This is a genomic window from Halomonas citrativorans, from assembly GCF_014898005.1.
Taxonomy (GTDB): Bacteria; Pseudomonadota; Gammaproteobacteria; order Pseudomonadales; family Halomonadaceae; genus Vreelandella; species Vreelandella citrativorans.
The window spans coordinates 403,701-519,043 of record NZ_JABUYX010000001.1 but is presented as its reverse complement, the minus strand read 5'-3'; the positions used below and the strand labels follow the sequence as shown (position 1 = coordinate 519,043).

99 protein-coding genes, 3 tRNA genes and 1 other RNA gene (2 of these 103 cut by a window edge) are annotated in these 115,343 nt (G+C 53.8%); 63 read left to right on the top strand and 40 right to left on the bottom strand.

The annotated features are described in order from the left end of the window. The 12 genes from INT20_RS02280 to INT20_RS02225 all read left to right on the top strand — a co-directional run. Positions 1-36: the end of a recombination-associated protein RdgC gene (locus tag INT20_RS02280; RefSeq protein WP_193056383.1), read on the top strand. Its footprint begins 903 nt before the window's first position; the window shows 36 of its 939 coding nt (coding positions 904-939); its start codon lies beyond the left edge, outside the window; it ends in the stop codon at positions 34-36. Between the two features lie 56 nt (positions 37-92). Further along, a complete protein-coding gene (locus INT20_RS02275; RefSeq protein WP_193053489.1) occupies positions 93-1,277 on the top strand; it encodes a 1-acyl-sn-glycerol-3-phosphate acyltransferase in 1,185 nt (394 codons plus the stop codon). A 121-nt stretch (positions 1,278-1,398) separates the two neighbouring features. After that, the gene (locus INT20_RS02270; protein WP_087105533.1) at positions 1,399-1,680 is read left to right on the top strand and encodes a hypothetical protein; all 282 of its coding nucleotides are present in this window, start codon (positions 1,399-1,401) and stop codon (positions 1,678-1,680) included. Positions 1,681-1,808: 128 nt separating this feature from the next. Then, positions 1,809-3,845: a methionine--tRNA ligase gene (gene metG / locus INT20_RS02265; protein ID WP_193056382.1), complete on the top strand. Its 2,037-nt coding sequence runs from the start codon at positions 1,809-1,811 to the stop codon at positions 3,843-3,845. 308 nt (positions 3,846-4,153) lie between these two features. Next, a complete protein-coding gene (gene rsxA, locus INT20_RS02260; protein WP_193053487.1) occupies positions 4,154-4,735 on the top strand; it encodes an electron transport complex subunit RsxA in 582 nt (193 codons plus the stop codon). 9 nt (positions 4,736-4,744) lie between these two features. After that, positions 4,745-5,353: an electron transport complex subunit RsxB gene (rsxB, locus tag INT20_RS02255; protein WP_193053486.1), complete on the top strand. Its 609-nt coding sequence runs from the start codon at positions 4,745-4,747 to the stop codon at positions 5,351-5,353. Next, a complete protein-coding gene (gene rsxC / locus INT20_RS02250) occupies positions 5,337-7,010 on the top strand; it encodes an electron transport complex subunit RsxC (protein WP_193053485.1) in 1,674 nt (557 codons plus the stop codon). Before rsxB ends, rsxC begins: the two co-directional genes overlap by 17 nt. Beyond that, positions 7,007-8,047, top strand: a complete 1,041-nt coding sequence (locus tag INT20_RS02245; protein WP_193053484.1) for an RnfABCDGE type electron transport complex subunit D — start codon at positions 7,007-7,009, stop codon at positions 8,045-8,047. The genes rsxC and INT20_RS02245 overlap by 4 nt, the downstream gene beginning before the upstream one ends. Beyond that, positions 8,044-8,679 (top strand): electron transport complex subunit RsxG, encoded by a 636-nt coding sequence (gene rsxG / locus INT20_RS02240; protein WP_193053483.1) that lies wholly within the window; start codon positions 8,044-8,046, stop codon positions 8,677-8,679. Before INT20_RS02245 ends, rsxG begins: the two co-directional genes overlap by 4 nt. Further along, complete coding sequence (locus INT20_RS02235) at positions 8,676-9,377, top strand: electron transport complex subunit E (protein WP_193056381.1); 702 nt, start codon at positions 8,676-8,678, stop codon at positions 9,375-9,377. The genes rsxG and INT20_RS02235 overlap by 4 nt, the downstream gene beginning before the upstream one ends. 15 nt (positions 9,378-9,392) lie before the next feature. Continuing rightward, the gene (gene nth / locus INT20_RS02230; RefSeq protein ID WP_193053481.1) at positions 9,393-10,031 is read left to right on the top strand and encodes an endonuclease III; all 639 of its coding nucleotides are present in this window, start codon (positions 9,393-9,395) and stop codon (positions 10,029-10,031) included. 22 nt (positions 10,032-10,053) lie between these two features. Further along, positions 10,054-11,124, top strand: a complete 1,071-nt coding sequence (locus tag INT20_RS02225; protein ID WP_193053480.1) for a carboxysome shell carbonic anhydrase — start codon at positions 10,054-10,056, stop codon at positions 11,122-11,124. Here INT20_RS02225 and INT20_RS02220 read toward each other — a convergent pair. Genes INT20_RS02220 through INT20_RS02205 form a run of 4 tightly spaced genes read right to left on the bottom strand, consistent with a single transcriptional unit; the run spans position 11,121 to position 15,234 of the window. Then, the gene (locus tag INT20_RS02220) at positions 11,121-12,194 is read right to left on the bottom strand and encodes a tRNA-queuosine alpha-mannosyltransferase domain-containing protein (RefSeq protein WP_193056380.1); all 1,074 of its coding nucleotides are present in this window, start codon (positions 12,192-12,194) and stop codon (positions 11,121-11,123) included. The two genes, INT20_RS02225 and INT20_RS02220, sit on opposite strands and share 4 nt — an antisense overlap. Positions 12,195-12,222: 28 nt before the next feature. Next, positions 12,223-13,230 carry an ArsA family ATPase gene (locus INT20_RS02215; protein ID WP_193056379.1) on the bottom strand — a complete coding sequence of 336 codons (1,008 nt, stop codon included), beginning with the start codon at positions 13,228-13,230 and terminating at the stop codon, positions 12,223-12,225. 31 nt (positions 13,231-13,261) lie between these two features. Then, positions 13,262-13,540, bottom strand: a complete 279-nt coding sequence (locus INT20_RS02210) for a cory-CC-star protein (protein WP_172116530.1) — start codon at positions 13,538-13,540, stop codon at positions 13,262-13,264. A gap of 17 nt (positions 13,541-13,557) precedes the next feature. Next, entirely contained in the window at positions 13,558-15,234 is a 1,677-nt protein-coding gene (locus tag INT20_RS02205; RefSeq protein ID WP_193053477.1) for a carbon starvation CstA family protein, read from the bottom strand. A gap of 267 nt (positions 15,235-15,501) precedes the next feature. On the opposite strand from INT20_RS02205, the gene INT20_RS02200 reads away from it, so the two are divergent. From INT20_RS02200 to INT20_RS02185, 4 genes are read left to right on the top strand one after another with little or no spacing between them, the layout of a single operon-like run. Then, positions 15,502-15,876 carry a response regulator transcription factor gene (locus tag INT20_RS02200; RefSeq protein ID WP_172116528.1) on the top strand — a complete coding sequence of 125 codons (375 nt, stop codon included), beginning with the start codon at positions 15,502-15,504 and terminating at the stop codon, positions 15,874-15,876. Beyond that, positions 15,873-17,930, top strand: a complete 2,058-nt coding sequence (locus tag INT20_RS02195) for a 3'-5' exonuclease (RefSeq protein ID WP_193056378.1) — start codon at positions 15,873-15,875, stop codon at positions 17,928-17,930. The genes INT20_RS02200 and INT20_RS02195 overlap by 4 nt, the downstream gene beginning before the upstream one ends. Further along, on the top strand, positions 17,927-18,130 hold the full coding sequence (locus INT20_RS02190) for a hypothetical protein (protein ID WP_172116526.1): 204 nt from the start codon (positions 17,927-17,929) through the stop codon (positions 18,128-18,130). Before INT20_RS02195 ends, INT20_RS02190 begins: the two co-directional genes overlap by 4 nt. A gap of 2 nt (positions 18,131-18,132) precedes the next feature. After that, positions 18,133-20,880: a sensor histidine kinase gene (locus INT20_RS02185; protein WP_193056377.1), complete on the top strand. Its 2,748-nt coding sequence runs from the start codon at positions 18,133-18,135 to the stop codon at positions 20,878-20,880. Here INT20_RS02185 and INT20_RS02180 read toward each other — a convergent pair. Together INT20_RS02180 and INT20_RS02175 are read right to left on the bottom strand one after the other, a co-directional pair. Then, positions 20,877-21,239, bottom strand: a complete 363-nt coding sequence (locus tag INT20_RS02180; protein WP_193056376.1) for an HlyU family transcriptional regulator — start codon at positions 21,237-21,239, stop codon at positions 20,877-20,879. The genes INT20_RS02185 and INT20_RS02180 overlap by 4 nt on opposite strands. Positions 21,240-21,297: 58 nt before the next feature. After that, on the bottom strand, positions 21,298-22,515 hold the full coding sequence (locus INT20_RS02175) for an argininosuccinate synthase (RefSeq protein WP_193056375.1): 1,218 nt from the start codon (positions 22,513-22,515) through the stop codon (positions 21,298-21,300). A 238-nt stretch (positions 22,516-22,753) separates the two neighbouring features. Here INT20_RS02175 and rnt point away from each other — a divergent pair, with 238 nt between their 5' ends. Together rnt and INT20_RS02165 are read left to right on the top strand one after the other, a co-directional pair. After that, the gene (rnt, locus tag INT20_RS02170; protein ID WP_193054355.1) at positions 22,754-23,422 is read left to right on the top strand and encodes a ribonuclease T; all 669 of its coding nucleotides are present in this window, start codon (positions 22,754-22,756) and stop codon (positions 23,420-23,422) included. A gap of 128 nt (positions 23,423-23,550) precedes the next feature. Beyond that, positions 23,551-24,810 carry a 6-phosphofructokinase gene (locus tag INT20_RS02165; protein ID WP_087105555.1) on the top strand — a complete coding sequence of 420 codons (1,260 nt, stop codon included), beginning with the start codon at positions 23,551-23,553 and terminating at the stop codon, positions 24,808-24,810. Between the two features lie 84 nt (positions 24,811-24,894). Here the strand turns inward: INT20_RS02165 and INT20_RS02160 are convergent, their stop codons facing one another. Beyond that, on the bottom strand, positions 24,895-26,613 hold the full coding sequence (locus INT20_RS02160) for a bifunctional protein-serine/threonine kinase/phosphatase (RefSeq protein ID WP_193054357.1): 1,719 nt from the start codon (positions 26,611-26,613) through the stop codon (positions 24,895-24,897). 294 nt (positions 26,614-26,907) lie between these two features. Between INT20_RS02160 and ppa the strand changes: the two genes are divergently transcribed. The 8 genes from ppa (at position 26,908) to purH (ending at position 35,773) form a co-directional block, all read left to right on the top strand. Beyond that, positions 26,908-27,438: an inorganic diphosphatase gene (gene ppa, locus INT20_RS02155; RefSeq protein ID WP_087105558.1), complete on the top strand. Its 531-nt coding sequence runs from the start codon at positions 26,908-26,910 to the stop codon at positions 27,436-27,438. A 187-nt stretch (positions 27,439-27,625) separates the two neighbouring features. Continuing rightward, positions 27,626-29,506 (top strand): protein-disulfide reductase DsbD, encoded by a 1,881-nt coding sequence (gene dsbD / locus INT20_RS02150; RefSeq protein WP_193056374.1) that lies wholly within the window; start codon positions 27,626-27,628, stop codon positions 29,504-29,506. 334 nt (positions 29,507-29,840) lie between these two features. Next, positions 29,841-30,308 (top strand): acetyl-CoA carboxylase biotin carboxyl carrier protein, encoded by a 468-nt coding sequence (gene accB, locus INT20_RS02145; protein WP_172116519.1) that lies wholly within the window; start codon positions 29,841-29,843, stop codon positions 30,306-30,308. A gap of 30 nt (positions 30,309-30,338) precedes the next feature. Beyond that, positions 30,339-31,679, top strand: a complete 1,341-nt coding sequence (gene accC, locus INT20_RS02140; protein WP_193056373.1) for an acetyl-CoA carboxylase biotin carboxylase subunit — start codon at positions 30,339-30,341, stop codon at positions 31,677-31,679. Between the two features lie 103 nt (positions 31,680-31,782). After that, positions 31,783-32,694: a 50S ribosomal protein L11 methyltransferase gene (prmA, locus tag INT20_RS02135; RefSeq protein WP_193056372.1), complete on the top strand. Its 912-nt coding sequence runs from the start codon at positions 31,783-31,785 to the stop codon at positions 32,692-32,694. A gap of 88 nt (positions 32,695-32,782) precedes the next feature. Continuing rightward, entirely contained in the window at positions 32,783-33,823 is a 1,041-nt protein-coding gene (gene dusB / locus INT20_RS02130) for a tRNA dihydrouridine synthase DusB (protein WP_193056371.1), read from the top strand. After that, on the top strand, positions 33,820-34,143 hold the full coding sequence (fis, locus tag INT20_RS02125) for a DNA-binding transcriptional regulator Fis (RefSeq protein ID WP_087105564.1): 324 nt from the start codon (positions 33,820-33,822) through the stop codon (positions 34,141-34,143). Before dusB ends, fis begins: the two co-directional genes overlap by 4 nt. 49 nt (positions 34,144-34,192) lie before the next feature. Then, positions 34,193-35,773 (top strand): bifunctional phosphoribosylaminoimidazolecarboxamide formyltransferase/IMP cyclohydrolase, encoded by a 1,581-nt coding sequence (purH, locus tag INT20_RS02120; RefSeq protein ID WP_193056370.1) that lies wholly within the window; start codon positions 34,193-34,195, stop codon positions 35,771-35,773. Positions 35,774-35,864: 91 nt separating this feature from the next. On the opposite strand, the gene INT20_RS02115 is transcribed toward purH, so the two are convergent. The 4 genes from INT20_RS02115 to INT20_RS02100 form a co-directional block, all read right to left on the bottom strand. Continuing rightward, the gene (locus INT20_RS02115) at positions 35,865-37,322 is read right to left on the bottom strand and encodes an NAD-dependent succinate-semialdehyde dehydrogenase (protein WP_193056369.1); all 1,458 of its coding nucleotides are present in this window, start codon (positions 37,320-37,322) and stop codon (positions 35,865-35,867) included. A 122-nt stretch (positions 37,323-37,444) separates the two neighbouring features. Next, positions 37,445-37,996: a GTP cyclohydrolase I FolE gene (gene folE / locus INT20_RS02110; RefSeq protein ID WP_087105567.1), complete on the bottom strand. Its 552-nt coding sequence runs from the start codon at positions 37,994-37,996 to the stop codon at positions 37,445-37,447. A gap of 237 nt (positions 37,997-38,233) precedes the next feature. Continuing rightward, complete coding sequence (locus tag INT20_RS02105) at positions 38,234-39,208, bottom strand: serine/threonine protein kinase (RefSeq protein WP_193056368.1); 975 nt, start codon at positions 39,206-39,208, stop codon at positions 38,234-38,236. Positions 39,209-39,436: 228 nt separating this feature from the next. Next, complete coding sequence (locus INT20_RS02100) at positions 39,437-40,066, bottom strand: hypothetical protein (protein WP_193056367.1); 630 nt, start codon at positions 40,064-40,066, stop codon at positions 39,437-39,439. On the opposite strand from INT20_RS02100, the gene INT20_RS02095 reads away from it, so the two are divergent. Then, positions 40,065-40,208 (top strand): hypothetical protein, encoded by a 144-nt coding sequence (locus INT20_RS02095; RefSeq protein ID WP_193056366.1) that lies wholly within the window; start codon positions 40,065-40,067, stop codon positions 40,206-40,208. The two genes, INT20_RS02100 and INT20_RS02095, sit on opposite strands and share 2 nt — an antisense overlap. Positions 40,209-40,241: 33 nt before the next feature. Here the strand turns inward: INT20_RS02095 and INT20_RS02090 are convergent. Continuing rightward, positions 40,242-40,326, bottom strand: a tRNA-Leu gene (locus INT20_RS02090). Positions 40,327-40,413: 87 nt separating this feature from the next. On the opposite strand from INT20_RS02090, the gene INT20_RS02085 reads away from it, so the two are divergent. Beyond that, a complete protein-coding gene (locus INT20_RS02085; RefSeq protein WP_226911994.1) occupies positions 40,414-41,127 on the top strand; it encodes a ComF family protein in 714 nt (237 codons plus the stop codon). A 32-nt stretch (positions 41,128-41,159) separates the two neighbouring features. Here INT20_RS02085 and INT20_RS02080 read toward each other — a convergent pair whose 3' ends face one another. After that, positions 41,160-41,921: an SDR family NAD(P)-dependent oxidoreductase gene (locus INT20_RS02080; protein ID WP_193056364.1), complete on the bottom strand. Its 762-nt coding sequence runs from the start codon at positions 41,919-41,921 to the stop codon at positions 41,160-41,162. 277 nt (positions 41,922-42,198) lie between these two features. Between INT20_RS02080 and INT20_RS02075 the strand changes: the two genes are divergently transcribed. The 4 genes from INT20_RS02075 (at position 42,199) to INT20_RS02060 (ending at position 45,832) form a co-directional block, all read left to right on the top strand. Further along, positions 42,199-42,699, top strand: coding sequence for an FxsA family protein (locus INT20_RS02075; protein WP_193056363.1), 501 nt, complete (start codon positions 42,199-42,201; stop codon positions 42,697-42,699). A 240-nt stretch (positions 42,700-42,939) separates the two neighbouring features. Then, positions 42,940-43,233 carry a co-chaperone GroES gene (locus INT20_RS02070; protein WP_018916005.1) on the top strand — a complete coding sequence of 98 codons (294 nt, stop codon included), beginning with the start codon at positions 42,940-42,942 and terminating at the stop codon, positions 43,231-43,233. A 58-nt stretch (positions 43,234-43,291) separates the two neighbouring features. After that, on the top strand, positions 43,292-44,935 hold the full coding sequence (gene groL, locus INT20_RS02065) for a chaperonin GroEL (protein WP_172116507.1): 1,644 nt from the start codon (positions 43,292-43,294) through the stop codon (positions 44,933-44,935). Positions 44,936-45,094: 159 nt separating this feature from the next. Continuing rightward, a complete protein-coding gene (locus INT20_RS02060; protein WP_193056362.1) occupies positions 45,095-45,832 on the top strand; it encodes an RNA methyltransferase in 738 nt (245 codons plus the stop codon). Positions 45,833-45,924: 92 nt separating this feature from the next. Here the strand turns inward: INT20_RS02060 and INT20_RS02055 are convergent, their stop codons facing one another. From INT20_RS02055 to INT20_RS02040, 4 genes are all read right to left on the bottom strand, one after another. Beyond that, positions 45,925-47,271 carry a Na+/H+ antiporter family protein gene (locus tag INT20_RS02055; protein ID WP_172116505.1) on the bottom strand — a complete coding sequence of 449 codons (1,347 nt, stop codon included), beginning with the start codon at positions 47,269-47,271 and terminating at the stop codon, positions 45,925-45,927. 293 nt (positions 47,272-47,564) lie between these two features. Further along, a complete protein-coding gene (locus tag INT20_RS02050) occupies positions 47,565-48,482 on the bottom strand; it encodes a metal ABC transporter permease (RefSeq protein ID WP_172116766.1) in 918 nt (305 codons plus the stop codon). Positions 48,483-48,505: 23 nt separating this feature from the next. After that, positions 48,506-49,333 carry a metal ABC transporter ATP-binding protein gene (locus tag INT20_RS02045; protein ID WP_193054370.1) on the bottom strand — a complete coding sequence of 276 codons (828 nt, stop codon included), beginning with the start codon at positions 49,331-49,333 and terminating at the stop codon, positions 48,506-48,508. 6 nt (positions 49,334-49,339) lie between these two features. Then, the gene (locus tag INT20_RS02040; RefSeq protein WP_193056361.1) at positions 49,340-50,257 is read right to left on the bottom strand and encodes a metal ABC transporter substrate-binding protein; all 918 of its coding nucleotides are present in this window, start codon (positions 50,255-50,257) and stop codon (positions 49,340-49,342) included. A 198-nt stretch (positions 50,258-50,455) separates the two neighbouring features. Between INT20_RS02040 and mntR the strand changes: the two genes are divergently transcribed. Then, on the top strand, positions 50,456-50,905 hold the full coding sequence (mntR, locus tag INT20_RS02035) for a manganese-binding transcriptional regulator MntR (RefSeq protein WP_226911993.1): 450 nt from the start codon (positions 50,456-50,458) through the stop codon (positions 50,903-50,905). 37 nt (positions 50,906-50,942) lie between these two features. On the opposite strand, the gene INT20_RS02030 is transcribed toward mntR, so the two are convergent. Beyond that, entirely contained in the window at positions 50,943-51,374 is a 432-nt protein-coding gene (locus tag INT20_RS02030; protein ID WP_193056360.1) for a DUF488 domain-containing protein, read from the bottom strand. A gap of 234 nt (positions 51,375-51,608) precedes the next feature. Between INT20_RS02030 and INT20_RS02025 the strand changes: the two genes are divergently transcribed. From INT20_RS02025 to betC, 3 genes are all read left to right on the top strand, one after another. After that, positions 51,609-52,055 (top strand): Rrf2 family transcriptional regulator, encoded by a 447-nt coding sequence (locus INT20_RS02025; RefSeq protein ID WP_193056359.1) that lies wholly within the window; start codon positions 51,609-51,611, stop codon positions 52,053-52,055. Positions 52,056-52,223: 168 nt separating this feature from the next. Then, on the top strand, positions 52,224-52,967 hold the full coding sequence (locus tag INT20_RS02020) for a Crp/Fnr family transcriptional regulator (RefSeq protein WP_193056358.1): 744 nt from the start codon (positions 52,224-52,226) through the stop codon (positions 52,965-52,967). 261 nt (positions 52,968-53,228) lie between these two features. Beyond that, the gene (gene betC / locus INT20_RS02015; protein WP_193056357.1) at positions 53,229-54,743 is read left to right on the top strand and encodes a choline-sulfatase; all 1,515 of its coding nucleotides are present in this window, start codon (positions 53,229-53,231) and stop codon (positions 54,741-54,743) included. A gap of 161 nt (positions 54,744-54,904) precedes the next feature. On the opposite strand, the gene INT20_RS02010 is transcribed toward betC, so the two are convergent. The 4 genes from INT20_RS02010 to INT20_RS01995 all read right to left on the bottom strand — a co-directional run bounded on the left by INT20_RS02010 (position 54,905) and on the right by INT20_RS01995 (position 58,611). Continuing rightward, positions 54,905-56,554, bottom strand: a complete 1,650-nt coding sequence (locus tag INT20_RS02010; protein ID WP_226911992.1) for a BCCT family transporter — start codon at positions 56,552-56,554, stop codon at positions 54,905-54,907. Between the two features lie 809 nt (positions 56,555-57,363). Beyond that, an RNA gene (ffs, locus tag INT20_RS02005) (signal recognition particle sRNA small type) lies at positions 57,364-57,460 on the bottom strand. Positions 57,461-57,510: 50 nt separating this feature from the next. Continuing rightward, a tRNA-Met gene (locus INT20_RS02000) sits at positions 57,511-57,587 on the bottom strand. Positions 57,588-57,678: 91 nt separating this feature from the next. Beyond that, complete coding sequence (locus INT20_RS01995) at positions 57,679-58,611, bottom strand: choline ABC transporter substrate-binding protein (RefSeq protein ID WP_193056356.1); 933 nt, start codon at positions 58,609-58,611, stop codon at positions 57,679-57,681. Positions 58,612-58,787: 176 nt separating this feature from the next. Between INT20_RS01995 and betI the strand changes: the two genes are divergently transcribed. The 5 genes from betI (at position 58,788) to INT20_RS01970 (ending at position 67,217) form a co-directional block, all read left to right on the top strand. After that, positions 58,788-59,402, top strand: a complete 615-nt coding sequence (gene betI, locus INT20_RS01990) for a transcriptional regulator BetI (RefSeq protein WP_193054377.1) — start codon at positions 58,788-58,790, stop codon at positions 59,400-59,402. 19 nt (positions 59,403-59,421) lie between these two features. Beyond that, entirely contained in the window at positions 59,422-60,891 is a 1,470-nt protein-coding gene (gene betB, locus INT20_RS01985) for a betaine-aldehyde dehydrogenase (RefSeq protein WP_193056355.1), read from the top strand. Between the two features lie 48 nt (positions 60,892-60,939). Then, a complete protein-coding gene (gene betA / locus INT20_RS01980; protein WP_193056354.1) occupies positions 60,940-62,613 on the top strand; it encodes a choline dehydrogenase in 1,674 nt (557 codons plus the stop codon). 298 nt (positions 62,614-62,911) lie between these two features. Further along, positions 62,912-65,398 carry an acyl-CoA dehydrogenase gene (locus tag INT20_RS01975; RefSeq protein ID WP_193056353.1) on the top strand — a complete coding sequence of 829 codons (2,487 nt, stop codon included), beginning with the start codon at positions 62,912-62,914 and terminating at the stop codon, positions 65,396-65,398. A 178-nt stretch (positions 65,399-65,576) separates the two neighbouring features. After that, positions 65,577-67,217 (top strand): glycerol-3-phosphate dehydrogenase/oxidase, encoded by a 1,641-nt coding sequence (locus INT20_RS01970; RefSeq protein WP_193056352.1) that lies wholly within the window; start codon positions 65,577-65,579, stop codon positions 67,215-67,217. Between the two features lie 122 nt (positions 67,218-67,339). Here INT20_RS01970 and INT20_RS01965 read toward each other — a convergent pair whose 3' ends face one another. From INT20_RS01965 to INT20_RS01945, 5 genes are all read right to left on the bottom strand, one after another. Beyond that, positions 67,340-67,564 carry a hypothetical protein gene (locus INT20_RS01965; RefSeq protein ID WP_193054382.1) on the bottom strand — a complete coding sequence of 75 codons (225 nt, stop codon included), beginning with the start codon at positions 67,562-67,564 and terminating at the stop codon, positions 67,340-67,342. A 421-nt stretch (positions 67,565-67,985) separates the two neighbouring features. Then, entirely contained in the window at positions 67,986-69,473 is a 1,488-nt protein-coding gene (gene glpK / locus INT20_RS01960) for a glycerol kinase GlpK (protein WP_193054383.1), read from the bottom strand. Between the two features lie 109 nt (positions 69,474-69,582). Further along, the gene (locus INT20_RS01955) at positions 69,583-70,341 is read right to left on the bottom strand and encodes a DeoR/GlpR family transcriptional regulator (RefSeq protein ID WP_087105625.1); all 759 of its coding nucleotides are present in this window, start codon (positions 70,339-70,341) and stop codon (positions 69,583-69,585) included. A 140-nt stretch (positions 70,342-70,481) separates the two neighbouring features. After that, complete coding sequence (locus INT20_RS01950; protein WP_193056351.1) at positions 70,482-72,326, bottom strand: SLC13 family permease; 1,845 nt, start codon at positions 72,324-72,326, stop codon at positions 70,482-70,484. A 311-nt stretch (positions 72,327-72,637) separates the two neighbouring features. After that, on the bottom strand, positions 72,638-73,615 hold the full coding sequence (locus INT20_RS01945; RefSeq protein ID WP_193056350.1) for an NADPH:quinone reductase: 978 nt from the start codon (positions 73,613-73,615) through the stop codon (positions 72,638-72,640). 195 nt (positions 73,616-73,810) lie between these two features. On the opposite strand from INT20_RS01945, the gene INT20_RS01940 reads away from it, so the two are divergent. Further along, positions 73,811-74,575: a glycerophosphoryl diester phosphodiesterase gene (locus INT20_RS01940; protein ID WP_193056349.1), complete on the top strand. Its 765-nt coding sequence runs from the start codon at positions 73,811-73,813 to the stop codon at positions 74,573-74,575. A gap of 38 nt (positions 74,576-74,613) precedes the next feature. Further along, positions 74,614-75,474: a deoxyribonuclease IV gene (gene nfo / locus INT20_RS01935; RefSeq protein WP_193056348.1), complete on the top strand. Its 861-nt coding sequence runs from the start codon at positions 74,614-74,616 to the stop codon at positions 75,472-75,474. Here nfo and INT20_RS01930 read toward each other — a convergent pair. After that, a complete protein-coding gene (locus INT20_RS01930) occupies positions 75,444-76,031 on the bottom strand; it encodes a helix-turn-helix domain-containing protein (RefSeq protein WP_193056347.1) in 588 nt (195 codons plus the stop codon). The two genes, nfo and INT20_RS01930, sit on opposite strands and share 31 nt — an antisense overlap. A gap of 255 nt (positions 76,032-76,286) precedes the next feature. Between INT20_RS01930 and INT20_RS01925 the strand changes: the two genes are divergently transcribed. Then, a complete protein-coding gene (locus INT20_RS01925; RefSeq protein ID WP_193056346.1) occupies positions 76,287-77,498 on the top strand; it encodes a benzoate/H(+) symporter BenE family transporter in 1,212 nt (403 codons plus the stop codon). A gap of 113 nt (positions 77,499-77,611) precedes the next feature. Here the strand turns inward: INT20_RS01925 and INT20_RS01920 are convergent, their stop codons facing one another. Next, a complete protein-coding gene (locus INT20_RS01920) occupies positions 77,612-78,046 on the bottom strand; it encodes a hypothetical protein (RefSeq protein ID WP_087105633.1) in 435 nt (144 codons plus the stop codon). Between the two features lie 236 nt (positions 78,047-78,282). Between INT20_RS01920 and INT20_RS01915 the strand changes: the two genes are divergently transcribed. Next, positions 78,283-80,019, top strand: coding sequence for a proline--tRNA ligase (locus tag INT20_RS01915; RefSeq protein ID WP_193056345.1), 1,737 nt, complete (start codon positions 78,283-78,285; stop codon positions 80,017-80,019). Between the two features lie 466 nt (positions 80,020-80,485). On the opposite strand, the gene INT20_RS01910 is transcribed toward INT20_RS01915, so the two are convergent. Continuing rightward, a complete protein-coding gene (locus INT20_RS01910; protein ID WP_193054389.1) occupies positions 80,486-81,004 on the bottom strand; it encodes an FKBP-type peptidyl-prolyl cis-trans isomerase in 519 nt (172 codons plus the stop codon). A 96-nt stretch (positions 81,005-81,100) separates the two neighbouring features. Between INT20_RS01910 and INT20_RS01905 the strand changes: the two genes are divergently transcribed. Further along, positions 81,101-82,462 carry an AmpG family muropeptide MFS transporter gene (locus tag INT20_RS01905; RefSeq protein ID WP_193056344.1) on the top strand — a complete coding sequence of 454 codons (1,362 nt, stop codon included), beginning with the start codon at positions 81,101-81,103 and terminating at the stop codon, positions 82,460-82,462. Positions 82,463-82,503: 41 nt separating this feature from the next. Here INT20_RS01905 and INT20_RS01900 read toward each other — a convergent pair whose 3' ends face one another. Both INT20_RS01900 and INT20_RS01895 read right to left on the bottom strand, forming a co-directional pair. Next, entirely contained in the window at positions 82,504-84,324 is a 1,821-nt protein-coding gene (locus INT20_RS01900) for an SEC-C domain-containing protein (protein WP_193056343.1), read from the bottom strand. A 71-nt stretch (positions 84,325-84,395) separates the two neighbouring features. Further along, complete coding sequence (locus INT20_RS01895) at positions 84,396-85,643, bottom strand: ABC1 kinase family protein (RefSeq protein WP_193056342.1); 1,248 nt, start codon at positions 85,641-85,643, stop codon at positions 84,396-84,398. Between the two features lie 84 nt (positions 85,644-85,727). Between INT20_RS01895 and INT20_RS01890 the strand changes: the two genes are divergently transcribed. The 16 genes from INT20_RS01890 to INT20_RS01820 all read left to right on the top strand — a co-directional run bounded on the left by INT20_RS01890 (position 85,728) and on the right by INT20_RS01820 (position 106,619). Further along, positions 85,728-87,641, top strand: coding sequence for a DNA topoisomerase III (locus INT20_RS01890; RefSeq protein WP_193056341.1), 1,914 nt, complete (start codon positions 85,728-85,730; stop codon positions 87,639-87,641). Between the two features lie 158 nt (positions 87,642-87,799). After that, complete coding sequence (locus INT20_RS01885; RefSeq protein ID WP_193056340.1) at positions 87,800-89,908, top strand: type I restriction-modification system subunit M; 2,109 nt, start codon at positions 87,800-87,802, stop codon at positions 89,906-89,908. Continuing rightward, positions 89,905-91,266: a restriction endonuclease subunit S gene (locus INT20_RS01880; protein WP_193056339.1), complete on the top strand. Its 1,362-nt coding sequence runs from the start codon at positions 89,905-89,907 to the stop codon at positions 91,264-91,266. Before INT20_RS01885 ends, INT20_RS01880 begins: the two co-directional genes overlap by 4 nt. A 54-nt stretch (positions 91,267-91,320) precedes the next feature. Next, positions 91,321-91,941: a type IV toxin-antitoxin system AbiEi family antitoxin domain-containing protein gene (locus INT20_RS01875; RefSeq protein WP_226911991.1), complete on the top strand. Its 621-nt coding sequence runs from the start codon at positions 91,321-91,323 to the stop codon at positions 91,939-91,941. A gap of 47 nt (positions 91,942-91,988) precedes the next feature. After that, positions 91,989-92,180, top strand: coding sequence for a hypothetical protein (locus INT20_RS18015; protein WP_226911990.1), 192 nt, complete (start codon positions 91,989-91,991; stop codon positions 92,178-92,180). A gap of 25 nt (positions 92,181-92,205) precedes the next feature. Further along, the gene (locus INT20_RS01870) at positions 92,206-92,895 is read left to right on the top strand and encodes a nucleotidyl transferase AbiEii/AbiGii toxin family protein (protein WP_226911989.1); all 690 of its coding nucleotides are present in this window, start codon (positions 92,206-92,208) and stop codon (positions 92,893-92,895) included. Continuing rightward, a complete protein-coding gene (locus INT20_RS01865) occupies positions 92,888-96,157 on the top strand; it encodes a type I restriction endonuclease subunit R (RefSeq protein ID WP_193056338.1) in 3,270 nt (1,089 codons plus the stop codon). The genes INT20_RS01870 and INT20_RS01865 overlap by 8 nt, the downstream gene beginning before the upstream one ends. A 111-nt stretch (positions 96,158-96,268) precedes the next feature. Continuing rightward, the gene (locus INT20_RS18355) at positions 96,269-96,691 is read left to right on the top strand and encodes a hypothetical protein (protein WP_407647865.1); all 423 of its coding nucleotides are present in this window, start codon (positions 96,269-96,271) and stop codon (positions 96,689-96,691) included. A 171-nt stretch (positions 96,692-96,862) separates the two neighbouring features. Continuing rightward, positions 96,863-97,261, top strand: coding sequence for a hypothetical protein (locus INT20_RS01855; protein ID WP_193056337.1), 399 nt, complete (start codon positions 96,863-96,865; stop codon positions 97,259-97,261). Positions 97,262-97,414: 153 nt separating this feature from the next. Continuing rightward, entirely contained in the window at positions 97,415-100,477 is a 3,063-nt protein-coding gene (fdnG, locus tag INT20_RS01850) for a formate dehydrogenase-N subunit alpha (RefSeq protein WP_193056428.1), read from the top strand. 15 nt (positions 100,478-100,492) lie between these two features. After that, positions 100,493-101,410 carry a formate dehydrogenase subunit beta gene (gene fdxH / locus INT20_RS01845; protein ID WP_193056336.1) on the top strand — a complete coding sequence of 306 codons (918 nt, stop codon included), beginning with the start codon at positions 100,493-100,495 and terminating at the stop codon, positions 101,408-101,410. Then, positions 101,407-102,114 carry a formate dehydrogenase subunit gamma gene (locus INT20_RS01840; protein ID WP_172116475.1) on the top strand — a complete coding sequence of 236 codons (708 nt, stop codon included), beginning with the start codon at positions 101,407-101,409 and terminating at the stop codon, positions 102,112-102,114. Before fdxH ends, INT20_RS01840 begins: the two co-directional genes overlap by 4 nt. Beyond that, complete coding sequence (gene fdhE / locus INT20_RS01835) at positions 102,111-103,037, top strand: formate dehydrogenase accessory protein FdhE (protein ID WP_319643839.1); 927 nt, start codon at positions 102,111-102,113, stop codon at positions 103,035-103,037. Before INT20_RS01840 ends, fdhE begins: the two co-directional genes overlap by 4 nt. 85 nt (positions 103,038-103,122) lie before the next feature. Next, positions 103,123-104,586 carry an L-seryl-tRNA(Sec) selenium transferase gene (gene selA, locus INT20_RS01830; protein WP_193056335.1) on the top strand — a complete coding sequence of 488 codons (1,464 nt, stop codon included), beginning with the start codon at positions 103,123-103,125 and terminating at the stop codon, positions 104,584-104,586. Continuing rightward, positions 104,583-106,511 (top strand): selenocysteine-specific translation elongation factor, encoded by a 1,929-nt coding sequence (gene selB / locus INT20_RS01825; RefSeq protein WP_193056334.1) that lies wholly within the window; start codon positions 104,583-104,585, stop codon positions 106,509-106,511. The genes selA and selB overlap by 4 nt, the downstream gene beginning before the upstream one ends. A gap of 12 nt (positions 106,512-106,523) precedes the next feature. Further along, positions 106,524-106,619: transfer RNA gene (locus tag INT20_RS01820), tRNA-Sec, on the top strand. 115 nt (positions 106,620-106,734) lie between these two features. Here INT20_RS01820 and INT20_RS01815 read toward each other — a convergent pair. Then, entirely contained in the window at positions 106,735-107,640 is a 906-nt protein-coding gene (locus tag INT20_RS01815) for a LysR substrate-binding domain-containing protein (RefSeq protein ID WP_193056333.1), read from the bottom strand. Positions 107,641-107,760: 120 nt separating this feature from the next. Here INT20_RS01815 and INT20_RS01810 point away from each other — a divergent pair, with 120 nt between their 5' ends. Continuing rightward, positions 107,761-108,465, top strand: coding sequence for an FMN-dependent NADH-azoreductase (locus INT20_RS01810; RefSeq protein WP_193056332.1), 705 nt, complete (start codon positions 107,761-107,763; stop codon positions 108,463-108,465). Positions 108,466-108,518: 53 nt separating this feature from the next. Here INT20_RS01810 and INT20_RS01805 read toward each other — a convergent pair whose 3' ends face one another. The 7 genes from INT20_RS01805 to INT20_RS01775 all read right to left on the bottom strand — a co-directional run. Continuing rightward, a complete protein-coding gene (locus INT20_RS01805) occupies positions 108,519-108,839 on the bottom strand; it encodes a DUF1330 domain-containing protein (RefSeq protein WP_193056331.1) in 321 nt (106 codons plus the stop codon). 438 nt (positions 108,840-109,277) lie between these two features. Beyond that, complete coding sequence (locus INT20_RS01800; RefSeq protein WP_193056330.1) at positions 109,278-111,230, bottom strand: M48 family metallopeptidase; 1,953 nt, start codon at positions 111,228-111,230, stop codon at positions 109,278-109,280. A gap of 31 nt (positions 111,231-111,261) precedes the next feature. After that, positions 111,262-111,855 (bottom strand): LemA family protein, encoded by a 594-nt coding sequence (locus INT20_RS01795; protein WP_172116468.1) that lies wholly within the window; start codon positions 111,853-111,855, stop codon positions 111,262-111,264. A gap of 362 nt (positions 111,856-112,217) precedes the next feature. After that, the gene (locus tag INT20_RS01790; RefSeq protein ID WP_193056329.1) at positions 112,218-113,528 is read right to left on the bottom strand and encodes a DUF945 family protein; all 1,311 of its coding nucleotides are present in this window, start codon (positions 113,526-113,528) and stop codon (positions 112,218-112,220) included. Between the two features lie 173 nt (positions 113,529-113,701). Continuing rightward, on the bottom strand, positions 113,702-114,424 hold the full coding sequence (locus tag INT20_RS01785) for a ZIP family metal transporter (protein WP_193056328.1): 723 nt from the start codon (positions 114,422-114,424) through the stop codon (positions 113,702-113,704). A gap of 179 nt (positions 114,425-114,603) precedes the next feature. Then, on the bottom strand, positions 114,604-115,122 hold the full coding sequence (locus INT20_RS01780) for an MgtC/SapB family protein (protein WP_193056327.1): 519 nt from the start codon (positions 115,120-115,122) through the stop codon (positions 114,604-114,606). Positions 115,123-115,172: 50 nt separating this feature from the next. After that, positions 115,173-115,343 carry the 3' portion of a VOC family protein gene (locus INT20_RS01775; protein WP_193056326.1) on the bottom strand. The gene runs 315 nt beyond the window's last position, so the window shows 171 of its 486 coding nt (coding positions 316-486); the start codon falls outside the window, past its right edge — the gene reads right to left on this strand; its stop codon occupies positions 115,173-115,175.

Genomic DNA, 115,343 nt, shown 5'->3' with positions numbered 1-115,343 from the left:
AACAAGCAGGAACCTGCTGCCCCGTTAGGTAACTAAAGGGTTGATCGCGCTGCTATGAATTGTTCTTTATTGTTTATCATCCAACGGATCGCATGACTCATCACAACGACGCACCCAACGCACTGAACGCCGCTGACCCATGGGCGGATATACGCCCTTATACAGACAACGAAGTGGCCGATGTTCTCGCGCACCTGGCCCGCGATAGCGAGCTTCTTGATGCGCTTACTCGTTTTCGCCTTCCCCGCATGGCGCGCTGGGTTCCGCCGCTTGCCCGAAAGCTTGCAAGCCACGCGATACAGCGTGAAGTAAAAGGTGTGGCAACGGTGCGTGATTTTCAAATGCGCATCGCAAGCTACATGGATCGCATGATCCGCACTACCACCGACGCGTTTGAAGTGGCAGGCCTGGACAAGCTCGACCCAAATAGTGCTTATCTGTTTATTGGTAACCACCGGGATATTTCGCTCGACCCCGCGTTCGTTAACTACGCACTCTACCAGGCGGGCCGCGATACGGTACGCATTGCCATTGGCGACAACCTGCTTAAAAAACCCTATGTCACCGATCTAATGCGGCTCAATAAAAGCTTTATCGTCCCCAGAAGTGCGCGCGGAAAGCGTGCGATGCTGGCAGCGTACCAACAGCTTTCTGCTTATATTCGTTACTCAATTACCGATGACCAGCACTCCATCTGGATGGCTCAGCGTGAAGGCCGCGCCAAAAACGGCATTGACCGCACCGACCCCGCTATTATCAAGATGCTGACCATGGCCAAGCGTAATGCCGAGCGAGACATGATGTTTGGTGAAGCGGTAGCCGAACTCAAGCTGGTGCCTGTCTCGATTAGCTATGAATATGACCCTTGCGACGTGCAAAAAGCGCAGGAGCTACACGACGTGGCAACAGAAGGTAGCTATGCTAAAAGTGAATTTGAAGATATTCGCTCTATCGTTGCTGGCATTACCGGTGATAAAGGCAGAGTACAGCTGCGTTTTGGCTCCCCGGTAGGCGCCGACATGGCGACTCCCGATGAAGTAGCCGCTGAGATTGATCGTCAGGTTATCGGTGGCTACCGCCTCTTCCCAAGCCACTATTTAGCCCTGGAAGCACTCGGTGAAGCGCCGGAGTTGGTTGCCCGTAAAACCATCACTCGCCAGGACCGCGAACGCTTCCAGGCGCGAATGGCGGCGGTGCCGGAGAATCTGCGTCCTTACTGGCTGGCTCAGTATGCCAATCCTGTAAAACACAAAGCAGGCCGTTTAACGTTAACGTAGTAGGCTAAATCACTGGTCTAAACGTAGACAAGCCATACTCGCTGCACTAAAAATGCTATGGTCAATGCATGGACTGGCTTCGCTTGATAATCAGCTCAAGCGCCGCGTTAAGGAGACTCTTATGTCTGCATCAGAAATTCAAAAAACACGTATTATTAATGAACTGCGCGGTTTCATACGCAAACTGCTTCAAGATCCTGACATTCTTGGTCAGTCGCTGGTAATCGCGCGTCAGCAATTAAGCGAAGGCAGCAGCCCGGCAGTAATGGCGCGAATCGCCAATGAGATATCTGGCACTACCAGTGTCCACATTCCGGAAGATCCTGCCGAGCATTCAGAGGCTGACAAACTGTTTTTAGAGCTTTTAAAAGAGGTCGTTCAAGAAGAGCAGGCACTTTACTAACCACCCGACATCAAGACTGCACGCGCTTTAACGTCAATTTAAACGCCTGCATCGTACCTTGTTACCGGCCAGCTGCCGGCTAACTTCGCCGTTTTATTGTTATCGTCTAACCGGAATTATCATTCACCATGTCTAACTCTGCCACGCGCAATATTCTGGTGACCAGCGCGCTCCCCTACGCTAACGGAGCGATCCACCTCGGTCACTTACTTGAATATATCCAAACCGATATCTGGGTACGTTTTCAGAAAAGCCGTGGCCAGCAGTGCTACTACGTTTGCGCCGACGACGCTCATGGTACGGCCATCATGCTGCGTGCCGAGCAGGAAGGTATTACGCCTGAAGCTTTGATTGACCGCGTCTCACGCGATCACCAGGAAGACTTCGCTCGCTTCAACGTTGACTTTGACAACTACCATTCCACGCATTCGGAAGAGAACCGGCACCTCAGTGAGGTTATCTATAAGCGTCTGCGTGATAAAGGCCATATCGCCACCCGCGATATAGAGCAGATGTACGACCCGCAAAAAGGCCTGTTCCTGGCGGACCGTTTCATCAAAGGCACCTGCCCGAAATGCGGCACCGACGACCAGTACGGTGATAATTGCGAAAAGTGTGGTGCCACTTACACCCCTGCTGACTTGATCAACCCGGTATCCGCCATTTCCGGCGCAATCCCGGAAGTACGCTCTTCAACCCATTACTTCTTTAAGTTGCCGGACTTTGCCGAGTTCCTGCAGCGCTGGATCAACGATGGCCACGTGCAGCCACAGATTCGTAACAAGCTGATGGAGTGGTTTGAATCAGGCTTTAACGAATGGGATATCTCCCGTGATGCGCCCTATTTCGGGTTTGAAATCCCCGACGCGCCGGGCAAATACTTTTATGTATGGCTTGATGCCCCTATCGGTTACTTAGCCAGTTTCAAGAATTTGTGTGATCGTGACGGCATTGATTTCGATAGCTACTGGAATAAAGACTCCAACGCCGAGGTCTACCACTTTATTGGGAAAGACATTGTCTATTTCCACGCACTTTTCTGGCCAGCCATGCTGCATGGCGCTGATTTACGCACGCCCACCGCGGTAAATTGCCACGGCTTTTTGACCGTAGATGGTGCCAAAATGTCGAAGTCGCGCGGCACCTTTATCAAGGCTGCGACCTATGCCGATTACTTGAATCCCGAGTACTTGCGCTATTACTTCGCGGCCAAGCTGACGTCCAAAGTGGACGACCTGGACCTCAACCTGGATGATTTTGCCGCACGGGTTAATTCAGACCTCGTGGGTAAAGTGGTTAACATTGCCAGCCGCTGTGCCGGGTTCGTTAAAAAGTTAGGTGGCGGCACCCTTTCAGCGCACTGCGCCGAACCGCAGATGGTCGCCCGATTTATTGCCGCGGGCGATGACATTGCCGATGATTTTGAAGCACGCGAATTTAGCCGTGCCATGCGTAAAATCATGGAGCTGGCGGATGAAGCCAATACCTATATTGCCGAGAAAGAGCCTTGGGCGCTCGCTAAGCAAGATGGCCGTGACCAAGAAGTGCTCGAGATTTGTTCAGTCGGCATCAACCTCTTCCGCCAGTTGATGGTGTACTTAGCCCCCGTGGTACCCACCATGGCCACTCAGGCACAAGCCTTCTTGAAGCTTGATTCACTTAACTGGGAAAGCCGCCATAATGTGCTGGTTAATCATGAGGTGGAGAAATTCAAACCTCTTATGACCCGCGTAGAGCGTGACAAAATTGACGCCATGATTGAAGCCTCCAAGGAGGATCTGGTGGAAGAGCAAAAGCTTAAAGAAGCTCCCAAAGGGCCTCTAGCAGATGACCCCATTGCCGCCGAAATTAGCTTTGACGACTTTGCCAAGGTAGACCTGCGCATTGCCCGGATCACCAAGGCACAGTACGTAGAGGGCGCGGACAAGCTGCTGCAGTTAACGCTGGATTTAGGCGGTGAAACCCGCAACGTTTTCTCCGGCATTCGCAGCGCCTATGCGCCTGAGGCGCTTGAGGGACGTCTTACCGTCATGGCAGCCAACCTTGCGCCGCGTAAAATGCGTTTTGGCCTTTCCGAAGGCATGGTACTTGCCTCTGCCAATAAAGACGGCATTTATCTGCTTTCACCTGACGCTGGTGCCGAACCCGGCCAACGTGTAATGTAGCCGACCTTCAAGCACTTCCGGGGGGTAGAGACGACCAAGCTCTACCCCCTTCTTACGTGGATTGCTTAATAAACCTTTTATAAGACTCTCCGTTTAGGCCTGATTATGCGTCGGCACTTCTCTCAATCACTGCGTTTTCAATTTTTAGTAGCGTTGAGTGGTGTGCTCTTGCTCGCACTATGCTCGTTAGTCATGATGAGCATCGCCGATCAAGTGCTTTATAATGCCAAAGCGGCAGTACATCATCAGGTCAAGATATTCACACTGCCTAACGCTGATTTTTCTGTTGTCAGCCACGATACGTCGCTATGAGTGAGTTATTCATCATTTTGATCAGCACCGCGCTGGTCAATAATTTTGTCTTGGTGCAGTTTTTGGGGCTCTGTCCGTTTATGGGGGTTTCCAATAAGCTGGAATCTGCCATGGGCATGTCGCTGGCAACGACGTTCGTATTAACCCTCGCCTCTGCAGCAAGCTACGTCGTTTATTATGGCTTGTTGGTGCCTTTGGATGTTACTTACCTGCGCACCATCAGCTTTATAGTGGTGATTGCTGCCGTCGTGCAATTCACCGAAATCATGGTGCGCCATTTAAGCCCGTTGCTACATCAAGTGCTGGGCATCTTTCTGCCCCTGATTACGACCAACTGTGCCGTACTGGGTGTTGCTCTGCTCTCGCTCAACCGTGAGCTTGGCTTTTTTCATACCACACTCTATGGGCTGGGGGCAGCGCTCGGCTTCTCGCTGGTGTTGGTCCTGTTTGCCGCCATGCGCGAGCGCTTGGCTGGCGCGGATGTCCCCAGGCCTTTCAAAGGGGCCGCTATTGCCATGGTCACTGCCAGCCTTATGTCGCTCGCCTTTCTTGGTTTTTCTGGTTTAACTCAAGGGTAATTTTCTACCATGAGTGATGGTTTTTCTCTCTGGGGGATTGTCAGTTCAATTGGCATCTTGACGGGGCTTGGCATCGGTTTTGGCGCCCTACTGGGGGCGGTTAGTGAACGTTTTAAGGGGGACGAGCACCCTCTTGTTGAGCAAATTGATGCGCTGCTGCCCCAAACTCAGTGCGGCCAATGCGGTTACCCAGGCTGCCGCCCTTACGCCGAAGCGATTAATGAGGGCGACGCACTCAACAAGTGCCCGCCCGGTGGCGAGGCCACCATTCATGCCTTGGCAGATCTACTCGGCCGTGAGCCTGAGCCACTTGATGGCGAAGCGCCCAGCGAAGCCAACGTGGCGTATATCCGCGAAGTCGAGTGCATTGGCTGCACCAAGTGCATTCAGGCGTGCCCAGTGGATGCCATTATTGGCGCGGCCAAACAGATGCACACCGTGATTGAAGATGAGTGCACAGGCTGTGACTTATGCGTTGACCCATGCCCGGTAGACTGTATCGACATGCTGCCCCGGAGCACGCCGCTTGGCCAGTGGCAGCCCGTTGTTTTACCCACTGGCGTCATTGCAAGCGACCGTACACCAGCAACAAGGGGGCCAGATGGCACACCCATTTGATTTCCCAGGCGGCATCTACCCACCGGAGCGAAAGGACCGTTCAACGCAATCACCGTTGCGACGTGCCCCGTTACCGTCGCAGGTCATCCTTCCGCTGTGCCAGCATAGCGGCCGCCCCGCCACCCCCTGTGTGGCCCGGGGCGATCATGTTCGCGTTGGCAGCCTAATCGCCAAGCGCGATGGTTTGATATCTGCGGATGTTCACGCGACAGTGAGTGGCACGGTTAGCCAAGTGGATAGCGACGCTATTCACATAGACAGCGATGGCCAGGATACCTGGCAATATCTCCCCCCGCTCGATTGGCGCACGACGGATGCACCAACGCTGCTTACGCGGCTGGATGACAGCGGTGTGGTCGGGTTAGGTGGTGCCGGTTTCCCGACCCATATCAAGGCTCGCGTGACTGAGCGCCATGCTATCGACACGCTGGTGATTAACGCCGCCGAATGCGAGCCTTACATTACGGCCGATGACCTCACATTACGGAATTATCCAGGCGACGTGCTGGAAGGCGCACAGCTCATCTCTGCCTTATGCGGTGCCCAACAGATCATCATCGGCATTGAAGATAATAAGCCCGAGGCCATTGCCGCCTTGGAGCATATCCTTCCAGACAGCCAGCCAGCCCGCGTGACGCTGGCCGTTATCCCTACTCGCTACCCAAGTGGTAGCGAGCGACAGTTAATTAAAAAGTTGTTGAACCGAACCGTACCCAGCCAAGGCCTACCGGCAGATGTTGGGGTGCTTTGCCACAACCCCGGCACGCTACTGGCAGCACTTCACGCAGTGCGTGATGGCCAACCGTTGGTTGAGCGCGTGGTGACGCTCACCGGAGAAGCGATTAACCAACCGGGCAACTACTGGGTGCGCTTAGGAACGTCCATTGAGAACCTGCTGGTTCATGCAGGCCTTGATAATGCCAAGCTTGGTCGCGTTGTTCAGGGCGGCCCGATGATGGGCAGCTCGCTTGAGTCGCTCACAGCGCCCGTGATCAAAACGACGAACTGCCTGATTGCGGCAACGCCTGACGAATTGCCGTCTGCGCCGAGGGAATCCCCTTGTATCCGCTGCGGAGCGTGTGAAAGCGTATGCCCCGCCCAGCTGCTTCCTCAGCAGTTGCACTGGTACGCCCGCGCCCAGGACGACGACAAGCTAACGAGCCACCACCTGTTTGACTGCATCGAATGTGGCGCCTGTAGCTATGTTTGCCCTAGCCATATTTCGCTGGTCGATGATTACCGCGACGCCAAACGTCGCCTTCGCTACCAACAAATTGAAGCAGCCAAGGCCGAACATGCCAAGCATCGCTTCGAGTTTCGCCAGGCACGCCTGGCCCGAGAAGAGACAGAAAAACAAGCGCGCCGCCAGGCCCGGCTAGCGCACAACAAGCCCACCGACGGCAACGCCAGTAACGAGAGCACCAGCGCGCCTCCAGCCGACTTGCGCAGCCTGCGTATTGCCCAAACGGCGGCCAAGGCAGCGGTTAGAAAAGCCGAGAAAGTACTCACACGGGCAGCTCAGCAAGAGCCACAGCACTCCCATGAAGACCTGGAAACGCTGTTGGCGACCGCCCAGGAAAACCTTAAGGCCGCCGATTTGCAGCTGGCGCAAGCGCGTGAAAGTGCTAAAGCACCGACCGCGGAGGACACCCCATGAGTATGTTTCACGCATCACAAGTAAGCGCCTCCTCTGCCAAGTCAACAACACCAGCAACGGCGTCATTAATGCGCTGGGTGGTGGTCGCCACACTGCCTGGCGTGTTGGCCATGACGTATTACTTTGGGTTGGGCGTACTCAGCAATATTGCCTTGGCGGCCATTATGGGCATGTTTCTGGAGGCGGGCATGCTGCGCCTTCGCCGCCGCCCCATCGCGCCAGCCTTAACGGATACCAGCGCCCTACTTACTGGCGTACTGCTGGGTGCCTCGCTCCCTCCGGCAAGCCCTTGGTGGCTAATCGGGGTCGGCATGATAGCCGCCGTGGTGATTGCCAAGCAGCTGTATGGTGGCCTAGGGCATAATCCGTTTAATCCGGCCATGGTGGGCTATGCGCTATTGCTGGTCTCATTCCCTACGTACATGACGCTATGGGCGCCGCCTCAGCCTCTCATTAGCGATACGCTTTGGGCGCAAATTCTTGGGACACTGCCTACGTCACAGCTTGATGCGCTTAGCGGTGCAACGCCATTGGATGCGTTCAAACATAAAGCCGAAGGGCTCTCTGCCGAGCAGTTCTGGTTAAGCGCACCGCTACCCGAACAAACGCTTGCTGCCTGGTACAGTATCAGCCTGGCTTGGCTTGCGGGCGGGGTACTGCTGCTGTTTAAACGGATTATTAGTTGGCACATCCCCATCGCCCTGTTAGGTAGTCTGGTAGCGTTGGCAACACTGTTTCATCTACTTGATCCTAACCGTTTTGCATCGCCTCTTTTTCACCTGCTAACCGGTGCGGCGCTGTTTGGGGCTTTCTTTATTGCCACCGACCCGGTATCCGCGGCGACCAGCCAGCGCGGAAAATTGCTGTACGGCATGGGCATGGGGGTGCTGATCGTGGTGATTCGCAACTTGGGGGGCTATCCGGATGCGGTGGCTTTTGCCGTTTTGTTGATGAACCTGTGCGTCCCATTGATTGACCTGTACACCGTGCCACGCCCTCAAGGCCACTCAAAAGGCGCGCCAGGAGCATTACGATGACGCCCATTATCGCCATGCGGCGTGGCGCTTTAACGCTGGGTATCTTCGCGCTCGTTACGGCAGGCAGCGTCGCGGTTACCCGGGCCTTGACCTCTGAACGCATTACCCAGCATCAGCAAACCTACCAGCTCCGCCAGCTGCAAGCGGTACTGCCTCAAGCATTAGCTGATACACCGACGGATCAAGTGCTAAACAGTGCCTTCAACTTACCCAATGCCGCCGCCCTGGGCCACCGAACGCCAGTGACAGGCTGGCAAATCAGTCGTGGGGATCACCGCGTTACTGTTCTGCCAGTGATCACGCGCCAGGGTTACAGTGGAGAAATTGATTTACTGGTAGGGATAAATGAGCAGCAGCGTATTAGCGGTGTGCGCGTGACCTACCATCAGGAAACCCCAGGCCTCGGTGACAAGATTGAGCGCCAGCGCAGCGACTGGATTACCCGCTTTAACGGATTAAGTCTTGATGAACTGCCACCAAATGCCTGGGCCGTTAAAAAAGAGGGCGGCCAGTTTGATGGTTTTACCGGCGCAACCATTACACCTCGCGCCGTTATTGAGGCCGTTCATAACGCTTTAGAGTACGCCGCCGATACGCCGCTACCGGGTAACATTGAGGAGCCGATTCGATGAGCCAATGGCAAGCGCTGACCCGTGACGGGCTTTGGAGCAATAATCCGGCATTAGTGCAGTTGCTGGGGCTGTGTCCACTGCTGGCCGTCAGCACAACCGTGGTTAACTCGCTAGGGTTAGCCATCGCCACGCTGTTTGTCATGGTAGGTGCCAGCACCGCCGTATCGCTTGTGCGTCACCAGGTGCCGAATGCCGTCCGGCTACCGGCCTTTGTCATGATCATCGCGGCGTTTGTTACCTGTGCTGAACTATTGATGGCCGCCTTTGCCTACCCGCTCTATCAACTGCTGGGTATTTTTATTCCGCTAATCGTCACCAACTGTGCCATTTTAGGGCGTGCCGATGCGTTTGCCTCCCGCCAACCGGTAGGGCTTGCAGCGCTTGATGGCCTGATGATGGGCGTTGGTTTCGGTAGCGTTTTAGTGCTGCTTGGCGGGCTGCGTGAGCTATTGGGCCAAGGCACGCTATTTAGTGATATGGCGCTGCTGCTTGGTCCTATCGCGGCCAATTGGCAACTCACTCTGGTAGACGACTATCAATTTCTGTTTTTTGTGCTGCCACCTGGCGCATTTTTTGTGGCCGGGATGCTGATCGCGCTAAAAAACGTGATAGACCAGCGACGCGCCGCACGCGCCTTGCCTTCAGCGGCCACCCCACGAACAGAGCGCCGCGTCCGGGTCACCGGCATCATCAAGTAACCGTAGAGACACGCTATGAATGCCCAAAAGCGTCATGAAATTTTTGCTCGCCTTCAAGCAGCAGACCCGCACCCGACAACAGAGCTCAACTGGACGACCCCTTTTGAGCTGCTTGCGGCGGTTTTACTTTCCGCACAAGCCACCGATGTCGGTGTCAATAAAGCCACCGCACGGCTCTACCCCGTTGCCAATACGCCTCAGGCTATTATTGACTTGGGGATTGATCAGCTTAAAGCGCATATCAAGACCATCGGCCTGTATAACACCAAAGCAGAGAACTTGATGAAGACTTGCCATATTCTGGTCAACCAGCACGGCGGCGTCGTGCCCGACACGCGCAGTGCGTTAGAAGCACTGCCAGGGGTTGGGCGTAAAACCGCCAATGTAATTCTGAATACGGCGTTCGGGCAGCCAACCATTGCCGTCGATACGCATATCTTTCGTGTATCGAACCGTACCGGCATCGCCAAAGGCAAAAATGTCGTTGAAGTCGAGCAGAAGTTAATACGCCATGTGCCCAAGGAGTTTAAACAGGATGCTCACCACTGGTTGATTCTCCACGGTCGATACACCTGCATTGCGCGCAAACCTCGTTGCGGAAGCTGTATTATAGAAGACCTGTGTGAGTACCCCGACAAAATTGAACTCGCCTAGCTTACGTTAACAGGAGACTCCTATGCCGATGCCTGCCACTTTGCTACATGACCAACCCATTGAGCAGCGTATTGACGCGCTATTTGCGCTCTCCCGCCAGCACGCTGACCACTTTGGCAGTGCAGGCGCCTGGCTTTCACGCCAACGCTACCTGGCGCAACACCCTACGTCGATTGTGGTTATGAAATGTATGGATGGACGTATTCATATCCCACACGCCACCCGCACACCGCTCGGCATTATTACCCCGTTTCGTAACCTTGGCGGGATTTTCGATTTGGGTTGGCCGTATTTGGGTGAGCTACTTACCGACACCGTTATTGAAGCCGCCAACGCGGGGCGAGCCACGCTTTTATTGATTACTTACCACTTTTCCGAGGGCAACCCGGCGCGGGGATGCGCCGGATTCGCTTGCGACACCCAAGCCGCCAAAGCACACGCGCATACGATTGCCCACCAGGCCGGCCAGCTATTTGGTGAAGACCATCAGCAGGTGTACCCGCTGGTGTGCGGCTTTGAGACGGATAGCGACGCTCTCATCCTTCACGGTCAGGACGACGCAGTATTGGATGTGCGCGAATGGGTTGGGCAGCCCATAGAAGCGCTCACCGCGCATCTACAGGCTATTTTCCCTGATATGCCTGCGGACATACGCCGGGATTTACTGCCTTTATTGAAAGGTAATCTGGCGCATGTCAATGACCTTCAGGGCGTTGAACGCGAACTGGATATTGAGCATCGTGAGTGGGCAATCTGTATTGGGCGTGGGTTCGACTTTTTGCACTTGCCTAATACAGCACTGATTATTGGGCCTTACGGGCCCGACCTGGCTGAACCGATTGGTACTGCCGCCACGATTATTGAAGCCAATATGCAGGCTGGCAAGATCCCCGATGATGGTTTTATGCTGCTTGCCTCAACACCGTATCAGCATAGCGGCGTGGATCGTGCCCGGGCGATGCTGAAGTCGCGTTTTTTATCCGAGTTCGCCGAGCACGTCATTCGGCGGGAGCATCCGCACCTTGCCCAAAAAATGCGCCGCCATACGGCTGTCGTTCACTGGCCAACCCGACGGCTAGACTCCCTGGACTAGCGCGGTAGCGATAAGCCTGGCTGTAATAGTGCGCGGTACGCATCACGCCAGGCGGGCCATTCCCAAGCCTGCGTGTTTATCTCCCCAGGCCGTGAATCGGGTGTGCTAAGCCACGCATGCAAACGCTTATAAAGGCCGTCTGGCGTACCATCATAACGGTAAGCATCTGGATATAGCTCAGGAAAACAGAGCCTATCGGGCACTAGCGGTAATGCTCCGCGCTGGGCAGCTTCCATAATGGCCAAACCCTGAAACTCGTGCCAGGTCGTCGAGACTACAATCCCGGCGGTCGCCAACAGCTCGCGGTATTGCGGTTCCGGCTGCGGGCCCCAGGCCACACTATGCGCTGCTAGCTTCTCTTGGGCGATATCAAAAATAGGCGGTGTTTGCCGAAAACGCTGACCCAATACGGCTAACTCAAAATCAATGCCCTGCTCGCTTAGCGCTATTAACGTATTGAAAAAGTCATCCGGATTTTTGTCATACTCCCAGCGATGGTTCCACACAATACGCCGTGAAACCCGACCATCAGTATGCGTTTCTGCCAGCGGTGAAATCGGTACGGGCAGCACGTGAGCACGTGAGCGTAAGGCCTCAAGCGGCTTGGCCGCGGGCAGGTTTTCGGGCATTTTCTTTAAGAATTCCCGCACGCCGGTAAAAAACGAGTCGCGGTTATAGGCGGTGTTAAAAACAACGGTATCGGCGGCAAGCGCTGCATAGAGATTGACCATTTTTGCCTCTACCTGAGGCATCTGGTCACTCGATTCCGGATAGGCGAACTGGTTTTCGTGAAAATAGACAATTTTTCTGGCCTGACCCAAATGAGGGAAAAGCCCCAGAAGCGTCGCCAAATCCACCATCGACGTTGCCAATACAGCGTCATAGGCTTGGCTAAGTGTGTCATGCTCTTTTAGCCACCAGCTAAGCGGGTTTCCGCGAATTCGCCAGGCAAAATGACGCGGCGGTAAATTTAATGTTTTCCATGTTATCTCAGGGAGATGGGCCATTAAACTGTCTGCCCAGTAACGGTGGCTCACCGCTTCGTACGCTGAAAGTAATAAAACGCGCATTAAAACCCTTGTTTTAAAAGCTCTGACATTAAAAACCCTGGTACTCCAGCTTATCAGCCAGCGATTCTAACACGTCGATCCCTTGTACATCGGTCGCTAACCACGGCAGCGTGGGGCGGGGAAATTGCTTAAATAACGTATCAATGCGTTCAAGATAAGTGGCCTCCTGCACACGTCGTGCCTGCAAAAAGGCACCGTCCGCTTCTTTAGGTATCACCCGGTTAACCAGTACGCCCGCCACGTTGATATTAACCTCTTCCAAGGCGCTGACGGCTCGTTGCGTCTCAAGGATAGGCAGTCGCTCCGGCGTCATGACGAATAAAAAGCTGCACGCCTTGGCATCCTCTATACGACGCCGTGCCTGGTGAAACAGCCGCCGACGGTTGATCAGCGTTTCCGCTACCTCGCGGGTACGCTCATCCAGACCGGAAAGCGCATCTTCTGTGGGGTTATCAAAGGGAGTAGCCACATCCTGCCCACGTGATGGAGTGAGATGCTTAAGCACACCGCTCAATTCAGCCGATTTGCGATTATGTGCCAGCAGTCCATCCGTCCAGGCCGCCATGGCTTCGGGCAGGGTTAAAAGGCGCAGCGTATGTCCAGTGGGCGCCGTATCGATAATCACCAAGTCATAAGGCGCATCGTCATCCAGAATCAGCCGCGCCAGCCGCTCAAGCAGGGCAGCTTCCTGAGTGCCAGGGGATTGACGCGTCAGGCGCATTTGCCGCTCTAGCTCCTGCATCATTTCAGGCGCGGCGAAGCGGCGCATTTGCTGGGTAACTCTATCTAAATGCGCCTCAACCTCACTATCAGGATCAATCTCCATGGCATCCAGATTAGGCAGCAAGCGACGCGGCGTATCGCCTAACGTTTGATCAAACACATCGCCCAGGCTATGGGCGGGGTCAGTTGAAACCACCAGCACGCGTTTGTTACGCCTGGCCGCAAGAATTGCCAAAGAGGCCGCGACGGTTGTTTTACCCACGCCGCCTTTACCACCTACCCACAGCAGGCGGCGGCTGAGAACTGATTGCATAGGTTACCTGTCCATGGGCTTATTTAGGGGGCTAGCAACAGCGAAAATGGTCCAGCGGCGAATGTTCCATGCCCATTCGCGTATGCCAGTCATGAAAACGTTCAAGCAGCAGCGGCTGCAATTCCAGTGTGTAATAGGCGGCGGGGTTGGGTACACCCATCATTTCTGAAAAAACCAGCAGCATGAACAGGTCATCTTCATCACGGCGCGCCCGCGCAATCGCCCCACGATAGCGCGCGCTATAGACCTCTTCGGTAAAAAAGCGGGCCTGGCCCAGCCAGGCCCGCAACGTATCACGCTTGGATAACATTATGATGCCCTCTTTATTTAGTCACCTTGGGCTGCCATTTCGGCACGCGAGCGTTTAAGCGCAGCGGCACACTCCATCGCGACGAGAATGGCCGCCATCAGCACCACAATATCCATCACCAGCAGGAACATGTTGCCTTGGTCCCAGAAAGTGCGAAGCTGAATGAGTAATGCCAATATGGTCATTACCAGCAAAAAGCACAGGGGCGCCAGGGTGTACCACATGGGCCGCCGCAGACGTACCAGCATGACGGTAATAATCAGCAGCGTTAACCCGGCAAGCAACTGGTTGGTGGTGCCAAAAAGCGGCCAGATAATCAAACCGCCAGAACCATCCGCACCACCCGCCCCGAATGCCAACAACAGGCAGGTTCCCACCGCCAGACCTGTCGCAAGTGCCGGTTTTTTCATCCACGGCTGGTTATAAATATCCCCCCACTCCTGGAAAATATAACGCTGCAAGCGTAAGCCAGTATCCATGGTGGTACCTGCAAAAAGCGCGGCCATGACCGTTAACAGCGTCGCGGCAGTAGCCTCAGGCAGCCCAATACCGTTATGAATAATAAATGCGCCCCCTTCCACAAAGGCGTTAACGCCGCCTTGGCCAAAGGCGCTGTACATGGCCTGCCAATCGCCAAATGTCGCAAACCCTGCCGTCGCGGCCAAAATAGCCGCTAGCGCTAGCATCCCCTCGCCTACCGCCCCAAAGTAGCCCACGAACCGCGCATCGGTTTCTTTATTAAGCTGTTTGGAGGTAGTACCGGAAGATACCAGCCCGTGGAAACCCGATATTGCCCCACAGGCAATCGTTACAAAAAGCAGCGGAATCATCGAAGGCGTGCCGGCAGGTACATTGCTGTTAAAGGCAGGCGCGACCAGCGTTGGGTTAAGCAGCACCAGCGCTCCATAAAGAATCAGCAGACCGATAAATAGCTGTAAACCATTGATATAGTCTCGTGGCTGCAGCAGCATCCATACGGGCAATAGCGAAGCAATGGCTGCATAGCCAAACAAAATCACAATCCAGATAGCGTTACCCGACAGCCCAGCGACTTCAGCAGGCATTTGAACAGGCACCATCGGGCCAATACCAATCAGCGCATAAAGAGCGATGACGCCTAATACCGATACCACAGTTAGGCTCAGTATCCGCCGGTAGATCAGTTGGCCAATGATCAGTGCCACAAAAATCGCCCCCCAAACCGGTACCACTGCACTAGGAAAGTTCATCATTAATCCGGCAATCACCACAGCAAACACGGCATTAACCATAAGCAGCACAAGGAAAATAACGATCATAAAAATGCTGCGTGCCCGTTTGCCGACTACATCGCCCGTTAAGGCGCCTACCGATTTGGCCTTATTGCGTACGCTGGCCCATATAGCGCCAAAATCGTGTACACCGGCAAAAAAGATGGTGCCGAACACCACCCATAAAAAAGCAGGTGCCCAGCCCCATATCACCGCAATGGCAGGGCCTACTATGGGTGCCGCTCCCGCTACTGAGGTAAAGTGATGCCCCCAGAGCACAAAACGGTTGGTCGGCACATAGTCGATGCCATCCTCAAATTCATGAGCAGGGGTTTTGAAATCCGGGTCTAACTGATAGATCTTTTGAGCAATAAATTTAGAATACAACACGTATCCTAACGCCATTGCCCCAAGTCCGATTAACAGCAAGATAACAGCACTCATATGCGCGGCTCCTTTGGCAAGATTGTTCTTTATTATTAAAACCAAGGCACGTATAGGTTAGGTGTTTCTGTTTATATGTTGGTACGGCTTCTTGATTACGTCTATGTCTAAATCTCTTGAACACCGATTATTCACCCTAAAGTTGTAAACTGGTACCCGCACTCGCTTTCTATTCGGCCAAGGTCGTCTTGGCCTGCCTTGCATCGCTACCTACACTCGTAGTGAGTGAGATAAACGTTTTTAAATAACAACCAGTCGGTGGGCTCCATGACAAAAGTGCTAGTGGTCGATGATGAACCGAACATCGTCCTGTCGATTGAATTTTTAATGGAGCAGGCAGGGTTTGATGTCATCAGCGCGCTGGATGGCGAACAAGCCCTTGAGTGTGTGGCGGCCAACGAACCAGATGTTGTGTTACTGGATATTAGCCTTCCCGGGATTAGCGGGTTTGATGTATTGGAAGCACTACGCAGCCATACCGCTACGGCACAGCTGCCGGTGATTATGCTCACCGCCCATGGCCGTGAAGCGGAGCGTGAAAAGGGCTTTGCGCTGGGCGCTAACGCCTATATTACCAAGCCATTTTCAACACAGGCGCTGGTTGAGAAAGTGCAAACCCTGCTGGGTGAGGAAACCTCATGACGCCAAAGGCACTGCCTAAACGGCAGCGTTTGGTGGGTGCCTGGCTACTGCTTAGCGGCTTGAGCCTCTTGGGAGGGGCTTTCTTTGCTGCTTGGCTGGAAAGCCAGTTGAACGTGACGGGTGGCTATCGGCTTATCCTCTGGGCAGGTTGCTTTTCAGGCGGCATCACACTTTTCTTAGTGGGCTTGCTGCTTGAACGTCTGCTTTTTACGCCGCTACGCAGTCTGCAAGCACAGCTTGCCCGACTGGCCGCCAACCCTGATACCGAAGACACTTGGCCCCCGCAAGGCTGGCTGAAGGGCCTGGCACCTGATCTACGCCGGGTACAAGAGAGCTGGCACTCGGACCGTCATTCATTGCATAAGGCCCGTGCCGAGGGCGCCCAAAGCGCAACCCGTATCCGTAAAGCGCTTGAGGCGCTGCTACAGGTGCTGGAAACGCCGCTTCTGCTTTACGATAAGCACCGCCGTTTAATGCTGTTCAACCAAGCGGCTGAGCGCTTTTTTGTGAATACGCAAGGCTTGGGCTTGGGTAAGCGTCTGGAAGCCCTATTGCCGCTTGCAAGCTTGCAACAACTCCTTGAGCAACTGCCCGCTAATGGCACTCCGCGTGAGCTTTTGGTGCCGTGTGATCAGCGCTGGTTAAAAGTCATTATCCGTCGGGTGCCTGAAAGCCAAGGTGAAACACTAATAACCTGCAGCGATGCCACGGCGGCCTGGGCCAGTGAACGGGGTGAGCGGGCCGATCTTGCACGTATGCTCACACCTCTTCGCCAACATACGGCAAGCCTGGTAACCGCGACGGATGCACTCAGCCAACTGCGTCAATCAGCGCATGAAAGTGGCTCGCTTGCTCAGCGGCTGGAGCAAGTAGTGCGTGAAGAGAGTAGCGCCCTTGGTGAAACAGTCGCCAACGTCAGTGAACTTGTTGAAGCCATGCAGCAACAGGGTGAGCGGCTTACCTCAATATGGTCCAATGACTTTTGGCAGATGCTGGATGATTATCTGGACCCTGCCCACCGCCTGATCACCCCCATTGGAATGCCAGTCTGGTTTAAAGGCGATGCCCCTGCATTGATGGCTCTTTTTGGATCGCTGGTTAAACACCTGAGTGATTACATCACGGGTAGTGTGTTTGAAGGCGAAGTGTCGCTTAGCCCGAAACACACCTACCTCGACCTTGTATGGAAGGGCAAACCGATACCCGAGAGCGAGCTTACCAAGTGGCTGATGCACCCCCTGAACACGCTCCCCTTGAGCCCAAGTGCGGCGGATGTATTGCGCCAGCACGCAAGCGATGCCTGGAGCACGCAAGACACCGACGGCCAGCACGCACGCTTGCGACTACCGCTTCTTGGCGTGGCGCAAAATGCGGCTCCGCGCTCTGCGCCACCTCGGCCAGAATTTCATGATTTTGGTATCGCAGACTTGCCCTCTCCCGATACCACGCTCGCTAATTGCGCTCTGCGTAGCCTGGAACTGGTGATTTTTGATACCGAAACAACCGGGCTTGAGCTGCGCAGAGGCGATACAGTGATTAGCCTCGGCGCCTGTCGTATTGTGAATGGGCGCTTATTAGCCAGCGATGTGTTTGATCACTACGTTAATCCACACAAGCCGATTCCTGCCGCCAGTACCGCGATTCATGGCATCACAGATAGCGACGTTAACGAAGCTCCGCGCCTGGAACAGGTGCTACCACAATTTCGTGATTATATTGGAGAAGCTGTCCTGCTCGCCCATAACGCTTCGTTTGATATGCTCGCGATCAGTCAGAAAGGTGTGCTATTCGACATGCCCGTACTGGATACTTTATTAATCTCCCGTGCGCTTGATGAAGGACTCGATGGTCATGACCTGGACAGCCTGGTAAAGCGGTATGGTTTGACACTGCCACCCGGCCTTCGCCATACGGCACTGGGCGATGCTCGCGTAACTGGCGAGCTCTGGCTTGCATTACTGCCTCGTTTGGAAGCACGCGGAATTACCACTCTTGAGCAGCTACTCGCCTTACAAGCCAGTGCGTTTGATAAAGAGGATGCCAGCGCCTCATGATGCCTTCAAATTCACGCTACCGAGAACGCTTACTTGGGCTAGTCACCCTGGCACTGATGCTTTTCTGTCCGCCACTGCTTCTAGTGATTGATCGCCTGCCCTCGGTAGGTATCGGTTGGCTACCCCTTTATCTTTTCTGCAGTTGGGCGTTCATCATTGGCCTGAGCGCATGGCTGATGGAACCTACTAAAAGGCGATAATCATGCGAACGGATGCGCTGATACTAAGTGCGGTGTTCGGCTATTTAGGCCTGCTTTTTCTAGTAGCGGCCTGGGGCGACCGCCGGGCGGTGCAAGGCCGTTCTATTATTAACTCACCAACGGTGTATGCGCTTTCTATTGCCGTTTACTGTACGGCATGGACGTTCTACGGCAGTGTCGGGCGCGCGGCGCAGTTTGGCCCAAGTTTTTTACTTATCTATTTAGGGCCAACGCTTGCGATGATGCTATCGCCTTTTATCATCCGCAAAATGGTGCGCATTGCCGCACGCCAACGGCTCACCTCCATTGCTGACTTTATTAGCGCCCGCTATGGCAAAAGTGCCAGTCTTGGCGCGCTGGTGGCGCTCATATCGCTGATTACCATTACGCCGTATATAGCCCTACAGCTAAAGGCCATTACGGTGAGCCATGCGGTACTCATTAGCTACCCACAAAGCGCTGAGTCGATTCTCTATAACGAGCGTTTCTGGATGGACCGCTCCTTGTGGGTTGCTTTGGTACTGGCCGTTTTTATTATTTTATTCGGCACACGCCATCTGGATGCCAGCGAGCGTCATGAAGGCATGGTAGCGGCTATTGCGCTGGAGTCTATTGTCAAACTGGTGGCTTTTCTAGCGGTGGGGATTTTTGTTGTCTTTATCCTGTTTGAGGGGCCAGGTTCGCTATTTACTCAGGTCGCCCAAACGCCTGCCTTAAGTCAATTAATGCACCTGGAAAGCGTTCCAGGTGGAGCAACCGGCTGGGTAGGCATGTTGGTCCTTGCTTTTCTGGCATTCCTAACCCTACCACGTCAGTTCCAGGTGCTGGTGGTTGAAAATATCGATGAGCGCCATCTTGCCAGGGCCAGTTGGCTATTCCCCCTGTATTTACTCCTGATTAACCTATTTGTGATCCCTATTGCCCTGGCCGGTTTACTGCTCGATGCGGGAGACCCAGACAGCTTTGTGCTGACCCTGCCGCTTTCTGCGGGGCTTGAAGGGCTTCCCCTGCTGGTCTTTATTGGTGGGCTTTCTGCGGCAACGGGCATGGTCATTGTTGAAACCATTGCGCTCTCCACTATGGTCAGCAACCAACTGATCATGCCGCTCTTGCTACGTTTTAAGGCGCTGCATACAGACAGTAAAGGCGGGCTTGCCCGGTGGCTTTTAAGAATACGCCGGGTCGCTATCGTACTTATCTTGCTACTCGGCTATCTCTACCACGCGCTCATCGGCGACTCCTACAGTTTAGTCACCATCGGCCTGGTATCTTTCGTCGGCGCGGCACAGTTCGCACCGGCCCTGCTAATTGGCCTTTATTGGCGTGGTGCTACCCGGCTGGGGGCAGTGTATGGCTTAATCGGTGGATTCTTCATGTGGGGCTACACCCTGCTCCTGCCTGGGTTTGCTCAGTCCGGATGGCTGGATAGCGCACTACTCACCGAAGGCCCTTGGGGTATTGGCTGGCTGACGCCCTATGCGCTTTTTGGGTTGGAAGAATGGGATATTTATACGCACTCCCTTCTCTGGAGCATGTTTGTCAACGCAGGTCTGTTAGTGAGCATTTCACTGTTTACGCGTTCCACCCCGCTTGAACAAACCCAGGCCGCCCTGTTTACCGAGGCGCTGCACCCCAACCTGCCCACCACTTCGCTTCAACGTGGCCAAACAACGCAAGGTGCTCTGCATGAGCTATTGGTGCGTTACTTAGGGCTTAAAGCGGCGCAGCAGGTTTTTTCAACACACACCCAAACCCTTAGTACATTGCAAAAAGACCAGCCTGCCGCTGATGAACTTATCATGCGCGCAGAACAGGCCTTGGCGGGCTCACTGGGTAATGCGTCAGCGCGCGTATTGATCAACTCGGTGGTTCGCGGTGAAGCACTCGACATTGAGTCATTGCTCAGCATGCTGGACATCACCACGCAAACGCTGGAGTACAACCGTCGTTTAAAACAGAAATCGGATGAGCTGACGCGAATCGGCAAGGACTTACAAAGCGCCAATGATCGACTCCGTGAACTGGACCGTTTAAAGGATGAGTTTGTAGCGATGGTGAGTCATGAGCTGCGCACCCCGCTCACCTCCATTCGCGCATTTGCAGAAATCCTGTCAGGTTCTCAGGCCGTTCCCGAGGAAAAACGACAGCACTTTTTGCACGTTATGGTACTTGAGAGCCAACGCCTTTCACGGCTGATCGATGAAATTCTGGATCTTGCTCGCCTGGAGAGCGGCCGTATGACGTTTGATGCAAAAACGCTGGATCTAGCAGCGCTTACCGACCATAGCCTTGAAGCGATTGCGCGACTACAAGAGCAACGTAATGTCCACCTTGAAATCACTATCTTAGAACGACCCGCCAACGTTATTGGCGACCCGGACCGGCTGGAGCAAATTATTATCAACTTGCTGGATAACGCGAGCAAATTTGCCGACCCGGCAGACCCACACGTCTTGCTGCGCTTGTATAAACAGAATCAACACGTTTATTTATGCGTCGAAGATAATGGCGCAGGCATTGAGCCAAGCGCACGTGAACATGTATTCGAGAAATTCCACCAGCTACAACCGGGCGATACGTCCACCGGTGGTCGCCCTAAAGGCAGTGGTTTAGGCTTACCTATCAGCCGGGCAATTGCTGTTCACATGGGTGGCAGGCTTTGGGTAGAGGATGCCCAAGTACTCAAGGGCGCCTGCTTTGTGTTGACACTACCAGAAGCAGAGCCTAACAAAGGCACGCCTGCGCCTTAGGCGCTTGGCGTTTGCTGGTTATCCGTCACTGTTGGCTCACTGCCCGCATGACGAGGGTCAGGCTTAAACACTTCATCGCCCACTTCATCAATAAAACGTTGTGCCTTGGTCACCATCATGGCGTCGCAAGCATCGCGACCAGGCAGCATATCGGAACGCTCAAAGCGAAGTTCACGCGGCTCACCATTGCTATCAGCCTTACTAATCCAACCGCTGACGCGATATTGACCGCTTTGTTGATCGGGCTGAGAAACGATCGAATAGCCTTTGTATTCCACCGGTTCCGCGGCATTGGTGACCGCCTTAGTGGCCGACTTACTGCCGCCACCCAACAGTCCTGAAAAGAGCTTTTTAAACATACGGGCTCCTCGCGTTAGAAAAAAAGCGGCAGGAAAACCCTGCCGCTTTTGATCGGAATTAGCTCTGCTGACGACCTTTGCCAGCGGCGATCCGTAAACGTAATGCATTCAGCTTGATAAAGCCTTCCGCGTCTTTCTGGTCGTAAGCACCGGCGTCATCTTCAAACGTTGCGATGGACTCGTCGAACAACGACTGCTCGGACTTACGTCCTACTACGATGGCGTTACCTTTATAGAGCTTCATGCGCACAACGCCCGAGACGTTTGCCTGCGTCTCATCGATAGCGGCTTGCAGCATGCGGCGCTCGGGGCTCCACCAGTAGCCGTTGTAGATCACTTCTGCGTATTTCGGCATTAGCTGATCTTTGAGGTGGGCTTCTTCACGATCAAGCGTCAGCGATTCAATGGCACGGTGGGCACGCAGCATGATGGTGCCGCCAGGTGTTTCGTAGCAGCCACGCGACTTCATGCCCACGTAACGGTTCTCTACGATATCCAGACGGCCAATGCCGTTATCACCACCTACTTTATTGAGCTTCTCAAGCACTTCGTGCGGCTTGTGCGCTTCACCGTCGATGGCAACGATATCGCCTTTCTCGAACGTTAACTCAACATACGTAGGCTGATCCGGGGCGGCTTCAGGCGATACGCTCCAACGCCACATATCGTCCTCAGCTTCGGCCCACGGGTCTTCCAAAATGCCGCCTTCGTAGGAGATATGCAGCAGGTTGGCGTCCATGGAGTACGGCGATTTCTTCTTGCTGGAGAAGTCGACCGGGATATTATGCTCTTCGCAGTAAGCCATCAGCTTTTCACGAGACGTTAGATCCCACTCGCGCCACGGCGCAATCACTTTAACGCCAGGTTTCAGTGCGTAACCGCCCAGCTCAAAGCGCACCTGGTCGTTACCTTTACCGGTTGCACCGTGAGAGATAGCGTCGGCGCCGGTTTCATTGGCGATTTCGATCAACCGCTTGGCGATTAGCGGGCGTGCAATGGAGGTGCCCAGCAAATACTCGCCTTCATAAACGGTATTGGCACGGAACATGGGGAAGACATAGTCGCGTACAAACTCTTCGCGCAAATCTTCAATGTAAATTTCTTTAACACCCAGTGCCTGTGCCTTCGCGCGTGCCGGCTCGACTTCTTCGCCTTGACCGATGTCGGCAGTAAAGGTCACTACCTCGCAGTTGTAAGTTTCTTGCAACCACTTAACGATTACAGAGGTGTCCAGGCCGCCTGAATATGCCAGCACAACCTTTTTGACATCGGACATTCTTTGCTCCTTGTTTATAAAACCGTTTATAAAAACCACGTGTGTGAAACGACGCTCACCAGCGAATACGGCGCCTTTAAGCGCACAACGTATCAAAGTAAACGCCAAGTATAGCGTTCTCTATGGCTAGCGAATACCGTCAGCGACGCCTTATACAGAAAGCTGCTAGAATCACACCATCCAGGAGGCGGCTTACCGCCCATTTTTGACGATTACTCGCTGTACTAAGGAGAGCTGCATGAGCGAGGCAATTGCCCGCGAATTAATGGCCCAACGTTTTCGCAGTTATCTGCCGGTTGTCATTGATTTAGAAACGGGCGGCTTCAATGCCCACAGTGATGCCGTGCTTGAAATTGCAGCCGTCACGCTCACCATGGACCCGGAAGGAAACCTACTGCCTGATGCGACCTACGCTTATCACATTCAACCCTTTGAAGGGGCCAATGTCGAACAGTCAGCGCTGGACTTTACCGGTATCAATCTGGATGACCCACTACGCCGCCAGGTAGCGCTCAGCGAAACAGAAGCGCTGGGTGAAATTTTCCGCCCTATACGCAAATCTATAAAAGCCCATGGATGTTCGCGCGCCATTTTAGTCGGCCACAATGCGGCGTTTGATCAGGGGTTTCTTAACGCTGCTGCTAATCGCTGCAACGTTAAACGTAATCCGTTCCACCCTTTCTCAAGTTTTGACACCGCGACGCTGGCAGGCCTTGTTTACGGCCAAACCGTACTGGCCCGAGCCTGCCGTGCGGCCGGTATCGAATTTGACAATAAAGCAGCACACTCAGCACGCTACGATACCGAACGCACGGCGGAGTTATTCTGCGCCATGGTTAACCGTTATAAAGACTTGGGTGGATGGCGCCTGGCCCAACGAGAGCAGGACATGGACGACGGTGAATAACCCGTTGGCTGGATGCAGTGACGTGGGCTTTACGCTAAACTTCGCCACTTTACATGCACTGTTGATGAAGGCGTTCAACGCTTTCTGTGTGCTTTATTTTTTCGCTTTTCAAAAGATGAGACGTTTCAATGGCTCAGTATAATGCCTTTTACGCCCAGTCAGGCGGCGTTACCGCCGTTATTAACGCCAGCGCCTGCGGCGTTATCGAAGCATGCCGACAAGCTCCCGAACAAATTGGCAAGGTATACGCGGGCCATAACGGCATTATTGGCGCATTAACCGAAGACCTCATTGATGTTACTCAGGAAAGCGACGAAGCGATTGCCGCATTACGCTATACGCCCGGCGGTGCATTCGGTTCTTGCCGCTATAAGCTAAAAGATATCGATACCCATCGCACTCAGTACGAGCGTTTAATTGAGGTATTTAAGGCACATAACATCCGCTACTTCTTCTATAACGGTGGTGGCGACAGTGCCGACACTTGCCTGAAGATCTCTCAACTTTCAGAAAAGCTGGGCTATCCACTAACCGCTATTCACGTGCCTAAAACCGTGGATAATGACCTGCCGATTACCGATAACAGCCCAGGTTTTGGTAGCGTTGCCAAATATATTGCCACCTCTACCCGTGAAGCCTCTCTCGATATCGCCTCCATGTGCGCAACATCGACCAAAGTCTTCGTGCTTGAAGTGATGGGGCGCCATGCCGGCTGGATTGCAGCGGCGGGCGGATTAGCCGGTGAAGGTGAAGGTGAACCGCCTCACTTGATTATTTTCCCCGAGATCGCCTTCAACCGTAAAGCCGTCATGGCGCGGGTTGAGGAAAGCGTGAAACAGAACGGCTACTGCGTCATCGTGGTATCAGAAGGCGCTCGTTATGAAGACGGCACCTTCCTGGCCGATGCAGGCAATACCGATGCCTTTGGTCATCGCCAGTTGGGTGGTGTTGCGCCTACGCTTGCCGGCATGATCAAGCAGGACCTGGGCTACAAGTATCACTGGGCCGTCGCTGACTACTTACAGCGTGCAGCTCGCCACTTGGCCTCGAAAACAGACGTTGAACAAGCCTATGCGGTTGGCCGTGAAGCCGTGACGCTCGCGCTGGCAGGCAAGAACTCGATGATGCCCGCGATTCGCCGCATTTCTCAATCACCCTACCAGTGGGATGTTATTTCCGCGCCGTTGGCCCAGATTGCCAACCAGGAAAAGTTTATGCCGCGCGATTTTATCAGCGAAAGCGGCTTTGCGATTACCCAGGCATGCCGCGATTACCTCTCACCGTTGATTCAAGGCGAAGACTTCCCGCCCTTTGAGAACGGCTTGCCCAAAGTGGCTAAGCTGAAACTTGCCAAAGTGGACCAAAAACTCCCCACGTTTACGCTATAAGGTGCCACCCCTTTTCGGGGTTGCCAACGGCGGTAACCCAAACGGGCGATGATTATCTCATCGCCCGTTTTTTTAGCTAGCACATCACCTTAATAGCCACGAAAGTACCAATAACAGCAGCAACACTCCGGCGACGCCTTGCCAGAAATGACGACGTGGCTCCTGGCGAGTGTCCTCTTGAACAGGTAAACGGCCTAGCGGAACTCGCAGTGCATGTAGAAACTCTGACTGACGCCTAAAGCGCAGCGCACGCTGTGGGTCCAATGCACGCCGTAAGGCATCATCCAACTCTTGGGTAATTTCCGGGTTATGAGTTCGCGAGCTGCGATAGCTAAGTTCTTCTAAATCCGTATGACTGCGCAACTTGTTCGGGGTAAGTTGGTAAGGTAGCTCTCCGGTTAACAGCCAGTAGACGGTTGAAGCGAGGGAGTACTGATCGCTGCGACGGCCAATGCTATCTTCCAATGCATACTCAGGTGCGGTGTGTTCGTTAAAACCAATTTGGCGCAACAGCTCACCTGAATGCCGGTGACCGTCGACCTCACGCATATGGCACGCGCTAAAATCGTTGAGCATCAGCTTACCGTGGCTATCAATTAAAATATTATCCGGCGTAATCTGCTGATGAATAATGTCGCGGTGGTGCAGCGCCTGCACGGCCTTACCCAATTGATTTGCGATATCCAATCGCTGGACAAGGCTGGCCTGAGGATGCCGCTCGGCCCACTGGCGCAACGTGTCCCCTTCAACATGCTGCATCAAGTAGTAAAGATAGCGGCGTGGTCTTGAGGGCTTTACGACCTTAGCGATAAAAGGCGAATTAACCCGCTCAACGATCCACTGCTGAAGCAGGAAATGCTCCAGATAGGCATTACGGAGCGATAGCTCAGGGCTTGGCGCCTTCATTGCCATTTCACGCTCGGTATGCACGTCTCTTACCCGATAGACACGAGACTGCGCATTACGCGACAGTACTTCTATTACTTCCAACCCATCAAGCCGCTCGCCTGGCGCAAGTTCAGGCGGAATCGGCAAATCACCGTAAATCAGCCCTGGGTCGTCCGGTGACTCTTCCGGCAACTCATCAATACGCACCAATTGAAAGCAAAATTGATCCCCTCCGTAGCCTCGCTCTTGAGCGCGCTGCTTAGCTTCACTGGCCAGGCGTTCGCAAGCCGCATCCAAGTCACTGGCGTCCTGGCGAATCAAGCGTACATAGTCGGAAGGCAACAGCGTACCGCGCACGCCACGTGTGGTGAACAGAAAAATATCGCCCTGTTTAAGACCCAGATGGGTATAGTCGATGTCCACACTGCCATCCATTCCCAGCGCCCGGGACGGATAGTGGTAGCCACCAATATCGGTCACATGGTCTCGCGTCAGCTGCTCAAACTCAGCGCCTCGCAAGCGAAACACCAGCGTGTCCCCCATATGAAACAGGTGCGCTTCGCACTTACGAAAGACAACCACCGACATTGAGGAAACAAAGCCACCCTCTTTTACATGCTGGCTTTGGCTGTAACACCAGCTATTGAGTGCACGTAGCACGCGTGTTGCTGACGTTTTAGTATCCCAATGGTCAGGTGTAGAAAAGTAATCCGCTAAAAAGCCACGCACACTTAAATCACCCGCCTGTTTGGCCAGCGTATTGCGCGACACAGAGTCGCTGATAACGGCGCAGCCCCCTTTGACCTTTAATAGCGGTGCATCAGGGAAACGCACCGACATGGAGCTGCGATGCAAACGTCGGTCAGGCGCAACAAACGCTTGACCATAACTGATCAGCAACTGGGCATGCCCCACTCATCCTCCTTGGCGAACCGCTCAACAGAATTTCATGACAAAACTTCATGACAGAATTTCATGACAAAACTTCATGGTCGCTATAATACACGCAACGGCTTTACTGCGATGCCCACCAAACGTCGCGACCACTGCGATAAAAGCAAATTACCGCTACCATTAAGCGATAGCGTCGGCGCTGCGCCCATGTTGCATTGGCAATCGCCCAGCCATCTTCGTATAATTCCCGACTATTCGTGCAACGCATCAATTGCTTAGCCACTGCAACACCCAAGAACTTCTAAGGACTCAACGATGAACTTCGATAACATCCCAGCCGGAAAGGATTTGCCGAACGATATTTACGTGGCGATCGAGATTCCTGCGAACCACTCGCCTATCAAATACGAAATTGATAAGGATATGGGCGCACTATTGGTTGATCGTTTTATGGCGACCCCAATGTTCTACCCCGCCAACTACGGCTTTATTCCCCATACGCTGGCTGATGATGGCGATGCACTCGACGCCTTAGTAGTAACACCGCACCCGGTAGCGCCTGGCAGCATTATTCGTGCGCGCCCCATCGGCATCCTGAACATGACCGATGAAGCAGGTGAAGATGCCAAGCTGGTATGCGTACCACACCCCAAACTCAGCACGCTTTATGATGACGTACAGGAAGTTACCGACCTACCCGAGCTTCTGCGTCAGCAAATCGCCCACTTCTTTGAAAACTACAAAGACCTTGAAAAAGGCAAGTGGGTAAAAGTTGAGTCCTGGGAAGGCGTTGAAGCAGCGCGTAAAGCTATTGAAAAATCAGCGGCCGCTTACCAAAAGGCGTAAGTGAACTAAACGCGCTGTTTTGTCTCTATTAAGAAGGCCGCCAATAGGCGGCCTTCTTATTACACCCACTAGCCATTTTTTTATCACTGCGCGTGGATCTTTCACAAGCGCTACCAAGCGCTCGTTCCATATTATGCGCCATGTTAATGCGGGTGCTTTTCAGCCATATCGCCGTTAAGGATGTATCGTGTTATCCGTCAAACGATTAGGTTTATTCTGGCTACTCTGCTGGCTACCATTATTCGCCCACGCACAATGGTTTTCATCCAGCAGCAACAATCAGTTTCTGCCCGTAATGGAGGCATTTCAGCCTACCGCTTGGCACGATGGCGAAACACTTTATATCGGCATTCAAAGTGCTGAAGGCTATTACCTTTACCGACATCAGTTTGACGTTAAAAGCCAAACGCCTTCTGTGGCACTGGGTAGCCCTGCTCTACCCGAAGGCACCTTTACCAATGACGAATTTATGGGCGATGTCTACACCTTTCGCGACATACTGGTGTTTGAGACACCGCTTGAACACGTTTATTCAGGCCCCATCGACATTGAGCTTACCTTTCAAGGCTGCGCCGATGCCGGGCTTTGCTACCCACCTGAACAGGTACCGCTACAGGCCGCTGAGTCACAGCCGCCTGCTCAATATGCCCAATGGTTAGCCGAAAACAGCCACCCATCAACAGGCGTTGCCGCGCCTGCCCAAGCGGCGAGCAGCGCTGAGCCGGAAAACCTCAACACTTCTCGTCAAGCGCTGAACACACCGCAAAGTGCCGACAGCCGCTTTAGCGCCTTACTAAGCGAGGCAAGCCTGCCGCTGGCCTTGGGTCTTTTCTTTATTGCCGGGCTGGGTTTAACATTTACGCCCTGCGTTTTACCCATGATTCCCATTCTTTCCTCGATCATCGTTGGTCAAAATCCAACTAAACCGCGTGCGTTTGTTCTTTCGGCAAGCTATGTGTTGGGCATGGCGACGACCTACGCCGTTGTCGGTGTCTTAATGGGACTCTTTGGGGCAGGCCTAAACTTGCAGGCCCGCCTTCAGTCGGCGCCTGTATTAATAGCGTTTGGATTACTTTTCACGCTGTTTGCGCTCGCCATGTTTGGCGCTTTCGAGTTACGTTTCTCGTCACGCATGACCCACAGCATCGAGGCATGGCAAGCTCGGGCACAACGCAGTGGCCCGGGTGGGCTCGCCCTGGCAGGCGCGCTTTCGGTACTGGTGGTATCGCCCTGCGTTACCGCACCGCTTGCCGGTGCATTGGTCTTTATTTCCTCTACCGGCGACGCTGCTATTGGGGGCGCGGTTCTCTTTGCGTTGGGTCTTGGCATGGGGTTACCGCTGCTACTGGTAGGCACGCTGGGCGTTACCCTACTGCCACGAACAGGCGCCTGGATGAACGGCGTTAAGACCGGCTTTGGTTTATTACTGCTGGGTGTGGCCATTTGGATGATCGAGCGTCTTGTAGCTGGGCCTGTAGGGCTCTTGCTCTGGGCAGCACTGGCGATAGGCAGCGCGCTGGTGCTGGGCGCGTTACGTCTGAACCCACCGTCAGGTTGGTCGCGTGCGCGACAAACGCTGGGATTGATGCTGCTTGCCTGGGGGGTTGCCCTCGTTTTGGGCGCAGCTCAGGGCAATAATAACCCGCTTCAACCGCTGCGCTTTTCCCATAGTGCTACAGCCACTCAAGAAACGGCGCTTGATTTTGTAACCGTGGATAGCCTGGATGAACTACGCTCAGCTCTTGCTCAGGCAGACAGTGCCCATCAACCCGCCTTTGTCCATTTCACCGCTGACTGGTGTATTTCATGCAAAGTGATGGAGCGTGAAGTTTATCCAGACCCACGTGTTATTGAGGCGTTGGAAGGCTTCACGCTAATTGCCGTCGATGTCACCGATACGACCCCTGAAAGTAGACAGCTACTTAACCAGTACCAGCTTTTTGGGCCGCCCAGCCTGCTGTTCTTTGATCAAGGTGCAGAAATACGCCCAGCGCGGATCCAAGGGGAGGTCACCGCCAACGCGCTTGCAGAGCATCTTTCATCCTTAAAACAGTGGCTATTAAGCTAAAAGCCTGAACTTTATTTGTACCCTGGGGGCAATTGTTGAGTACCGATAACAGCATGCTCTTCGCTAAACGGTAAAGATAGCCATCAAGGCATACCGCGTTTTATGCCTCGGCTCTGCACTGGACTAGCGCTGGACATGTTCCGCTTTTTTCGGCAAACTCCGCCTCCACATTAGTTAAATGCTCGATTTTTAAGCTGTTAGAGGGGTAACGTTCGCCATCATGCTGCGTTCTCTTCTTTTCTTAACTTGGTTTACTGCGCGCTAAATATTGCGATACTTAAGCGTTATCACTAGCGTGTTAGGCAGCAACCTTCATCTATCTACGGGGCCCAATATGGATATTCGCAAAGTAAAAAAACTGATCGAACTACTCGAAGAATCCAACATTAGCGAAATTGAAATTCAGGAGGGCGAAGAGTCAGTACGCATCAGCCGTCATCCTAACGGTGCTACCTGGCAGCCCCAGCCAATGCCCCAGTATTCCCAACCTTTTGCAGCGCCTGCACCGGCTCCCGCAGCACCTACAGCGCCCAGCGTTGACGCGGAGCCTGCCAGCGCAAGCTTCCGCGGTGAAGCCGTTAACTCTCCGATGGTGGGCACCTTCTACCGCAGCCCGGCACCGGGTGCAAAATCGTTTGTTGAAGTAGGCGACACCGTTAAGCAAGGCGACACGGTATGTATCGTTGAAGCGATGAAAATGATGAATCAGATTGAAGCTGATCGCGACGGCGTGGTTGAAGCCATCCTGGTGGAAGATGGTGAGCCGGTGGAATTTGATCAACCCATGATCGTCCTCGCTTAATCTTTCACATCAACACGGGTGGACTCTCCCATGCTGGACAAGGTACTTATCGCGAACCGCGGCGAGATAGCCCTACGTATTTTACGGGCATGTAAAGAGCTGGGCATCAAAACCGTCGCCGTACACTCCAAGGCTGACCGCGAGCTGATGCACGTACGCTTGGCGGATGAAGCAGTGTGCATTGGCCCGGCCTCTTCGGCCCAGTCGTACTTGAATATTCCCGCGCTGATTAGCGCTGCCGAAGTGACCGACTCAAGCGCCATTCATCCCGGCTATGGCTTTTTGTCTGAAAATGCCAATTTTGCCGAGCAGGTTGAGCGCTCCGGCTTTACCTTTATTGGTCCGCGCGCTGAAACCATTCGCTTAATGGGCGACAAAGTGAGCGCCATTGAAGCCATGAAGAAGGCGGGCGTGCCTACCGTACCTGGCTCTGATGGCCCCCTGGGCGATGATGAGGCCGCAAGCCTGGCGGCTGGCGTGCGTATAGGCTATCCCGTTATCATCAAGGCAGCGGCTGGTGGTGGCGGTCGTGGCATGCGGGTCGTGCATTCAGAAGACCAGTTACTGTCCGCCATTAGCATTACCCAAAACGAAGCCCAGGCAGCGTTTGGCGATGGCACGGTTTACATGGAAAAATTCCTTGAGAAACCGCGCCATGTGGAAGTACAAGTTCTGGCCGATGGTCAGGGCAATGCGATCCACCTCTATGACCGCGACTGCTCTTTGCAACGCCGCCATCAAAAAGTACTTGAAGAAGCGCCTGCCCCCGGCCTCGACCCGAAAGCACGTGCCGACGTACTGGAAGCGTGCCGCCAGGCCTGTATTGAAATTAACTACCGCGGCGCCGGTACGTTCGAGTTCCTGTACGAAGATGGCAAGTTCTTCTTTATCGAGATGAACACACGTGTTCAGGTTGAGCATCCGGTAACGGAAATGGTCACCGGCGTGGATATCGTCAAAGAACAGCTGCGTATTGCGTCAGGCTTGCCACTGTCGATTCGCCAGGAAGACGTTAAGCTTAACGGCCACGCGTTTGAATGTCGGATCAACGCGGAAGACTCACGCACGTTCATGCCATCACCAGGCAAAGTGACGCTGTATCACGCCCCTGGCGGCTTGGGCGTGCGCATGGATTCTCACCTGTATACAGGCTATACCGTTCCGCCACACTACGACTCACTGATTGGCAAGCTGATCACCTGGGGCGAGGATCGTGAGATCGCGTTAACGCGCATGTGTAATGCGCTGGATGAGCTGCTGGTCGAAGGTATCAAAACCAATATTGACCTACAGAAAGACCTGGTGCGCGATAGCCAATTCCGCCAGGGCGGTGTCAACATTCACTATCTAGAAAAGAAACTTGCCGGCTAAAAGCTCCATGTGCCAAGCAAGCATTTCATAGTGTTGCCGAGTAATACCCAACGGGGTGGCCAAGCCCACCCCGTTATCGATTATGCCTACCGCGGAGACTCCCATGCCTTGGCTGCAACTCAAAGCCCACGTAGCGCCTGAACAGGCTGAACTTCTGGAAGAGCTACTGCTTGAAGAGGGAGCTACCGCCATTGGGCTTCAGGATGCCCATGACGACCCCGTTTTTGAGCCAGAACGCGGCACCACGCCGCTTTGGCAGGACACCATTCTGACCGGCCTGTACGATGATTTGGAGGGCGTGGAAAGCATGCTGGCCCGCATCGAAAGCGCTTGGGCGCAACAAATGCCCGATGAATCCTGCCCCACCATTGAGTATGAGCTGCTGGCCGACCGCGACTGGGAACGCGAGTGGATGGATGACTTCAAACCGCTCCAGATGGGCCAGCGCTTATGGATTGTTCCTAGTTGGCATACGCCGCCTGAATCAGGCGCAGTCAACCTAATTTTAGACCCAGGCTTAGCCTTCGGCACTGGCACTCATCCCACGACTGCGCTGTGCCTTGAATGGCTTGATCAGTTAGCGGTTGAGGGCACGCTTGGCGACAAGAACGTGCTGGATATTGGCTGCGGCTCGGGCATTCTCGCCATTGCAGCGCTTAAGCTGGGTGCTCAGCACGCCGATGGCACGGATATTGACCCTCAGGCGCTGCAGGCTAGCCGCGATAACGCCGAACGCAATCATATTGCAGAGCAAAATCTCGCGCTCTATTATCCGGAGCAGTTAACAGGCGGCCCTTACCCGATTGTCACTGCGAATATTTTAGCCGGCCCCCTGGTGGAGTTGGCGCCAACGATTGCGGGACATGTCGCGCCGCAGGGGCTTCTTGCGCTGTCAGGTATTCTTGCCAACCAGGCCCAGGACGTACTTAAGGCCTACGAAGCAGAAGGCATAATGATGGACGAACCGGTTATTCGTGAAGGCTGGGTGAGGCTAACAGGCCATCGACCCGGTTAATCTTCGAAACAGCCTTCATTCCGCTTCCGAGTAGGCGTATCATACGCCCCCCTGAACGCCTACTCGCTTATCCAGCAGCGCAAACTCCATGACATTAGCCACGCAACAATCGACATCTATCGGCCCTTACAGCTTGCCCAATCAGGTCATACTGGCGCCGATGGCAGGCGTGACCGACCGCCCTTTTCGCCAGCTTTGCCGGCGGCTGGGCGCTGGCTGGGTAGTAGGCGAAATGGTCACCTCAGACCCCAGCCTGTGGCATACCCGAAAGTCCCAACTGCGGATGGACCATACGGGTGAGCCCGATCCACGGGTCGTGCAAATTGCCGGTGGCGACGCCCAAATGCTTGCCCAGGCGGCACGGCTTAACGTCGAACTGGGCGCTCAGATTATCGATATCAATATGGGCTGCCCGGCAAAAAAGGTCTGCAACAAGGCGGCTGGCTCAGCGCTACTGCGCGATGAGGCCTTGGTAGCCGATATTTTAGATGCGGTGGTCAAGGCGGTGGATGTGCCGGTTACCTTGAAAATCCGTACCGGCTGGTGCGCCGAATCCAACAATGGCGTGCGAATTGCTCGATTGGCAGAAGATGCAGGCATTCAGGCGCTCGCCGTTCATGGCCGACATCGCGAACAGCGCTATACTGGTTGGGCAGAGTACGACACGATCGCCGATATCAAATCGTGTCTGTCCATCCCAGTGATTGCCAATGGTGATATTACAAGTCCTGAAAAAGCAGCCGATGTCCTACGCTATACCGGCGCGAATGCGGTAATGATTGGACGTGGCGCCCAGGGTAATCCTTGGATTTTCAAGCAAATAACCCATTACCTACAGCATGGCGAGCAGTTGGCTTTGCCAAACCTGGAGGAGCGTCGTCACGTGCTGGTCGGGCACGTAGCGGCGCTGCACGCCTTTTATGGCGACACAATGGGTGTACGCATTGCGCGCAAGCATATTGGCTGGTATCTCGAAAGTGATCTGCGCTTTTGCGATACAAAACGCCGCGAGCTAAAACAGCAATTCAATGCGCTGGCATCACCTGAAACACAATTTGATTGGATTAACGACGCCATGGCGTTTGACGCAGACAAGCGTCTATTAGCCAAAGGAACCCATGCTGCATGAACGAACGCGATCTTCTTTCTAGCGAGTTACCCTCGCGACTAGCGGGTACGCTCGCTGACCCAGCGGCAAGCGCCCCGCCGCAGCCGTTAAGAGAGGCCGTGGAGTCTGCCATGCGCCGCTACTTCGAGCATCTCGATGGCAGTCAGGCCACCGACCTGTACGCCATGGTGATGGCCGAAGTAGAAGCGCCGCTGCTGGCCTGCGTGCTGGAGCATACCGAAGGCAACCAGACACGCGCCGCTGATGTACTGGGATTAAACCGCGGTACACTGCGCAAGAAACTCAAGATTTACGGTCTTATCGAAGGTGACGCCCCATAACCATGGGGCGTTGTTGTTTTATTGTTCCACTCTGCACACGAGCTTATTCATGGTTGATAGTACCGCTACTCCTGTTCGCCGCGCGCTGTTAAGCGTGTCCGATAAAACGGGTATTGTTGAGTTTGCCCGCAGCCTTAACGAGCGCGGCATTGAGCTACTGTCCACGGGCGGCACCTTCCGCTTGTTACAGGAAAACGCCATCCCGGTCACCGAAGTATCCGAACATACGGGCTTCCCTGAGATCATGGATGGCCGAGTGAAAACGCTGCATCCTAAAATTCACGGCGGTATTCTGGCGCGCCGTGGTCAGGATGACGCGGTAATGGCTGACAACGATATCACCCCGATTGATATGGTCGTGGTTAATCTCTACCCGTTTGCAGCCACTGTTGCCAAACCTGACTGCAGCCTGGGAGACGCCATCGAAAATATCGATATTGGCGGCCCCACCATGGTCCGTGCCTGCGCTAAAAACCACGCGTACACCACCATCGTAGTTAACGCCAACGACTACACGCGCGTGCTTGAAGAACTGGCCGCCAATGATGGCCTGGTGAGCACCGCCACACGCTTTGACCTTGCGGTTAAAGCGTTTGAGCACACCGCGGGCTACGACGGCGCTATTGCCGAGTACTTGGGCCGTAAAGTCAGCGAGAGCGATGCCACCTTCGCGCGTACCTTTAATCTTCAGCTGCATAAAAAGCAGGACATGCGCTACGGTGAAAATCCGCATCAGCAGGCCGCCTTTTACGTTGACCCTACGGCATCTGAACCCAGTGTTGCGACAGCCACTATGCTGCAAGGCAAACCGCTTTCGTTTAACAATGTTGCCGATACCGATGCGGCTTTTGAGTGCGTCAAGGCGTTTGATGAAACGGCGTGCGTGATTGTTAAACACGCTAACCCCTGTGGCGTTGCCATCGGCTCTACGGCGCTTGAGGCTTATGACAAAGCGTTTGCAACCGACCCTACCAGTGCTTTCGGCGGCATTATTGCCTTCAACACACCGCTTGAAGCCGATACCGCGCGAGCAATTGTTGACCGTCAGTTTGTTGAGGTCATTATTGCACCCGGGGTGAGCGATGAGGCCGTTGCGATTATCGCTGAAAAGAAAAACGTCCGCCTACTGGATGTCAGCACTCATTGGCCTGGCAACCTCCAGCCCGCCTTTGATTTCAAGCGGGTTAACGGAGGTTTGCTGGTACAAGAGCGCGATCAGGGCATGGTGACTCGCGACGAGCTTACTGTGGTCAGCAAGCGTGCACCTTCAGAACAGGAGCTGCGAGATTTGGCGTTCGCATGGCGCGTTGCCAAGTTCGTCAAATCCAACGCCATTGTGTATGCCAAAGCAGGCCAAACCATTGGCGTGGGCGCAGGCCAGATGAGTCGCGTGTACTCCGCTAAAATTGCGGGCATCAAAGCGGCCGACGAGAACCTTTCTGTACCTGGTTCCGTTATGGCGTCTGATGCCTTCTTCCCCTTCCGTGATGGCATTGATGCCGCCGCCGCTGCGGGCATCACCGCCGTTATTCAGCCTGGTGGTTCCATGCGCGACCAGGAAGTGATTGATGCTGCCAACGAAGCGGGCATTGCCATGGTCTTCACCGGAATGCGCCACTTCCGTCACTAAACTGTGCTTTAGCGCTAGCACCATAAAAACCTCGCAAGCAGTGCTTGCGAGGTTTTTTATGAACATAATGCTCAGAATTCCTTAACCGACACTAGCCAAGGTCAATACATAAATACTTGGTTTCCAGATACTCCTCCAGCCCCTGATGACCACCTTCACGGCCAAGCCCTGACGCCTTGACACCGCCAAACGGCGCCGACGCATTGGAAATAGCCCCGGTATTAATGCCCACCATGCCGTATTCAAGCGCGTCAGCCACACGCCATACACGAGCAAGATCGCTGGAGTAGAAATAGGACGCCAGCCCATACTGCGTATCATTGGCCATTTCGATAGCGGTCTCTTCGTCGTCGAACGGGAACACCGCCGCTAGCGGGCCAAACGTCTCTTCCTGAGCAACCTTCATGCTGGCATCGGCAAAGCTGATTAACGTAGGCGTGAAGAAGTTACCGCCTAACGGATGCGGATGACCGCCCAGCAGCAACTCAGCACCTTTATCAATAGCGTCCTGGACGTGTTCGCTGACTTTCTTGACCCCATCTTCATCAATGAGCGGGCCAATATTGTTGCCTGGCTGAGCACCATCGCCAACATGCAGCTCACTGTTCATGGCAACCGCGAGCTTTTCGCAAAACGCGTTAATCACACTAGACTGAACTAAAAACCGATTGGTGCAAATGCACGTTTGGCCTGCATTGCGGAACTTGGCTGCCATCGCGCCCTCAACGGCGGCATCAAGGTCAGCATCTTCAAAAACGATAAACGGCGCGTTTCCGCCCAGCTCAAGCGATATTTTTTGCACATGCTGCGCCGCTTTTTCCATCAGCGTCCGGCCTACTTCCGTAGAGCCAGTAAAGGTGATTTTGCGCACCTTGGGCGACTGGGTTAGCGCTTCAGCAATGTCAGCGGCGCTGCCTGGCACCACATTAAAGACGCCGCGGGGTATCCCTGCTCGCTCAGCCAATAGCGCCAGCGCCGTTGCCGAGAAAGGCGTTTGGCTAGCGGGCTTAACGATAATGGTACAACCTGCTGCTAGCGCTGCACCTGCTTTACGCGTGATCATCGCTGCGGGGAAATTCCACGGAGTAATCGCTCCTACAACACCCACCGGCTGCTTGGTTACCACAATACGCTGGTTGGCTTTTGCTGCAGGAATGGTCTCGCCATATACACGCCGCGCCTCTTCGGCAAACCAGCGCAGAAAACTGGCGGCGTAAGCAATTTCGCCCTCAGCCTCTTTAACCGGTTTACCCTGCTCATAGGTCATCAGCAATGCAAGGTCGTGCTGATGCTCAAGCATCAGGTCATGCCACTTAAGCAACATGTCTGCCCGCTCTTGAGCGGTCAATGCCCGCCAGGCAGGCAAAGCGGCATCAGCAGCGTCAATGGCACGCTCGGTTTCAGCTTTACCTAATCGCGGCATATCCCCCACCGGTTTGCCTGTGGCGGGGTTAATAACGTTAATTTGTTCTCCACTTTCAGCCGCTACCCAACTGCCGTCAATATAGGCAAAGGGGCAATACAGCTGTGTCTCTTTTAGCGCTTCCATGACAGACTCCTGGCCAAAGGATGGCCCTGTGGGCTCATATTTACGCTTTCATGCTAAGACGAAACGGCGTATTTAACCAAGTGTTTGGCAAATATGGTCATCCTGGCCGTGGAGAAATCCGTTTAGTTAATAAGCGTTAGAAATTCCTGACGCGTCGCGGGGTTGTCACGGAATCCACCCAGCATTACCGATGACGACATGCTCGAATTCTGCTTTTCAACACCGCGCATCATCATGCATAAATGGCGCGCCTCAACGACAACCGCCACCCCTTTCGCACCGGTTACCTGCTGGACGGCATCGGCAATTTCACGGGTCAGGTTTTCCTGAATCTGCATACGCCGCGCATACATATCAACGATGCGCGCAAATTTGGAAAGCCCTAACACCTTGCCATCAGGTAAGTAGGCAATATGACACTTGCCAATAAACGGCAATAAGTGATGCTCACACATTGAGTAAAGCTCAATGTTTTTTACTAACACCATTTCATCGGTCTTCGATTCAAACACCGCGCCGTTGATAATTTCTTCCAGCGACTGTTGATAGCCCGCGTTTAAAAACTGCATGGCTTTGGCTGCACGCTTTGGTGTATCCCGCAGCCCTTCGCGGTCCGGGTTTTCGCCAAGGGCGGTAATAATTTGGCGATAGTGCTGGGCGATATCGTCGGTCATAGTCATTCTCATTAAAGCGGTGCCCGCTCACTCGCTCGTTATTGCTTTATCAAGTAACCAGCACGCAAGCAAAACAACCTTACAAAACAATGCCCAAGCATACAGAAACCACTAAACGTACCAAAGGCGATTTATGCGTTTATTTTAACGTACCTGGCCACTCGGTGGCAGCGTCGCAACGACTTTTAAGGCGCTCAACGTATAATTTTTACGACAACAGAGGGTTCAAAAGATCTATTAAGCCAACCAAACAGGACGCTCAAGCTGTAAACACTGCTGTTCTAACTGACGGATATGCTGATCCCAGTATCCGCTATCTGCCATCCAGGGAAAGGCACGCGGAAACGCCGGATCGTCCCAGCGCGAAACCAACCAGGCGCTATGCCGAATCAAGCGATAAGCTCTTAGCGGCTCAATGAGCGACATCTGCTCATGAGGAAACGGTAGTGACTCCTCATAGCCTTCACTAATCTCACTTAGCTGCGCCCGCCAGCTATCCGGCTCATCAGTGGGCAGCAACATCCATATATCCTGTATGGCGGGCGCCATCGCACAGTCATCAAAATCGACCAGGGAAAAATGCTCATCTCGGCCCAGTACGTTCCCTAAATGACAATCACCGTGGCAACGTATTAACGATGCTGGGTCCAACGCCTTGGACGCCAACCGATGCTGCAGCTTTTGAATCACCGCGTCATACGCCCGAAGCTGAAAGTTGTCGAGCCATTGGCTGCCCACAACGCGCTGTCGTGCCTCTTCTATGCCGCTTTCCAGCTCCAAGCGCGGGCGGTGTTGAAATACCTTGCGCTGCGATACGTTATGCAGCTGGCCTAACACTTCGCCCAGCGCAAAGAGGTGTTCAGGATTATCAAGCTCAGGCGCTTGGCCTGCACACTGGGGGAAAAGAGCAAAGCTAAACGCTGCGTAATGATGCAATGACTGCCCCGCGCTATTACGCCAGGGTGCGACAACCGACACCCCGGCCTCGCTTAATTCCTTTAAAAAATCATGCTCCTCTTGAATCGCAGCATCCGACCAGCGCTCGGGACGGTAAAACTTGATTACCCAGTGACGGGCATCATCATCACGAAACATCAATACACGGTTTTCATAACTGTTGAGCGCAAAAGGCTCGCCTGCGGGCCAAATATCAACCGATTCGGCCGCCGACATAACCGTGTCGGGCGAAAGCGCACTAAAAGGATGTGACATGGATCGCTCCTGCATAACGGGGCGCCTATCTTATCAACTATTGTATGGAAACGTTCTGACGAACGCCCCACTATCGATGCACTGAGCCTTTGCTTTTAGTACACTTTCTTCGGGGAACGCCCGGAGGAAAAGGGTACGAAGATAACAGCGCAAAGCTTTAACCCCTGTATGGCAGGGCTCAAAGCCATTAAACCGTGTAGCCTGGAGCAATTTACATGACAAAGCAGGCTAATCTGCTTTATGTATTTCTATATTTTGTGCCCAGCTTAAGACCCGCTTACGATCGCGCCTGCTATTCATACGATGTGTATCCACGTCACAAGGGTTGAGCTGTCGAGCGGGCTCAGCCGAAATATCAAGATGAAAATGGCGTGCGGCGCCAACCGGCATGTCTTCTGAGCCATAGATGGCAATCACCCGAATTTCAAGCAGAGGTTTCTGCTGTTTAATGGTGTCTTCTTTTAAATCCCAGTGCTGAAGGAGCCGCTTCAGGATCCTGTCAAATGACTGAATATGAATGTAATCACCTGAATTAAGCGGGCCCTGGTGGGTACGGAAAGCGGCTTCATGCTCTTCATCGCCCTGCTGTTGGTATTCAACAATATCGAGTTCGTAATCTCTTTCCTGGGCATGCAGCACAGCCACCAGGTGCTGAATATAGATAGCCTCATTGCTCATATTACTTATTAAGCATAAGGCCTCCAGCCCAACGCCCTTGCCCCGGTTAATAATAATTCGCGGACGTCGCTGCCGAACATAGCCGTTATAAAGAAGCTGAGCATAGAAAACCCAAACAAACAGGGTAAGGACGCTGGCAATAGCAGAAATTGCCTGGGCGTGCTCATTGAGCCATCCCATGATTGAGATCCTTCTCAAAGCAATAATGAAATATCAAGCTAGCGCAACCGCGAGCAAAAGTCAGGCGGGCAGGAAGCGGGCAGGAAGGAGGGTAGCGAAAAATAGACACAAAAAAATCGGCAAGCAGATGCTGGCCGATTGATATTTAAGCAATAAATATGAGATAACAAGTAATTGGTGCGGATGGGGAGACTCGAACTCCCACACCTTACGGCACTAGAACCTAAATCTAGCGTGTCTACCAATTCCACCACATCCGCAGAAGACGAGACGTATATTATATATATGCGGTGCAAAAGTCAACGCTATCATCCAACATAATTATTCAAAAGCACTCCAGGAGCAGTATGCGTTTAAGGTCAACGTGGCAGCAAGCGGCCCATAAGGAACTTCAAAAGGCATTACCGGGCTACTGCGCCTTTTGTTTAATGCCAGCGGGGCAAGGCTTAGGCTGGTGCCAAACTTGTTTTACTGAATTACCCTGGAACGTTTCAAGTTGCGAACAATGTGCCGAGCCCCTGGATCATCCAACACAACGACGCTGTGGGCACTGCTTGCTTGATCCGCCCCTGGTCACTCACGCCCATGCTGCTTTGCTTTTTCAAGCATCGATTAAAGAGCTGCTGCACGATTTCAAATTCAAGGCATCTCCTCGTGCTGGGATGCTGCTGGTAGAGCTTATGCTGGCGAGCATACCCGACGACCCAGGCACTGCCTTGGTAGCAGTCCCCATGCATCGCAAACGAGCACGCGAGCGAGGGTTCAATCAAGCTCGATGGTTGGCGGAGCAACTGGCAAAGCGTACAGGCCTTGTCGTGCTGGAAGCTCAATGCAATAAGCTGGTCGCTTCCCAGCGTAGCTTAAACCGACACGAACGGGCGGCTAATTTACACGGAGCCTTTTCAATCAAAGCACCACTTCCAGCACATATAACGCTGATTGATGATGTAATCACTACCGGTGCAACCATCAATGCATTAGCGAACGTTGCCCAACAAGCAGGTGCCACACGCATCGATAGCTGGGCAGTCGCCAGGACGCCGCTGGGCACTAGAGGATGATGCAAAAAAGCCAAGTGATAGCTCAGGTGATACTAAAGCCGCAAGCCGCCATCGCACTCAATAATACGCGCACTAAAATAGTCGTTATCAAATATAAACGCGACACTTTTGGCAATATCATCCGGCTCCCCCAAGTGCTTTAACGGCACGCTTGAAGAGATCCGCTCCAACATATCAGGGCGCATGGACGCCGTCATTTCGGTCGCTATAAACCCAGGTGCCACGGTGCCGGTGCGGATACCATAGCGCGCAAGCTCTTTACCCCACGTGACGGTTAACGCATGAACGCCCGCCTTGGCGGCGGCATAGTTGCTTTGCCCCGCATTGCCAGCCCGGGAAATACTCGAAATATTGACAATCACCCCTTCGTGTCCGGCCTTGATTATCTGTGTCGCCGCTTCACGGCCGCATAGAAATACGCCGGTTAGATTAACATTGAGGACTTTCTGCCAACTCTCTAGCGACATGCGCTTTTCGACCTGGCCATCACGTGCTTTTACCAGCAAGGCATCTTCGGTAATACCCGCATTATTAACGCAACCACTAATGGCACCCATGCGTTTCGCAATATCATCAAACGCCGTGATGACTGACGACTCATCGGCAACATCGACGACAAACGCTTCGGCGTGAATGCCTTGTGACTTAAGGGTTGAGACCGCTTGGTCCAACGCTTCAGCACTCCTATCAAGCAGTGCAAGCACGGCACCTTGCTGCCCCAAACGCCCTGCAATGGCATAGCCTAATCCCCGTGCCCCGCCCGTTACTGCAATGACTTTATCGGTTAACTGCATCCGTTACTCCTTTAGAAGTACTGTTCAATAGCTGATTTTTCGATGACGAACCTTCTGCCTTGAGTTCATACTTTACTTCCAAGGCCTGCTCTTTGCTGCGAAGACCTTTCACTGCCCACCATTCTGCACTGCAGCAATGTAAGCGTGCATTCAAAATTCGAGTTTATCCAGGAGCGCCGCCTTGTCAGTAAAGGGCTTTCCGGCAAAGACCTGCGGGCGCTTGTTTTTTGCATATTTGACACAATAATGAGCGATTACGCCTGTTACGGAGTCCGCCATGCCTATTCTTGTTTTTATTTCCTTGTTTACCTTACTCGATTTTATTTTGCTATTTTCGATTGGCAGTCAAATAGGCTTATTAACCACCCTACTGCTCGTGTTGGCAACCGGTGTTATCGGCCTTCATCTTATTCGTAAAGAGGGTGTGGCCACCTTTTCCCGCGCCCGCCAGCGCATGCAAGCAGGAGAGCTACCGTCCAGCGAGCTCCTAACCGGCGCGGCACTTATATTCGGCGGCGCTTTGCTGATGGCGCCCGGCTTTCTTTCTGACCTGCTGGGTATTGCTTGCTTGCTCCCCACCGCTCGGCAGCTTATGTACAACGCATTAATGTGGCTGGGTTTAAAAACCAGCAGGAATAGCGAGCAAGCAAAATCTACCAAAACGCATCGTCGTGAAGGCACGGCTTACCACGAAAATAGCCACTCCAATGCTAATACCTCACATAAAGAGACTCCCCTGGAAGGCGATTTCATTAGCCGTGATGAAACCACCCGGTAAAGCTAGCCTGCATTAGCAAGAAAAAATCCAACAAAAGACACTTTTTTCACTGCCACCCCCTTGAAAGGGCTACTGAAGCCCCCACTTTTGAACCAGCATACAAATTCGGTGGCGATGGTGACATTGCCACCATTAACAACGAAGGTCGCGAACCTTCATTTCTCGATGGGACATCCTCGAGAATCTTGTTTTAGCTATCTGCCCTATACGGGCCTTGACGATACTCAGGAGAACGTGAGCATGAAAATCCGTCCTTTGCACGATCGCGTCGTTGTTCGTCGCGTGGAAGAAGAACAGAAAACTGCTGGTGGCATCGTTCTGCCAGGCAATGCACAAGAAAAGCCCACGCGTGGCGAAGTTCTTGCAGTAGGCAATGGTCGCATTCTCGATAACGGCGAAGTACGTCCGCTAGACGTTAAAGTTGGCGACAGCGTCATTTTCAAAGATGGTTTCGGCGTTGAGAAGCAAAAAATCGACGGTGAAGAAGTCTTGATCATGAGCGAAGCCGACATCCTGGCGGTCGTTGAAGGCTAATCATCGCCTCGACTACTTACTTTCACCTTTTACAATTCGATTCTAGGAAGTAACGAACATGGCAGCTAAACAAGTTAAGTTTTCTGATGACGCACGCAAACGTATGGCGCATGGTATTGACGTCCTGGCCAACGCGGTAAAAGTTACCTTGGGCCCGAAAGGTCGTAACGTTGTGCTCGACAAATCCTTTGGTGCGCCGACCGTCACCAAAGACGGTGTATCAGTTGCCAAAGAGATCGAACTGAAAGACAAGTTCGAGAACATGGGCGCACAAATGGTGAAAGAAGTTGCGTCTAAAACTTCTGACGCTGCGGGCGACGGTACTACGACAGCTACCGTACTGGCTCAAGCTATTGTTGCTGAAGGCCTGAAAGGCGTAACGGCTGGCATGAACCCGATGGACCTTAAGCGCGGCATCGACCAAGCGGTTACTGCAGCGGTTAAAGAAATCCAGGCAATGTCTGTACCCTGCACCGACACCAAGTCTATCGCTCAGGTAGGTACTATCTCTGCCAACGGTGACAAGCGCATCGGCGAAATCATCGCTGAAGCGATGGAAAAAGTCGGTAAAGAAGGCGTTATCACTGTCGATGAAGGCCGTGGCTTCGAAGACGAGCTGGAAGTCGTAGAAGGTATGCAGTTTGACCGCGGCTACCTCTCGCCCTACTTCGTTACCAACCAGGATACCATGGCGGTTGAACTTGAAGATCCTTACATCCTGCTAGTGGATAAGAAGATCTCCAACATTCGCGAATTGCTCCCGGTACTGGAAGCCGTTGCCAAGCAAGGCAAACCGCTTGCCATCATCGCTGAAGATATCGAAGGCGAAGCGCTGGCAACGTTGGTTGTGAACAACATGCGCGGCATCGTTAAAGTAGCAGCGGCCAAGGCACCTGGCTTCGGCGACCGTCGTAAAGCCATGCTGCAAGATATCGCCATCCTGACTAACGGCACCGTTATCTCTGAAGAAGTTGGCCTGACACTTGAGCAAGCGACCCTGGATCACCTGGGTACCGCCAAGCGCATGACCATGTCCAAAGAGAACACCACCATCATCGATGGCGCTGGTGCAGAGAACGATATCGAAGCACGCGTTAACCAGATCCGCGCGCAAATCGAAGATACCACTTCTGATTACGACAAAGAGAAGCTGCAAGAGCGCGTTGCCAAACTGGCAGGCGGTGTTGCCGTTATCCGCGTTGGTGCTGCTACCGAAGTAGAGATGAAAGAGAAGAAAGCTCGCGTTGAAGACGCGCTGCACTCTACTCGCGCTGCCGTAGAAGAAGGTGTTGTGCCTGGCGGCGGTACTGCGCTGGTTCGCGTAATGGCCAAAGTACAAGGCTTGACTGGCGATAACGAAGATCAGAACCACGGTATCAACATGGCGCTGCGCGCTATGCAGTCTCCGCTGCGTCAGATCGTTACCAACGCCGGTGAAGAAGCCGCTGTTGTGATCAACCGCGTTAAAGACGGCGAAGGTAACTTCGGCTACAACGCTCAAACGGGTGAGTACGGCGACCTGTTCGAAATGGGTGTTCTTGACCCGGCAAAAGTAACCCGTACTGCGCTGCAGTCTGCGGGTTCCGTTGCTGGTCTGATGATCACCACCGAGTGCATGATCGCTGACGATCCGGAAGAGAAAGAAGCTGCACCGGATATGGGTGGCATGGGCGGAATGGGTGGCATGGGCGGCATGATGTGATGCACCCCTGAGCCTACCGCTCTGACGCCTAGCGTCACCAAGAACCCCGCCTTTGCGGGGTTCTTGCCGTTTAACGCCTGCGTAATGCCCACGCGTACCCGGCGTTAAAGCGTGCTACCATCAGCGCCTTTATTAGGCAGCTTTTAGGTCATCATTACCGTGCTTTCCAACATTCGCATTGTACTCGTGCAAACCTTTCATCCTGGCAACATAGGCGCTGCCGCTCGCGCCATGAAAACCATGGGACTAACCCACCTGGTACTGGTTAACCCACGAAGCTTCCCTGATGAAGAGGCCACCCGACTGGCAGCGGGCGCGACGGATGTGCTGGAAAACGCCCGCGTGGTTACTAACCTTGAAGAAGCGGTGCAGGATTGCGTGCAAGTGATTGGCGCAAGCGCCAGATTACGCAGCCTGCCACTTCCCCACTTTGATGAGCCGGATGAAATGGCCGAACAGGTTATTTTAAACGCGGCCAATGCCCCCGTCGCACTCGTTTTTGGCCGTGAGCGTTCGGGCTTAACCAATGGCGAGATTCGCTGCTGCACGCATCAAGTCAGCATACCGGCCAACCCTGAATACGGCATTTTAAACCTTTCTCAAGCCGTACAGATCCTCGCCTACGAAACCCACCGCGCTTGGCGAAAACGCGCTGGTAACGACTTCACTTACCAGCGCCCTCTTGACGCCACCCCACCCAGCCGCGAGCAGTTTGTGCATTTCCAGGACCACTTGGGCCGCTTGATGCAGCAAAGTGGTTTTCTTACCCAGCCGCATGCGCGCACCGAAGAGCAGCTTCAGGCGCTCTTTGCACGTGCCCAGCCAAGCCGAAAAGAGCTTTCTCTGTTGCGCGGGTTATTAAGCGCCTTTGAAGTTCACTTCCCGAAGCAGCCATAAGCGCTAAAACCAACAAGGGCAGCCATTGGCTGCCCTTGTTGTGACTGCTATTACCGTTTTGAGTGCTTAATGGTTGCTGCCCTATAACACTATTAAAGCGTCATGGCCGCCAGCCAACCAAAGGCGATTAATGGCAGGTTGTAATGCAGAAATGTCGGTACAACGCTATCCCAAATGTGGTCGTGTTGCCCGTCCACGTTTAGGCCTGAGGTTGGCCCTAACGTCGAGTCAGATGCTGGTGAACCAGCATCGCCCAATGCCGCCGCCGTACCCACCAGCGCCACCGTTGCCATGGGGGAAAAGCCAAACTGTATCGCCAAGGGTACAAAAATCGCGGCAATAATCGGAATCGTCGAGAATGATGATCCAATGCCCAAGGTAATAAAAAGCCCTACCAGCAACATCACTAACGCTGCGACACCTCGATTATCCCCAAAGATATCAAAAGCCCCCGTCACTAACGTATCGATCTCACCCGTGGATTTCATCACTTCGGCGAAACCTGACGCAGAGATCATAATAAAACCGATCAGCGCCATCATCCGCATGCCGCTGGTAAACAGGTCGTCAGCTTCACGCCACTTAAAAATGCCGCCTAAGGAGAGCAAGCCAATCCCGACCAGGCCACCCAAAATCATCGACCCGCTATAAAGCTGCAAGCCAAGCGCTGCCACAATGGCAACACCAGACATTACCAATCCAAAGAGGTGAGGCTCAGCCGGTGTAGAATCCTGCTGATAAGGAGCCGCCGCCAACTCTTTATCCGCATATTCGCGATTACCGCGGTAGCTAAAGAACAGCGCCACTAATAAGCCAATGGCCATACCACCAACAGGAATGGCCATCGCCATCGGCACCATGCCACGCGTAATCTCCAAGCCAAATGGCGTACCGGCGCTGTTTAAGTTAGCCAACAAAATATCGTTCAAGAAAATTGCGCCGAACCCAACGGGCAATAACATGTAAGGCGCGGTTAGGCCGAACGTTAATGCACAGGCTACCGCTCGACGATCCAACTTCAGACGATTCATAAGGGTAAGCAGTGGAGGAATCAGTACTGGAATAAACGCAATATGCACCGGAATCACGTTTTGCGATGCAATAGCCACTAACAATATGGCGGTGAGCAGCAGCGTTTTCACACGAGCCTGACGCGCGGCCGTTGCCTCCTTGCCCAGCATGGCAATCAATCGGTTCGCCAGCATATCGGGCAAGCCAGAACGCGAGATGGCAACCGCAAACGCACCGAGCGTTGCATAGGCCAGCGCTACTTGCGCTCCCCCGCCAACGCCGTTGTTGAAGGCCTCTAACGTTTGGTCAAGCGTAAGCCCACCCACCAGGCCACCCACCAGCGCACCTACAACCAATGCAAAAACAACTGAGACACGCACAAGAGACAGCACTACCATGACAAGCACGGCAAGAATAACTGCATTCATGAAGATTTCCAGACCGATGACAAGGTGATTAGGACGTGTACGAAAAACAAGCGAATGCCGGATGGCACACTCAAGAGCCACCATTTCGTACACAGCCTAATATCGAAGGGTGCAAATTTTAGCAGATAGCGCGCTTACAAAAAGCATCCATCAGTTATTTCTCTGCTGCTACTTATGTTTTGGCATATAGAGGCATCTCTGTACGTTTGCTAGCCCCGCTAATGGCGTCACTGGCCGTACTGCTTTTTGGCCAACTCATGGCGGACTCGGGTGCTCTGTTCGTAAACGAGCCGTTATCCCATCTTCCAATGACGCCACTGGCGCGGCACGATACCCTGCTTGGGCGAAAAGAGCAGCGCCAAAACAAAGAAAGCGAAAGCCACCAGTACGATTGAGCCACCCGATGCCACGTTAAATACTACCGAAAGCCAAAGCCCGATAACCGCAGACAATATGCCAATGGATACTGAAATCAACAGCATTATCGTGAAGCGGTCTGTCAGCAGATGTGCTGTCGCACCTGGCGTGATCAACATGGCAACGACCAATATGATGCCGACAGTTTCAAGGCTTGCAACAATCGTCAGCGTCAGCAAAAGAATGAGGCCATAGTGAATAATCTGCGTATTAAAGCCCAATGCCTGTGCCTGCTGAGGGTCGAAGGCATAGAGCAACAAGGGCCGATAAGCGAGCCATACCGTTAAAATGGCAATGATGCTGGCAACAAAGGTCAGCATTAATGCTGAGTGTTTAACACCCAGTACATTGCCAAACAGAATGTGCATCAGATGGGTACTGGAAGCCAGTTTACTGATAATGACCACACCAAGGGCGAAGGAGGCGGTAAACATCAGCCCCATCGCAGCATCTGCTTTAATTCGTGTGTTCCTTTCAATCGCCCCGATGCCTACCGAGGTCAGCGCCCCAGTAATAAACGCTCCTACAAAGAAGGGCCAGCCAAGCAAATACGCAATGGCTACCCCCGGCAGCACGGCATGAGAAATCGCATCCCCCAACAGTGACCAGCGCTTTAGCACGACATAACAGGAAAGCATCCCACAAATAGCGCCTACCAGCACCGAGGTGAGTAGCGCTCTTTGCATAAATGCATACTGAAAGGCGTCAGAAACGCTGTCAGGTAGCAGGTTAACTACCACCATTAACGCTGCGATTAAGCCGTTTACCAGTGCATCGCTAAACGTTTCAATCATTAATATGCTATCAACCACGTAACTTACCCCTGCCCAGAACTATTGGAAGCCACTGGCATCGTTTGGCGATCATTGGCCGTTTGCTCAATTGAACTCACTGCAAGTTCGGCCAGTTTTGTTTCGCTTAGCATCTCTTCAGGCGTACCGGTACCCCGCACAAAGCGATTAATCAGCACGACGTGGTCCACATAGCGGCGAGCACCAGGCATATCATGTGTGACCATAATCACGGTTTTACCCGCTTCACGCTCGCGACGAAGTACCGACAAGATGAGCTTCTCGCTGGGCGGGTCAACGCCAGCCAGTGGCTCATCCAACAACAAAATGCTGGCCTGCTGCGCTAGCGCGCGTGCTAGCAACACACGTTTTTTTTGACCACCGGAAAGCGCGCCAATAGGTCGGTCAGCCAGGTCGAGCATATTGACTGCCACCAAAGCATCATGCACCGCTTCGCTATGTCGAGCGTGATGCCAGCGCGCTGGCAATAAGCGGCGCCATAACGCATCGCTGCGCATGTGTCCGTAGCGCCCACCCATAACGGTGTCCCATACCGAGACAGGAAAATCCCACTCAATCGCCTCACGCTGAGCCATATACGCGATACGCCCCGCCCGACGATGCTTTGCTATGGGCTCGTCAAAGGCTTTTACGCTGCCTTGCAGCGGCTTCATGCTGCCGGTCAACACATGAAAAAGTGTCGATTTACCCGCACCGTTAGGCCCGACAATGGCCGTCCATTTCCCAGCGGGAAATGTGAGGTGTATATCTTCCAGCACGGTTTGGCGCTGATAAGCAGCGTACAGCCCGGTTATTTCAATGGCGGCCATCGTGCTCGGTAAACTGGTTGTCATGGTGCACTACTCAACGGCTAAATACTGGCGCAGCATATCGGCGTTATGCCTCAACATGGCAAAATAGTCTCCCGCCTCGCCCTCTGGCTCGCTTAACGAATCCACGTATAAAGGGCCCGCGGTGGGAATTCCCGTATCTCTGGAAAGGCTACTAACGTAACGATCCGACGTTGTGCTTTCCCAAAAAAGCGCTGCAGGCTGGCGTGCGTTAATCAAGTCGATGACGCGCATTAACTGCTGCGGCGAGCCTTCCGTTTCGGCGTTATTTCCCCAGATACCGTCATGTTCAAAGCCATAAGTATCAGAGAAATACAAAAATGCTGCTTCGCTTGAGAGCAAAACACGACGCTCTTCCGGAATATCGCTTAGCGTCTGTTGAAGCTCCAAGTGAAGGTCTTGAAGTTCTGCCACGACGTTATCGGCACGCGCCTGAATATCCTCTGCCTGCTCTGGCAGAAGGTCTTCCAACTCATTCGCTATCACATGAACATAGGCCATTGCCGCACGCGGGTCTGTCCACAAATGTGGGTCGACATCGCCCTGCATATCGCCAATCATAATATGTTGAGTGGGGTATTCAGACGCTTCGGCAACGGCGACCAAGGACACATCGCCTTGGGTAGTCGCTTCCACTTGGCGCATCCACTGCTCCAGTTGATAGCCGTTATAAAAAACAATATCGGCTTCTTCCAGAGCGGCAAAATTATTGGGCGTTAATTCCCACTCGTGCACCTCTGCATTAACAGGGCTCAGCACTGATACGTTGGCGTCGTCTCCTGCCACGCGGGCCACCAAATCGCCCAATACTGTAAACGTCGCCACAACATTAATCGGCGGCGATAGCGTCTGGGCACTGGCCGTCGTAACGCTGCCCGCCGTCGCAAGCAACAAACTTATCATCAAGCATGTTTTTCGTTGGCTCATGGACGTCCCCCGTTGTGAATTTGGTTTGCGCTAATTACAACTTTAGCTCAACAAAAAAGCATTGTGCAAATAGTTTAGCCTTGGCTAACAATTATTCTACAATATGCGCTACCATGATCCATTAGAGTTTTCCATTCACCTCGATATAGTCTGCCAATGAGTGATAACGATCAGCCGCTTCCCCATAACGCCAAATGTATGAGTAAAAGTTACTGCAATGACGCATTGCCGCCCATTGAAGAGCACACACGGCAATATGAAACCGTGCGCAATGCGCATGAAACCGAGCTAATCGAAGATTACGTTGAGCTGATCGGCGACCTGATTCGCCATCGGGGAGAAGCGCGCGCCGCCGACATCGCCAGCCGCATGGGGGTGAGTCAAGCGACCGTATCCAAGATGATCCGCCGCTTAAATGAGCTGGGACTGGTCACCAGCAAGCCTTACCGCTCCCTGTTTCTAACAGCGGAAGGCCAAAAAATGGCAGAAACATCCCGGGCACGGCACGATATAGTGCTACATTTTTTACGCGCGCTGGGCGTTAATGATCATACCGCACGCATTGATGCTGAAGGCATGGAGCATCATGTCAGCAATGAAACTCTGGCGATTATGCAGCACTTTATTGACGAACAAACAACGCGTTAATCACGACCGATAGCCAGCCTAGTGATAACATCCCTCGCTACTCACTATCCTGAGAAGTGCTATTTAAGTAACACGGTGAGGACGCTAACTCTTGGTCTGCTCGGTCTTCTATATCCAGCGCGTCCAGCACCGCTTCACGCAGAGTGGGCAAATGTGAATGGTCCAGTTGGCGTGAAGCCGTTAATAACGTCAGCTTACCTTGCCTGGCATAACGCATCAGCGGTAGTAATGCGTCATCAGACTCCTTTAATTCCAAACGGTAGCGGGTCTGAAAGGAAGCCTCACTAATCTTGCCCTGGTGGTAGTCACGCCTTAGAGATGATGAAGGCGCGGCATCGCGATACCACTCCGTTAGCGCCAGCGAAGCACGCTCTTTTCCACGCGGCCATAAACGGTCAACCAGGACGCGTGCCCCCTCGTCGTCTTCAAACGCTGAATAGACGCGCTTAAGCACTATTTCGTAGTTCATATGACCTCCCTGATCCGCTTTTTTAACAACACCCCATCCACCCTACCCATGCTATACAGGCTACCAGGCAATTACTCTGCCCCATGTTAACGACATTAACGATGAGCAAAAATGATTAATAACGCTCATTTTCTATCAAACACCTTCCTTCTATTATCGCGGCCCGTAGCCGAATCATTCCCCATCCTTTTTAAACCCCGTACAATGCAGTGTTTAGTCCACACTTGGCAAACCATGCACCTAACCCGCTTCACGGATTACTCTATTCGCGTTTTGATTTACCTGGCAGCCAAGGGAGAAGAGCGCGCAACAATCACGGAAATTGCCGAGACATTCTCGATCTCGCGCAATCACTTGATGAAAATTGTCCAGGAACTACATCAAAAAGAGTACCTCAAAGCCATCCGCGGCAAGCATGGCGGGCTTTGGCTAAACCGGGCGCCCGAACACATTCGATTAGGGACGTTGGTGAGAGATACCGAGCAGGAAATGGCGCTCGTCGAGTGCTTTCGAGACGATAGCGCCTGCATCATTACCCCCGCATGCCGCTTAAAGCCTATCCTTAACGATGCACTAGACGCCTTTTTGGGCGTTCTGGATCAATATACACTGGCCGATTTGCTGCAAGGCCAACACACCAGCCTAGCGTCACTGATGAAAATACCTGCCACAGAACTTTAATTTTTTTTAAAGTCTCCTTCCGAATAAATAAAATTCAATACGATAAATCGCGTAACCTGGCTATTTCACCTCACGTGGAGCATGCTTGAGACTGGCATTACCAAACCATATAGTGCGCAGGAAATGTTGCATCAGGCTTCATTATTTCTGCAAACCTCGGAGCCAAACATGACCACAGCGCCCTTCTCGCCCAATCACATCATGATCCGCAAATTAGAAAATATTTTCGCGCTTACCAGTGAAGAGAAGCAGGCACTGATGGGGTTACCGATTCACACAAAAGAAATCAAGAGCAATCAAGACATTGTTAAAGTGGGCGATCAGCCAAACCAGTGCTGCTTGATAGTTGAGGGCTTTACCTGCGTCAACAAAGTATCCATTGAAGGCAAGCGCCAGATCATGGCCCTGCATGTTCCTGGCGACATACCCGACCTGCAAAGCCTTCACTTGAGAGTAATAGATATTAATATTGCCTCTATCAGCCCCTGCAAGCTCGGCTTCATTCAGCATAAAGATCTGCATCAACTCTGTGAGCGCTATCCCAGGCTTGTTGCTGCCTTTTGGCGCGAGACACTTGTCTACGCCTCTATTTTCCGTGAATGGCTGTTAAATATTGGACAACGCGAGGCTTACTCCCGCATTGCGCATATTATCTGCGAACTCATGGTGCGCCTAAAGACAGTAGGCTTAACTGAGGGGAACACGTTCTATATGCCAACGACCCAAGCAGAAATAGCAGATGCGACAGGGATGACGCCCGTCCACGTAAACCGCGTTTTTCAGGCACTACGCGCAGATGGCTTGATCATCACCGAAAGAAGCCGGATGACCATACCTGACTGGGACAAGCTGCAGCAAGCTGGCGAGTTCGACCCACTCTACCTTCACCTTAAAAACGATGGAAACACATAGCGCTCAGCCTCCAACCGGCAGGTAGGCCGTATGATTATCACCTAGCAGTAGCATTAATATAGGGCACAGTAGAACCAGGTTGATGGCGGTAACAGGCACTATCCACTAAATCGTCGTTTATACCTAAGGCCAATGTGAGTTTGGGCTTAGGGGGCAAATAAATCATTGGTTTACTACTTCCTGGCACGTCATTGTAAGGGATTGAAGTCGCGCCTATTGGCAGCTTCGAATATCAACAATACTCGCCAGGGAGATTTCTATATGGCTAGACCTAATGTACTGGTGTTAATGGCCGACCAACTCAACGGTACACTGTTCAAGGATGGCCCCGCCGATTTCTTGCATGCGCCTAACCTCAAGAAACTGGCCAAACGCTCGGTCAATTTCAACAATGCCTATACACCTAGCTATCTTTGCGCACCGGGGCGAGCCGCCTTCATGTCGAGCCAGTTGCCGAGCCGCACCGGGGTATATGACAACGCAGCGGAATTTCCTTCAAGCGTGCCGACATGGGCGCATCATTTGCGTCGCGCAGGTTATTCCACCTGCTTGTCGGGAAAGATGCATTTCGTCGGCCCAGATCAGCTCCACGGTTTCGAGAAACGCTTAACCACCGATGTCTACCCGGCTGATTTCGGCTGGACACCTGACTACACCAAGCCCGGGGAACGTATCGACTGGTGGTACCACAATCTGGGGTCGGTGACAGGCGCTGGCATTGCTGAAATTTCCAATCAGATGGAATACGACGACGAAGTCGCGTTTCACGCCGAGCAGCGGCTATATGACCTATCGCGCGGTCACGACGAGCGGCCTTGGGCGCTGTGCGTCAGTTTCACTCACCCGCACGACCCCTATGTAGCACGTCGCCAATACTGGGATTTATATAACGACTGCGAGTATCTTGAGCCCCAGCAAGGGCCCATACCCTTCGATGAACTGGATCCGCACTCCCAGCGGATTTTCGAAGCCAACGATTACACCAAGTTCAACATCCAGCCCCAAGACGTGCGCAATGCTCGCCAGGGCTATTTCGCCAACATCTCCTATGTCGACGACAAGATCGGCGGCATTCTAGACGTGCTCGAACGCACCCGCATGCTCGACAACACGATTATCGTGGTCTGTGCCGACCACGGCGATATGCTTGGCGAAAAGGGCCTGTGGTTCAAGATGAGCCCCTATGAAGGCTCGTCGCGGGTACCGCTGATGCTGTCTGCACCGGGGATCGAACCGCGCAATGTTGAGGACCCCGTATCGATCATCGATATCAACACCACCATCGCCGACCTGGTCGGCATCGACCTTTCCTCGATCGCGCCCTACACCGATGGCCAGTCGCTGCTCCCCTTGACCAGAGGCGAGAAGCGCGACGCGCCGGTGTACATGGAATACGCCGCCGAGGCCAGTTATTCGCCAATTGTGACCATCCGCGAGGGCAAGTGGAAATTCAACTATTGCGAGATTGACCCACCGCAGCTATTCGACCTGGAGGCCGACCCGCTGGAGCAGCACAACCTGGCGGTGCATCCCGACTACGCCGAGGTGGTGGCCGACTATCAGGCCAAGGTACACAAGCAGTGGGACATGAAAGCCTTCGATGCCGACGTGCGCGCCTCCCAGGCACAGCGTCTGATCGTCTACGAAGCCCTGCGTAATGGCCACTACTACCCGTGGGACTATCAGCCGCTGCAGGACGCTTGCGAGCGTTACATGCGTAATCACATGGACCTGAACGAAGTCGAAGAAGCCCAGCGCTACCCCCGCGGCGAGTAAGCTCATGGCGACTCACCTCATCTGAGCCGAATCGGATTTTCGGGGGGATTACACAAGCAACGCGGACGCCCGTACCTGTTGGGGTACAGGCGTTTTTCTTTCATGTGGGACAGTAAAAACTTCTCTTTACCGGACATCGCGCCCGGCAAAGGGTCAACACGTTACTTTCCGTTGCGCATGCGGCGCAGCTCGCCGTTCAGCGCTCGGATGATGCAGTAGCACATCAGCAGCATCAAGATGGAAAATGGGATAGCCGTCGCCGTGACACCCGCTTGAAGCGCCGACAACCCACCACCGATCAATAACACGATGGCAATCAACCCCTCTACCGTCGCCCAGAACATACGCTGAGGCCGAGGCGCTTCGATCTTGCCGCCGGCGGTGATGGTATCGATCACCAGAGAGCCGGAATCCGATGACGTCACGAAGAAAGTGAGCGCCAGAATGATCCCCAGGCTCGACATCAAGCCCGTCAGCGGTAGCTCATTGAGCATGCCGAATAGGGCTAGTTCGGGACGGTAGCTATCGATCACGTACTCCTTGACCAGACTGGCGGCGGGATTGGTATAAAGCTGATCCAGTGCAATGCTGCCGAATACCCCCATCCAGATAAAGATAAAAAGGCTTGGCACAATCAGCACGCAGAGCAGAAATTCACGCACCGTACGACCCTTGGACACGCGCGCGACAAACATGCCGACAAAAGGCGCCCAGCTGACCCACCACGCCCAGTAAAACACCGACCAGTCTTGACGATAGGCGTCATCTTCACGTCCAAAGGGCGCCGAGAGCGGAATGAGCTCCGTCACATAATGGGTGATTCCCGTCCACATGCCGCTGATCGCCATCAGGGTCGGGCCAGCGAATAGCACAAAGAAGAAGAACATCAAGGCCGCGATCATGTTGATCTCGGAGAGTCGCTTTACGCCCCCTTCCAGGCCGCGCCACACCGATACCAGCGCCACCGCAGTGACAAGTGCAATGATGATGACCTGTGTCGTGGTATTGATGGCCATACCGAAAACAAAATTCAGTCCCGCGTTGGCCTGCTGCGCGCCCAGGCCCAGTGCCGTGGCCAAGCCGAACAAGGTGGAAAACACCGCCAGGATATCGATCCAGTGCCCCCACCAACCCCATACGCGATCCCCCAGGATAGGAAAGAAGATCGAGCGAATAGAAAACGGCAGTTTCTTGTTATAGCTGAAGATCGCGAGGGCAAGCGCCATCACCGCGTATACGGCCCAGCCGTGCAGTCCCCAGTGCAGAAACGTCCCCGCCAGCCCCATGGCCGAGGCTTCGTCAACCGCGGCCATATTTAGCGCACCGTCGGCACCAAAGGGCGAAGGAGTGCCTAAGGGCGAAGACACATTTGCATGATAAACCGGTTCCAGCACGCTGAAGAACAGCAAGGCGATCCCGATACCCGCCGTGAACAACAAAGCGAACCACGACAGGTAGCTGTGTTCCGGCCGGGCATCCGGGCCGCCTAGCCTCACTTTGCCATGGGGAAGCACAATCAGCGCCAGACAGAAGACAATGAAAAAATCCACCAGAATCATGAAGTACCCGTCCAGCGTGCGCGTCGAGAAGCCAACGATAGATTGGAACAGCTTCCCTGCCTGCGCCGGGAACATCAGGGTCAACACAATGAAAATCAACGAGGCGAGTGCGGACAGGACAAAGACGCGGTTATGAATGTCAAAACCGATGGGTCCCATACTTCCCTGGATGTTGTCCTGCCCTACAACATAATCCGTCTGCATGTCGCTGTCGTCGTACGTCGACGAGGCCCGTTTATTTAATAAGCCCATACGATGTATCTCCTTATTGTAGTGATTGATTTATCATTGTTCTCGCTTGGGCACTGAAGACTGGGCTGCAAAGCGAAATGGCTTGCTGCTCGAAGCGTTGTTATGTAGAAAAACGTCATGCAGGAAAACCCTGGCAATGCCTCTCATCAAGTAATGCGCCCAGGCAGCTAGCCTCTGCTGGCGCCCTAGGGGATTCCTCCTCACTCTTATGCTCTAGCCCCCTCTCACCAAGACAACAGCTACGCTGGGAATAGTCAGTTGTCCTGAGTGGCGCGCCAAGGGGCTGGCTTATCTCTAACTGGGGTGCTTTCATGCAGAAACCTCTCAGGCAGGGATTACCAATGCTAAAACAATTCATCTAGTCGTCGTGAGTCCATGCACAATGACGCGCTTGTCGCTAACAGACCAATGATTTATTCGCTACCTGAGCCCAAGCACACATTGGCCTTAGGCATCACCGCTACTGAGTTCTTCAAAGCCTTGGATGGATATAAGAAAATGCATGCCATCGCATAAGATAAAGGCGCTACTCGCTTTAGCTGCTTAATCGCCATGTTCCCAGTAGTCATAGCACGCGTGCTGATCACAACCCGTCAAGGAAGACTCAACAATGCGAGTACAGCTTGTTTTAACACTAGCAAATTTGTAGAGGTTTTTTACACGAGGGTGACGGAGCTTGCGCTAAACATGACAACACCCCATTTCGTAGGATTACTACAAAACAGGTTATGTCACGATAAACCGCAAATTATGTCATTTTGGCTGGAATTTATGTCACAACAGGTTGGAAACGACAGAAATGGAGGCGGCCCCAAAAGCCACATCCCGGCACACGCAGCCACCACTACCGTTGCTCCCTTCCGGGCCTGGCGGGGTTTGCAGTATAGCGTTGCGGGAGGACCTAAGGGGCCACCATAGCAATACACTTGAATATCCATGTACTGCGGCGCTGATTTTGGTGGCTACGCCCTGATTTGAACAGGGGACCCCATCATTATGAGTGATGTGCTCTAACCAGCTGAGCTACGTAGCCTTTCCGACATCAGCGGGTGCAGATTATGCCTATTCTCGAAACAAAAGGCAAGCCGAAAACAGGCTTACCTTTCAATGAGACAATGACAGATTTACAGAGCGGTCTGAACTGCTGGCAGTGCAGGCTCGCCATCCAGGGTTGTCACACCCTCAAGCCACGCGGCTAATAAATCGTCGTGCTCTTTTAAATAACGATTAGCGGCAACGCGAGGGTCGACACCCTCATTCATAATGGCGCCCATTAACTGGTTTTCCATTTCCAGCGTAAACGTCATATTGCCAAGTAGTGTACCCACGTTCGGGCACGCTTCGACAAACCCGGCGCGCGTATTGGTGTGCACCGTGGCGCCACCCAAATCAGGTCCAAAGTAATCATCCGCATCGGATAAGTAGGCCATATCAAAGTTGGTATTCATGGGATGCGGCTCCCAGCCCAGAAAGACCATCCACTCTTCATTGGGGACGCGTGTTGTCAACTCTGAAAGCATGCCTGCTTCACTGGAATCCACCACCTGCCAATCGCCCAGGTCGTAGGCATTATCATCAATCATTTGCTGGATAAGCTCATTGCCATCGTTACCCGCCTCGATACCATGCACGCGATGGTTAAATTGATCAGCGTGAGCCGCCAAATCACTCACAGAGGTAACACCTGCATCGTACACGTATTGCGGTACGGCCAGCGTGTATTTGGCGCCTTCTAAATTGACAACTAACCGCTCAACATCGCCACTCTCAATATACGGGTCGCTGATGGACGCCATAGAGGGCATCCAGTTGCCTAAAAAGACATCAAAATCATTGTTACGCATACCCGCATAGGCAATCGGCACTGACACCGTATCGACGGTTGGCGTATAGCCTAGCGCCTCCAGTACTTCGCTGGCCAGCGCCGTCGTCGCGGTAATATCGGTCCAGCCCACTTCGGCAAAACGCACACGCGAACACTCATCGGCTTGGGCCATCATGGGCATAGCAGCCCCCAACACCAATGCGCTTAATCCCACCACCTGGACACGTTTCATTACAACTCCCCTTCTATTTTACGTAAATGGGCATGTTTATTCCTTTAACGCCAAGCGCAGCAACATGCACCAGCGTTTATTGATTGAACGTTCAATAAACAACTACTAAGATATACAGGTAATCATGACTAACCGCATGTTTCAAGTTAGGCATTCAACGTCATCAGGAGACAGCTGTGCCAAAGCTGGGAATGGAACCGATACGCCGCCAGCAGTTAATCAACGCCACCATGGCGGCCATTGACGAAGTGGGATTGGCAGAAGCAACCATTATGCGGATTGCCCGTCACGCGGGCGTCTCTGCAGGCATCATCAGTCACTACTTTGGCGGGAAAGATGGCCTTCTTGAAGCCACTATGCGCCAGATCTTGACTGACCTTAGTGACGCTATTTCTGCGCGACGCAGGGCGTTGAACGATGACTCACCTAAAGCGCACATCAGCGCGATTATCGAAGGCAACTTCGATCGCACTCAAGTGACCGGCCCTGCGGCTAAAACATGGCTTGCCTTTTGGGCCAGCAGCATGCACAAGCCGATGCTTCAGCGCCTGCAAAATGTGAACGATAGACGCCTTTACGCCAATTTATGTTGTCAGTTTCGACGCGTGCTCCCCCACGTTGAGGCACGCAATGCGGCCCGCGGGTTGGCCGCCATGATTGATGGTTTATGGCTACGCGGTGCATTAACGCCCGAAGGGCTTGATGCCGACAAAGCCCGCCATCTAGCGCTCCACTATCTTGATCAACTCTTGGCCCATCACAAATATCAACACTCAGCACCCGCTCATTAAGGTTATAAAGGAGATCAACATGTCCGCTCAAGATGTACAGCCTCTCTATATTGATGGTCGTCCGGTCGCTGCCACGTCAGGTACTACTTTTACCGTTACTAACCCATTTGATGGCAGCCTGCTTGCGACACTTGGCCAAGCAAGCCAACAGGACGTTGACGCAGCCGTTGAAGCGGCCCAGCGAGGCCAGCGCGAATGGGCTGCCATGACCGGCATGGAGCGCTCCCGTATTATGCAGCGCGCAGTTGCGTTGCTGCGTGAGCGCAATGACGAGCTGGCAGCGCTCGAGACCCGCAACACCGGTAAGCCGATTAGCGAAACAGCAAGTGTCGACATCGTGACAGGCGCTGATGCGATTGAGTACTTCGCAGGGCTGGCCCCCGCTATTCAAGGCAGCCAAATTCCACTGCGCGAAAGCTCCTTTGTGTATACCCGCCGCGAGCCGCTGGGCGTCATTGGCGCCATCGGTGCGTGGAACTACCCCCTTCAAATCGCCTGCTGGAAAGCCGCGCCAGCGCTGGCTGCAGGTAATGCCGTTGTCTTTAAACCCAGTGAAGTGACACCGCTGAGCGCAATTAAACTGGCTGAGATTTTTACTGAAGCTGGCCTGCCAGACGGTGTTTTCAACGTGGTGCAAGGCGATGGCGACGTAGGCGCGATGCTGACGGCACACCCGAGCATTGCCAAAGTGTCGTTTACCGGTGAAGCAGGTACCGGCAAAAAAGTGATGGCCGCAGCCGCTAGCTCATCGCTTAAAGACGTCACGATGGAACTGGGTGGAAAATCACCGCTGATCATCTTTGCCGATGCGGACCTGGACCGCGCCGCCGATGCGGCCATGATGGCCAATTTCTACTCCAGTGGCCAAGTTTGCACCAACGGTACGCGGGTGTTTATCGAACGCAGTGTGAAAGACGCATTTGAAGCCAAGCTGGTGGAGCGTGTTGAGCGCATCAAAGCAGGCGACCCTATGGATCCTGGCGTTAATTTTGGTCCTCTGGTCAGTTTTGAGCACCAGGCAAAGGTGCTTTCCTATATTGCCTTGGGTAAACAGCAAGGCGCCCGCCTGCTGGTGGGTGGTGATGAGTGGAAAAGCGGCGACTGGGCCAACGGCGCTTGGGCAGCACCTACCGTATTTACCGATTGCACAGATGATATGCGCATTGTGCAGGAAGAAATTTTCGGCCCGGTGATGTCGGTGCTGGCCTTTGATGATGAAGCTGACGTCATTCGTCGCGCCAACGACACCCGGTATGGCTTGGCAGCCGGCGTATTTAGCGAAAGCTTAAACCGGGCGCATCGCGTTATTCATCAGTTGGAAGCGGGTATTTGCTGGATGAATACGTGGGGTGAATCGCCTTCTGAAATGCCGGTTGGCGGTTATAAAGAGTCGGGGATTGGCCGTGAAAATGGTATCGATACGCTTAACCACTATACCCAAACCAAGTCGGTACAAATCGAGATGGGCCCCTTTGAGTCGGTGTTTTAAAGCGAAACAGCAAACACGCCAGCTATTCTACTCTCTCAAGGTGTAACTATGCCGCAACCGCATGAATTTGATTACATTATTATCGGCGCGGGCTCAGCGGGAAGCGTGCTGGCTATGCGTTTAACGGAAGACAGCGACGTCCGCGTTCTCTTGTTAGAGGCCGGCGGGCCGGACTACCGGCTTGATTTTCGTACCCAAATGCCAGCAGCCCTCGCCTTTCCACTTCAGGGAAAGCGTTACAACTGGGCATTTGAAACGGACCCGGAACCACATATGGATGGCCGTCGCATGGAGTGCGGGCGCGGGAAAGGGTTGGGCGGTTCTTCGTTGATTAACGGCATGTGCTATATCCGCGGCAATGCACTGGATTACGATAACTGGGCTCAACAGCCAGGCTTGGAAGATTGGGATTACTTAAGCTGCCTACCCTACTTTAAAAAGTCAGAAACCCGCGACACCGGGGCCAATGACTACCACGGTGGCAGCGGCCCGGTCAGCATCACTACTCCCAAAAACGGTAACAACCCGCTGTATCGCATCTTTATTGAAGCAGGCAAACAGGCAGGTTACCCCGAAACAGACGATGTTAACGGCTATCAGCAAGAAGGCTTTGGCCCCATGGACCGGTTCGTTACGCCCAAGGGGCGACGCGCCTCTACCGCCCGGGGTTACCTGGACACCGCCAAACAGCGCACCAACCTGACCATAGAAACCCACGCCGTTACCGACATCATTGAGTTTGACGGCAAGCGCGCTGTGGGTGTGCGCTACGAGCACAAAGGGCAACAGCAGACCGCCCGCGCCAAACGGGAAGTGCTGCTGTGTGGTGGTGCTATTGCGTCACCTCAAATTTTGCAGCGCTCGGGCATCGGCCATCCTGAAGTGCTCGAGCCGCTAGGCATCAAGACCGTTCATGCCCTGCCGGGTGTCGGCGAAAACCTGCAAGACCACTTAGAGATGTACATTCAGTACGCATGTAAAGAACCCATCTCGCTCTACCCCGCTCTAAAATGGTACAACCAGCCCATGATAGGCGCTGAGTGGCTACTCAAGGGTACGGGCATTGGCGCCAGCAACCAGTTTGAAGCGTGTGCGTTTATTCGCAGCCGTGACGGGGAAGAGTGGCCCAACCTGCAGTATCACTTTTTACCTATTGCGATTAGCTATAATGGCAAAAGCGCGGTTCAAGCGCATGGCTTTCAAGCGCACGTGGGCTCGATGCGCTCCAAAAGCCGAGGCCGCATTCGGCTAACCTCAAAAGACCCGCACGCGGCACCCAGTATTTTATTCAACTACATGTCGCATGAAAAAGACTGGGAGGAGTTCCGTGATGCCATTCGCTTAACGCGTAACATTATCGAACAGCCCGCATTCGATAAGTACCGAGGCCGTGAAATCTCCCCAGGGCCTGATGTACAAAGCGATGAAGCGTTGGATCAGTTTATTAAAGCAAACGCGGAAACGGCGTATCACCCCTGTGGCAGTTGCCGTATGGGAGACGATTCGCTGGCCGTGACAGATGGCCAGGGCCGCGTTCATGGCGTAGAAGGCTTAAGGGTGGTTGACGCCTCACTGTTCCCTCTAATTCCTACCGGCAACCTGAATGCGCCAACCATCATGCTGGCCGAAAAGATTGCCGACCACATCCGTGGACACGAACCGCTGCCTCGCGCGCAAGTTACCTATTTTGTAGCTAACGGCGCGGCTGCCCAACATGGGTGAATGACGTTTTCACACGTGAATCCCCGTTCATCCAAGCGCCACGGCTAACTGCCGTGGCTTTTTTTTACTAAGCTACTATTAATAAGCAGGATAAAAAGACGTAACGACTTGCGCGGGATAGCGTACGTCTGCCAATATTCAAACATCTGTTCGAATGCCTATGGCTTGCGTTCTAATCATCACTTCAAGCGTTACACACGACGGCAAGGCTGCATCGATGGATCAGACATCAACGTTCTGAGCCAAGCGCAATGCAGACCAGAACTGGACAGTGCCTAATAATACATGGAGACGTTCTATGCTCACCCTACTACTGATTATCCTGGCCGTGGTTGGCCTGCTGATTATTATGCGCCGCGAAGCAGGCGCCCCAGCAGCCCTGACACTGTTGGGTATATTAGGGCTTGTTGGCCTACTCTTTGACGCCGCCGTTATAGGCGTATTGCTGCTAATCGCTGCTCTGGTCGTTGCTGTGACGGGCCTTGAAGCAGTGCGCAAACAGTGGCTGACACCGCGGATTTTTAAAATTTTCAAAAAGGTCGCGCCAAAGGTCTCCGCCACCGAGCGCACGGCGCTAGAAGCCGGTAGCGTTTCCTGGGACGGGGAGCTTTTCTCCGGTAAGCCACAGTGGAATAAGCTGCTGGCTTACAAGGATGAAGGCCTGCGCGAAGATGAACAGGCTTTTCTTGATAACCAGTGCGCTAAAGCGGCTGGCATGTGTAACGCATGGGACATTGCTCAAGAGCGTGCCGACCTGCCCCAGCAGTTATGGGACTACCTGAAAAAAGAAGGCTTCTTTGGGATGATTATTCCCAAGGAGTACGGTGGCCTGGGTTTCTCAGCAAAAGCCCAATCCATGGCACTGCAAAAACTCTCCGCCAACGAAACGTTAATGGTGACCGTTGGGGTACCCAACTCCCTCGGCCCGGGCGAGCTGCTGCTTAAATACGGTACTGAGGAACAGAAAGACCACTATCTGCCCCGCTTGGCCGATGGCCGCGAAATCCCCTGCTTCGGCCTAACAGGCCCGCGGGCGGGCTCTGACGCAACGTCATTGCCTGATACTGGCGTAGTGTGTAAAGAGATTATTAATGGAAAAGAGACGCTAGGCCTGCGCCTGACGTTTGAAAAACGCTGGATCACGCTGGCTCCCATTGCCACGGTTGTGGGTTTAGCCTTCCGCTTATTCGACCCTGAAAAGCTGTTGGGTGACGAAGAAGACCGGGGCATCACTCTGGCACTTATACCGCGCGACACGAAAGGCATGGACATTGGTCGCCGCCATCACCCCATCGGCAGCCCGTTTATGAACGGCCCGATTAAAGGCGTGGATGTCTTTGTCCCGCTGGATACCATCATCGGCGGGCAGGAGATGATTGGCCAAGGCTGGCGCATGCTGGTTGAGTGCCTATCGATTGGTCGTTGTATCACGCTGCCCTCCGGCGCGACCGGCACCGCCCGCTACGCACTGGGCTGGAGCGGTGGCTTTACGCGTGTTCGTCGTCAGTTCAACGTGCCTGTCGCCGAAATGGAAGGCGTTCAAGAACCGCTGGCACGCATGGCAGCGATGGCTTACATCTCCCAGGCAACCGTTTATCAAACGGCTAACCTGATTGATCATGGTGAGAAACCGGCGGTTCCTTCAGCGATTTTGAAGAGCCAACTGACCGAGTTTCAACGTGATTTGTTAAGCGATGCGATGGATGTGCATGGCGGTAAAGCGGTCACATTGGGCCCACGCAACTATTTAGGTATTGGCTATAGCGCCAACCCGGTTGCGATTACCGTTGAAGGCGCCAACATCATGACGCGTAACCTGATGATCTTTGGTCAAGGGGCGATCCGCTGTCACCCCTACGTGCTGGAAGAGCTGGCCGCCAAGGATGCCAACGACATCAACGCGTTTGATAAAGCCTTCTTCAGCCATGCGGGCCTGATTTTTGGTAACGCCGCACGTGCGTTCACCATGGGGCTAGGGTTTGGTAAAGAACGCGTGCCATTTGACGGGCCAGCCGCGGCTTATGCGCAAGATATTGCCCGCCTCTCGGCAGGCTTTGGACTATGTGCGGATGCCGCCATGGCAAGCCTGGGGTCCGCGCTGAAAAAACGCGAAATGCTCTCTGCCCGTTTGGGCGATGTGCTCTCTAACCTGTATCTCGCATCCATGGTGCTCAAACAGTGGCAAGCAGGTGACAAAGTGGAAGGCGAAGACGCCCTGCTTCACTACAGCTGCCGCTTCCTGCTGCACCGTGCGGAACAAGCCTTTGTGGAGATTTTCGACAACTTGCCTAATCGGGCACTCGGCCGTGTGCTTAACGCCGTGGTAATGCCAACCGGCCGTCGTTGGGATAAACCCCATGACGATTTGGCACGCGACATTGCTAAACGGGTTTCCACCCACACTGCGTTGCGTACCAAACTGCTTTCCAACACCTGGGATACCGACGACGGCGAACAACCCAACCCATTGGCGCGCTACAACGCACTGCTGGTTGATTATGACCGTGCTGAAGCCATTTATCGTACGGTTAACAAAGCCTACGCCAAAGGTGAGCTGCCTCAAACGGCCCTTCACCCTGAAGCTCGGGTTGAGGTAGCGTTTGAGAAAGGCCTGATTAGTGAAGAAGAAACGATCTTTATGCGCGAATTCGAAAAGAACGTGCTGGAGATGCTAACGGTCGATGACTTTGCCTACGATGCGTTCGCAAAGAATAAAGGCACGCTCATTAACCATAATGCTACGCAGGCAGCGCCAATTAATCCTGAGGAAGCCCACGTCGAATAACACATCCTGGAAACAGGATTGCCATAAGCCGGCTCCACAATGGAGCCGGTTTTTTTATAGGCGCTCAATGTTCGTTTTCAAACTTGAAAGATCGCAAACGATCACATATTCTTCATAAATGAAAATAACTGTGCTTTGCTTTGGTTATCAAACCTAATTTTCCATTAATGAGGCTATCATGACCCTGCGTGAACAAAACGTTAGTCAATTGACAAGTACCACCTTTGACGCGCTGGTAATTGGTGGCGGTATTAATGGCGCGGCCAGTGCGGCGGCACTGGCAGGCAAAGGTGCCAAAGTCGCCTTGATTGATCGTGGCGACTTTGCAGGCAGCACCAGCATGCACTCCTCCAACCTGGTGTGGGGGGGCATCAAGTATATGGAAAGCAATGACTTTGGCCTGGTGCGTAAACTCTGTAAAAGCCGCAATCATCTGATCAAGAGTTACCCTTCCACGGTTGAGGAAATACGTTTTCTCACCACGATTACCAAAGGGTTTCGCCACTCCCCTCGCTATCTTTGGGCAGGCACCTGGCTTTACTGGTTAATGGGAAATGGTTTTACCAAAACGCCCCGCCTGCTTTCGCCAAAAAACATCAAGCAAGAAGAGTCGATCATTAATGTCGATACATCGGTGGGCGGCTTTGAGTATTCGGATGCCTACCTGCACGACAATGATGCCCGGTTTGTGTTTAATTTTATCCGCCACGCGCTCGATTTCGGTGCGACAGCCGCCAACTATGTGGAGTCGCTGGGTGCTGAGCGTAAAGATGGTGTCTGGGTAACGAAAGCCCGCAACACCATGGATGGCAGCACGTTTGAGATACGAGCCAAGGTATTGATTAACGCGGCTGGCCCATGGGTAGACCATCACAACAAGCTGACCAACCAGCAGACATCGCACCAGCACCTTTACTCAAAGGGCATCCACTTAATCGTGCCGCAGTTAACAGAGTCAAAGCGTGTACTGGCGTTTTTTGCTGATGATGGGCGGCTTTTCTTTGTTATCCCCATGGGCAATCGTACCTGTATTGGCACTACCGATACGCACATGGACCACCCTAATGCGGTAGTGACCGATGAAGACGTAAGCTTCGTGCTGGAGAACATTAACAAGCGCTTAACGCTTGAGAAGCCCCTGACACCTGACGATATTATTTCAACACGCTGTGGCGTGCGCCCCTTGGCCGTCGAGGCCAACCAGGGCAGTGACCGTGACTTCCTGCAGCTCTCACGCAAGCACATTATTGATACACATGACGATACGGCACATATCAGTATCTTTGGTGGCAAGCTCACCGACTGTTTAAACGTCGGTGATGAAATTGCGGATGCGGTAACCCAGCTAGGCGTGACGTTAACCAACCCCAGGTTCCAGTGGTACGGCGAACCTGCTGATTCTATTAAGCAGCAATTTATGGCTCAGGCCGAGCGTATCGGCCTTGATGCGATGACGCCCAGCACCTCTTCAGAGCTACTGACAAAACGCCTGTGGCGCCGCTACGCGGATAAAGCGTTTGCGATGCTTGAAAAAATCGAAGCAGACCATGACCAGGCCGCCTTGCTTATTGAAGGTACCGAATATATTCGCGTTGAGCTTGAACACGCCCGCGATTATGAAATGATCACTGAACTAGAAGACTTCCTGCGTCGCCGGGCCAAAATATCGCTTGTGGTGCGTCATGAGCAGCTACGCCACTCTGAAGGGCTTAAAGAGGCTTGCCGGATGCTTTTCGGTGACCAGGCCAATGAACGATTTAATGCCTACTTCGAAAATAATTCTGGCGAGGCAATTCAACAAGCAATGGCAGACGCCTAGTGCTTGCTAAAAGCACATAACCAAACGGACATATCCCAATTATCGTGCTAAAAAAGCTCCCTTAAAACTGTTAAGGGAGCTTTGTGTACATCCACCACCAAAGCCTCTAAGCGTTTAACACCTTACTCCTCGTTAGCAACCTGTAGCTGCGAGTCGCCTTCCAACACTTCATCCCAGGCTTCATCCAGCGTACAGCCAGACCGACTATCGAGCGTATCGATCACTTCCACGGCACATTGAAGCGACCTCGGGCTATCTTTAAGCGCAAGTACCAGTTTAGCCAAGTCCTGCTTGCTAAATGTACTGGCAATCTGGTTAGCTTGCTGGCTTAGTTCAATACAGTTCATATTCAGTACCTCATGGTATGGTTATCCGTTGCCGGTCTCACAAAGGGCTTTCGTTGGCAAAGCCAGCCGCCCTATACGTATGGTGGCATTGCTACTCATGCCAGGTCGGATAAGCACCTGGTTCGGTGACTGCGAACGGTCAAAAAACAGATAAAATCTTCGCTCTTTAGCGCCTGCTGTATGCACGCACAAAGGTTATATGGCAAGGCATAGTGCGATGTGTCGGGGTAACGAAGCATCACTCCATCCCATGCCCTGACTATGGTTCATGAACGATCAGCCAACAATGCATCATTGGACGCACGCCCCGTTGTAGCTTGACTACATTGGCCGCCGCCCAGGGTTAAACGTGTTAAAAGCTTACAACAAGAAGAGAATCAAGAAGTGCACGCAGCCACCTTACGATGGCTACGTGATGGCCTTATTCGCCGGAACGTACGCGCGACACGGCATCCAGCCAGCCTTGGTACAGCTGCTCGCGAGACGCATCCTCCATGGTCGGCATAAAGCTCTTTTCACAGTCCCAGAGCTGTTCAATTTCTTCCAAAGAGTCATACCAGCCTAAGCGTAAGCCTGCCAGGTACGCTGCTCCCAGTGCAGTAGTTTCTAAAATAGTGGGACGGTCCACCTCAACATCCAGCATGTCGGACAAAAACTGCATCAGCCAGCTGTTTTTAACCATGCCGCCATCCACACGCAGTTTGCTTGGTGTTGCGTCCATATCGTCGTTCATGCAGTGCTGTAAATCGCGAGTTTGATAACAGACTGCCTGCAAGCCTGCCGCAACGATTTCTGCAATACCGGTGTCCCGTGTCAGGCCAAAGATTGCTCCCCGCGCTTTAGGGTCCCAGTGCGGCGCCCCAAGCCCCGTAAAGGCAGGTACCAAATAGACGCTATGGCCCAGTCGGGTCTCCTTGGCAAGCGCCTCGGTTTCAGCCGCATCCGCAAACAGGTTCAAGCCATCCCGCAGCCACTGTACGGTTGCACCTGCGACAAAAATACTGCCTTCCAGCGCATAGGTAGGCTTACCGTTAAGCCGATAGCCGATGGTGGTCAACAAGCGATTACGCGAAAGCGCGGGCGTGTCACCGGTGTTTACAATCATAAAGCAGCCGGTGCCGTAGGTGCTTTTACCCATACCTGGCGTAAAGCATGCCTGCCCTACTAGCGCTGCCTGCTGATCGCCCGCCACACCGGCAATCGGTAGCTCAGCCCCTAACCACTCTGCCTCCATCATGCCAAAATCATCGCTGGAGTCTTTCACACTGGGCAGCAGGTTGGCGGGTATGTTGAACAGCGCCAGCAAATCCTCATCCCATTGCTGGGTGTGTATGTTAAAGAGCGCTGTACGTGAGGCATTGGTGGCATCGGTGACATGCTGCTTACCGTTTGTCAGCCGCCAAATCAGAAAGCTATCTACGGTGCCAAATGCCAGCTCGCCACGCTCAGCGCGTTCACGGGCACCCTCCACGTTCTCAAGCAACCACGCCAGTTTCGTCGCCGAAAAGTAGGGATCAATTAACAGGCCGGTTTTTGCTTGAACGCTATCGGTATGCCCAGCTTCACGCAGCGTTTGGCAGGTATCAGACGTTCGCCGATCCTGCCATACGATCGCGTTATAAAGTGGCTTACCTGTTGCGCGGTCCCACAACAGCGTGGTTTCGCGCTGATTGGTAATACCCACACCCGCCACTTGACCTGCAGAAACACTGGCCTTCACCAGCACTTCTTTGCAGGTCGCAACTACTGATTCCCAAATATCTTCAGGATCATGCTCAATCCAGCCATCACGGGGAAAGTGCTGGGTAAACTCTTGCTGGGCAACGGCCGCAATTTCCCCTTGTCGGTTAAACAAGATGGCACGGGAGCTGGTGGTACCTTGATCAATAGAAAGTAGATAACGGGACATTAGATGTTCGCTTTGAGGTGAATATTTTCGCTTTATTATGAATAAGGCTACGCTAAGCCTTATTGATGCTCAAGTACGAAAATACCTCTACAAAGCAGCCTTGGCCCGTTTAGGCGATATAGAGCGCCACATCATATTGGGTTAGCAACTGCTGGATAGACTCGGGAGGCTTACGGTCAGTGAACAACGCATCCAGCTGGGAAAGATTCCCTTGGCGTACCACAGGGTTGCGATGGAACTTGGAGTAATCCGCGGCTAGATACACGCGTCGCGAATTAGCAATGATCGCCTGGGCCACACGTACTTCCTGGTAATCGAACTCCAACAAAGAGCCATCTTCATCAATACCGCTGATACCAATAATGCCGTAGTCGACCTTAAACTGATTAATAAAGTCGATGGTGGCTTCACCGATAATGCCGCCATCCCGAGAGCGCACTTGGCCACCCGCAATGATGACGTTAAAGTCTTCTTTATGCTGCAAAATAGCGGCAACGTTCAGGTTGTTGGTGATCACTTCCAACCCTTGATGCTCCAGCAATGCCTGGGCAATGATTTCATTGCTGGTACCAATATTGATAAACAGCGATGAGTGATTAGGAATATGCTGCGCCAGACAATGAGCAATGCGCTCTTTCTCTTCAAGATGGAGTGTTTTACGTGTGCTGTAGGCCGTATTAACGGTGCTTGACTCAATTCCCACGCCACCATGCACCCGCCTCACTCGGCCCTCATTCGCCAACGTGTTGAGATCGCGCCGAATCGTTTGAGGCGTTACTGCGAAATGATCAGTCAGTTGCTCAATGCTCATATAACCGTGCTGACGAACCAGCTCGACAATCGCATCCTGACGGTATTGTTGATTCATAGGCTTAGCCTGTTCACTTTTATTTATCGCCAAGCGTAATAGGGTAACAAAATCTGATAGCCCTGATCCACACGACGAAGCTCAACAAAGCTCGGTGGCCCACGGAGGGGCCACCGAGCACTATCTTTTGCTGTCGTTACTTACAGCGGCCATACCCACAAAATAACCGGCAGGGCAACCACCAGCACAACGATCGAAAGCGGCAAACCTAGCTTCCAATAATCACCAAACCGATAGCCGCCTGGCCCCAGCACCAGTGTATTGGACTGATGGCCGATGGGGGTTAAAAACGCGCATGAAGCACTCACCGCGACCACCATTAAAAACGGATCAAGGGAGACATTAAAGCCTTGGGCTAAACTGGCGGAAATCGGTGCCATTAACAATGCGGCGGCAGCATTATTGACCACATTTGAAAGTAGCATGGTGAGCACGAAAAGGCCGATTAAGGAAATAAAGATGGGCCACTGCGCGCCAAAGTCCAGCAAGATGTTCGCTACAATCGTGGCTCCACCGCTGGTTTCCAAGGCTTCCCCTACGGGTATCATGGCGGCTAACAGTACAATCACAGGGCCATCAATGGCCTGGTAGCCATCCCGCAGTGGCAATACCCCAATTAATAGCGAAATAAGCGCGGCACAGCCCATTGCGACCGCTGCGGGCAGAAGGTCCAGCAGCATCGCGACAATGGCCAGCGCAAAAATCCCGATTGAGATAACCAACTTACGCGGCTGGCCTAACTGCAGCTCCCGATTAGCCAACGGCAAACAGCCTAAGGTAGAAAGGCTATCGCTAATTTCGTTCTCGCTGCCCTGAAGCAGCAGTACATCGCCGGTTTGAAAACGAATATCTCGCAAGCGCTGTTTCAAACGACTACCGTCACGAGCAACCGCCACCAGATGTAGACCAAACTGTTGATTTAATCGCAGCTGTCGGACACTGCGATTATTCATCATCGAATCATTACGCACGACCGCTTCGATCAGTTGCAGCCCTTCGGTATCCACCGGCTGCCGGCCCTCACTGCTGTCTGCTTCGCCCTCATCCTCTTTTGAGGCATCTTCATCCTTCTCCTCAGGCTCCGCAACCGCACTCAACCCTACTTTATCTTCAAGCAGCTTTAGATCATCCGGGCCCGCCTCAAGCAGTAAAATATCGCCCTCTTGCAAGATCCCATGAAAGGAGTAGCCCGCCCGACGGTTATCGTCGCGCACTACGGCCAATACAGGAATGGTTTCCTCAAGTTCATCGCGTAACTGCGGCAGCGTTAAGCCGTTGGCTTTAGAGTCCTTGGTAACGTTAAGCTCTACCAGATAATTGGCGGTATCAAACATCTCTTCAGTTGATGACTTCGCATTGCGTTTAGGCGTTAAGCGCCAGCCAATTAACACGATAAACACAAGGCCTACAACAGCTACCGCAACCCCGACAGGGGAAAAGCTGAACATGCCAAAATTTTCCCCGGTTACACTGCCACGGTAGCTGGAGATAATAATATTGGGCGGTGTGCCAATCAGGGTGGTTAAGCCCCCCAGCAACGAACCAAACGCGAGCGGCATTAAAAGCAGGGAAGGAGACGTGTTATGTTCGCGGGCAAGCCGCATGGCAACGGGTAGCAATAGCGCTAACGCCCCCACATTATTCATAATGCCGGACAACACCACCACGGTTCCTACTAGCGCTAAAAGCTGGAGTATCAGCCGGTCACCCACCTTGAGCACTTGGTTGGAGATAATATCCACTACGCCAGAACGCTCAAAACCACGGCTTAACACCAGCACGGCAGCCACCGTAATGACGGCGGGATGACCAAACCCGGCAAACGCTGAATCAGCCGGAACAAGGCCTAGCATCACCGATGCAAAAAGCGCCGTTAATGCCACTAAATCATAGCGAAAACGCCCCCATACGAACGCCACCAACGTTAATCCCAGCACAATAAATATCAGTGTGCTGGGTGCCAAGCCGATTGCTTCCATCGCCATGCGAATCATCTCCTGTAACGCTACCCGGCCTGCTTACCCCTTCCGGCTTGCCTTTGTAAACCACAACCCATGTAAAGAATGAGAAGAACCTTCACACATTAGACGGTATCTATACAGACGTATAGCGTGTGCAAACGTTAGAGGATAGCCGACCGGCTGGAACTGCTGATAAAGCCGCATGGGGACGACACATTGGCTGCGCTTCCCAGAACGGTAATCTGAAAAAGGTACAAATAAGCAGTAAAGAGGAGCTAGTCTGAAAGCTAAAATCAACAAAAGCCGCGTTTGCGGCTTTTGTTGCTCGCTACCGATCAGGGCAGCAGTACGGTTGAACCGGTTGTTTTACGGTTCTGGAGTGCATCCTGGGCTTTACCCGCATCGGCCAGCGGGTAGCGGTTGGCAACATCAATTTTGATTTTGCCACTCTCGATCATGCTAAAGAAATCTTTGCACATCATTTCCAGGCGCTCGCGCGTGTCGGCATAACCGTTCAGGCTGGGGCGGGTAACAAATAGCGACCCTTTCTGATTCAAAATTCCAATATTAACGCCATCAACCGGGCCGGAGGCATTACCGAAGCTGACCATTAACGCGCGAGGCTTCAGGCAGTTTAACGACATCTCCCACGTGTCCTTGCCCACCGAATCATAAACCACATCGCACATTTCGCCGTTAGTAAGCTCACGGACGCGTTCAACCACGTCTTCTTCGGTGTAATTAATGGTCGCCCATGCGCCATTTGCCAGCGCCAAGTCGGCTTTCTCTTTAGAGCTAACCGTACCAATCAACTTCACACCTAACGCCTTGGCCCACTGGCAGGCAATCGAGCCTACACCACCCGCCGCAGCATGGAACAAGATGGTCTCGCCACCTTTGAGCTCATGCGTTTGACGTAACAAATACTGCACGGTTAAGCCTTTCAGCATGCTCGCCGCGGCGGTTTCAAAATCGATGAAGTCAGGCAGTTTGACGACTTTTTCAGCCGGCAGCGTATGGTGCGCCGCATACGCGCCTAACGGGCCTTGCGCATAGGCAACGTGGTCCCCAACACTTAGATGAGTCACCCCTTCGCCAACCGCATCAACAATACCCGCGCCTTCAGTACCCAAGCCCGCAGGCAGCGACGGTGCTGGGTAAAGGCCGGTACGAAAATAAATATCAATAAAGTTGAGGCCAACGGCTTTATTGGCGACCCGAACTTCACCTGACTTGGGCGCTGCCGGGGTAACCGTCGCTACTTCAAGTACCTCGGAACCGCCGGTACGGGCAAACTCGATACGCTGAGACATATAAACTCCTTGTACTTTATTTTGGCAGACAGACATTTTGTAAACGAGCTAACGGCTATCCAAACGCTTTAGGCGTCAGAAATCAAGCCGTTAGTTCTAAGCGAGCGGCATTCACTGCGATTGACCTGACACGCTGATGTCACTTGCGCATGCTAGACTGATTTTACTCAATCTGTGACGCCTTATGGATGTGCGATGACCCACCCTGCTATTACCCTCCCTACCCTAATTGCTCACCGCGGCTATTCCGCCGCCGCCCCTGAAAACACGCTAGCCGCCGTACGAGCCGCGTATGAGGCAGGTGCGCGCTGGGTTGAGCTGGATGTTCAATTACTGGGCGACGGCACCCCCGTGATTTGGCATGACGCGGAAGTGGACCGCTGCTCTGATGGGCGGGGGAACCTCAACACGCTCACTTGGCCACAGGCCAACGTTCTGGATGTCGGCAGTTGGTTTGGCGATGCCTTTGCGGGTGAAAAAATGGCCAGCCTGGAGGCCATGCTGGCGCTGCTCAATGAGCTGGAGATGGGCGTCAATATGGAAATAAAAGTCAATAAAGGCCGCGACCCAATCGAATTGGTTAATCGCGTACTACCAGACATGCGCGATGCCCTATCGCCAGAGCGCCTGATTGTGTCTTCGTTTGATGTCGATGCACTTAAACATTGCCGCACATTGGCACCAAAAGAAGAGCTGGCGCTGGGAGTCTTGTTTGGTAACACGCCCAGGGAGTGGCGCACCCTCTGCGAGGCGGTTGATGCGTTCAGCATTCACCCCCACTGGCCACGCTTAAAGCGCGACCAGGCCGATGCCATGCACCAGGCGGGCTATCAACTGTTGTGTTACACCGCGAATGATCCAAGCGCTTTTAATAACCGTTGGGAATGGGGCATTGCTAGCGTGATTACCGACGAACCTGCTATTTTTAAACGTTTTTTGGATAACCAGCGTTCAAAATAGAGTCATCAGGGGGATGTCATGGAATACAAGGGGGGTTCATGAAATACATAGGTGCACACGTTAGCGCAGCGGGCGGAGCCGACCAGGCCGTGCAACGTGCGGTGGAAATAGGCGCTAATGCCTTTGCGCTATTCACTAAAAACCAGCGCCAGTGGAAAGGCAAGCCGTTAACCGATAAGGCAATTGAGGCTTTTAAAGCCGCTTGTCGCCAGCATGGCTTTGGCCCAGAGCAAATTCTTCCCCACGATAGCTACCTGATTAACCTGGGGCACCCGGAAGCCGAGGGGCTTGAGAAATCCCGTGCGGCTTTTTTGGATGAAATGCAGCGCTGCGAACAACTAGGCCTGACGCTACTTAACTTTCACCCCGGCAGCCATCTAAACAAAATCAGCGAGACGGATTGCTTAAAACGTATTGCGGAATCGGTTAACGAAGCGCTGGTGCATACCCAAGGCGTAACGGCCGTTATCGAGAATACCGCAGGGCAAGGCACTAACCTTGGCTGGCACTTCGAGCACTTGGCGGAAATCATTCGCCATGTCGATGACAAGTCACGCGTTGGCGTATGTATCGATACCTGCCATGCGTTTGCGGCGGGGTATGACTTACGAACCGCCGAAGCGACACAGGCAACCTTAAATGAGCTTGGCAGCATCGTAGGCTTTGAGTATCTGCGCGGTATGCATTTAAACGATGCCAAAAGTGCGTTTGCCAGCCGGGTTGACCGCCACCACAGTTTAGGAAAAGGCAATATTGGCCTGCCTGCCTTTACCACCATCATGCAGGATGCCCGCATTGATGGGATCCCGATGATTTTAGAAACCGTAGAGCCTGATATCTGGCCTGAAGAAATCAGCTGGCTGCGCACTCAAGCAGAAGAAGCCGCACCCGGCAAATAGTGAATCACATCATGAAAGCGTAAGCGCGTGGCCGTGGCATTGCGCATTGCGTGGGGGCGGTCAGCAAAAAAGCGCAGCCCCTCGCCTACCTTTAGCGTTTGCCAACGGTCATCAATGCGCAGCTCCATCTCCCCTTCAACCACCACAATATGTTCTACCACGCCCTCGGCATGCGGCGCTGACTCGCTGATCGCACCGGGCGCCAGCTCAATCATGAACATTTCAAAGCCCAACAATGGATCATAAGGGAAAATCAGCCGTGCCTGCATGCCTGCACTGTCATCTCCCCATACCGACTCTCCGCTATCCCGGCGCAGCTCGCCCTGAACCGGTTTTTGGCTGTCGAATAGGGTAGAAAACGACACTCGAAAGCCACTGGCGATTTTCCACAGCGTTGATACGGTCGGGCTCGACTCACCACGCTCGATTTGCCCTAACATGGCTTTGCTTACGCCTGTTTCAGCCGCTGTGCGGTCCAGGCTCCAGCCCTGTTTATTGCGTAACTGCTTAACCGTGCTGGCTATATGTTCAGCAATGGTGTGAACTTCACTCGCCATAGGTCTCCCCTTTAACGCCATAAAAGAAGTTTACTGATTACTTTCACTTCGCCAGCCCTTCGGGCCGGCATGTTCTGTTGCTTTTTTTAGCCACGTATCGCCGCTCAAGTTCATGAGTAAGAGTTCCTTAAACGGCGCATATCTCTTTAGAGTAAGGCCTTCTTAATGGCGTTGTGCGCTATAGCGCACGGTGGTAGCCTACACAACTGTGCGCTATAACGCACATTTAATAATAAGCGTTAGCGAGGAGATACCATGGAGGCGCCATCCAGCGAAGAGCATGCCACCTCGCCACGGCCACACTACTCGGCCTGGCGGGACGTTAGCCTATCAACGGTGACGGCTGGGTTTGTTGCCGTCGTCATTGGCTATACCAGTTCAGCGGCGATTATTTTTCAAGCCGCAGAGGCTAGCGGCGCATCCGCAGCGCAAATCAGTTCCTGGCTCTGGGCGCTGGGAATTGGCATGGGCGTTACCTCCTTCGGGCTTTCGCTGCGTTACCGCATGCCGATGCTAACCGCCTGGTCGACGCCAGGCGCCGCCTTTCTGGCCACTAGTTTGCCGGGTATTCCACTTGATGAAGCTATTGGCGCTTTTCTATTCTCATCGCTGCTTATTACGCTATGCGGCGTAACAGGGCTGTTTGATCGCTTAATGCGCTATATACCAGGCGCGATAGCAGCCGCCATGTTGGCTGGCATTCTGCTGCGCTTTGGGCTGGGGCTGTTTAACGTTATCGAGACACAGTGGCTAATCCCACTCGTTATGCTGGCCGCCTGGATAGCAGGCCGTCGCTTATGGCCCACCCTTGCGGTACCCGGCGTGCTCGTCACCGGGCTAGGGCTTGCATTTGTGCAAGGGCAAATCAATTTAAACGATATTCCATTGACTCCGGCCATGCCCGTTTTTACTGCGCCGGCATTCTCCTTAACGACCCTGATTGGCGTGGGCATTCCACTTTTTATCATTACCATGGCGACCCAAAATCTACCGGGCGTGGCGGTTTTACGCGCGGCAGGCTATCAACCTGACAGCTCACCGCTTATCAGTTGGACAGGCGGCGCAAGCCTGCTGCTTGCGCCATTTGGTGGCTTTGCGCTCAATATGGCGGCGATCAGTGCCGCTGTCTGCATAGGCCCTGATGCCCACGCTGATCCACGTCGCCGCTACACGGCAGGCATGGCCGCTGGCATTTTTTATACCATTATGGGGATTTTTGGCGCGACGGTGACCGGCGTGTTTAACGCCCTACCCAGCGCACTGGTGATTGCCCTGGCGGGTATCGCACTGCTTGGCACACTGGCAGGCGGGCTAGCCAGTGCCTTTGCCGATAGCCGACACCGTGATGCCGCCATCGTCACTTTCTTGTTGACCGGTTCAGGCATTACGCTATTGGGTATTGCGGGGCCATTTTGGGGGTTAATCGCGGGTTTAATCACCTTAAAGCTGACGGCGCCCAACCAATAACTAATCATTAATAACCAACAACCAATAAAAAACGAGATCCCCAAGCAGGCTTACAGTACAGCCCTGGGATCTCGTTTTTTCAATGAAGGTTTGTTGATGCAGGGCTTTAAACGTTACATCGTCGCCAGACGCTCTTCATCCATCACACCCGACATCCGCACCATTGCCAGCGCTTCTTCAAGGTTACTCATTTCTTCAATCATTACCAGCTCGCTTTCCAGGCTAACCGGCTGGCCCGCCTTGTCGGACAACAACTTTTCAAGTGATGCCAAGTTTAAGTCACGATCAAGGTGTAGAACATCGACAGAAGCGCTGTTATTACTGGGCAGGTAGATCGTGCCATTTGAAAAGTCGACCGCGTAGGCAATAACACCGGGAACAATGAAAAACAGAAGACCCACACCGTTGGCAATGGCCACCACCGGGTCAATTTGGCCGCTTAATTGGCCTTTCCGCTCTGGATGAAACAGGGTGCCGCAACCAGTCAATGCAATAATGGAGGCGCCCACAACGGCTCCCGATAACCAACGGCGTACAGTTTGCTTCATCAAGATTCTCTCAAAATTTAAAACAGCGCGCAGGCAAAAAGGTAGCTTTAAAAGATAGCTTTACAGAAAAACTGCCCGCGAGCACATGTGAAAACGCGTTCATATTAACACAAACAGCCCCCTGGATGACGGGCATGCTGATGGCAGTATTTTGCCGCGCTAACCGCTAAGCCGTACAATAGCCTCATTCAACGCTAAACCAGCGGCTTTTATACTATCAAGGAATGCTATCTCCCATGCGCGCCAGCCAATTATTAATCGCTACGTTAAAAGAAACCCCGGCCGACGCCGAAGTCATTAGCCATCAGTTGATGTTGCGTGCCGGGATGATTCGCCGCCTGACCTCTGGCCTGTACACCTGGCTCCCACTGGGTCTGCGTACACTGCGTAAAGTAGAAGCGATTGTTCGCGAAGAAATGAACCGTGCCGGTGGCCAAGAAGTACTGATGCCCGCCGTTCAGCCGGCAGAACTATGGCAGGAGTCTGGTCGCTGGGAGCAGTACGGCCCTGAATTACTACGCGTAAAAGACCGCCATGATCGTGACTACTGCGTAGGCCCGACCCATGAGGAAGTCATTACGGACCTGGTGCGCAAAGAGATAGCAAGCTATAAGCAGCTGCCGATTAACTTCTACCAGATCCAAACCAAATTCCGTGATGAGATCCGCCCACGCTTTGGAGTGATGCGCTCGCGCGAGTTCATCATGAAAGATGCCTACTCTTTCCATTTGGATGAAGCGTCGCTGCAAGAGACGTACCAGACCATGTACGACGCCTACACGCGAATTTTTACCCGTTTGGGGCTGGACTTCCGCCCGGTGATTGCGGATAACGGCTCTATCGGCGGCACCGGTTCTCACGAATTCCATGTACTGGCAAGCTCCGGCGAAGACGATATCGTGTTCTCGAATGCCTCTGACTACGCCGCCAACATGGAAAAAGCCGAAGCCTTACCGGCACCGTTAGGTAGCGATGTACAGCGCGCAGCGCCCAGTGAAGAAATGCGCGTTGTAGAGACGCCCAACGCCAAAACCATCGCAGCACTGGTTGAGCAGTTTAAGCTGCCTATCGAAAAAACCGTAAAAACATTGATGGTTCATGCTGCTGAAGGCGGATTGATTACGCTGTTGGTGCGCGGCGACCACGAGCTTAATGAAGTCAAGGCAGAAAACCTTCCCCAGGTAGCGACGCCGCTCACCATGGCAAACGAAGAAGAAATTCGTGCTGCTGTAGGCGCGGGGCCTGGCTCACTAGGTCCTATCGGCCTTAAAATGCCGGTCATCATTGACCGCAGCGTTGCCTTGATGAGTGACTTTGGCGCGGGCGCGAACATTGATGGCAAGCACTACTTTGGCATTAACTGGGAGCGCGACGTTGCCCTGCCCCAGGTCGCCGATTTACGTAAAGTGGTTGAAGGCGACCCGTCACCGGATGGTGAAGGCACGCTGTCGATCAAGCGCGGTATTGAAGTCGGCCACGTGTTCCAGCTGGGTCAAAAATACTCTGAAGCCATGAATGCGAGCGTGCTGGGCGACAACGGCAAAACCAGCCATCCGTGGATGGGCTGTTACGGCATTGGCATTACTCGTGTAGTGGCGGCAGCGATTGAACAAAACCACGACGAGTCCGGTATTATTTGGCCTAACGCGATTGCACCTTTCCAGGTCGCGCTAGTGCCCATGAATGCGCATAAATCCCAGCGCGTTCGCGAAGAATCAGAGCGTCTTTACCAAGCGTTAACAGCTGCAGGCCTGGATGTACTGCTTGATGACCGCGATACACGGCCAGGCGTTAAGTTTGCTGATTTGGAACTGATGGGCGTTCCTCATCGTTTGGTAATTGGCGACCGTAGCCTGGATAACGGCGAGCTTGAATACAAGGGCCGCCGTGACAGTGAAGCGACCATGATTCTAGCAGATGACATTGTCGATTTTCTGCTCGAAAAAGCCAGCGCACACCCCACGGCTCAGTAAAGCAGCATCTCGTCCCGCCGCCGTGTTTCAACACGGCGGCGATCCTCGACTTCAACCGCACAGGCTTAGCAACGCTTGTACGTACTCATCGCTATCTCGCAGACAAAAAAAACCGGCCCAGTGGGCCGGTAAAAAGGAAGCTTACTTCTTAAAGTAAACCCCCTCCCCTGACGCAAGGCTTAGCAGGCGTTTGCTTGCGTGGCATGCTGCATCAATAACGGGCGTCGCCACGCGCCTACTAACCAAGAAAATGAGTGACAATACTCGCATTTTTGTCACTGACACACCGCTTGGGACTCCCCAGCCTAAAGCGGCTTCTGTGCGCTAACTGGTCATCATCTTATCGAGCCGCAGTCTATCAGTCTCTGACCTGGGTCAAATTTTAAGAAGGTGCCACGAACCTTTTTAAATCATTTTAATACAGCCCTTAAACACCCACGCTGAGACGCGCTTAACGCAGCTCAACTTAAAGCACTTTACGATCCTCTACCTTGGCATGCTCGGTTCCCGGTGGAAGCGGATGCCCTTTTGCCAGTTCCGCCCGCGTTGCTTCACGCTGCTCCAGAATGTTTACCTGGTAGCTCAGCGTACGCCCTGCCAACGGATGATTGGTATCTACGGTAACTCGGTCTCCTGCCACGCTCACTACCGTTACAATTTGCGGCCCGGCCTCGCCCTCGGTTTGAAAGCGGCTGCCCGGCGTTAAGTCAGCGTTACCAAACGAGCCACGGCCGACTTCCTGTACCAGGCCTTCATTGCGCAGGCCATAGGCCTCTTCAGGTAAAAGCATCACTGTTACTTCATCACCGGCCTTTAGGCCAGCTAATGCGCGCTCAAGCCCAGGCACGATATTGTCGTGGCCATGCAGATACTCAAGGGGCTTATTGCGGGCGCGTGAATCATCCAATACCTGCTCACTGTTATCGCTTAAAACATCGCTAAGCACATAGTGCAACGTAACGACCTGATGTGCCGTGATCGACATGGAAAACTCCTCTCCGGTAAGCTATCAACATTGTCATAAACATTGATGCAGTTTATCACTTGGCTCAAGCCAACGTCTTTTCTGGAGTTGAACGATATGCCCACCCCTTTACCCCGGCGTAGCTGGCTAGCCGCGCTGGCGATTTACTTTCGGGCACCTGTTATTACCATGCTGTTTCTGGGGTTTTCCGCGGGCTTACCGTTCTTACTGGTTTTTTCTACGCTGTCGGCCTGGCTACGCAGCGACGGGATTGACGTCGCCGCCATCGGCTTTTTCGCGTGGATAGGAATGCTCTACTCGATCAAGTTTTTCTGGGCGCCCGTGGTAGACAGGCTCGCCCTGCCGGTCCTCACGCGCATGTTCGGGCAGCGGCGAGGCTGGATGCTGCTGGCCCAAGCGATGATTGCAGCGGGGCTTGTGGGTCTTGCAGGCGTTAATCCCCAAGGTAACCTTGGCGTGGTAGCCGCGTTTGCGCTGCTGGTGGCGTTTGGCTCAGCTACCCAGGATATAGCGATTGATGCCTACCGCATTGAGTCCGCCGATGACGACGTCCAGGCCGCCATGGCATCTACCTACATTATCGGCTACCGGGGTGGCCTGCTGGCCGCAGGCGCCGGGGCGCTCTATGTAGCGTCAGCCATTTCCTGGGACGTGGCCTACTTAACCATGGCGGCGCTCGTCGGCGTGGGTGTCCTCACCGTGCTGATTCGCCCCGAGCCCAAGCGGGCGTCGCTCTCGGTGCAGTTAATTCATGAACCCAAAGTACGTGCGTTTATTCGCGCTAGCCGTGGCCAACCTAAAGTGCTACGCCGCATGGGCGCTTGGTTTATCGGCGCCATCGTATGCCCCTTTACCGATTTCTTTCGTCGTTATGGGGTAAAAGCGCTGGGCATTCTAGTGTTCATTGCAGTGTTTAGAATAAGCGATCTTGCCATGGCGTCGATGGCTAACCCGCTCTATATCGACCTTGGCTTTTCACTGGCAACGATTGCCAATGTGACCAATATCTTCGGTATTGCCATGAGTATTGGCGGCGGTCTTCTGGGCGGGTTACTGGTCGCACGTTACGGTATTGGGCCGGTGCTGATACTGGGGGCCGTTGCCGCCACCTTCACCAATTTGCTGTTCTCGGTACTTGCATTGATCGACAATCAGGTCCCCATGCTGGTGGTCACCATCATCGGCGATAACCTGGCCAATGGATTGGCAAGCGCCGTGTTTATTGCGTTTCTCTCTACGCTCACATCGCGTGCATATACGGCAACGCAGTACGCGTTGTTTTCATCATTGATGACGCTACCGGGGAAGTTTTTAAGCGGCTTTGGCGGGCTAGTGGTTAGCGCCCAAGGGTATGTCACGTTCTTTATCGTTGCTACGTTGCTGGGGTTACCCGCCATTCTGCTAGCTATCTGGATTAGCCGCGACAAGCAGCTGGTGCCCACCCCACAGCCGCGCTGAGCGGCTGCGGGAAGAGTAAGCTTGCGTACATAAGAAGAGGGTTAGCGGTGGCTATCCAGCCACTCAAGCGCACCTGGCGTGGTACGCCACTGATCACGCATCAGCGTACGGTACTGCCACGCCTCAGCACGTGAACCTGGCTCCACTTGGCCATCGGCATAGGGGGTCGCTGGGCGCGGTTTTTCCGCACAGATCATCTCAAGCGCATGACGATTATGCGCGGTGACGTCGCCAAGCGCCCGTTCGGCTGCCTCATGCTCGTTTAAGCGGTAAAGCGCCAACGTGCGCCCCATGAGTAACCCCAGCACCAGTGAGCCATCATCGTCTTCCGACTCCTCAGTGAGTGCCAGCGCTTCCTGGTTGCGGTCATCGCGCAGTAGCTGGTCAAGCACCAACTCTTTAAGACCCAGGCTATCTTCCTGGTCGATGGCTAACAACTCTTCAGCTAGCTCGCGTGAATGCTGGCGTGCGCCGCGCTCCATGCCGACCACTAGCGCCAACCCTGTACGCAGCAGCATGGCATTGTCAGCATCATCCCAGCACAGGCTGCCGTTGCCTGCGGCTCGGGCTTGTTCCAGCCAGCGTGAAAGACGCACCGCCAGTGGCTCCAGCAGGGTTGGCGCCATCCACGGAAGGCTTCCAAAACGGCTGGTAAGCGCGAGAGTGACATCCTGAACGACCTGAGGCGCATCCAGCCACTCAGGGTGCGCGCAGAGCGCTGACATCCACTCCTCTGCATTGCCCCACGGGTCATCGCGAAAGCCCAAGGCCACCTCTTCATCGACCATTACCTGGAACTGCTCATGCCAAGCGGCGAACAAGGTCGCTTCACGGGCGGTGGTCATATACTGCAAATGGCCGCTTTCCGGGTCGCTGCTAATATCAAGTTTGGGCGCTGTCGGAAGGACAGCAAGCAGTGTTTGCAAGGATACCAGCGGCGTGGCCAGATCCTCTTCCGCGCTTAACAGCTGATCCGCAAGCGTCGCCCCGGGGTTATCAGCAAGTGCCGCAAGAAAATCCAACTGCTCTTCGTCAAGATCCCCCTGGCGCACCAAGCGCCGATACCAGAAATTAGCCCGCGCTTTGGCTTCTTCTTCATGGCCTTCATGAAGCAGCAACATCGCCTCAATATACGCAAGCGTGGGCGAATCAGGCAGGGCCTGCTGAGCTTTGACAAAGGCTGCTCGGGCGCTGTCCAAATCATCATTATCCAAATGCATTAAGCAGAGCCGTTCAAGGGCAACACCGCGTAAAAACAGCGGCCCACGCTCCATCACTTCATCCAGAAGGTCTGCCCGTTTGCGGGTAAAGCCACGCTCCTGATAGATATCCAGCAGGATTTCAAAGGCAGGCTCGGCTTGCTCTGGCAGCCGCGACCAGTCACTACCATCAAACAGTGACTCCAGAATCTGCATCGCCCGGCCCGTTTGGCCGCTTTCGGCGGCAATAAGCCCCGCTTCCAGCAGTGCTTGGGGCGGCGCTTGGCGGCTCTCCAACGCAGACTTCAGCGTGGCACCCTTCCATTCACGCAGCGACAACATCCACATCATCTGCTCTGGAATGTCGGTGGGGAAATCAACGCGATAACAGCACTGCTTATACTTGCGCCCAGAGTCACACCAGCAAGCCTCGTTACGCCCTGGCGTCGCCAGCGGCTCACTGGCAAAATCCAGCCTGGCCAACGGCGTTTGTGACCATAAAATAGGGGCCAGCGCCTGGGCGGTGGCGACATCACCGTTAAATGACTTGGCGCCTTCATCGCGCACCCAGGTCATAAAGTCGGGATAGTGTTCTTGCTGCCTGATTGCCGAGAGTGCCCCGGAGGCAAATCCCAGCAGCTGATCGACCCATACCGCTAGCATTGCCGTCTCCACTGTGTTTAAAAGCGCAATAGCTTACCATGAAGGTGGGCATGGCCGCAGCGGTGAACTGCTTATAGGTGGCTTGGGCGCTCAAGCAACGGCGCAGTCCGTGCGTGCATATCCAGCCGCGCTTTTAAACGCACCAGATTCCAGTAGTGGCCATTCAATGCTCGCGAGAGAAGCAGCGTATCCGCGGGAGGCTGCAAACGGTCCATCGCCGCCCACACTTTGGGCGACAGCTCACGCAGGCGGCGGTGCACGCGCACATCGCTGAAATCCTGCTCCCCCGGTTCAAACAGTGGAGAAATACTTTCCGCAGCCTCGCGGTAGAGCGCCAGCGGTGCGCCTTGACCTTGACGGCCACCCAAGTTGACGAGTGCGTCATCCATGGCCATGGGGTCGTGATCAAGCGTGGCGCTGAGCAATTGCATCATCGCCTCAATTCGCGCTTCGGGCACCGCAATCACAGCGCCAAAATCGTAAATAATCAGCCGACCGTGCTCATCTGCCGCGAAATTGCCGGCATGCGGGTCGGCATGCAGCTCGCCGTGGGTAAACAGTTCCTGGGTAATCCAGTCGGCAAGCGTAGTGGCCACCTTCTGGCGCACTGTATCATCGGCGCCTTCCAGCTCACGTAGCGGCGTACCGGGCACGTAAGACATGGCCAGAACATGTTGGCCCGAAAGCTCAAACAGCGGCTTGGGTATGATGATTCGAGAATCACTCTGGTAGCGCTCTCGGTACCGCGCCAGGGCATTTGCTTCCGCCTGATAATCCAGCTCGTCGCGAAGCCCCGCCGCCAGCTCTTCAAACAGCGCATCCAGGCGCGCCTGAGGCACCTTGAACCAACGGCCCAACCCGATAATGCGTCGCACCTGTTTTAAATCACTTTCCAGTACATCCGCCAAGCCGGGGTACTGCACTTTCAGCACCACCGTTTCGCCTTCAAGGGTGACCGCTTTGTGCACCTGGCCCATGGAAGCGCTGGCAAAAGGCCGCTCTTCAATTTCGGTAAAATACTCATGGATATCGCCGTACTGAAGCACCAAGGCTTCATGGATACGCGACCAAGGCATCGGCTCTGCCTGACGCTGCAAGCGCGCCAGCTCATCGGCTAAATCGGGCGGCAGCAGGTCATCCCACTGCGACATCATTTGAGCAAGCTTCATTGCCGGGCCTTTAAGCTCGGAAAGCCCTTCAAACAGCGCCTCACCTAACGCACGCCAATCCGCCTGGCCGCCCAAGCGCGTTTTAAGCAGCGCACCACCAGTGCGTGCACCCAGGCCCACTAACCTGCGTGTTCTACCGCGTTCGCGCATATCAATCCCCACTGCCCTGCCCTATAAGTCACCGCTACTGTTACCATAGGCGCATTTCGAACAGACATTAAGGCCACGCTTCGCATGCGCTTGATTATTGCCGAAAAACCCAGCCTTGCCCGGGCCATTGCTGAAGCGCTGCCGGGAAGCTCCAAACGCCAGGAAGGCGCTATTGTGTGCGGTGATACCACCGTAACCTGGTGTTTGGGCCACCTGCTTGAGCAGTCCCCACCTGAGGCCTACGACCCCGCCGATAAACAGTGGCGGCTGGACCGTTTGCCCATCGTGCCCGGCACCTGGAAGTTGGCACCGCGTTATAAAGCGCGTGGGCAGCTAGCGGTGATTCGCAAGTTAATCAAGCAGGCCACTGATGTTGTTCATGCTGGCGATCCGGATCGAGAAGGCCAGCTACTGGTGCAGGAAGTGATCGAGCACCTGAAGTACCGCGGCCCGGTTCAACGTCTGTTAATCAGCGATTTGAACCGCCCAGCGGTCAGTCGCGCCCTCGCCAAACTGCGCTCCAATCAGGAGTTCCAGCCACTTTTTCAGGCAGCGCAAGCGCGTTCACGCGCTGACTGGCTGTATGGCATCAACTTGACCCGTGCCTGGACGCTCACCGGCCGCCAGGCGGGCCACGATGGTGTACTTTCCGTTGGCCGTGTGCAAACACCGGTACTCGGGCTGATTGTGCGCCGCGATAACGCCATTCGAGATTTCAGGCCGCACCCGTTCTATCCGCTCTGGGTGGACTTACAGGTTGAAAAAGGTCAGCTACGCGCTTGGTGGGCACCCAAGGAACACCAGCCGCTGGATGATCAAGGCCGCTTGATTGATCGCACGCCGGCCGATGCGCTGGCCGCCCAATTGCCGGGGGCTACCGGCCAGCTCACCAAGCTCGACCAGCAGGAAAAACGTCAGGCGCCGCCGCTGCCCTACTCGCTTTCCGCACTTCAGGTAGATGCCGCCCGACGTTTTGGGCTTTCCGCACAGATGGTGCTGGATATTTGCCAGCGCCTTTACGAGCAGCACAAGCTGATCACCTACCCACGCTCCGACTGTCGCTATCTGCCCGAAGAGCACTTGGCCCTTGCCCAGCGCAGCTTAACCGGCGCCTGCCAAAATGATGACACGCTCAGTCAATGGCTGAATGGTGCCGATTTCTCGCTGCGCTCAAAGGCGTGGAACGACAAGCAGGTGGGTGCCCACCACGCCTTGGCACCCACCGGAAAGCCTGCTGATTTCAGCCAGCTCTCGGCCACCGAAGGCCACGTGTTTCGGTTGGTGGTGCGAAACGTCATGGCCCAGTTCTATCGCCCTTTGCGCACCTTTGAAGTGAAAGCCGAGTTCACCCTGTTAAACGAGGCGTTCCGTGCCCGCGGTCAAAGCATTCTCGACCCTGGCTGGAAACCGCTCTTCACTACAAAAGAAGAAGCGCCGCCGCTGCCATCGCTTACCCAAAATGAACACTGCAAAGCGCTGGGTGCAGGCGTAGAGGAAAAGGAAACCCGCCCACCCGAGCCGTTTACCGATGCCAGCCTAATCAAGGCGATGATGAACATCGGCCGCTACGTGGATGACCCGAACGTTCGCAAGACCTTACGGGACACCGATGGCCTGGGTACCGAAGCCACCCGCGCCGGTATCATCGAAACCCTGGTACAGCGCGGCTACCTGGTGCGCCAACAAAAAGCCCTACGTGCCACCAAACTGGGGAGCGCGTTAATCGCCGCTCTACCCAGCGCCGTCAGCACGCCGGAACGCACCGCCCTTTGGGAACAGCGCCTGCGGGCTATCTCCGAACAACAGGATGATGCGGGCGCTTTTCAGCAGGCCCTGCTGGAAGACCTTCGCGCCCTGCTTAATCAAAGCGATGCGAGAAAGCTCAGGCAGAGTTTACAAACGGCCCAAGGTGCAGCGGGAGGCCCGGCAAAGCCAAGGAAAAGCACTAAAACCAAACGCGCCAGCTATGTAAAACGCAAACCTGCCAAACAACGCTGACCGGGGTTGAACTATGGCTACGCCAGCGAGTTAGTGAAACACGGCCCCATCACGCCTAGAAGGCACCTTCTTTCAATAAAGCCTGTCATCCCCCCGTTTTTTTTATTAGAGTCAGGCCCCAATTTTGTTATCGCCCGTATAGGAAGTTCACGCACGCCATGAATGCTGATCAACTTAAACAGCTTGAAGATGACCTCTGGTCCGCCGCCGACAATTTGCGTGCCAACTCGGATCTCAAGTCGAGCGAATATGCCACCCCGGTGCTCGGGTTGATCTTCCTGAAATTTGCCGACAACAAATACGAACAAGCTGCAAAGACCATTGCCAAAGAGCATGCGGCGCTCCTGGGTACCCGACGTGAGAAATCGATTTCCGATATAGCGATTCAAAAATGCGGTTTTTACCTACCGGACCACGCGCGGTACAGCTATTTGCTTGGTCTCCCGGAAAGCGAGGATCTTGCCAAAAAGATCAAACAGGCAATGGAGGCGATCGAGGAGTATAAGCCCGAGTTGGATGGCATTCTCCCAAAGGACGAGTACGTTGCTCTTACCCGTACCAGCAATAGTTTGCTGGGTGAGCTACTGAAGAGTTTTTCAGATATACCGCAGGATGCCAGCGGCGATATCTTCGGCAAAATCTACGAGTTTTTCCTGGGTAGATTCGCCTTGAGCGAAGGCCAGAAAGGCGGTGAGTTTTTCACACCCACCTCAGTGGTCAAGCTGATGGTGGAAATCATCGAGCCCCATCATGGCACGGTATACGATCCAGCCTGCGGGTCTGCCGGGATGTTCGTACAGTCTCAGCAGTTTGTGGAGCGCCGCCGCAAAAGTCTGGACGAACGAGGCGAGGCTCACAACGAAGATCAGCTTTATGTTTACGGCCAGGAAAAAACCCTAGACACCGTCAAGCTGGCCAAGATGAACCTGGCAGTCAACGGCCTGCGGGGCGAGATCCGTCAAGCCAACAGTTATTCGGAAGACCCCTTTAGTGGCTTCGGAAAATTCGATTTTGTGATGGCCAATCCACCGTTCAATGTGGACGATGTGCCTCTTGCAACGGTAGAAGATGATTCACGCTTCAACACCTACGGTCTGCCGCGCAAGAAAACCAAGGCCAAAGCGAGTGAAAAGGGAAAGGAAACTGTCCCCAACGCCAACTATTTGTGGATCAACCTGTTCGCCACTTCCCTGAAAAACAACACCACGGATAGTGGCCGGGCGGCGCTGGTCATGGCCAACTCCGCCTCTGATGCCCGTCACAGTGAGGCGCACATTCGTCAAACTTTGATCGAGAATAACTTGATCTACGGCATGCTCACCCTGCCGTCCAATATGTTCTACACGGTCACCTTGCCAGCTACCCTCTGGTTCTTTGATAAGAACAAGCAGGATAACCGTATCCTGTTTATTGACGCCCGCAATATCTTCACCCAGATCGACCGTGCTCACCGGGAGTTCAGCGAAGAACAGGTCCAAAACATCGCCATTATCAGCAAACTGCATAAGGGCAAGCGGGCGGACTTTATTCGGCTGGTGCACAGCTATTTCCTCGACGGCATGAAACAGCTTAAGGCCAACCAAGAAAAGGTCGGGCCGGTATGCGAGCAATTGCTCGAAGTACTGGATGACACGCAGGGCAAGCAGGCTGTGGGAGAACTGATCAGTCAGTGGCAGGGCCTCAAAGTTCTGCAGGAAGCCAGCAATACCTACATAGAAACCGCCGACCTGCACCTGACCGGCGCGGAGGCCATCGAATCCGCCAACCGCAACCAGCAGGAACTGAGAGCAAAATTCGGTCCCTTCTTCCAGCAACTCCACACCGGCCTAAAACAACTGGACAAAGTGGTCCGCCAGCACGAAAAGGCCAAAGCCGAAGGAGCCAGACAAGCCGGCAAACGCACCACCACAGACCGCTACGCCCGCCGCCTGAAAGAGGCGTTGGAAGAGCTGCACAAGGAAGTTCGCAGCTCGGAAACCTATTACCAGCATATCCACTGGCTCCAGGAGCGTTTCCCGAACGCTGAGTACGAGGATGTGACGGGACTTTGCAAGCTAGCAACGCCGGAGGAAGTGAAAGAGCAGGATTATTCGCTGAATCCGGGGCGGTATGTGGGGGTTGTGATTGAGGAGGATGGGAAAACTGAGGAAGAATTTCTGACAGGAATAGAAGACTTGAATGATGAGCTTACGTCATTAAATTCCTATGCAGAGGCTCTCGCCTCTTTAATCAGTAAAAATATGTCGACGTTGGTTGAGAGCAAATGATTGATTTCCCCATGATCAAAATAGGTGAATTGATCAATTCCGGTGAAGCTAAAATTCAAACTGGCCCTTTTGGCACACAGTTAAAAGCCAGTGATTACTCTGCTGAAGGGTACCCGGTAATCAATGTTAGAAATGTAGGCTTTGGCGATATCCGCTCAGAAAACCTGGAGTTTATTGACGACAGGATTGCGGAGAAGTTGTCTTCCCATAGGTTGCTACATAACGACATTGTGTTCGGTCGGAAAGGGGCTGTAGAAAGGCATGGGTTAATCACTGAAGCACAGGAAGGCTGGTATCAGGGCTCTGACTGTCTGAGGTTGAGATTCAACTCACTCAGGATAAATCCTAAATTCATTTCTTATTTTTTCCGAACGAAAGCTCATCAGGATTGGATGATGGCCGTGTGTGCATTCGGGGCGACCATGGCCTCCTTGAATCAGGACATTGTGAAACTAATAAACGTCCCGGTTCCGCCACTGGATATTCAAAATAAGATCGTGGGATTGCTCTCTGCCTACGACGATCTGATCAAAAACAATAAACGCCGTATCACCCTGCTGGAAAACATGGCCGAGGAAATCTACCGCGAGTGGTTTGTGCGGTTCCGGTTTCCGGGGTGGCAAGAGGCTGAGTTTGAGAAAGGTAGCCCAAAAGGTTGGGAATACCGAAAATTTAGAGATTTGGTTACCCACTATATTGGAGGTGGCTGGGGAGAAGACGAGCAAGGTGCTGTCTTTTCGGAAGGTGCTTACGTCATTAGAGGGACAGATATACCCAAACTTGCCTCTGGTGATTTCAGTCCAAAAAAATTCCGGTTTCACAAACCCTCAAATCTGAAAAGCCGCAGGATGCAGGAACATGATTTCGTTTTTGAAGCCTCTGGCGGGAGTAAAGATCAGTTGCTAGGTCGCAACTTGATGCTAACCCGAGGAATGCTGTCTGTTTTTGACAACGATATAATTTGTGCCAGTTTTTGCAAGCACATTCGATTCGATAGAGAAAAAGTGTCGCCTCTTTTCATGAAGTATTTCTTAAAACTCTTCTATGAACAGGACTTGGTTGGCATCTATCAGGTTCAGTCGACTGGAATCAGTAATTATCAGTTTGAGAGTTTCCTCGATAACCAACTTGTGCTTGTCCCCGAAAAGTCGATTCCCAAGGGTTTTGATGAAGTAGTTGAGCCGATTATTGCTCAGCTAGATTATTTGGCAATGGTTAATTTGAAGCTAGAACAGACGAAGAGCCAACTCCTTCCCCGACTGATTTCAGGCAAACTTTCCGTGGAAAATCTGGATATTGAGTTTCCGCCCTCCATGCAAAGCGACCAGTCACACAGCGCCGACGAAGCCGCCGCTTGAACCCTCAACGCTAATCAGACAAACTGTCACCAGATATCAATAAGTGGTGACGGTTTGTCTGACCCCGGTTCCGCCTGGCTATCCCGGGCACAGCTCCAAACCCTGTTCCGCCAGCACGGCGGCCAGCTCCGCCTGAGCGAAGCGCTGGCCCAGGGCTATAGTCGGTACCAGTTCTATCGGCTCCGGGATGAAGGGCTGATTGAGCCGATCAGCCGTGGTCTATACCGAATGGCGGATCTTCCGGCCATCGAAAATCCGGATCTGGTGGCCGCCGCTACCCGTTTTCCTAATGCGGTGCTTTGCTTGATTTCCGCGCTGGACTGGCATGGCATTACCACGCAGATTCCCCTTCAGGTGCATCTGGCGGTGAAGCGGGATGCCCGCCTGCCGGTCCTGGATTATCCGCCGGTGGCCGGTTACCAGTTCTCAGGGTCGGCATTCATCGAAGGCATCGAGCAAGTAGGCATAGACGGCATCACGCTGCAGGTCTATAACCCCGAGAAAACTCTGGCGGACTGCTTCAAGTTCCGTAACCGCATCGGCATGGACGTGGTGCTGGAGGCTCTTGAGCTCTACCGCACACGTAAAACGTTCCGGCCTGGAAAGCTGATGGAATACGCCAAAATCTGCCGCGTTGCGAAGGTGATGGCACCCTATGTAGAGGCCAAGCTTTGAATGGAATCACGCAGTCAACGAAACCAACAAAATGACAGGAGTCCACGGTGGCCAAAAACATCGCTGTATCTGTTCGCCAGAGGTTGCTGAATAAATCACGAGAAGAAAAACGCCCTTTTCAGGAGTTACTGCAGTACTACGCCATGGAGCGTTTTCTTTACCGGCTTAGCCAATCGACTCATAACCGCAGTTTTACCCTTAAGGGTGCCCTGCTGCTATGGGTTATGCAGGGGGCCTGATATTCGACCGACGCGTGATATCGATATGCTGGGCCAAACAAGCAATCGCCCAGAGGCTATTCTGGCCCAAGTGAGTGATGTACTGGCCACGGGCGTTATGGATGATGGTTTATCGTTTGATTCAAATACGTTGAAAGCCGAAACCATTACCGAAGACGCCGACTATCAAGGGATTAGGGTGACGTTTACAGGGTTTCTAGGCAACGCCAAAATTCCAATGCAATTGGATATTGGCTTTGGCGACATTATTTTCCCGCTGCCTTCCTGGCAGACCTTTCCTGGCCTACTAGACTTCCCCACCGACAAAATTCTCTGTTACACACCGGAATCATCCATTGCTGAGAAATTTCAGGCGATGGTCCACCTTGGCGAATTAAACAGCCGTATGAAAGACTTTTACGATATTTGGATACTTTCACGGCAGCACTCTTTCACGCTTTCGGACCTGACTGGCGCTGTAACAAGAACCTTTGCTCACCGAGATACGGAACTCCCTGAAACCAATCCTTTTTCTACCGCTTTTATGGACAGCAAGCAGCCACAATGGCAGGCTTTCCGTAAGCGTCTGGGCCAAGACCATATGCCGGAGGCGTTTTCGGAGGTTGTCGCAGCGGTGTTGGAATTTCTTGCTCCCATCATAGAGAAAACAGCCGCCGACCCCGTGCAGAAAATTTGGCACCCACCCGGACCATGGAGTCGGCAGGTCGATGGCTAGCTTTATTTCAGAAGACAATCTTGAACAGGCGTTATTACAGCGCCTTCAGCATATCCACGGTTTTGATGTACTGGATTGCTATACCGCAAAGCCGGAAAACCTGAACGATGGCTCCCAGCGCACTGATAAACGTGATGTGATACTCCCAGTGCAGCTGAAAGAAGCCTGCGTGGCACTGAACCCAACCATTCCAGAACGCAACATTGATGACGCCATTGAACGGGTGATGAATCGACGCACAGCCATGTCACCAATTGCTGCAAACCGTGAGCTATACGACCTGATTCGGGACGGCGTCCCCGTCCAGTTTGATGATGAGCAAGGTATTAAGCAGTACGAAAAAGTTCGCCTTGTTCACTTTGATGACCCAAAGCAGAACCATTGGTTGGCGGTCTCCCAGCTATGGGTTAAATCGGTAGGCCAGGCACCAAAATCTGCATACCGTCGCCCGGACGTAATCCTTTATATCAATGGCTTGCCGTTGGTGTTTGTGGAGCTGAAAAACTCTAACGTAAAGCTCCGCAATGCTTTCGAGGATAACCTTCGCAGCTATCGTCACGATATCCCCCAGCTCTTTCATTGCAACGCTTTTTGTATTCTTTCCAATGCACTGGAAACTCGGATGGGTAGCTTCACGGCTGGCTGGGAACACTTTTTCAACTGGTTCCGGGTAAAAAGCGAAAATGAAGCGATAGATCGCAAGAAAATTACCGAACAGGCCACAAGCCTGGAGCAAGCGGTGAACGGTCTTTGCGAGCCTTCGCGAATGTTGGACTATATCGAGAACTTCATATTGTTCCATAAGGGCGAAACCAAGATTATCGCCCAAAACCATCAGTTTCTGGGCGTCAATAACGCCTTTGAGCGGTTCCAAAATCGCCGGGAGCATGACGGCAAACTGGGCGTCTTCTGGCATACCCAGGGCTCGGGCAAGAGCTTTTCAATGATCTTCTATGCCCGCAAGATTTTCCGCAAGGCTACCGGCAACTTCAGCTTTGTGGTGGTGACCGACCGGCAGGACCTGGATGGACAGATTTACCGCAATTTCCTCAATACTGAGACGGTTCGCAAAGAGGATGCCGCCCAGCCGGCCAATGCCGAGGAAATGCGCAAGTTTCTGGGGCAGAACAAGAAGGTCGTTTTTACCCTGATTCAGAAGTTCCGGTATGACAAGGGCCACAAATACCCACGGCTGTTCGATCCGGATAAGGAAAATCGTGAAATCATTGTGATGGTGGATGAAGCCCACCGTACCCAATACAAGAACTTGGCAGAGAATATGCGTGCGGGCCTGAGAGGTGCCCACTTCCTGGCCTTTACCGGTACGCCATTGCTGGGCCGTGATCGCAAAACCAATAACTGGTTTGGCGATTACGTGTCCGAGTATAACTTCCAGCAAGCGATGGAGGATAACGCCACGGTGCCGTTGTTCTACGAAAAACGCGTACCGAAAGTGCTCATCCAGAATGACGATCTGGGCGACGAGTTCTATGAATTGCTGGAAGACGAGAACCTTGACGAAGCCCAGCAGGAAAAGCTGGAAAAAAAGTATGCCCGCGAATTGGAAGTCATCAAACGGAACGATCGTCTAGATACCATCGCCAAGGATATCGTTTATCACTTCCCCCGCCGTGGTTATCTCGGCAAAGGTATGGTGGTCACTCTGGACAAATTCACCGCCGTGCGTATGTACGACAAAGTGCAGCAGCACTGGAAGGATGAACAAAAGCGCCTGCTGAAACTGATCAAAGAATCGACCAACGAAGTGGAGAAAGCCCGCTTCAAAAAGATCCGGGATTACATGAAAACGGTCGAAATGGCCGTGGTGATCAGTGACCCGAAAGCAGACGAAGAAAAATTCGAGAAACAGGGACTTAATATCAAGCCTCACATCAAGCGGCTAGATCAGCTTGATGCACAAATGCACGATGTGGAGTACAACTTCAAAGATCCGGAACATCCCCTTCAACTGGTGTTTGTGTGTGCCATGTGGCTAACCGGGTTTGACACACCTACCGTCTCAACACTCTACCTGGATAAACCCATGAAGGGCCACAGTCTGATGCAGACAATTGCCCGAGCCAACCGTGTGGCATCCTGCCGAATTAAAGGCCACAGCGGTGATCTAGTAGAAAAGAAAAGTGGCGAAATCGTCGATTACTACAATGTTTTCCGCAACATGCGCAAAGCACTAAAAGACTACGCGCAGGGGGCGGATGGCGATGAGCCGCCAGTTCAGGAAAAGTCAGAGCTGTTTAAATTGCTGGATGATGCCGTTGCCCAAACGCTAGAATTCTGCAGAGAGCGGGATATTGAGCTGGCCTCAGTATTTGAGAAACAGGATACCTTTAAAAATATAAGCTTCTTCTCTCACGCGGCGGATACGTTGCTGAGCAATGAAGAATGGCGCAAGCAGTTCAATGTCTATGAGAACACAGTGACCGCCCTTTATGAGGCGTGTAAACCAGAGGTTTTCCAACAACATGATAACCAGAGGATTGCGGCTATCCAGTATCTTCGTGGTGTCGTCGATGCTTTGGTGGAAAAGGCGGATATTGACGAGATCAGTCAGAAGATCTCTGAGCTTCTCGATGAGAGTGTGGTGGTTGATAACGCAGAAGCGTTCAATATCAAGGAACACGGAGCGGAATACGAACTTGTCCAGAAAGGACAAGGCTGGGATTTAAGCAAAATCAACTACGACAAGCTACGGGAAGATTTCAAAAAGACGGAATACAAGCACATTGAGATCGCAGAGCTTCGGGCATTTATTGAAGACAAGTTGCAGCAGCTTCTGGAGCAAAACCACACCCGAACAGACTTTGCCCAACGCCTTCAGGAAATCATCGATCAATACAATGCCGGTAGTTCTTCAGCAGATGCGTATTATGAAGACTTAGTGAAATACGTCGGTAACTTGACAGATGAAGCCGAGCGCCACACTCGTGAAGGGCTGACGGAGGCAGAACTTGAGCTCTATGACCTTTTAAAGAAAGACAAACTGACCAAAGCCGAGGAGCAGAAAGTCAAGTTGGCAGCCAAAGATTTAATCATTCGGCTGCTTGAAGGCTATCCCAAAGTTTTGGTTCAGGATTGGTGGAAGGACGGCCAAACACAACGAGCAGTAAAAGCAGCAATTGAAGAAGTTCTCGATAAAGATTTACCGGAGAGTTATGACCGGGTGGCGTTTAAAGAGAAGTGCGATAATGTGTTCGAATTGGTCGTTGAATTCGCGGCGAGCGGACGAAAATGGGTTGCTTAACGACTCTTTAAAATCAAGTGTGCTCGGCTAAGACCGAGTGCTTAGTTTTAACTGCTGTCGTTCAGATATCACCAAGTATCGGGTTCATGGCTATTATCAAAGAATGTCGCTTTGTTCTTGCTGGTGATATACGAAAATAACGGTGCCTATACGAGCACTATTCAGTTCAACATTGTGTACAAAATAGCTGTTTTCTCGCTCCCCTTACCCCACAGCTATTTCAAGGACGATTGGGTGCTTAATCAAATCCTAGCAGCCCAATTTACCGCCCTACCCAGCGCCGTCAGCACGCCGGAACGCACCGCCCTTTGGGAGCAGCGCCTGCGGGCCATTTCAGAACAGCAGGATGGTGCGGGCGCTTTTCAGCAGGCCCTGCTGGAAGACCTTCGCGCCCTGCTTCATCAAAGCGACGCGGGAAAGCTCAGGCAGAGTTTGCAAACGGCTCAGGGTGCAGCGGGTAGCCCGGCAAAGCTTACGAGCAAGCCAAAAAAGAGCTATACAAAGAGAAAAAGTACCAGTGGGAGTAAGAAGTAGAATAACGATGACGGGATGAACACCTCTTAACCCATATTCTTGCGCCAAGCGGCGCGACTGTCTATACAGAAGGTAGATACGGCATCGCTGCCCTTAAATAGTAGCCAGCATGGATCGCTCAGCGGCAGAGGCCTTGACCCATTCGACTTAGCTCATTCGAGGAGTTCAAGCATGATTCGACGCACGCTCCCCCTCCTTGTTGCCTTGCTAAGCACTGGCGCCGCCATCACGCTTCAGGCCTCCGAACCAGCAGCGCCTCAGAATGAAAGCGGCGTACTTCCCAACGCCATGCCCGAGAAGCCGAATATAGATACCGGCACGGCGGGTACCACCAGCGGCATTACCGGGGCGAATATGGATCAGGAGGATGAGACCACCGGTGGTGGTCAATCCCGGGGCGATGCCATGTTCCAGACGTCGGACTCTCAGCCCGATGCTGGGTCCACCTACGAAACCGAGACACCTGAGCGCGAGGAAGCACTTTTGCCGGATGAACCGCTGGGTGCCGACGACAGCGGGCGCCGGGAAGACGGTGAATCTCAGGGCAGCACGTCCGATTCGCCCGAATAAGCCGTTAACAGCAAGCCCTAGTGGCAACCTTCTCATTGGACAAACGACACCGCGACGCACCGACAAACAAGAACAGACGCACTATGCTTAACGGATATGCCATCTCAGGAAGTGACGACATTCAGAACAAAACGATAGGAGGCCGGGATGACTCTGAAGGTTACGCGAAGACAGTTTTTTAAACTCGGGGCAGTCGGCATGGCCACCTCCAGTATGGCCATGATGGGCTTTGCACCTGAGCCCGCGCTCGCCTCAGTTCGCCAGTTCAAGCTTACCGGCGCCAAGATAACCCGCAGTAACTGCACCTACTGCTCGGTGGGCTGCGGCGTGCTGCTCTATAGCCGCGGCGATGGGGCGATCAACAGCATTGATAGCATCTACCATGTCGAGGGCGACCCGGATCACCCGGTCAGTCGCGGCTCGCTGTGTCCTAAGGGTGCGGGGCTGCTCGACTACATCCAGAGTGAATCGCGCCTTAGGTACCCTCAGGTACGCGAACCCGGTACTGATGAGTGGAAACGCATCAGTTGGGACGACGCGCTGACACGTATCGCCCGGCACATGAAGGATGATCGCGACGCCAACTTTGTCGCCGAGGACGATGCAGGCAATACCGTCAACCACTGGACCACGACCGGGATGCTAGCGGCGTCCGCCTCGACCAACGAGACGGCGTACCTGACACAGAAGATAGTCCGCAGCCTTGGCATGGTGGTACTCGACAACCAGGCGCGCGTCTGACACGGACCGACGGTGGCAGGTCTTGCCCCAACATTCGGTCGCGGTGCCATGACCAACCACTGGGTCGACATCCGCAACGCTGATCTTGTTCTCGTCATGGGTGGCAATGCCGCCGAGGCGCACCCCGTTGGTTTTCGCTGGGTGATGGAAGCCAAGGAGCATAACGATGCCCGTTTAGTGGTGGTCGATCCTCGCTTCAACCGCACGGCAGCGGTGGCGGACTACTACGCGGAAATTCGTACCGGCACCGATATCGCTTTTCTGGGCGGTCTAATCAGCTACTTGATCGAAACTGATCAGATCCATCATGAGTATGTGCGCGCCTACACCGACGCTAGCCTCATCGTGCGCGAGGATTTCGGCTTCGAGGATGGCCTGTTCACCGGCTACAACGCCGAGAATGGCGACTACGACAAAGAGACCTGGCGGTACGAGTACGACGACGAAGGCTACGCCCTGCGTGACGATACGCTCACGCACCCCCGCTGCGTATTCCAATTGATGCGCGCGCATTTCAGCCGCTACACCCCTGATGTGGTCTCTTCAGTGTGCGGTACGCCCCGCGACAAGCTTCTGCACGTCTGGGACATGGTCGCCGCGACCGTCGTGGACGACAAGACCATGACGATCCTCTACGCACTGGGGTGGACGCAGCACTCGATCGGCTCGCAGATCATTCGCACTGCGGCGATGCTTCAGTTGTTGCTTGGCAACATGGGCATGCGCGGGGGCGGCGTCAACGCTCTGCGTGGGCATTCCAATATCCAGGGGCTGACCGACCTTGGACTGCTCTCGGACTTACTACCTGGATACATGTCGCTGCCCGAGGCCGATGAGCAGGATTACGACGCCTATATCCTTGACCGCTCACGCCCGGACCTGCTGCCTGGCGAAGTGTCCTACTGGCGCTATTACGAGCGTTTTCATGTCAGCCTGATGAAGGCCTGGTTCGGCGATGCGGCCACCGAAGCGAACAACTGGTGCTATAACTGGCTGCCCAAGCTCAGCGAGCCCCTGTATGACGTGCTTTATACTTTCGAGCGGATGAGCCATGGCGACATCACCGGCTATATTTGCCAAGGGTTTAATCCGTTGGCCGCCTTTCCGCACAAGGCCAAGACTAGTGCGGCGCTTTCCCGCTTGAAGTATCTGGTCGTCATCGACCCGCTGAGAACCGAAACCGCCGAGTTCTGGAAGAACCATGGCGAATTTAACGATGTGAACACCGCCGAGATCGACACTGAAGTGTTCCGTTTGCCGACCACCGCGTTTGCCGAGGAAGACGGTTCCATCGTCAACAGCTCACGCTGGCTGCAATGGTTCTGGGCAGCGGCACCGCCCCCGGGCGAAGCGATTCCCGATACCGCCATTCTGGCGGGCATCTTCTTGCGGATGCAGCAGATGTATCGTGACGAAGGCGGCGCCTTTTCAGATGCGCTGCTCAATCTAAGCTGGCCCTATCGTTACCCGGCAGAACCCAGCGCCAACGAAATAGCCCGGGAGTACAACGGTTGGGCACTCGAGGACGTGGTTGATGAACAGCGCAATATTGTCTGCCGGGCGGGCGAGCAGATCGAGGATTTCGGCATGCTGCGTGCCGATGGCAGCACGGCGAGCGGTTGCTGGATATTTGCCGGCTGCTGGACCGATGAAGGCAACCAGATGACCCGCCGCGACAACTCCGACCCCTACGGCGTCGGCCAGACGCTGGGCTGGGCCTGGTCGTGGCCGGCCAACCGGCGAATTCTTTACAACCGGGCAAGCGCACGCCCCGACGGCACGCCGTGGGCTGAGCGCAAGGCGGTTGTCTGGTGGAACGGCAATCGCTGGGTGGGTAATGACGTTCCCGACTTTCCGGTGGAATCCGCACCGACAGAAGCTCAGGGCCCCTTCATCATGAACCAGACGGGGCGAGGGCAGTTCTTTGCCCGTGAACGTATGGTCGAAGGGCCTTTCCCGGAACACTACGAACCATTTGAAACGCCCATCGCCAACAACCCGATGCACCCCAACAACCCACTGGCCAAGAACAATCCAGGCGCGCGGGTGTTCGAGCAGGATCGGGCCAACTTCGGTACCTTCGAGGAGTTTCCGCATGCGGCGACCACCTATCGTCTCACTGAACATTTCCACTACTGGACGATGCATAACCGCTTGAACGCCATCGCCCAGCCGGAAAAATTCGTAGAGATTGGCGAAACCCTGGCCAACGAATTGGGCATTGGTAAAGGTGACCGAGTCCGCGTCAGCTCCAAGCGCGGCCATATCGAAGCGGTGGCGGTGGTGACCAAGCGCATTCGTCCATTGCAGGTAGCGGGACGCACGGTGCACCAGATAGGCATCCCGATTCACTGGGGCTATCTGGGCGAAACCAAGCAGGCTCACCTGACCAATACGCTGACGCCATCTGTAGGTGACGCCAATACCCAGACGCCGGAGTTCAAGTCGTTTCTGGTACGGGTCGAAAAGCTATAACGCAAGGAGGAGAGCATGCGTGGGGAACAAATCAACTCGCAGAATATCATCGCCCGCTCAGCAACCTCAGTACCCTCGCCTCAAAGGCGAAGCGGCAGCGTTGAAACTGTCACTAAGCTGATTGATGTATCCCGCTGCATCGGTTGCAAGGCATGCCAGGTGGCATGCTCTGAGTGGAACGACTTGCGTGACGAGGTGGGTGAATGCATCGGCGAATACGACAACCCGACTGACCTTACGCCCGACTCCTGGCAGGTAATGCGTTTCAACGAGCACGAGAACGAGCAAGGCAACCTGGAGTGGCTGATCCGGAAGGACAACTGCATGCACTGCGCCGAACCGGGCTGCCTTGAGGCATGCCCGGCACCTGGTGCTATCGTCCAGTACGCCAACGGCATCGTTGACTTCAACTCCGAGCACTGCATCGGTTGCGGCTACTGTGTCACTGGCTGCCCTTTTGATGTTCCACGGATTTCGAAAAAGGATTCCAAGGCCTATAAATGCACACTGTGTTCTGATCGTGTCTCTCATGGCCTGGAACCAGCCTGTGTAAAATCGTGCCCTACCGGTTCGATCATGTTCGGCACCAAGGAGGACATGCTCGATCTCGCTGAGACGCGCACCGATTTTCTCAAAGGGCGCGGCTTTGAAAATGCCGGTATCTATGACCCTCAGGGGGTGGGTGGCACCCATGTGATCTACGTGCTGCAACATGCCGACAAACCGGAGATCTACAGCGGCTTGCCCAAAGACCCGCGCATTAGTCCTCTGGTCGAGGGCTGGAAAGGTATACCCAAGCCGCTGGCCTCAGCAGCTATCGGGCTTGCCGCATTTGCCGGGTTCTTCCACTACCTCACCGCAGGCCCCAAGGAAACACCGGAAGAGGTGGAAGAAGGAGTGGAGGACGAGGAGCCTGAGGAGAAACAGCCATGAATGAGCCGAAACCGCATGCCAAATCCGATCCAGGCATCCTGCGATATGATGCGTTTTCACGCATCAATCACTGGCTCGTCGCGATCAGCTTCGTGATGCTGGTGCTCAGTGGGTTGCCCTTTTTTCACCCCTTCTTCTGGTCGTTAACCGGCCTGTTCGGCGGACCGATCATGACGCGCATCCTGCACCCGTATATTGGGCTGTGTATGACGCTATTTTTCGTGATCATGGTGATCCGCTTCTTCAAGGTGAGTCTGATCAAGCGCCATGACATTCAGTGGCTCAAGCAGATCAAGGACGTGCTGAGTAATCATGACGAGCGTCTGCCGCCGGTAGGTAAGAACAATGCCGGGCAGAAGCTCGTTTACTGGATCATGGTGCTCTGCGTGCCATTGTTGCTGGTAACCGGTCTGCTCATCTGGCAACCCTACTTTGCCGATGCCGTCCCCATCACACTACGTCGGTTGGCCGCCGTTGGGCATGCTTATGTGGCTTTTCTCGCGATCATTACCTTGATCATCCACATTTACTCGGGTATCTGGGTGAAGGGGTCGTTCACCGCCATGATTCGTGGCCGGGTCAGCAAGCCTTGGGCGAAACATCATCATGATTTATGGTACGAGGAGGAAATGGACAAAGAGCGCAAGGAGCGCGAGATGACCAAGCAGCCGCACACGACCATGACACGAGAGGAGCCCAAGTGAATCACGCATATGGCAATGCCCCGATGGGCGTTATTGATCCCCCCTCCGTGGTGCTGCCCGAGCAGGAGCACTTTGCCCAGCGTGCACAGCGCCTGCGTGACCTCTCCGAGCGTATCGAACCGCTGCGTGATTTCTTGGCCTTTATGGCACAGCTCTCCCAAGCACAGCAGCGAGCACTCGAGCACAATACCCCAGCGTGGCTGCCCGAGCCGGACGCCTTTGCGCTGGCCTTGGAGCACGGCATGCCGCCGCTGGGTACTCAGGCGCTTTGCCGCGACATCGATTTTCATAGTGAGCTCGCAGCACTTCTTGATGGCCTAGATTTGCATATTGGGGAGGCGCAGCGGCCGCTGCTCGACACCCTGCGTAAGCTGCCCAGGGAGGAAATCGACCGCCTTGCCCAGGAAGTGCTGGAAGCGCGCCCCGGCCCTGAATCAAGCCGTGGACTGATGCCCTTGATAGCGGCAGCGTTGCAAGTGGCCTGGCTGCGCTTGGCGCGCACCCTGCCCCAACCGCCAAAGCGCCCCTCCGCCGAGGCCCGTTCGATCTGCCCCTGTTGCGGCTCATTGCCGGTGGCAAGCATCATTCAGATCGATTCTAAACGCAGCGGGGTGCGTTACCTGCAATGTGGGCTATGCGCGACACAATGGTATCTGGAGCGCTCCAAGTGCAGTGTCTGCGATCAGAGCGGCAAGCTTGACTACCTGAGCCTCGAGGACGAGATCGGCGAGCGCCTGCTCCCCACTCAGGCCGAGGCCTGTGGCGACTGTCACTCCTATCTCAAAATCATGCCACGTGAGTTCGATGCACATGCTGAACCCCTCGCTGATGACCTTGCGAGCCTGGCGCTGGATCTTCTGCTTGCTGAGGAAAAGCAGTATTTTCGTAGCGGCTTCAACCCGCTGCTGATCGTTGGCGAATAAGGGCATCCCCGAGCGACCATGGACGACCCGCGCTCAGCCATGCTATACCTTGGGATTTGAATCCCGGCATGGATTGAAAACAACAATGGACGTTCGACGCAGCCTGCCCGCCGTAGACACTCTGCTGTCCCACCCCACTCTGCAGCAAGCCCAGCAGCGCCATGGTGGGCGGCTGGTCAGGCAAGCCATTCGCCTGACCCTTGAGAGCGAGCGCTCTCGCCTTGCGGGGAGTTCGGAGCTTACCGAGCATCAACTTGCCGCCCTCTCTGTCGATACACTCACTGCCCAAGTACTTGAACGCCTGGAACAGCTGGTACGGCCTAATAGCCGCAGCGTGTTCAATTTGACCGGTACGGTGATTCATACCAACCTCGGCCGCTCACCACTTGCCGAACCCGCCATTGAGGCCATGGCCGAAGCCGCCCGCCATCCCATGGCACTTGAGTATGACCTGGAGGGCGGCGGCCGTGGCGACCGCGACCGCCTAGTGGAACCCTTGCTTTGCGAGCTGACCGGCGCCGAAGCAGCCACCGTGGTCAACAATAACGCTGGCGCTGTACTACTGGCTCTGAGCGCTCTGGCCAATGGCCGCGAGGCAGTCATTTCACGCGGCGAGCTGATTGAAATAGGCGGTGCCTTTCGCATGCCCGACATCATGGCCGCGGCAGGCTGTCGGCTGCATGAGGTAGGCGCTACCAACCGCACCCATGCCAAGGATTTCCAGGCCGCCATGGGCGAGAGCACCGGGTTGATCGTCAAGGCACACACCTCCAACTACGCCATCACCGGTTTCACCAAGAGCGTGCCCGAGCGCGAACTGGCGAGTATTGCACACGCGCAGGGGGTCCCCTTCATGGTTGACCTGGGCAGCGGCGCACTAGCCGACTTCTCCGCGCTTGGACTACCTCATGAAGAGCAACCTCGCGAGGCAATCGCCGCCGGAGCCGATGTTGTCACCTTCAGCGGCGACAAGCTGCTGGGCGGCCCGCAGGCAGGCATCATTGTTGGCCGCCGTGACCTTATCGATACGATCAAGCACCATCCATTAAAACGTGCCCTGCGCCTAGACAAGCTGACCCTGGCCGCTCTAGAAGCCACTCTGCGTCTTTATCGTGGCAGTGACGCGCCCCAGCGAGACATTCCCACGTTGGCAATGTTGACGCGTACTGACGTCGAGATTGCGGCGACCGGCGAGCGCTTACTCTCCTCCGCCCAGGCTTTGCTCGACGACATCGATGTTACCTTGGCCCCCTGCGTGAGTCAGCTTGGCAGCGGCTCGCTACCCGTCGACCGGTTGCCAAGCTACGCGCTGGTCTGGCGCCCACTAAACGGTGACCGCCGCGCCAGGGAACGGTGCCTCAAACGCATCGAGACAGCGTTTCGTCAGCTCCCCCGTCCGGTCATCGGCCGCCTTAACGAAGGTGCCCTCTATCTCGATCTGCGCTGTCTATACCGTCCTGAAGACGTGGACGCCTTCGCGTCACAACTCTCGATATTGAAGCAGCGCTACGAGAGCTACCGAGACCAGCACCAGGAGGGCTTGCCATGATCGTCGGCACTGCCGGCCATGTCGACCATGGCAAGACCGCTTTGATCCAGCAGTTGACCGGTATCGATACCGACCGCCTCAAAGAGGAAAAAGCACGTGGGTTGACCATCGAAGCTGGTTTCGCTTATCCCGAAGTCGCGTCAGGCGTCGAGCTCGGCTTTGTCGACGTGCCCGGGCACCATCGGTTCCTGCATAACATGCTCGCGGGCAGTGCTGGCATCGACACGGCCCTGCTGGTGGTAGCCGCCGACGATGGTGTAATGCCCCAGACAATCGAACATGTCCAAATTCTCGACCTGCTCGGCGTCGACCACGGCGTGGTAGCACTGACCAAGATCGACCGAGTCGACGAACTACGGCGACAGGAAGTCAGACAAGAGATCATCCAACTGCTGGCAGGTACCCAGCTCGCCAAGGCGCCGCTGTATGACGTCTCGAGCCATAGCGGTGAAGGCGTGGCAGCACTGCGTGACACGCTATGGTCCCAGGCGGCCGAACAGCATGCGCTCTCTGCTTATGGGCATTTCCGCCTTAGCGTGGACCGCGTCTTTGCGCTGCCGGGAGCCGGCCTGGTAGTGACCGGCACCGCACTCAGCGGCTACATTGCCAAAGGTGACATGGTGCGCCTGGTACCCGACGGCCATAAGGCCAGAGTACGCCAGCTGCGGCGCCAGCACCGCGAGAGCGATCAGGCACACCAGGGTGACCGGGTAGCGCTCAACCTTTCAGGCACTGGGGTGGAACGGGATCGCATCCGTCGCGGCGACTGGGTGGTCGCCGATGCACTGGAAACGCCGCCCATCAAACGCCTCGACGTCCAGCTAAGGTTGCTCGACTCTACCCCACCGCTCAAGCACTGGACGCCAGTCCATATACACCTCGGGGCCGCCCATCTCATGGGGCGGGTCTCGCTTCTCGAAGGGCAACGACTCGAACCAGGCAAAAGCATGCTGGGCCAACTGGTCTGTGATAGCCCGGTACACGCCTGCCTGGGGGATCGTTTCGTCATCCGTGATCATGGTGGGCATATTACTCTCGGCGGCGGAATCGCACTGGACGGCGAACCACCCCGCCGTGGTCAGCGCGCTCCCGCTCGCCTGGCCTGGTTGGCGGCACTGGCGGAATGCGCAAACACCAAGCCCCCTTATGATCTTCATGAACCGCTGAGTGCTGCGCTTGATCTCCATCCCGAAGGCCTGGATCTTACTGGCATGGCGCGTAATCTTAATATCAGCGTTCAGGATCTAGCGCCGCTGGTCGAGGCATCCGCAGGTCAAGTCCTCACTGCCGAAGGCGAAGTTAGCGCTTTCTCCCGGGAAGCCATCGAATCACTTAGAGAGCGGATTATCCAAGTAGTCGCCAGTAATCACCAGAACGAACCCGCCATGCTGGGGACCGAGCGCGAGCGACTAAATCGCCAGGCCGCCCCTCGGTTACCGGCTCCCCTCTTCCGCGGCCTGCTGAAACAACTGATCGAGGCGGGCCAGCTTGATAGCAATGGGCCCTTCATTTCTCTGCCTGGCCATCGCGCAGCACTTAATGAACACGACGAGGCGCTCTGGCAACGGCTCGAACCTCTTCTCGCGGAAGTCCCCTTCCAGCCACCCCGGGTTCGCGACCTGGCAGCAAGCGGTGGGCTTGATGAACAGCGTGTTCGCCAGGTACTAACAGCCTGCGCTCGCCTCGGCAGGCTCTACCAGGTACGCAAGGACCACTTCTACCTCGCCTCAGCGACACATGAACTGGCCAATATCGCGCGTAAGCTGATGGACGAGCACGGCACTATTCGCGTCGCAGAATTTCGCAACCGCATCGGTACCGGACGCAAATTGGCCATTCATATTCTCGAATTCTTTGATAGGATAGGTTTTACACGCCGGGTGCAAGATGAACGCTGCATTCGCCGTACTGCCCTGTGGAACTAGGCAACCGCTCAAGGAAGAGGATCGACCCCCGGTGGGGCGGCCAGACTTCAAATCTGGCAGGGGCTGCCAGCAGTCTTTGGTGGGTTCGACTCCCACGCTCTTCCGCCACTCTTTTTGACTCTTCCCCCAGCCTCGCTATTTGAGCCAAACCAGACTCCGCCATGAAACTCACAGACGGCGAAGCATCAGGTCACGTAAGATAACGGTATAAAATACGACATTATCAAGCCGAAGGCGTTGATATCCTGCCAGGCACTGCCATCACCCAGTCGCGAAGCGCCAACATCGTTGGATCGTTGCGGCGGCTTTCCGGGTAGGCCAAAAAGAAGGCACGGTCTTCAAGTTCAGGGCCAAAAGGGTGTACCAGGCGCCCTTCGGCCAGCTCATCTTCAATCAGTTGACGGCTCATCAGCATGACACCCTGCCCTCCCACAGCCGCTGAAATAGCGTGGCTTTCGTCAGAAAAAGCCAGCCCGGCGCCGACATTCAACCCTGGAATCTGGGCGGTTTTCTGGTAACCCGGCCAATCCATGGGCGATATAAATACGCCCTGAGGTCGAAAGTGAATCAGCGGATACTTCGATAGATCCTCCCCTGCATGCTGAACAAGCTGTGGGCTGCAAGCCGGAATCAACGTGGTATCAAACAGCTTCTCGGCTACTAACCCTGGCCAGCGTCCATCGCCATGCCGAATGGCAAGGTCGGCGGTTACCCCATCTAACGCAACGGGCTCGTGGGACGCATGGATTCGCAGGTCAATGTCTGGGTGAGATTCGCGCAGTATGCAAACCCAGGGCAGCAGCCAGCGTACTGCCACCACTGGTGTGGTCGTCAGCGTAATGCCCCTGCGCTCGGGCATGGTACTCAGGCGCTCAATGGTGTTGCTGATATTGTCGAATGAAGATTCCAGCACCTGCTGCAGCTCGCGGCCTTGCGGCGTCAATTCCAGTTGCCTGGGCCTGCGTACAAACAGCGCAATGCCCAGAGCCTCTTCAAGCCCACGAATCTGGTGACTAATGGCCGTGGCCGTTACCGAGAGCTCCTGCGCTGCCTGTTTGGCACTTTCATGGCGAGCAGCCGCTTCAAAAGCGCGAAGTGCCGAAAGCGAGGGTAATCGTCGAGAATTCATGAATGAATTTTACTCACCTATACCTGCAAGAAAAGGTCGTTTGTTACGGCTCATAATCCAAGTCTAAGCTACGTCTGTCGTTAATCATAGATGAGCTCAGCTCAGAACAGGAGACTATCCATGCCGCATATCCTACATATAGACGCCAGCGCTCGCCCGGGGATTGCAGGAACAGACAATCATGGCTCTCACAGCCGTCACCTTACCGATCAGTTTGCCAAACAATGGCAATTACGCCGCCCGCAAGACATGATCACCTATCGCGATATAGGCCAACACCCGCCATCCTTTCTCAACCACGACTGGATCGCGTCGGCTTTCACGCCTGAAGAACAGCGGGCACCCTGGATGAAGGATGCACTAGCAGAAAGCGACCAGCTGGTTGATGAATTAATCGCCGCGGATGTCGTAGTGATCGGCACGCCGTTCTACAACTTCGGCATGCCTGCCGCCCTCAAAGCGTGGATCGACCAAGTAGTACGCCCCGGTCGAACGGTGGATATCGATGAGAGTAACCCGACCGATCCTTACGTTCCAAAGCTTTCTGACCGGCCAAGGCATGCGGTTGTTCTTACTGCCAGAGGCGGGATAGGCTTTGATATCGGTGGAAAGATGGCGCACATCAACCACCTGGAGCCCAATTTAGCCACTGCACTGGCGTTTATTGGCATCACTAAAATTCACTATATCGCCATTGAAGGGCAGGAAGTAGGCGGGGAGGTATTGGCGAAGTCAGTTGCTGACGCAATAAGGAAAGTCGAACGGCTCGTTGATGAGTTGCAGGTGATGACATGGCGAGACACACAAATATCTGAACCGGCTTAAAAGCAGGAAGCAGCTTCTTACTATCAAGGTCGGCGCGTTAGGCGCGGGTATCGCTAGCCCAGGATATCCGCACCTTTATGCCCCTCTGGCACGCCCTGAACCAACAGTACATCGCCCTCGGTATGCCGGGTACGAAATGGGCGAATCGTCTTATAAGCATCGGAGTCATACCACCCTTGAGCTTGTTCCATAGTAGGAAACTCAATGACGACCATATCGCCAGCCCACGCGCCCTCAAGTGGCGTGTATGGCCCACCATGCACGAGGTATTTACCTGAAAAAGGAGCGAGCGTTGCGTCGATACGCTCTAAATAGTGTTTAACCTCTGGATCGAATCGAGTTTCTCGAATGAGAGCAACAGCGTAGGCAGGCATCATCCCCCCTTGATTAGACGAAATAATTTTCTAAACAACGAAAGCCTAGAGCAAACACTTTAAATAACGAACCCACTTATCACTATATCAATTTAACTGACAATAACTCTCCAGAAATTTAATTTCTATTAAATCAATGACGCTTCACTGCTGTATTGATTAGAGACCACCATTCAGTGTTTCGCAAATAAAGTCCCTTTTTGCTGCTGTATGCGCTTCTCTATCCAACCTATATTTCGCCGCCCAACGCCTATCGATCAGAGGGGCGTTATATTCCATGGAAGTTGAAAAGAGGCAGCAGCCGAGCCCGCTCCTCTTCAAACAGAGTTGGCCAATCAGTACTGTATGAGCAGAGTACTATCTTCTCGTTAATCGCTCGGCTCAAGGACTCTGCCTCATTCATGCTATGGATACTCCCCGCCTTGAGAATGGCGACGCTCAATCACTCTCTATCAACAGCGGCGGCATGGGGCATTCCAGCATATCGGCGATGACGCGAAACAGCTCGGCCTCTGCGGGCTTTATTTGCCCGCTATGCTCAATACAGCGGGCCATGGCCTGCAGAACAGCAGGCTTTTGTTGCGGTCGTAAACGACGCAAGCGGCTGACTGCGGGGCCCAGGGCTTTGATATCAGGGGCCTCTCTTTTTGCGCTTAGTGCAAACGGCAGCTCTTTTTCAGCGGCATCTAGCGCAGCGCTTACCTTTTCGGGGTCACTCTGCCCTGCCCAGGCCAGCACGTTGAGCAGCCGCTGGCACTCCTGCTGTAAATCGCTCAGCTTACGAACAGCAGAGCCACTACCTTTCTTGCCCAAGCCCAGGTGATGAACCAGCCAGTGATACAGCGTCCATTCAAACAGGTTGACCTGACTATCCGCATTGATCAGTTCTACCATGCAGTGCCGAAAATGCGTGGCCTGATCCACTGACAGGTTTTTTAACGCAGGCAACGCCAATTCCATCAACGGCAGGCGAAGCTGGTCTCTAAGCATTAACACATCGCCGGCATGATTCATGACTTCACGATACACATCGGGCAAGGCTGTCTGCTGAAGTGATGCCAGTTGCTGCTTACGCACCTCGATATTCTGGCTCAGCAGCAGTGCGTACATTAATGCGCGCACTGCGTAAGGATCGTGGGCGGCATCGACGAGCCGCGTAGGCAATGCATTGAGCATGGTACGTGCCTGGGCCAAATGGCGTGGGCCGGGTTGCCCCATTGAGGCAATCGCCATGCGGGCCGAGGTGCCGTTCATGGTTGCTGCGCTGGAGTAAGCGTGGCCGGAGGGGGTGTCTGCAAAGCCAACCACTGACTCACCTCCCGCTTTTTCCATGTCACCGTCAAAAGGCGCACTGAGCGGCGCGTTAAATTCACCGTTCCAGCTTGGCATAACGCGTTTGATGCGCTGGCGTATCGGCGGGTGGGTCGCCAATAAGCGAGTGAAACCAAGCTTCATGCCCTGGCCGAAAAACAGGTGGCTATATTCGCTCGCTTGGGAGGCTTCGATTCTGGCCCCCTGCGTAAGGGAGCCTATCTTGATTAACGCTTGGCCGATGCCATTGGGGTTACGCGTATATTGAACGGCGGAGGCGTCGGCCAGGTATTCTCGCTGGCGGCTCACTGCCGCCTTGATCCAGTTGCCAAAAAACGTGCCCGCATAACCAATGACGGCCAGGGCAACACCCAGGGCAAGTACGACGACAGCGCCTTTGCTATTTGAATTGTTGCGCCGCACAGCTCGACCACGCGACGTCGTACTGCGCAGCAGAATATAGCCTAACAGGCCGATCAGAAGCACACCGTGAAGTACGCTGATCAAACGCATATTCAAGCGCATATCGCCATGCAGAATGTGGCTAAATTCATGGGCAACCACGCCTTGTAGTTCCTCGCGGTTGAGGTGATTGATCGCCCCTTGGGTGATCCCGATCACGGCATCGCTGGTATCATACCCGGCGGCGAAAGCGTTAATACCCGCTTCCTGAAGCAGATAAACCGGTGGAACCGGCGTGCCCGAGGCAATTGCCATTTCTTCCACCACGTTGAGAATACGGCGCTCGTTAGCGTTTTCGGTGCTGGGGCTGATTTCTCGTCCGCCCAGCGCCTCGGCCACTACTTTACCGCCGCCTCGACGCAGCTGAGAGCGCTTGAAAAGCCCGCCGAGCCCCACTAACGCCACCACGCCAAGCGCAACCACGGCTACCAGTTCTGGGGATAGCGCAGCCAACAGGTTATTCGCTGTCACGCTGCCTCGGTCATCTCTCATGAAATGCACGACGATTGCGATCACGACAGTGGTGACCGCTATCAGGGCGATTACCGCCGCTATCAATAAAACAACCAGTTGCCCGGTTTTACGCCGGGCGTTGTCCTGAGCCGTAAAGAAATCCATGCACATCTACCCTTGTCGGTTCAAGAACGCTTCAAAACGATATTTTAGGCGCTGACTGAATCTGGGCGCTGTCCTCGAATTCCAGGAAGGAAGCGTCCTCGCCATGCCCCAACAGGCCAGCTACGGCCACCGGAGGGAAGCTCTGGCGGTAAGTGTTGTATTGCATGACAGCGTCGTTGAACGCCTGGCGGGCAAAAGCGACCTTGTTTTCGGTACTGGTAAGCTCTTCAGAGAGCTGCTGCATGTTTTCAGAGGCCTTGAGGTCCGGGTAAGCTTCCATCACCACATTAAGCCGCCCCATCGCTTGGCTTAGCGCACCTTCTGCCCCGCCCAATTCGGCCATCGCTTTGGCGCTTCCTGGGTTGGCAGCCGCCGCTTTGAGCCCCGCCGCTGCTGAATTGCGCGCTTCAATCACCGACTGAAGCGTTTCGCGCTCGTGGCTGAGATACCCTTTGGCGGTTTCGACCAGGTTAGGTATCAAGTCGTGTCGGCGCTTTAGCTGCACTTCAATTTGAGCAAAGGCGTTTTGAAAACGGTTTCGCAGTGAGACAAGTCGGTTGTACACACCGATAAGGTAGAACGCGATAACCGCTATTATCGCTACGATAATGATAGTTAAAACCATAATTGATCCTTCCTGTGGTTAACAAAAAACTATTACGCATCACAACCTGACGGCTTTACTTGGCGAGTTTAGGCAAAAACTCTATATCCATGTGATATTTCTGGGGATCATTCTGCTCGATAAAGACAGCAATCGTATTCGTATTGATATAAGGCGAGGGGTCAAACCAGATGTTCTGGCTTTTAAACACATGTACTTGCATGGTAGCGGGATTCAACCACTGCGTTATCACCTGATAAGGATGTTTTCCATTGACCGAAAGTTTCAATACGGTACAAATTTGTTGAGTGCAGTGATCTTAATACCTTTGATTTAACACTACGCCACTCCATATGGCGTAGTGCTTATGATACAAGCCTTGCTTACATCACTTCTTCACCATTAACCGTCAGGACGCCGTCTTGCCAGGTCAACGTCTGCTCTTCAAAGTCCGGATCGATTAACAGAGCATAAGGCATGGGAATGAGTGAAAGTACCATCTGGGGAGGTGTCGTTACGCCAATATCCAGACTCAAGCGGTTTTGGAGGTACTCTTGCGCCTCCGGTGTGCTCATCCTATCTTGCGATGCCTGAAGCTGCTCGGGTAACGGCAAACGGTTATCCCATAAAGCGCTGTATAGCGCCTCCTTGGAAAGTTCTTCACCATCAAAGCGGATATCCGCCGTAATGCGGGGATTAAAATCGATACCCAGCATGGGCAGCGTAACGTGCGCTTCCAGCGGTTGGAACGCCATTGAGGGACTCGCAATCAGAACATCATAGCCTCGTTCGATAGACTGGATCAGTAGTTCACGCTCCTCCTGCTCATCGCCGCGTACACCGGTCTCTTCATACTCTGCACGCATGGCTTCCAGCGGTGCATAGGCTTCCTGAAGCGCCTGAAATGCTGACATATCCCAGTTCTTGGCATCGATATCAAGTGACAGGCTGCCCATTGAGGTGCCGTCGGCGCCGATATCGGCTATCTTAAAACGGCCGCCTGAATTGACGATTTGGCTATCACCTACGGATTCAGACTCGGCCTCAAGCTCAATGCCATCTATATAAACATTGACGCCCTCCGCCAAAAACTCAATTTTGGGTATTTCCAGGCGTTGATGTATCAGGCTAGACGCTTCCTGTGAGCTATTTTCAAAGCGTGGCGAGACAATCCGAAACGAGTCGTTCTCGTCATTGACAACAATTTCACGTGCCTGGCCGTCTACCTTCCACACATCTTCATCTTCAAGATCAAGATCCACTACCAGGTCGTGCAGAGTGCCGTCAAACTCAACACCGCTTAACGAACCGGCCGTCAACTGCCCCGTGACGGCGCTGCGAGTAGCGACCAGATCAACGTCGATATCCCCGCTTAGAAACTGCTCGTTGGGATGAATCGTGCCGGTAATCGGGCTATTGATAATGCCGTGATCCACCAGCAGATTTACCTGGGCATTGGCGTTTTCAACACCTTCCATACCGATCGTTGCCGTCGCCGTTGTATTGAACAACGATTTATCAATCGTTACGTCGCTTGCGTACCAGGAAACAGAATCATCCAGTTGCGCAAAGGTTTGGGCTAGCGCTTTTTCCACCTCATTACCCACCACTGCTTGGGCGCCTATATATCCCCCTGCCCCGAGCACTACAACACCAGCAGCGGTCAAAATTAACGTCTTGGAAGTTGCGGGCATATCACTATCCTTAATAAAAATGATTATTAATTATCCTGCATTTAAGAATAAAAACCCACTGCTAATTCAGTTCATGGCTAGCTATTAAAGAAAGAAAAAGCGAGGCGAAGACTCATATTCTTCGCCATTAAACCGCATGGTCATAGCATTGCGCTGCTTGCGGTTATTTGCCATCAGGAAGCAAGAAGTACCATGTTACCCATCAACCCAAGCAGAAACCCAGCGACAGCACCGATTGCCGGCATTCCATGTTGTTCGAGCTTGGACCCAGGGGCAATATCCTGAAAAACAAGGTACAAAATACCTGCACTCGCAAATAGCATTAGCGCTCCCATTAACACATCGTACTGTGCCAATACGTAATAGCCGGTTGCTGCTGAGATGGGCCCCACTAATGCCAAGCCGCTAAATGCCAGTATGATTTTATTGGAAGATAGTTGAGTATTATTATTGCTCAGTTCTTCGTAAGCGTTAAAACCCTCAGGCAGATTTTGTAAAATCATTAATAGTGCAAGCAGCAACCCTGTGCCTTCGCCTGCTGCAAAGGCAGCACCCAAGGCAATCGCTTCAGGGATAAAATCAGATAACATTGCCACCAGTTGGCCTACCGAGCTATTGAGTTTTTTTAAGTAGGCATCAAGGAAGTAAAAACATACCCCACCAGCAGCAAAACACAAGGCGGCCGGTACAAGCGGTAACTTACTAGCACCTTCAGGTACCAATACCAGAGCAACCGCTGACATCAGCGCTCCACCACCAAAAGCAATAATGAAATGTCGCCAGGAATCCCCTAAAAGGGAGGGATGAACCAGGTCAAACTTAGCTAATAATGCCCCGATGGGCATTGCGGCACCTGCCATTAATGATAAAAGAAGGATAGTGATAATTTCAGCCATAAAATGTCAGATCAGCCTCTTTTCAACCATCGTTGGTTCACCGGTTTGTCCGGTATTTCTCGCTGCCTCCCTAGCGTTTCAGAGGACCGAGCCGTGTCTTTTTCGTCCCTTGCGTTTGTTCAGCTTATGAAGGTCCATAAGGCCATGAATGCCGCAAATTAACGGGGTGCGTCTCACGCTTATTTGTTACCAGAATCATCTTCTTTCGATCCTGAAGGTACAGGCCTTTTCTTGGTTATTGCGCGCGAGAAGAAAGGCACCACATACAGCACTGTCCAGGCCAGCACGGTACACAAAACGGCCGTTTGCTCACGCCCAAGACCAACGGCGACACCTATAGCCGCTGTAAACCAAATGCCAGCCGCCGTGGTAAGCCCGGTAGCAAATAGATCATTCTTACGGGTGATAATACTTCCAGCACATAAAAAACCAATGCCGCTAATAACACCTTGAATGACCCGGCTCATCTCTGCATCTGAAATGCCTGCTTGCTGCGGAATTAATATAAATAACGCCGCCCCCATGCACACAAGCATGTGGGTACGTATTCCAGCTGGCTTACCGCTCTGTTCACGCTCAAGCCCCAAGAGGCCACCGAGAAAAGCAGCCATTAGCAACCGAGTCACTACAATAATAAATTCACTTAGGTCATTAAAATCAGAAAATTCAGAAATAACAATATTACTCACTGACTCCATTGCCTCAGCCCTGTCGTTAACGCGCGATGAGTGAACATCTTTTATCTAATTCAACCGTTACGTGCTGCCTCAATGGTGGCAATATCGATTTTTTTCATCTGCATCATCGCTGCAAACGTGCGCTTAGCAGCGGCAGGGTCCGCGGCAGTGATCGCTTCAATCAGCGCCACAGGCGTTACCTGCCAAGACACGCCCCATTTATCTTTACACCAACCACACGC

Bases quoted from the DNA above. Each gene is read 5' to 3' on its own strand.
- INT20_RS02275 (WP_193053489.1), top strand. From the start codon at position 93: ATGACTCATCACAACGACGCACCCAACGCACTGAACGCCGCTGACCCA.
- INT20_RS02270 (WP_087105533.1), top strand. From the start codon at position 1,399: ATGTCTGCATCAGAAATTCAAAAAACACGTATTATTAATGAACTGCGC.
- metG (WP_193056382.1), top strand. From the start codon at position 1,809: ATGTCTAACTCTGCCACGCGCAATATTCTGGTGACCAGCGCGCTCCCC.
- rsxA (WP_193053487.1), top strand. From the start codon at position 4,154: ATGAGTGAGTTATTCATCATTTTGATCAGCACCGCGCTGGTCAATAAT.
- rsxB (WP_193053486.1), top strand. From the start codon at position 4,745: ATGAGTGATGGTTTTTCTCTCTGGGGGATTGTCAGTTCAATTGGCATC.
- rsxC (WP_193053485.1), top strand. From the start codon at position 5,337: ATGGCACACCCATTTGATTTCCCAGGCGGCATCTACCCACCGGAGCGA.
- INT20_RS02245 (WP_193053484.1), top strand. From the start codon at position 7,007: ATGAGTATGTTTCACGCATCACAAGTAAGCGCCTCCTCTGCCAAGTCA.
- rsxG (WP_193053483.1), top strand. From the start codon at position 8,044: ATGACGCCCATTATCGCCATGCGGCGTGGCGCTTTAACGCTGGGTATC.
- INT20_RS02235 (WP_193056381.1), top strand. From the start codon at position 8,676: ATGAGCCAATGGCAAGCGCTGACCCGTGACGGGCTTTGGAGCAATAAT.
- nth (WP_193053481.1), top strand. From the start codon at position 9,393: ATGAATGCCCAAAAGCGTCATGAAATTTTTGCTCGCCTTCAAGCAGCA.
- INT20_RS02225 (WP_193053480.1), top strand. From the start codon at position 10,054: ATGCCGATGCCTGCCACTTTGCTACATGACCAACCCATTGAGCAGCGT.
- INT20_RS02220 (WP_193056380.1), bottom strand. From the start codon at position 12,194: ATGCGCGTTTTATTACTTTCAGCGTACGAAGCGGTGAGCCACCGTTAC.
- INT20_RS02215 (WP_193056379.1), bottom strand. From the start codon at position 13,230: ATGCAATCAGTTCTCAGCCGCCGCCTGCTGTGGGTAGGTGGTAAAGGC.
- INT20_RS02210 (WP_172116530.1), bottom strand. From the start codon at position 13,540: ATGTTATCCAAGCGTGATACGTTGCGGGCCTGGCTGGGCCAGGCCCGC.
- INT20_RS02205 (WP_193053477.1), bottom strand. From the start codon at position 15,234: ATGAGTGCTGTTATCTTGCTGTTAATCGGACTTGGGGCAATGGCGTTA.
- INT20_RS02200 (WP_172116528.1), top strand. From the start codon at position 15,502: ATGACAAAAGTGCTAGTGGTCGATGATGAACCGAACATCGTCCTGTCG.
- INT20_RS02195 (WP_193056378.1), top strand. From the start codon at position 15,873: ATGACGCCAAAGGCACTGCCTAAACGGCAGCGTTTGGTGGGTGCCTGG.
- INT20_RS02190 (WP_172116526.1), top strand. From the start codon at position 17,927: ATGATGCCTTCAAATTCACGCTACCGAGAACGCTTACTTGGGCTAGTC.
- INT20_RS02185 (WP_193056377.1), top strand. From the start codon at position 18,133: ATGCGAACGGATGCGCTGATACTAAGTGCGGTGTTCGGCTATTTAGGC.
- INT20_RS02180 (WP_193056376.1), bottom strand. From the start codon at position 21,239: ATGTTTAAAAAGCTCTTTTCAGGACTGTTGGGTGGCGGCAGTAAGTCG.
- INT20_RS02175 (WP_193056375.1), bottom strand. From the start codon at position 22,515: ATGTCCGATGTCAAAAAGGTTGTGCTGGCATATTCAGGCGGCCTGGAC.
- rnt (WP_193054355.1), top strand. From the start codon at position 22,754: ATGAGCGAGGCAATTGCCCGCGAATTAATGGCCCAACGTTTTCGCAGT.
- INT20_RS02165 (WP_087105555.1), top strand. From the start codon at position 23,551: ATGGCTCAGTATAATGCCTTTTACGCCCAGTCAGGCGGCGTTACCGCC.
- ppa (WP_087105558.1), top strand. From the start codon at position 26,908: ATGAACTTCGATAACATCCCAGCCGGAAAGGATTTGCCGAACGATATT.
- accB (WP_172116519.1), top strand. From the start codon at position 29,841: ATGGATATTCGCAAAGTAAAAAAACTGATCGAACTACTCGAAGAATCC.
- accC (WP_193056373.1), top strand. From the start codon at position 30,339: ATGCTGGACAAGGTACTTATCGCGAACCGCGGCGAGATAGCCCTACGT.
- prmA (WP_193056372.1), top strand. From the start codon at position 31,783: ATGCCTTGGCTGCAACTCAAAGCCCACGTAGCGCCTGAACAGGCTGAA.
- dusB (WP_193056371.1), top strand. From the start codon at position 32,783: ATGACATTAGCCACGCAACAATCGACATCTATCGGCCCTTACAGCTTG.
- fis (WP_087105564.1), top strand. From the start codon at position 33,820: ATGAACGAACGCGATCTTCTTTCTAGCGAGTTACCCTCGCGACTAGCG.
- purH (WP_193056370.1), top strand. From the start codon at position 34,193: ATGGTTGATAGTACCGCTACTCCTGTTCGCCGCGCGCTGTTAAGCGTG.
- INT20_RS02115 (WP_193056369.1), bottom strand. From the start codon at position 37,322: ATGGAAGCGCTAAAAGAGACACAGCTGTATTGCCCCTTTGCCTATATT.
- folE (WP_087105567.1), bottom strand. From the start codon at position 37,996: ATGACCGACGATATCGCCCAGCACTATCGCCAAATTATTACCGCCCTT.
- INT20_RS02105 (WP_193056368.1), bottom strand. From the start codon at position 39,208: ATGTCACATCCTTTTAGTGCGCTTTCGCCCGACACGGTTATGTCGGCG.
- INT20_RS02095 (WP_193056366.1), top strand. From the start codon at position 40,065: ATGATTGAGATCCTTCTCAAAGCAATAATGAAATATCAAGCTAGCGCA.
- INT20_RS02100 (WP_193056367.1), bottom strand. From the start codon at position 40,066: ATGGGATGGCTCAATGAGCACGCCCAGGCAATTTCTGCTATTGCCAGC.
- INT20_RS02085 (WP_226911994.1), top strand. From the start codon at position 40,414: ATGCGTTTAAGGTCAACGTGGCAGCAAGCGGCCCATAAGGAACTTCAA.
- INT20_RS02080 (WP_193056364.1), bottom strand. From the start codon at position 41,921: ATGCAGTTAACCGATAAAGTCATTGCAGTAACGGGCGGGGCACGGGGA.
- INT20_RS02075 (WP_193056363.1), top strand. From the start codon at position 42,199: ATGCCTATTCTTGTTTTTATTTCCTTGTTTACCTTACTCGATTTTATT.
- INT20_RS02070 (WP_018916005.1), top strand. From the start codon at position 42,940: ATGAAAATCCGTCCTTTGCACGATCGCGTCGTTGTTCGTCGCGTGGAA.
- groL (WP_172116507.1), top strand. From the start codon at position 43,292: ATGGCAGCTAAACAAGTTAAGTTTTCTGATGACGCACGCAAACGTATG.
- INT20_RS02055 (WP_172116505.1), bottom strand. From the start codon at position 47,271: ATGAATGCAGTTATTCTTGCCGTGCTTGTCATGGTAGTGCTGTCTCTT.
- INT20_RS02050 (WP_172116766.1), bottom strand. From the start codon at position 48,482: ATGATTGAAACGTTTAGCGATGCACTGGTAAACGGCTTAATCGCAGCG.
- INT20_RS02045 (WP_193054370.1), bottom strand. From the start codon at position 49,333: ATGACAACCAGTTTACCGAGCACGATGGCCGCCATTGAAATAACCGGG.
- INT20_RS02040 (WP_193056361.1), bottom strand. From the start codon at position 50,257: ATGAGCCAACGAAAAACATGCTTGATGATAAGTTTGTTGCTTGCGACG.
- mntR (WP_226911993.1), top strand. From the start codon at position 50,456: ATGAGTAAAAGTTACTGCAATGACGCATTGCCGCCCATTGAAGAGCAC.
- INT20_RS02030 (WP_193056360.1), bottom strand. From the start codon at position 51,374: ATGAACTACGAAATAGTGCTTAAGCGCGTCTATTCAGCGTTTGAAGAC.
- INT20_RS02025 (WP_193056359.1), top strand. From the start codon at position 51,609: ATGCACCTAACCCGCTTCACGGATTACTCTATTCGCGTTTTGATTTAC.
- INT20_RS02020 (WP_193056358.1), top strand. From the start codon at position 52,224: ATGACCACAGCGCCCTTCTCGCCCAATCACATCATGATCCGCAAATTA.
- betC (WP_193056357.1), top strand. From the start codon at position 53,229: ATGGCTAGACCTAATGTACTGGTGTTAATGGCCGACCAACTCAACGGT.
- INT20_RS02010 (WP_226911992.1), bottom strand. From the start codon at position 56,554: ATGGGCTTATTAAATAAACGGGCCTCGTCGACGTACGACGACAGCGAC.
- INT20_RS01995 (WP_193056356.1), bottom strand. From the start codon at position 58,611: ATGAAACGTGTCCAGGTGGTGGGATTAAGCGCATTGGTGTTGGGGGCT.
- betB (WP_193056355.1), top strand. From the start codon at position 59,422: ATGTCCGCTCAAGATGTACAGCCTCTCTATATTGATGGTCGTCCGGTC.
- betA (WP_193056354.1), top strand. From the start codon at position 60,940: ATGCCGCAACCGCATGAATTTGATTACATTATTATCGGCGCGGGCTCA.
- INT20_RS01975 (WP_193056353.1), top strand. From the start codon at position 62,912: ATGCTCACCCTACTACTGATTATCCTGGCCGTGGTTGGCCTGCTGATT.
- INT20_RS01970 (WP_193056352.1), top strand. From the start codon at position 65,577: ATGACCCTGCGTGAACAAAACGTTAGTCAATTGACAAGTACCACCTTT.
- INT20_RS01965 (WP_193054382.1), bottom strand. From the start codon at position 67,564: ATGAACTGTATTGAACTAAGCCAGCAAGCTAACCAGATTGCCAGTACA.
- glpK (WP_193054383.1), bottom strand. From the start codon at position 69,473: ATGTCCCGTTATCTACTTTCTATTGATCAAGGTACCACCAGCTCCCGT.
- INT20_RS01955 (WP_087105625.1), bottom strand. From the start codon at position 70,341: ATGAATCAACAATACCGTCAGGATGCGATTGTCGAGCTGGTTCGTCAG.
- INT20_RS01950 (WP_193056351.1), bottom strand. From the start codon at position 72,326: ATGGCGATGGAAGCAATCGGCTTGGCACCCAGCACACTGATATTTATT.
- INT20_RS01945 (WP_193056350.1), bottom strand. From the start codon at position 73,615: ATGTCTCAGCGTATCGAGTTTGCCCGTACCGGCGGTTCCGAGGTACTT.
- INT20_RS01940 (WP_193056349.1), top strand. From the start codon at position 73,811: ATGACCCACCCTGCTATTACCCTCCCTACCCTAATTGCTCACCGCGGC.
- nfo (WP_193056348.1), top strand. From the start codon at position 74,614: ATGAAATACATAGGTGCACACGTTAGCGCAGCGGGCGGAGCCGACCAG.
- INT20_RS01930 (WP_193056347.1), bottom strand. From the start codon at position 76,031: ATGGCGAGTGAAGTTCACACCATTGCTGAACATATAGCCAGCACGGTT.
- INT20_RS01925 (WP_193056346.1), top strand. From the start codon at position 76,287: ATGGAGGCGCCATCCAGCGAAGAGCATGCCACCTCGCCACGGCCACAC.
- INT20_RS01920 (WP_087105633.1), bottom strand. From the start codon at position 78,046: ATGAAGCAAACTGTACGCCGTTGGTTATCGGGAGCCGTTGTGGGCGCC.
- INT20_RS01915 (WP_193056345.1), top strand. From the start codon at position 78,283: ATGCGCGCCAGCCAATTATTAATCGCTACGTTAAAAGAAACCCCGGCC.
- INT20_RS01910 (WP_193054389.1), bottom strand. From the start codon at position 81,004: ATGTCGATCACGGCACATCAGGTCGTTACGTTGCACTATGTGCTTAGC.
- INT20_RS01905 (WP_193056344.1), top strand. From the start codon at position 81,101: ATGCCCACCCCTTTACCCCGGCGTAGCTGGCTAGCCGCGCTGGCGATT.
- INT20_RS01900 (WP_193056343.1), bottom strand. From the start codon at position 84,324: ATGCTAGCGGTATGGGTCGATCAGCTGCTGGGATTTGCCTCCGGGGCA.
- INT20_RS01895 (WP_193056342.1), bottom strand. From the start codon at position 85,643: ATGCGCGAACGCGGTAGAACACGCAGGTTAGTGGGCCTGGGTGCACGC.
- INT20_RS01890 (WP_193056341.1), top strand. From the start codon at position 85,728: ATGCGCTTGATTATTGCCGAAAAACCCAGCCTTGCCCGGGCCATTGCT.
- INT20_RS01885 (WP_193056340.1), top strand. From the start codon at position 87,800: ATGAATGCTGATCAACTTAAACAGCTTGAAGATGACCTCTGGTCCGCC.
- INT20_RS01880 (WP_193056339.1), top strand. From the start codon at position 89,905: ATGATTGATTTCCCCATGATCAAAATAGGTGAATTGATCAATTCCGGT.
- INT20_RS01870 (WP_226911989.1), top strand. From the start codon at position 92,206: ATGCTGGGCCAAACAAGCAATCGCCCAGAGGCTATTCTGGCCCAAGTG.
- INT20_RS01865 (WP_193056338.1), top strand. From the start codon at position 92,888: ATGGCTAGCTTTATTTCAGAAGACAATCTTGAACAGGCGTTATTACAG.
- INT20_RS01855 (WP_193056337.1), top strand. From the start codon at position 96,863: ATGATTCGACGCACGCTCCCCCTCCTTGTTGCCTTGCTAAGCACTGGC.
- fdxH (WP_193056336.1), top strand. From the start codon at position 100,493: ATGCGTGGGGAACAAATCAACTCGCAGAATATCATCGCCCGCTCAGCA.
- INT20_RS01840 (WP_172116475.1), top strand. From the start codon at position 101,407: ATGAATGAGCCGAAACCGCATGCCAAATCCGATCCAGGCATCCTGCGA.
- selA (WP_193056335.1), top strand. From the start codon at position 103,123: ATGGACGTTCGACGCAGCCTGCCCGCCGTAGACACTCTGCTGTCCCAC.
- selB (WP_193056334.1), top strand. From the start codon at position 104,583: ATGATCGTCGGCACTGCCGGCCATGTCGACCATGGCAAGACCGCTTTG.
- INT20_RS01815 (WP_193056333.1), bottom strand. From the start codon at position 107,640: ATGAATTCTCGACGATTACCCTCGCTTTCGGCACTTCGCGCTTTTGAA.
- INT20_RS01810 (WP_193056332.1), top strand. From the start codon at position 107,761: ATGCCGCATATCCTACATATAGACGCCAGCGCTCGCCCGGGGATTGCA.
- INT20_RS01805 (WP_193056331.1), bottom strand. From the start codon at position 108,839: ATGCCTGCCTACGCTGTTGCTCTCATTCGAGAAACTCGATTCGATCCA.
- INT20_RS01800 (WP_193056330.1), bottom strand. From the start codon at position 111,230: ATGGATTTCTTTACGGCTCAGGACAACGCCCGGCGTAAAACCGGGCAA.
- INT20_RS01795 (WP_172116468.1), bottom strand. From the start codon at position 111,855: ATGGTTTTAACTATCATTATCGTAGCGATAATAGCGGTTATCGCGTTC.
- INT20_RS01790 (WP_193056329.1), bottom strand. From the start codon at position 113,528: ATGCCCGCAACTTCCAAGACGTTAATTTTGACCGCTGCTGGTGTTGTA.
- INT20_RS01785 (WP_193056328.1), bottom strand. From the start codon at position 114,424: ATGGCTGAAATTATCACTATCCTTCTTTTATCATTAATGGCAGGTGCC.
- INT20_RS01780 (WP_193056327.1), bottom strand. From the start codon at position 115,122: ATGGAGTCAGTGAGTAATATTGTTATTTCTGAATTTTCTGATTTTAAT.